Here is a 115343-nt window from a genome sequence, read left to right as displayed (position 1 = left end):
CAAGCGCGGCCTTATCCTTGGCATCGCCAACAATCGCTCGATCGCTTACGGCATCGCCAAGGCCTGTGTCGATCACGGCGCCGAGATCGCGCTGACCTATCAGGGCGAGGCGTTCAAGAAACGTGTCGAGCCGCTCGCGGCGGAACTGGGCGCGCATGTCGCGGGCCATTGCGATGTGACCGACCCGGCCAGCCTCGATGCGGTGTTCGCCGATATCGCCAGCCATTGGGGCAAGCTCGATTTCCTCGTCCACGCTATCGCCTTTTCCGACAAGGACGAGCTGACCGGCCGCTATGTCGAGACGACGCGCGATAATTTCCTGCGCACCATGGATATTTCGGTCTATTCCTTCACGACCATTGCCAAACGTGCCGAGGCGCTGATGACCGACGGCGGCTCGCTGCTGACGCTGACCTATTACGGCGCGGAAAAGGTGATGCCGCACTACAACGTCATGGGTGTCGCCAAGGCGGCACTCGAAGCCAGCGTGCGCTATCTGGCCGTCGATCTCGGCGCCAAGAAGATCCGTGTCAACGCGATCTCCGCCGGCCCGATCAAGACGCTTGCCGCATCCGGCATCGGCGATTTCCGCTATATCCTGAAATGGAACGAATACAATTCGCCGTTGAAGCAGACGGTCACGCAGGAGGAGGTTGGCGATTCCGGCGTCTATTTCCTGTCCGACCTTTCGCGTGGCGTCACCGGCGAGATCCATCATGTCGATTCCGGCTATCATGTCGTCGGTATGAAGGCGGTCGACGCGCCGGATATTTCGACGGTCAAGGACTGACGCCACCGCCTGACCTCTTCCGGAAGACCCGATGTACCCGCTCGTCTATATCGTGCGCCACGGCCAGACGGCGTGGAACGCCGAGGCCCGGCTGCAGGGGCAGGCCGATACCGACCTCGACGAGCTTGGCCGCGAGCAGGCTAGCCGCAACGGGCGCAGGCTGGCCGAACTCATCGACAAGCCCGAGGATTTCGACTTTGTCGCCAGCCCGATGCGGCGCACGCGCGAGACGATGGAGCGCCTGCGCGCGGCGATGAAGCTCGATCCGCACGCCTATCGTACCGAGCCGCTGCTCGTGGAATTGAGCTTTGGCGACTGGCAGGGTTTCACCTTTGCCGAACTCGAGGCGAACAATCCTGGTTCGACCAGGCGCCGCCGGCTCGATAAATGGAATTTCCAGCCGCCCGGCGAAGGCGCCGAAAGCTATCAGATGCTGCTCGAACGGGTGAAGCCGTGGTTCGACGCGCTCGATCGCCAGACGGTCTGCGTGACCCATGGTGGCGTCATGCGCGTAATGTTCCGCTTGGTACTGGGGATGTCCGAACAAGATGCGGTCAGCATGGACGTGCCGCAGGACCGCGTGCTCAGACTGGAGGGCCGGCGCCTGGAGTGGCTTTGAGACCGATGACGCAGCATATGTTGAGATCAGGTCGGGCCGGCATCAGCTGAGTGTCGACGCGTCCTACTCGGTCGATCCGGTGTCCGGTAGTTCCATATCGGTGACGACATTCTCGCCATTCGTCACGTCATAGGCGAGGACGATGTCCATGCCTGGCTTCAGCGCATCGAGGTCGGTTTCGGCGTTCAGCTTGTAGGACTTGCCGTCGTCCAGCGTCAGCATCAGCGCATCCTTGTCGACCTTCTTGATCAGGCCTTCGGTCTGGCCGGCGAAGGCCGCGGTGGAAATCAACAGCGTGGCGGCAACAGCGCCAATCAGGATACGCATCATCGTCCTCTTTAATCATCGCCGGTACAGCGGCTCGGTCCAACGGAACGGAACTGAGCAGAAACCAATCGAATGTGTCAAAACTAAATCCGCCGGATCACAGTTTGACCACTGTGGAAAACGCCAATAGAAGGCAGGCGACAGCGCCGCGCGTCCTCCTGGACGCGCAAAGGACGCTGTAGCACTTTTGATTTTGTGCATGATCCTTTCCGAAAATCGCTCCGATTTTCGGGGTTATGCGCAAGGCCGGCTCCGACGCCGGCAGGGCTGGTTCCATGTCGCACAACACGTTCGGCCATCTTTTCCGCGTCACCACCTGGGGCGAAAGCCACGGGCCAGCGTTGGGCTGCGTCGTCGACGGCTGTCCGCCAGGCATCCGCTTCACTCGCGACGAGATCCAGGCCGAACTCGACAAGCGCCGCCCCGGCCAGTCACGTTTTGTGACGCAACGTCGCGAACCGGATGAGGTGAAGGTCCTGTCCGGCTTCATCCTCGATGAGGACGGTGAGACGATGATCACCACCGGCACGCCGGTGTCGATGCTGATCGAGAATGTCGACCAGCGCTCGAAGGATTATGGCGACATCGCCCGCCAGTTCCGGCCGGGCCATGCCGATTACACTTACGAGGTCAAATACGGCCTGCGCGATTACCGCGGCGGCGGCCGCTCCTCGGCACGTGAGACGGCAGCGCGGGTGGCGGCCGGAGCGCTTGCCCGCAGGGTCGTGCCCGGCATGGTGGTGCGTGGCGCGCTGGTGTCGATGGGCGATAAATCGATCGATCGCGCCAATTGGAACTGGAATTTCGTCGGCGACGCCGAAAACCCGTTCTTCACGCCGGATCCGGCGTCCGTCGCCGTCTTCACCAAATATCTGGACGGCATCCGCAAGGCGGGCTCCTCGGTCGGTGCGGTCATCGAGATCGTCGCCGACGGCGTTCCGGCGGGGCTTGGCGCGCCGATCTATGCCAAGCTCGACCAGGACATCGCCGCCGGCCTGATGTCGATCAACGCCGTCAAGGGTGTCGAGATCGGCAACGGTTTCGAGGCCGCCCGCATCACCGGCGAGGAGAATGCCGATGAGATGCGCATGGGCAATGACGGCAAGCCGGTCTTCCTGTCCAACAATGCCGGCGGCATCCTCGGCGGCATCTCGACCGGCCAGGCGATCGTCGCGCGTTTCGCCGTCAAGCCGACCTCGTCGATCCTGACGCCGCGAAAGTCGATCGACAAGGACGGTAACGACGTCGAGATCATGACCAAGGGCCGGCACGATCCATGCGTCGGCATCCGCGCCGTACCGATCGGCGAGGCGATGGTTGCCTGCGTCATTGCCGATCATTATCTGCGTCATCGGGGACAAACGGGAAGGGAGTAGGGAGTAGAGTAGGGGAGTAGGTTACGCAGCTCCCACGACAGCATTTTTCCTTTTCTCTACTCCCGTACTGCCCTACTCCCCTATTCCCTGCGAGCGAAGCGAGCACTTATGCCTTACGACCAGAAGAAGATCGTCGAAGCCCTGCGCGCCTTCGAGCGCGGCGAGATCGTCGTCGTTATGGACGATGACGGCCGCGAGAACGAGGGCGACCTGATCGTAGCGGCCGTTCATTGCACGCCGGAAAAGATGGCGTTCATCGTTCGCAACACGTCGGGCATCGTCTGCACGCCGATGCCGCGCGAGGAAGCCAAGCGGCTCAACCTGTCGCCGATGGTCGCCGACAATGATTCGGCCCACACCACCGCCTTTACCGTCAGCGTCGATTTCAAGCACGGCACCACGACGGGCATTTCAGCGGACGACCGCACGCTGACGGTGCGCAATCTCGCCAACGGCAATGTCGGCGCCTCCGATTTCGTCCGGCCCGGCCACATCTTTCCGCTGATCGCACGCGAAGGCGGCGTGCTGATGCGTTCAGGCCATACCGAGGCCGCTGTCGACCTCTGCAAGCTCGCCGGCCTGCCGCCGGTCGGCGTCATTTCCGAGCTGGTCAACGATGACGGCACCGTCATGCGTGGCCCGCAGGTGCAGGCCTTCGCCGGAAAGCACGGGTTGAAGCAGATCTCGGTTGCCGACCTCATCGCCTACCGGCAGCGCAAGGAAACGCTGGTCGAGCGTGTCGCCTGTTCCGACATCGAGACGGCAGGCGGCAAGGCACTGGTCTTCACCTACACGCTGCCCTGGGATTCGATGCATCATGTAGCGATCGTCTTCGGCGACATCCGCGACGGCGAGGAGGTGCCGGTGCGCCTTCATTCCGAGGACGTGGTCAGCGACGTGTTCGGCACCAGCCACAAACTGGACGCCATCATGAAGACGATGGGCGAGCGTAAGCGCGGCGTCATCGTCTATCTGCGCGAAGGCTCGGTCGGCGTCGCCCATCAGGAGCGCAAGCGCCCGGCTGCCGGCGACCGCGAGGATCACGAAGAGGCTCGCCGCCGCGAAAACGAATGGCGCGAGATCGGCCTCGGCGCGCAAATCCTCAAGGATCTCGGCATTTCCTCGATCAATCTGATCGCCTCGCGCGAGCGCCATTATGTCGGCCTCGAAGGTTTTGGCATCCACATCGCCAAGACCGAGATTCTTTAGGCCATTCTCACGGTGCTGGTATGCGTCCGGCCCCGGCTCGGGGCCGGCCGCACCGGCAACTATTCCGCAGCGACCGCGGCTGCGTCGCATGCCGCCATGTCGCAGTTCGGCGCGGCAAGGCTGCGCTGGCCGGCGAGCACGATGGCCAAAGCGATTGTGCCCGATGCCACCGAGACCCAGAACCCGTTCTGCGCGCCGAAAGCGTCCACCACCCAGCCGGCGGCGAAGGAGCCGAGCGCCATGCCGATGCCGATGCCGGTCATCACCCAGGTCACGCCCTCGGTCAGCACCGCCTCCGGCACGCGCCGCTCGATCAGGCCGAATGCCGTGATGAAGGTCGGCGAGATTGCCACGCCGCTAACGAAGACGGCCAGTGCCAGCAGCGGCACGGTGTCGGCGACGAGCAGCGGCAGCGTGGTGAGCGCAATGATGGCGATTGCGATGGCAAGCTGAATCTGCAGCGGCACTTTCAGGTTCAGGGCGCCGATGACGATGCCGACGACGAACGATCCGAGCGCGTAGACGCCGATGACGAAGCTGGCGGCGCCCGGCTGGCCAAGCTCCTTGGTGATCGCCACGGTGCTCACCTCCGTGGTGGCGAAGGTCGCGCCGATGAAGATCAGGGCCAAGGTAATGATCTGGACCGGCCGCAGGCGGATTGCCGAGCCGCCCGAACCGTGTTCCACCGGTCGCGCTCGCGGTTCGGTCGAGCGCTGCAGGATGAAGGCCGTCGAACCGAAGGCCAGGAACAATGTGCTCGCGAGCACTCCCGCTTCCGGGAAAAGCGCGACACTCAGTCCGACCGACAGCGATGCGCCGGCGATGTAGACCAGTTCGTCCGCCGCCGACTCGAAGGCGAACGCCGTGTTCAACTCGGGGCGGTTGCGAAAAATCTCGGTCCAGCGTGCGCGCACCATTGCCGGGATGCTGGGCATCACGGCGGCGAGCAGCGCCGAGACGAATAGCGTCCATATCGGCCAATGCTGATTGGCCGCTGCAATCAGGATCGCGAAAGCGAGCGTGGAAATCATGGTGGTCGGCACCACAACCCGCGTCTGGCCGAGGCGGTCCACCAGTCGCGATACCTGCGGGGCGACGAAAGCGTTCGCCAGCGCATATGTCGCGGAAACGGCACCGGCCAGCCAGTATTCGCCATCGGTCTGCGACAGCATTGCGACGATCCCGATCGGAGCCATGGCCATCGGCAGCCGGGCAACGAACCCGGCCGCAGCAAAGCCCTTGGCGCCCGGCGCGCGAAAGATCTGGGAATAGGGATTTTGCATGGTCTGGCTCCTCGACAACGGCCGGTTCGGCGATTACATACGTAGCGTATGAGTTTAAATAGATCATACGCGGCGTATGTCAATTGGCATACGAGGCGTATGTTAATAGGGCCAGGGCAATGCACAGACCACGCAGGGAGATGATTGCCGAGACCCGCGCCAAACTGATTGCCGCGGCGCGCCAGGCCTTCGGCACGCTCGGCTATGCCGAAGCCTCGATGGATGACTTCACGGCATCGGCCGGGCTGACGCGCGGTGCGCTCTATCATCACTTCGGCGACAAGAAGGGCCTGCTCCAGGCGGTTATCGCCGAGATCGACGCCGAAATGGCAGCCCGGCTGAAGGTCGTTTCGGCCAAGCCGGACAATCTCTGGCAGGGCTTTGTCGACGAATGCACCGCCTATATCGAGATGGCGCTGGAGCCGGAGATCCAGCGTATCGTGCTTCGCGACGGGCCGGCGGTGCTCGGCGATCCATCGCAATGGCCAAGCCAGAGCACATGCATCCGCTCGATGACAGAGAGCCTGCAAAGACTGAGCGACGAGGGGACAATTCTCGCCGTCGATCCCGAAGCCGCGGCAAGGCTGGTCAGCGGCGCCTCGCTGCATGCGGCGCAGTGGATCGCAAATTCGAACGATCCCGAAGCGACGTCGAAGAAGGCAGTGAAGGCGTTCAAGGTTCTTCTGGAAGGGCTGCTCAATCGCACCGGCAGGCTGCATCAACCTGATCGACCGTCAGCGATGCAGCCCGAGGTTGACCGATCACCGGCCTGAGGTCATCTTTTCGCCAATCCCAGGCGGCTCGCGGTGGGCTCAGCCGACGCCGGTTGCCTAAACCCTGTTGAACATCGCGTCGCCAGCGCGCGAAAACATGGCCAAAGCGGTAAGGCGCGCCTATATCGGGGCATGGTCACGAGACTTTACACCCATCCGATTTTCCTCGAGCACATAACACCGCCCGGTCATCCGGAGCGGCCGGACCGTCTGCGCGCCATAGAGCGTGTGCTTGACGACGAGGCCTTCGCGGCGCTCGATCGCGTCCAGGCGCCTGAGGGCGACGAGGCAACCATTCTCTACGCGCATCCGCCCGAATTCGTCGAACGTGTCCGCGCAGCGATACCGGACACCGGCATCGCCCGTATCGACGCCGATACCACCGCCAGCCCGAAGAGCTGGCAGGCGGCCGTGACCGCGATCGGCGCTGCCAACGCCGCGGTCGACGACGTCTTCACCGGCCGTGCCGAGAACGTCTTCGTCGCCGCTCGGCCGCCCGGCCATCATGCCGAGAAGACCACCTCCATGGGTTTTTGCCTGTTCAACACCGCGGCGATCGCGGCACGCTACGCGCAGAAGAACCATGGCGCCGGCCGCGTCGCCGTCGTGGACTGGGATGTGCATCACGGCAACGGCACGCAGGACATCTTCTGGGACGATCCGTCGGTGCTCTATTGCTCGACACACCAGATGCCGCTTTACCCGGGAACCGGGGCCGCGAGCGAAACCGGCGCCGGCAACATCGTCAACGCGCCGCTGGCGCCGCAGAGCGGCAGCGATGTTTTCCGTGACGCCTTTCTGTCACGCATCCTGCCGGCGCTCGACAATTTTGCGCCCGATCTCATCATCATCTCCGCCGGCTTCGACGCCCACCACCGCGATCCGCTGGCCGAGATCAACCTGACCGAGGATGATTTCGACTGGGCGACCGGCCAGTTGCTCGAACGAGCCGGGCGCCATAGCCGCAACCGGCTCGTCAGCGTTCTCGAGGGCGGCTACGATCTGCAGGGATTGGCATTTTCGGTCGCCGCCCATATCGGGCGGCTGATGAAGGGATAAATGATGGCTGGTGAGACCAACGAGGACGTCAAGGCGATGAGCTTCGAGCAGGCGCTCGAGGCGCTGGAACGGATCGTCGACGATCTGGAGCGCGGCGACGTGCCGCTCGACCAGTCGATCCGCATTTACGAGCGCGGCGAGGCGCTGAAGGCGCATTGCGACCGGCTGCTGAAAGCGGCCGAGGACAAGGTCGAGAAAATCAGGCTGTCGCGTGACGGCAAGCCGGTGGGGACAGAGCCGCTGGATGCGGACTGAGGCGCGGCCTCGAACGACGATTGTGCTTACCGGCTTTGGACATCATCACGATTGAGGGTAAAACTCATCCCGTTTGAAACGGCTCCAGGACGAGAGGAGATTGCGAACGATGTGCAGAAACATCAAAACCCTGTTCAATTTCGATCCGCCGGCAACCAATGACGAGGTCCGCGATGCCGCACTTCAGTTTGTCCGCAAGCTGAGCGGAACGACACGGCCGTCGAAACAGAACCAGCATGCGTTCGACCATGCCGTCGAGGCCATTGCCGCCTCGGCGCGTGAATTGCTCGACAGCCTCGAGACGACGCAGCATCCGCGCAATCGCGAAGAGGTGGCGGCCAAGGCGAAGGCCAAATCTGCACTTCGCTTCGCCTGAGGGGACCGCGTGAGCTTCTTTCCCGGAAACGATCCGCAGATGGGCGATGCCTTCGCCAGCGATCAGATCGAACTGATGGTCATTCCGAATGCCAAGGACATCGGCGGATTTCAGGTTCGCCGCGCCTTGCCGACGGCCAGGCGCCGGCTGGTCGGACCCTTCATCTTCTTCGACCGCATGGGTCCAGCCGTTCTGCGGGCCGGCCAGGCGCTCGACGTGCGCCCGCATCCGCATATCGGCCTGTCGACGGTGACTTACCTGTTCGACGGCAAGATCAGGCACCGCGATTCGCTCGGCACCGAGATGGTGATCCAGCCCGGCGACGTGAATTTGATGACCGCCGGCCGCGGCATCGTCCATTCGGAGCGCACGCCGGAAGAACTGCGCGGCTTGCCGATGTCGGTTTCCGGCCTGCAGACATGGCTGGCGCTGCCGGACGGCAAGGAAGAGGTCGCGCCGGTCTTCGAAAACACCGCGGCCCTGCGCCTGCCCGAAATCGATGCAGAGGGTGTCAGCGGCCGTATCGTCATCGGTGCATTGTCCGGACTGCGCTCCCCGGTCGCCACCGCTTCGGACACGCTATATGCCGACCTCAGGCTGGCGCCGGGTGCCAGCGTGAAGATCCCGGCCGAAGCCGAGGAACGCGCCATCTATACGCTGGAAGGCGAGGTTTCGATATCCGGTGACCGCTTCCCGGCCGAGCGGCTGCTGGTTTTCCGGCCCGGCGATGAGATCGTTGTTTCATCGGATCGCGGCGCCCACTTCATGCTGTTTGGCGGCGCTTCCCTCGGTTCGAAACGTTATATCTGGTGGAATTTCGTATCGTCCTCAAAGGAACGCATCGAGCAGGCGAAAGAAGAATGGAAGACGGGCCGCTTCGATATCGTTCCTGGAGACGAGCAAGAGTTCATCCCGCTGCCCGAAAGCTGATGCGCGTTACCGCCACATTTACATTCGCCGGCCAGCGGCATATTTCACGATGAACAGAAAATCTGACCAGGCTCGCAAACAGTGAACGCAAAGCCCGATACGCCGCTTCTCGACAAGGTCCGCGTCCCAGCCGATTTGCGCACGCTTGCCGAAGCCGACCTGCCGCAGCTGGCGTCAGAGCTTCGCGCCGAACTGATCGACGTCGTTTCCCACACCGGGGGCCATCTCGGCGCCGGCCTTGGCGTCGTTGAACTGACTGTCGCGCTGCACTACGTCTTCAACACGCCGGACGACCGGCTGATCTGGGACGTCGGCCACCAGGCCTATCCGCACAAGATCCTGACCGGCCGCCGCGACCGCATCCGCACGCTGCGGCAGGAGGGCGGCCTGTCCGGCTTCACGCGTCGCGTCGAGAGCGAATACGATCCGTTTGGCGCAGCCCACTCCTCAACCTCGATTTCAGCCGGCCTCGGCATGGCGATGGCGCGCGATCTGTCCGATGGCCGCAACAATGTCATTGCCGTCATCGGCGACGGCGCCATGTCGGCCGGTATGGCCTACGAGGCGATGAACAATGCCGGCGCACTCGATGCCCGGCTGATCGTCATCTTGAACGACAACGACATGTCGATCGCTCCGCCGACCGGTGCGATGAGCGCCTATCTGGCGCGGCTCGCCTCAGGCAAGACCTATCTTGGGTTGCGCGATTTCGGCAAGAAGCTGACGTCCTATCTCGGCGAGCGCGCGGATCGCGCCATCAAGCGCGCGGTCGAGCACGCGCGCGGTTACGTCACCGGCGGCACGCTGTTCGAGGAGATGGGTTTCTACCACATCGGTCCGATCGACGGTCACAACCTCGAGCACCTGATCCCGGTGCTGAAGAACGTCCGCGACAATGCCGACGGCCCGGTGCTGATCCATGTCGTGACCCAGAAGGGCAAGGGCTACGCTCCGGCCGAGGCGGCGGCCGACAAATATCATGGCGTCAACAAATTCGACGTCATCACCGGCGCCCAGGCCAAGGCGCCCGCCAATGCGCCGAGCTATACGAAGGTGTTTGCCGAAAGCCTGATCCAGGAGGCCCGAGAGGACGACCGCATCGTCGCCATCACCGCCGCCATGCCGAACGGAACCGGGCTTGACCTGTTCGGCGAAGCGTTTCCGGCGAGGACCTTCGATGTCGGCATTGCCGAGCAGCATGCGGTGACCTTCGCCGCCGGCCTTGCCACGGAAGGCTTCAAGCCTTTCGCGGCGATCTACTCGACCTTTCTCCAGCGCGCCTACGACCAGGTCGTTCACGACGTGGCGATCCAGAAATTGCCGGTGCGCTTTCCGATCGACCGCGCCGGCTTCGTCGGCGCCGATGGTGCCACCCATTGCGGCGCGTTCGACACGACGTTCCTGGCGACGCTGCCCGGTTTCGTCGTCATGGCCGCGGCCGATGAGGCCGAGCTGCGCCACATGGTACGCACCGCTGCAAGCTTCGATGACGGCCCGATCGCCTTCCGCTACCCGCGCGGCAACGGCGTTGGCGTCGAGATGCCGCAACGCGGCTCGGTATTGGAGATCGGCAAGGGCCGGATCGTCAGGGAAGGCACCAAGGTTGCGCTGCTTTCCTTCGGCACCAGGCTGCAGGATTGCCTTGCCGCGGCCGAGGAGCTTGGCGCGGCCGGGCTTTCGACCACGGTCGCCGATGCCCGTTTTGCCAAGCCGCTCGACGAGGACCTGATCCGGCGGCTGGCCCGTTCGCACGAGATACTGGTCACGGTGGAAGAGGGCGCGGTCGGCGGCTTCGCCAGCCATGTGCTGCAGTTCCTGGCCCATGAAGGGCTGCTGGAGAGCGGCTTGAAGGTGCGCCCACTCGTGCTGCCCGACGCCTTCGTCGACCATGCCAAGCCGGAAAAAATGTATGCCGATGCCGGGCTGGACAGCGCCGGCATCGTGCGCACTGTGTTCGTGGCGTTGGGGCATACCGCGCAGGCCCAGCGCGCCTAGTTTTAGACGCATTTCCCGCGACGCCGAAGCGATTCAACTTGGCTGCAAAATGCCGGTCTGAATCAAAATCTCAACTGCTTGAATCAAATTGCCGGCGAACAGTCGTAACATGCTGTTTACGCTGCTGTTTCCGGCCGCGCACGCAGGTGTCCGGCGACAGCAGCGACGGTCTGGCGCCGCCCGTCGAACGGCGGGTTTCGCGGACGATATTCTAAAGCATGATCCCGAAGAGACTCTAGAACTAGAACCACATATCCCGCACGCAGCGACCATCTCTCGGCAAATCCTCGAATGTATCGAGACCATCGAAATGGTCGATCGGGAGATCGGCGACGGCCTCGGGCGGCGCAAGCCTCACATTGACGGCGATGCGGTAGCGCCCAGCCGCATCGGGATGCAAACCGTGCCAGGCCAGGACGCAAGCGCACGTTGGACAGAAGAGAATCTCAAGTGAAGGATGAGCCTTTCCGACGCGCCGATAGGCGCTTACGGGCCCGGCAAGGCGGATGCGTTCGTCGACAAAATCGTAAGCCCAGAGCGTGCCGTAGCGACGGCAAAGTGTGCAGTTGCAGGCAGTTACCGAACCGGGATCGCCCTCCAGGGTCCAGCGGGCGGCACCGCAGTGGCAGGTTCCCGTCAGCATTTCCTCCTCCGCGTTTCGACCGCAAAACGGCATCTCGTTCTTAGCATTGCGTCGCGCCTGGCGCGAGGTTCGACTGGTAGCGGAGCGGCTTGATGCGTTCACCGCTTTTCCACCCATGCCTTGTCTCATCGCCAATATCCTTGCCATCATCGTTGGCATTCGCCATGAAGGCCGATGACTTTCCTTCCGCCAGCCAGCATACGCCAGAGGCTCGACGAATTGCTCGTCCAGCGCGGCCTGTTTGCCAGCCGCTCGCGTGCCCGCGATGCGGTGGCGCGCGGCACCGTGACGGTCGATGGCATCGTCGCCCGCAAGCCAAGCCAGGCCGTTCTGCCTGAGTGCAACATCGTCGTTGACGATCCGGCGCAAGGTTACGTGTCGCGCGCCGCACTGAAGCTGAAGGCTGGTCTCGACCATTTCGGCCTCGACCCCACCGGCAGCGAAGCCCTCGATGTCGGCGCCTCGACCGGCGGCTTCACGCAGGTGCTGCTCGAACGCGGCGCGGCGCATGTCACGGCGATCGATGTCGGGCACGGCCAGATGCACTCCGACCTTGCCGGCGATCCGCGCGTGACGGTAATTGAAGGCCTGAATGCGCGCGAACTGTCGGCAGCCGATCTCGGCGGCCGTGTGCCGGATTTCGTCGTCTCGGACGTCAGCTTCATCTCGCTGAAACTGGCGCTGCCGCCGGCGCTTGCCTTGGCCGGGAACGGCGCAAAGGCTGTATTTCTGGTCAAGCCGCAGTTCGAGGCCGGCCGCGAGGCGATCGGCAAGGGCGGCCTGCTGAAGGACCCCTATGATGCGGCGCGCATTGCCGGCCTGATGCAGGACTGGCTCGATGCCATTCCCGGCTGGCGCTCGCTGGGGTTGCATCTGTCGCCGATAGAGGGCGGCGACGGTAACCGCGAGTTCCTGCTCGGCGGCATCAAGGACGTCGAGACCCAGAAGCGATGAGCACCCGTTTCACGATCGCAAGGTTGGGCTCGCAGGGCGACGGCATCGCCGAGACGGAAACCGGTGAGGTTTTCATTCCGTTCGCGCTGCCGGGAGAGGTCGTCACCGCCGCGCGGGAGAAAGATCGCGCCACCTTGATGTCGGTCCTTGAGGCTTCGCCGTTGCGGGTCGATCCGCCGTGCCGGCATTTCGGCGCATGCGGCGGCTGCGCCGTCCAGCATCTCGAGACTGAAGCCTACCACCGGTGGAAGCGCGAAAAGGTCGTGCATGCGCTGAAGAGCAAGGGCATCGCTTGCGATGTCGGCGCGCCGGTGCCGTGCGCGCCGCACACGCGCCGCCGCGTCGTCTTCACCGCCCGGCGGAGCGAGGCGGGAATGCAGTTCGGTTTCGTTCGCGCGCTGTCATCCGAGATCATTTCGATCGAGGAATGCCCCATCTCGCTGCCGCAGATCGTCGCTGCGCTCGACCGTTTGAGGATGCTTGCCGGACTGATCTGCGCCACGACCAAATCGTTCCACATGGCGGTGACGGTGACCGGTTCCGGCCTCGATGTCGCGGTTCACGATTCCGGCAAGCTCGGCGAGAACCAGCGCCGCGTCGCGTCCAACTTCGTCGTGGCCGAGGGGCTAGCCAGGCTGTCGATCGACGGCGAGATCATTATCGAACCAAAGAAACCGGTCGTCCTGTTTGATGGCGTCGCCGTCGCAGTGCCTCCGGGCGCTTTCCTGCAGGTAACCGAGGCTGCCGAACAGGCGATGGCCAACATTGTCGGCCAGCATTTCGCGCGCGCCAAAAAGGTCGCCGATCTCTTCGCCGGCTGCGGCAGCTTCGCGCTGCGCCTGGCCGCAAGATCGGAGGTTCACGCGGTGGAAGGCGATGCGGCAGCACTCGCGGCGCTCGACCGGGCATTCCGTTTCGCCAGCGGCCTGAAGCGGGTGACCGGCGAACGTCGCGACCTGTTCCGGAGGCCGCTCACATTCAAGGAGTTGAATGCCTTTGACGGCGTAGTCTTCGACCCGCCCCGCGCCGGCGCCGAGGACCAGTCGAAGCAGATCGCGCGCTCCGACGTGCCGCTCGTCGCCGCGGTGTCCTGCAATCCGGCAACGCTGGCGCGAGATCTTCGCATCCTCCTCGATGGCGGCTACGCCTTGAAGAGCGTAACCCCGATCGACCAGTTCCTGTGGTCGCCACATGTCGAGGCAGTGGCATTGCTGGAGAAGCCCAAGAGAAGGCGCTAGCAGCATTTATCGGGCGTGAAATGCGCACTAGAAAAGCGCATTTGAGCGTACGCCGGTCAAATATTCTAGGAAATTTATAATGAGCCAAACCGAACTGGCGGGCCTGAGCGGCATCGCCCGCAACACGTTTGCCGCTAAGACCGGAGCGCGCAAGGTCGACGCCGCATTGAGCCCCATCATTCGTATTCTGGCGACGGCCGGCGAGATGACCGGCGATCAAGTGCGTGCAGCGATCTGGTTCAAACATCAGCCGATCCCGGCTGGGTGGGAAAGACCGCCTATGATCTGGTTTGCGAAGGCAAGACGGATAATCTCGCTTACCTGAAGGCCGCTCGTTCCGGTATCTATGCCTGAACGGCGCGCCTTCATGCCAGGCTGGGTGGCCATAAACTGCTATGCTTCTTGCACGCCGTCATATCCAGCCGCCTGCGCTGCCGTGACGAACTTACGATCAAAAGTCGCGAAGCCAACGCAGTGAGCAGATTTGCCCAGATGCAGCGCATCAGCGAAATCCAATCCCCTTTCCGAGAGGTCGAGCGCGGACGACACGACCGTCCCGTCTTCCACCTCTACCGTAGGGAGCCCGCTAAACGCCCGTAGCGTGCGGGCGATTTCGAGCGGTGCCAAACCGTAGGCGCTGCGCAACACCCACTCGACCTCCAGCATTACCGTGACGGCGACAAAGACTGGCTGGCTATCGATCAACGCGCGGGCGCGGGAAGACCGAGTCGGGTGATCGTCCGTCAGGTAGCGGACGATCAGGTTGGTATCAATCGCGAGCATGGCGCCGCCGCGCTTCGGCGAGCACGCCCGCGTCCATTTCTTCCAACGTCTTCGGCCTGCCGCTATAGCGCAGCGATCCAAACACGTCCTCTGGCCGCGTCTCGGCGAAGACTGGCGCAGGCTTCAGTAGCACGCCCTCCGGGGTATCTTCGACCAGAAGCCGTGTGCCGGCGTCCCATTCTCTCCGTTTCCGGATCGAACTGGGCAGGATGACCTGTCCCTTGGTCGAGACGGTGGTCACGAGCTTTTCCGCGGCAGCCATGATGGCGCTCCTCTGGATGTAAGACGAACGTAAGATAAGTGAAAATCGACAGGACGGACAGGGTGTTCGAAGCCGGCCGCATCAAACCCTGGTGCCGCCGACCGTCATCTGGTTCATCCTGAGATGCGGCTGGCCGACGCCGACCGGCACGCCCTGTCCGGCCTTTCCGCACATGCCGATGCCGGTGTCGAGCTTCATGTCGTTGCCGATCATCGCCACACGATGCATGGCATCCGGCCCGTTGCCGATCAGCATGGCGCCCTTGATCGGCTGCGTTACCTTGCCGTTCTCGATCATGTAGGCCTCGGTGCAGCCGAACACGAACTTGCCCGAAGTGATGTCGACCTGGCCGCCGCCGAACGACACGGCATAGATGCCATTCTTGACCGAGGCAATGATTTCCTCCGGCTCCATGTCGCCTGCGGTCATGTAGGTATTGGTCATGCGCGGCATCGGCTCGTGTGCGTAACCTTGGCGCCGCCCGTTGCCGGTGGCTTTCATGCCCATCAGACGCGCGTTCTGGCGGTCCTGCATGTAACCGACCAGCTTGCCATCATCGATCAACACGTTGTGGGCAGAAGGCGTGCCTTCATCGTCGACGGTCAGCGAACCACGCCGTTCGGGAATGGTGCCGTCGTCGACGACGGTGACGCCTTTCGCCGCCACCTGCTGGCCAAGCAGGCCGGCGAAGGCAGATGTCTTCTTGCGGTTGAAATCGCCTTCCAGCCCGTGGCCGACGGCCTCGTGCAGCATGACGCCCGGCCAGCCGCTCGACAGCACGATGTCGAAAGTGCCGGCAGGCGCGGGAACCGCTTCGAGATTGACCAGTGCTTGCCGCAGCGCCTCCTTGGCCGCATGCTTCCAGCTGTCCTCGATCAGGAATTCGCCAAAATCCTTGCGCCCGCCCATGCCGTAGGAGCCGCTCTCCTGGCGGTCACCGTCGCCGACCACCACCGACACGTTGATCCTGACCAGCGGGCGGATGTCGCGCACCATCTGGCCGTCGGCGCGCACGATCTCGACATGCTGCCAGGAGGCGGCGAGCGACGCCGTCACCTGCCGGACGCGCGGGTCCTCCGACCGCAGCCACGCGTCGATTTCCTGAAGCAGCTTGGCCTTGGTCTCGAAGGAAGGCGAGGGGATAGGGTTTCCGTCACCGTAGAGATGGCGGTTGGTGCGGGCGGGAGCCGCAGCAAGCGTGCCGGAATAGCCGCTCTTGACCGTCGAAACCGCATCGGCGGCGCGCAGCAGCGAGGCTTCGGAGAGATCACTGGAATGGGCGTAGCCGCTGGCCTCGCCGGCGACTGCGCGCAGGCCGAAACCCTGGTCGGTGTTGAAATTGGCGGTCTTCAGCTTGCCATTGTCGAACATCAGCGCTTCGCTTTCGCTGTATTCGAGAAACAGTTCACCGTCGTCGGCGCCGTTTATAGTCTCGGCGACGATCTGCTTGATGCGATCGTCGGAAATGTCGAATTGGCCGATCAGGCTGTTCATGGCGCTGGCCTCTTGAGAAGTGATTTTACGGCATGTAGGCGCCTGGGCGCCGTTCGGCAACTTCACGGTGGAACACCACGACCTAAGTCAAGCGGCGTGCCATCATGATTTCGTCGATCTCCCTGCCGTCATGAAGAAAGCCGGCCGGTATGCAGCCTATTTCGTGAAAACCTTCTCGTTGATAGAATCGTATGGCCGCTGGATTTTCAGCACTTACAGCCAGCTCGACCTGCCTTATGCCCAATGCTCGGGCGTGATCGAGCAGCAGATTGAGCATCTTGACGGCGTATCCGCCGCCACGCTCGCTGCCGCGCAAATAGACCATGACGATCGTCGCGCGGTGCATCATCTTGCTGGCCGGCTGGCGCATCAGGCCCATTATGCCGACAGACTCCCCGCTCCGAAAGCTGACGACGACCAGGTTGTTCGTCAGGCGCCGCCGCCATTCCTCGTCGGGAAGTTGCTCCCATTCCGCTGCGCTGCTGGCGAAGGCTTCGGGCGCAGCGCGCAAAGCCTCCAGGCGAATTCGCTTGAATATCTCGAAGTCGTCCGCATCGAGCAGTTTCAGCGTCAAACGTGCAGCCTCAAGGCAGGGCGGCAAAGCCGTCGGCGAAACCCTTGAGGTCGACGGGAATGCCGATACCCTCTTCCGGCGTCTGGAAGACGATGAAGGTGGCGGACGTACCGGTCTTCAGCGTGTCGAGCAGCGGCTTTTCCAGGATGACCTCGGCGTAGCAGCCGTCCTGGAAACAGCGCACGAAATAGGCGCGGCCGATATCCTTGCCGTCGACATTGAGGCCGAGCCCGTTGGGCAACAGCACACCGAGCGGCGCCAGCACGCGAAGGATTTCGGCCTTATTGTCGGCTGTACGCAGCACGACCACGGAAAGACCCATTTCCGGGCGGTCCTCGGCGACGACGTTCTGCATCATCACGCATTGTTCGGACGTAGCACCGGCCGGCGTATCGCAGATGATCGACCACGCCCCATGCGTCGACTTCACGGTGCCGCTTGGCTGCGCGGCATTGGCCAAGCCGGCGCCGGGCAAGGCTATTGCGGCGGCAACAAGGATGACCTTCGCCAAGGTTCTCGAAAGCCAAGGGTTCATGACGGCTCCATTGCGAATCACGGCACTTTAAGCCGCACTAAACCCAAGTAAAGGACGAGACCCCGGCGATCTGCCCCGACACAGGCGACAATGCGCTTTTCCGTGCCAATTTCGCCCTAATTGCGACGGTTCCGCGCGCCGCGCGGCTCATTCTACTCGGATGCCGCTCTGGTGATTCGCGGCGAGCCGTCACCGCACGAAGCCAGCGCCGCGCTTGCGCGCAAAAATGCCGCACGGGTTCCGGCGCTCCTTCCTTGCGGAGGCAAATAGAGTATGGTTTGAACCAGCCTTGAATTGTCCGGGATTCCCGTCCCGGCATTGTTCGACATTCTTGCGGTCCGATCGCGAGGAACTGGGAGATGACGAGCGCGATGAGAAAATTCCTGGCAACCGCCAAAATCGTAGCTAGTGCCGCCGCCACGTTGTTTGCCGCTGCATCGGCTCGTGCAGCCCAGCCCCAACCTTGGGAAACCAGTTTTCAGCCTGCGGCGACCGACATTATGAGGCAGATCGAGTGGTTCGGGAACTACTCGTTCGCGTTCATAATTGTGATCACCGCCTTGGTGCTTTTCCTGATCGCCTACTGCATTTTGCGGTTCCGGGCGAGCGTTAACCCGACCCCGTCGCGCACCAGCCACAACACGCTGATCGAGGTCATCTGGACTGTCGGTCCCGTCGTCATCCTGCTCTGTCTCGCCATTCCCTCGTTCCAGCTGCTGACCGCGCAGTACACGCCGCCGGAAGAAGCCAAGCTGACCGTCAAGGCGACCGGCAATCAGTGGAACTGGGACTACGAATACCAGGTCGACAATACGCTTTCCTTCAATTCCGCGATCCTTCAGGATGCCGACAGGGCTGCTGCCGGCAAGGAAGATCGCGCCGCGTATCCGCGCCTGCTCGCCGTCGACAATGAGATGGTGGTTCCGGTCAACACCATGACCCGGGTGCTGGTGACGGCGACCGACGTCATTCACGCTTTTGCCATGCCGTCCTTCGGCATCAAGACCGATGCAGTGCCGGGCCGCATCAACGAGGTGTGGTTCAAGGCCGACAAGGAAGGCCTCTATTATGGCCAGTGTTCGGAACTCTGCGGCAAGGACCACGCCTTCATGCCGATCGCTATTCGCGTCGTCTCCGATGCGCAATACAAGACCTGGCTGGCGGCAGCCAAGACCGACCTTCCCGGCGCCAACAAGGCGCTGATGGCCGAGGTCGATGGCACGAACAAGGTAGCGGCCGCCGGCAACTGATGCCGCGACCAGAAAAGATTCAGGGAACGGAGCCGATCATGGCAGACGCTGCAGTTCACGACGACCACGACCACAAGCCATATCATGGCTGGGTCCGGTGGGTGTATTCGACCAACCACAAGGACATTGGCACGCTTTATCTGATCTTCGCGATCATGGCGGGCTGCATCGGTGGCGCCTTGTCGGTCGTCATGCGCATGGAATTGCAGGAGCCGGGCATCCAGATATTCACTGGCCTGGCGCAGATGGTCTACGGCATGAATGGTGACGCCGCCATCGACGGCGGCAAGAGCATGTACAATGCTTTCACCACCGCGCATGCGCTGATCATGATCTTCTTCATGGTGATGCCGGCGCTGATAGGCGGTTTTGCCAACTGGATGGTGCCGATCATGATCGGCGCGCCGGACATGGCCTTCCCGCGCATGAACAACGTCTCGTTCTGGCTGCTGCCGCCGGCTTTCATCCTGCTGATTATCTCGGCCTTCGTCCCGAGTGCGCCCGGCGCCTACGGCGTCGGCGGCGGCTGGACGCTTTATCCGCCACTATCGACATCGGGCCAGCCCGGACCGGCCATGGACCTGGCGATCCTTTCAATCCACATCGCCGGCGCCTCCTCGATTCTTGGTGCCATCAACTTCATCACCACCATCTTCAACATGCGCGCGCCCGGCATGACCATGCACAAGATGCCGCTGTTCGCCTGGTCGGTGTTGATCACCGCCTTCCTGCTGCTTTTGTCGCTTCCAGTGTTGGCCGGCGGCATCACCATGCTGTTGACCGACCGCAATTTCGGCACCACCTTCTTCGCCCCGGACGGCGGCGGCGATCCGATCCTGTTCCAGCACCTGTTCTGGTTCTTCGGCCATCCGGAGGTCTACATTCTGATCCTCCCGGGTTTCGGCATCATCAGCCACATCATCTCGACCTTTTCGAGGAAGCCGGTGTTCGGTTATCTAGGCATGGCCTATGCGATGGTTGCCATCGGCGCAGTGGGCTTCATCGTCTGGGCCCACCACATGTACACGACGGGCCTGTCACTCGACACACAGCGCTATTTCGTCTTTGCCACCATGGTCATCGCGGTGCCGACGGGTGTGAAGATATTCTCGTGGATCGCCACTATGTGGGGCGGGTCGATCTCGCTCAAGACGCCGATGCTGTGGGCGATCGGCTTCATCTTCCTGTTCACCGTTGGCGGCGTCACCGGCGTGCAGCTGGCCAATGCCGGCCTCGACCGCCCGCTGCACGACACCTATTTCGTGGTCGCGCACTTCCACTACGTGCTGTCGCTGGGCGCGGTCTTCGCCATCTTCGCCGGCTGGTATTACTGGTTCCCGAAAATGACCGGCTACATGTATTCGCCCGTGATCGCCAACACCCACTTTTGGGTCACTTTCGTCGGCGTCAACCTGGTCTTTTTCCCGCAGCACTTCCTCGGCCTTTCCGGTATGCCGCGTCGCTATATCGACTATCCGGATGCCTTCGCCGGCTGGAATATGGTGTCGTCCTACGGCTCGTACATCTCGGCTGTCGGCGTCGTCATTTTCCTGTTCGGCGTCTTCGAGGCGTTCCAGAAGAAGCGTGTCGCCGGCGCCAATCCTTGGGGCGAGGGTGCGACCACGCTGGAATGGCAGCTGCCTTCGCCGCCGCCGTTCCACCAGTGGGAACAGTTGCCGAAGATCAAGTAGGCGGTTGCCTCCTTTAATACGGAACCGCCGGCCGACCGGCGGTTTTGGCCAACGGAATGATGGACTTTAAGTACGCATGGCCCTTGCCGAAGACAGACTGATTGACGAGCCAGGCTTCCGCATGTCGGAAGCGACGGCGGGCGATTTCTTCGCCCTGCTGAAGCCGCGCGTCATGTCGCTGGTGGTGTTCACCGCGTTTGTCGGCATGGTCGCCGCTCCGGTGACCATCAATCCGCTGCTGGCGGTGATCGCGATCCTGGCTATTGCCATTGGTGCTGGCGCGTCCGGTGCGCTCAACATGTGGTACGACGCAGACATCGATGCGGTGATGACGCGCACCGCCGGCCGTCCCGTGCCGGCCGGCCGCATCCGGCCAGGCGAGGCATTGAGTTTCGGGCTGGTGCTGTCGGTTCTGTCGGTGATGACGCTCGGCGTGCTGGTCAACTGGTTGGCCGCATCGCTTCTGGCCTTCACCATCTTTTTCTATGCTGTCATCTATACGATGTGGCTGAAGCGCCGGACGCCGCAGAACATCGTCATCGGCGGTGCTGCCGGCGCCATTCCGCCGGTCATCGGCTGGGCGGCGGTAACCGGATCGGTCAGCCTCGAAAGCTTGGTGCTGTTCCTGATCATCTTCCTGTGGACGCCACCGCATTTCTGGGCGCTCGCGCTGTTCAAGTCGGAGGACTACGCCAGGGCAGGCATTCCGATGATGCCGAACGTCGCCGGCCATCCCGCGACCAGGCGCCAGATCTTTGCCTATGCGCTGGTCCTCGCGCCGGTTGGCGTGCTGCCATGGGTTCTTGGCTTCACCACGCCGGCCTATGGCATCGTTGCATTGCTGCTCGGCGCCGGCTTCGTCTGGTATGCGTGGAAGGTGCTGCAAATGGCCGATGACGACAGGGCGATGAAGCCGGCCAAGGCCTTGTTCGGCTATTCGCTGCTTTATCTCTTCGCCATCTTCGCCACCTACCTTGGCGATTGCGTCGTCGCGCGCGCGCTGACCGTCGGCGGAGCATGAGCATGGCCGAAAAGAAGCTTGAACTGGTTACGCTGACCGAACGTCAGCAGAAGGCGCGCCGCAATCGCTCGGCCGCAATCGGTTTCGCGCTGGCGGCGCTGGTCGTCATATTCTACGTCGCGACCATCGTGAAATTTGGCCACAGTTTCCCTGGCTCGATGTGAGCTGACGATGACCAGGCAAACAGTCACCGATCCTACGAAGAAGAATACGAACCGCGTCGTCGCTGCCGTCTGCATAGCGTTTTTCGGCGGCATGATCGGCATGGCCTACGCCGCGGTGCCGCTCTATGCGATGTTCTGCCAGGCGACAGGCTACGGCGGCACCGTCAAACGGGCGACCCAGCAATATGCCGATCGGGTGCTCGACCGCGACATCACCATCCGCTTCGATGCCAACACCGCCGGCGTTCCCTGGCAATTCCAGCCGGTCGACCGCTCGATCACCATCAAGATCGGCGAGACCGCCGAGGCGCATTTCAGCGCGACGAACAAATTCAGCCGGCCCATCACCGGACGCGCCACCTTCAATGTACAGCCTGAACTGGCCGGACCTTACTTCAACAAGGTCGAGTGTTTCTGCTTCACCGACACGACGCTGAAGCCGGGCGAGACGCTGGACATGCCGGTCGTGTTCTATGTCGATCCCGACATCGTCAACGCGCCGGAATTGAAGGATTTGAGGACGATTACCCTGTCCTACACGATGTTCCCGGTCGACAAGACCAAGCCGGTCGCATCATCGGTGCCGGCCGACGGCCGCCGCAACAAGATTTCAGATACCGAAGCAAGCCTCGGGGGTTGATATGGCAGACGCACACGCAAAACCACAGCATGACTATCATCTCGTCGACCCGAGCCCGTGGCCTTTCCTGGGCTCCGTCGGGGCACTGGTGACCGCGATCGGCGGCGTCTGTTACATGCAGTATCTCAAGGGCGGCGATTTCCCGATCTTCGGTTTCAACATTGCCAATCCGTGGCTGTTCTTCATTGGCCTTTTGATCGTCATCTACACGATGTTCGCCTGGTGGTCTGACACCATCAAGGAGGCGCATGAGGGTCGCCACACCCGCGTCGTGTCGCTGCATCTGCGCTACGGCATGATCATGTTCATTGCCTCCGAGGTGATGTTCTTCGTCGCCTGGTTCTGGGCCTTCTTCGACGCCAGCCTGTTTCCGGGCGAGGTCCATCAATACGCCCGCACCGCCTTCACCGGCGGCGTTTGGCCGCCCAAGGGCATCGAAGTTCTCGACCCCTTCCATCTGCCGCTCTACAACACCGTCATCCTGCTTCTGTCGGGCACCACGGTGACATGGGCGCATCACTCGCTCATCCACGGCGACCGTAAAGGCCTGATCAATGGCTTGGTGCTGACCGTCGGCCTCGGCATGCTGTTCACCATGGTCCAGGCCTACGAGTACATGCACGCGCCGTTCGGCTTCAGGGATTCAATCTACGGCGCCACCTTCTTCATGGCGACCGGCTTCCATGGTTTCCACGTCATCATCGGCACGATCTTCCTGTTGGTCTGCCTGATCCGCGCCATGAAGGGCGACTTCACGCCCAAGCAGCATTTCGGCTTCGAGGCCGCCGCCTGGTACTGGCACTTCGTCGACGTGGTGTGGCTGTTCCTGTTTGCCTCGATCTACGTCTGGGCCTCGAACGGCGCGATGATCGAACCGCATTGAGATCGACCTGAGGAAATCGACAAGGCGGCTGCGGCGACGCGGCCGCCTTATCTTTTGCGGCAAATGCTCCTAGGATGATCCGATGAGCGACGACAAGGCGATCTGGCCACCAATCGATCCGATCTCGGCCGGCCTGCATGGCCGCTGCCCGCGCTGCGACGAGGGCAAGCTGTTTTCTGGATTCCTCACGGTCGGCAATCGCTGCACCAATTGCGGCCTCGATTATTCCTTCGCCGATGCCGGCGACGGGCCGGCGGTGTTCGTTATCCTGATCATCGGCTTCATCGTCGTCGGCCTGGCGTTGTGGACGGAGGTGACGCTCAATCCGCCGCTCTGGCTGCATCTGCTGCTGTGGATTCCGCTGACGCTGGTGCTTTGCCTGGCGGCGCTCCGGCTGATCAAGGGCGTGCTGCTGACGCTGCAATACCGCAACAAGGCGGCCGAGGGCCGACTGGACCGCGGCGAATGAGCGAGGCATCAGGTTTGGTGGCCGGCCGGTCGCGGCCCAAGCGCGCATTGGCGCTCGGCCTGGGTGTCATCGTGTTTTTGATCCTGCTGGCGCTCGGCACCTGGCAGGTTCAGCGCCTGCACTGGAAAGAGGGCCTTCTCGAGACGATAGACCAGCGCACGCATTCGGCGCCCGTGCCATTGGCCGAGGTCGAAAAGCGGTTTGCTGCCACCGGCGACGTGGACTACACGCCGGTAACGGTGACCGGCACTTTCCTGCATCAAGGCGAGCGGCATTTCCTCGCCACCTGGGAAGGCCAGTCCGGTTTCGATGTCTTCACGCCGCTGCAGCTCGACAATGGCCGTTTCGTACTGATCAACCGCGGCTTCGTGCCTTACGATTTCAAGGACTCAGCCAAGCGGCCGCAGGGGCAGGTAACGGGCGAAGTGACGGTGACGGGGCTCGCCCGCAACCCGCTGCCGGCCAGGCCCTCGATGATGCTTCCCGACAATGATCCGCAGAAGAACATCTTCTACTGGAAGGATCGTGATGCGATGGCCTCGAGCGCCGGCCTGCCGGCAGGTGCGGCGCTGGTGCCGATCTTCATCGATGCGAACGCCACGCCCAACCCCGGCGGGCTGCCGGTCGGCGGCGTCACCGTCATCGACCTGCCGAACAGCCATCTGCAATATGCGATAACCTGGTACGGCCTTGCCGCCGCCCTTGCCGGTGTCCTTATCTCCTGGCTCCGCCGCCCGGCGAAAGACCAATGATCGCCGCCACTACCCTTGACAGGGCAGGGCCGCGCACCTCATTTCGCGCCTAGAGCTCAGAAGTCACAGTCCGATCAACCGGCCTACAATCAGCGTAAGATGCAATCATGCTTCACACAAAGCCACCGCTGACCATCCGGCTTTGCCAGCCGCGCGGTTTCTGTGCCGGCGTCGACCGTGCCATCCAGATCGTCGTGCTGGCGCTGAAGAAATACGGCGCGCCGGTCTATGTCCGCCACGAGATCGTGCACAACCGCTACGTCGTCGAAGGGCTGCAAAGCCTCGGCGCGGTGTTCATCGAGGAGCTCTCCGAGATCCCGCCCGAGCATCGCCAGAGCCCGGTCGTCTTTTCGGCGCATGGCGTGCCGAAATCGGTGCCGGCCGACGCCCAGTCGCGCAACCTCTTCTATCTCGACGCGACTTGCCCGCTGGTCTCGAAAGTCCACAAGCAGGCAATGCGCCATCAGCGGCTTGGCCGCCACGTGCTTTTGATCGGCCATGCCGGGCATCCCGAGGTGATCGGCACAATGGGCCAGTTGCCGGATGGCGCGGTCACTCTGATCGAGACCGAAGCCGACGCCGCAAGCTTCGTGCCTGCAGACCCGCAAGCGCTCGGCTTCGTGACCCAGACGACGCTGTCGGTCGAGGACACCGCCGGTATCATTCGCGCCCTGCAGCAGCGGTTTCCCGAGCTGCACGCGCCGGCGGCGGAATCGATCTGCTATGCCACCACCAATCGCCAGGAAGCGGTCAAGGAAACAGCGGCCGGCGCCGATCTCTTCCTGGTTGTCGGCGCACCTAACTCCTCCAACTCGCGGCGCCTGGTCGAAGTGGCCGAGCGCGCCGGCGCCTCGATGTCGCTTCTCGTGCAGCGCGCGTCCGAAATTCCGTGGAATGAGATTGCCGGCATTTCGACGCTCGGCCTGTCGGCGGGCGCCTCGGCGCCGGAGATCATCGTCGATGAAATCGTCGATGCGTTCAGGCAGCGCTTCGACGTGACCATCGAGCTGGCCGTAACGGCGACGGAGACGGAGGACTTTCCGGTGATGCGGGTGTTGCGCGATGTCGAACTGACGGCTGCCGACATGGCCTTCGTCAACGGGGCCGCGTAACAACGATGGCGGTCTATACCGACGTCAACGAGGGCGAGCTCGGCGCATTCCTCAGGAACTATCCGGTCGGCGACCTCCTGTCCTACAAGGGCATCGCCGAAGGTACCGAAAACTCGAATTTTCTGCTGCACACCAGCAGCGGCTCCTACATCCTGACGCTTTACGAGAAGCGCGTCGACAAGGCTGACCTGCCGTTCTTTCTCGGCCTTATGGCCCACCTCGCCAGAAAGGGCATTTCGTGTCCGCTCCCGGTCACCGCACATGATGGCGGTGTGATCGGAACACTTGCCGGTCGGCCGGCGGTCATCATCACCTTTCTCGAAGGCCTGTCGCTGCGGCGGCCGACGGCTGCGCATTGCGGCGAGGTCGGCAAGGCGCTGGCGGCATTGCATCTCGCCGGCGCGGATTTTCCGATGACCCGCCCCAACGCCCTTGCCATCGATGGCTGGCGCAAGCTGTGGAATGCCGCCCGCGCCCGCGCCGACGAGGTCGAGCCGGGACTGGCGGCCGAGGTCGATGCCGATTTCGCCGATTTCGAGCGGAACTGGCCGAACGGTCTGCCGCAAGGCATCATCCATGCCGATCTTTTCCCGGACAATGTGTTCTTCCTCGGCGAGAAACTGTCCGGGCTGATCGACTTCTATTTCGCCTGCAACGACCTCTACGCCTATGACGTTGCCACGTGCCTGAACGCCTGGTGCTTCGAGAAGGATTTTTCCTTCAATCTGACCAAGGGCACGGCGCTGCTTGCCGGCTACCAAAGCGTGCGGCCGTTGAGCAGTGACGAGAAAGCTGCGCTGCCGATGCTGGCGCGCGGCTCGGCGCTGCGCTTCATGCTGACCCGGCTCTACGACTGGCTGACGGTTCCGGACGGCGGGCTGGTGGTGAAACGCGACCCGACAGAGTATATCCGCCGGATGCGCTTCCACCGGGCGATCAACTCTCCTTCCGAATATGGACTGACATGACCAAGCGCGTTGAAATCTTCACCGATGGTGCCTGTTCGGGCAATCCCGGGCCTGGCGGCTGGGGCGCAATCCTGCGCTTCAACGGCGCCATCAAGGAGCTCCATGGTGGCGAGGCTCTGACCACCAACAACCGCATGGAGTTGTTGGCGGCGATCTCGGCGCTCAATGCGCTCAAGGAGCCTTGCGTCGTCGACCTTTATACCGACAGCAACTACGTCAAGGACGGCATTTTCGGCTGGATCGATGGCTGGAAGCGCAACGGCTGGAAGACCGCCGCCCGGCAGCCGGTGAAGAATGCCGAGCTGTGGCAGCAGCTCGACGCGGCGCGCAACCGCCACCAGGTCACCTGGCATTGGGTCAAGGGCCATGCCGGCCATCCTGAGAACGAGCGCGCCGACGAATTGGCGCGGCTCGGCATGGCGCCATTCAAGACGAAGTCGGCGAAACCCGTGCTCGCGTCCGTGCCGCCGAAGGAAGGCACCCAGTCCAGGCAATCGGCCGCCAAGAAGGTTCGGGGCTCGACCCAGAGTTATTGATCCGGTTGAACTGGCGTATCAGCGGATCAGAAGGGCGGTGCCGAACAGTCCGATGGCAAACACCGTATGCGACACAAGATTGAGGGCGCGGACCTGCATCGGATTGGGCCGCTTCGAAGCGGCCCAGCCGGCACCCATGCCGGGCGCCAGCAGAAACCACCCGGCGCCGACGGTGACGATGCCGAGGATAAAGGCCGGCAGGAAGGTCGGCGCGGTGAGCCAGGCCGTCCCGGCCAGCACGACCAGTATGATGCCGTAGACGATACCGACAGCATAATGAAAGGTCCAGCCAAGTACTGATTCATGCAGGTAGGGCGAGGCCTTGCCAATGTCGTCATGGAAGACCTTGCCTTCCCTGAGATGCCAGACCCAGCGGCCGACCAGCCCCCAGTTCGGCCGCGGTTGGGCGAAGGCCTTGTTCAGGAAAATCGTCCAGACATCCATAAGCGCGGTTGCGCCGATGCCGATCGCGACGCTGCGCCACAAGATGTCAGACATAATCGAGGTCCTCAAAAGCAAGCAGTCCCGAAGGGCCGACACATGGCCCCGAAAACCGGGTCGGCTTTCGGAAGGATCATGCGCCGATGCAAAAGTCAGCGTCCTTTGGACGTTGAGCGCTCGAAGGCGCCCCGCCGCCGTCCCAGGCCTAAGCTGTCGCCAGGACGGAAAGCTGTCCGAGAATGTGAGCCGCACCGGATTCGTCGACGCCGGGCTTTGTCTCGACATTGAGTGCGGTGACCCTGCCGTCCTCGACGATCATCGAAAAACGCTTCGAGCGCAGCCCCATGCCGCCGCTGGAGAGGTCGGCGTCGAGGCCGACCGATTTGGCGAAATCGCCATTGCCATCGGCAAGATAAAGGATTTTGCCTTCACCGCCGCTGAAGCGGGCCCAAGCCCCCATGACGTGAACATCGTTGACCGAGACAACAGCGATAGTGTCGACGCCGCGCGCCAGGATGGCGTCGTAATTGTCCAGGTAGCCGGGCAGATGATTGTTGCTGCAGGTCGGCGTGAAAGCGCCTGGAACGCCAAACAGCACGACCGTCTTTCCTGAGAATATCTCGCCCGTCGTGATCGGCTTTGCACCATCGGCGGTCATTGTCTTGAAGGTCGCATCGGGCAGTTTGTCGCCAACGGAGATCGTCATGATGGTCCTCGTTTGGAAATGGAAGGGAGTGTCCTTGCGATAGCGAATTAAGGCGCGCCCGGCAACCGTCCAGACGTTGGCATCACGGGAATGGCAACAGGCCTTCGACCGCGCCTGCGGCACTTGTCAGTGTGTAGTGCAGGCCGCCATCGGTTGGCGTTGTCGACGGCCTGTCGAGGATCGGCACAGTAAAGATCAGCTTGCCATCCTTTACACTGCGTGCCGGGGCACCGAACATGTAATCGCGTTCGCCGGCAACGAAGAAGTCGGCGCCCTCGGGGCTGCCCGGAAAGCTCGCTTCGACAATCAGCGTTTCGTGGTCGCCCGGCAGTACGTTTATGCCGAAATCGGGCGTTGCCGTGGCGGGCAGGGTGGCAAGGCCTGCCTTGACCAGTGCCGCGTCCTCGGCGTTGTCCGGATCGGCGCCGGGATCGACGGTCAGCCTTGTTTGCACCGGGATGCAGATGGTTTCGCAGATGCCGAGGAAAATGTCCGCATCGATGACGGCCGGCTGGCCGGGCGTGGCAAGCGTGAACGTCACCGGCAACGAAACCGGGTGGTCGTAGCCGGCCCATTTGCCATAGCCGTCGTCATGGCGCTGCGGCGGCGGAAACAAAAGCGTCGCGTCGGCAATGTTGGTGCTGGCCGAGACGTCGATCTGTGGCGGCACGCCCGCATCGCCCGGATCGCGCCAATAGGTTTTCCAGCCGGGCTTCAGCGCAATGTCGAGGACGCCCTGGAGACGTCCGGCCTGGTCGGCTTTGCCGCTCGTCACCAGCCTCACCCTGCCGCCTTCGCTGTTATACCAGGCCGAGGAGGAGGCTGCGGCCGGGAGGCCGGTCGCCGATCCAATGGCCACACCAAGCAGCAGGATTTTCAAGCTTTGCATGACGGTGATTTGATCGTCCGTTGATGGCCGCACAATGATTTCATGACGCGGCCGGCATCATATTTGCGTGACCTTCGATTTACGAGCCTGATCAAATCGAGCGCCGCCCGTCTTTTCGAGGCTTCGGAAACGCGTTACGCTGTGGCCATGGATTTGTTGCGCCATAAAAGGACGGCCACAGGACCCGGCTTTCTCGACGACCAGTTCCTGATCGCCATGCCCGGCATGAAGGACGACCGCTTCACGCGCTCTGTCATCTACATTTGCGCGCACAGCGACGAAGGCGCGATGGGGCTGATCATCAACCAGACGCAGCAGATGCTGTTTCCGGACCTGCTCGTGCAACTTGGCATCATGAATGAGATGGAGGCGATCCGACTGCCGGCACCGGCGCGCGACTTCGTCGTGCGCAATGGCGGACCGGTGGATCGCAGCCGCGGCTTCGTCCTGCATTCGGGCGACTACCGGGTGGAATCCTCGCTCGCCGTTTCTGACGACGTCTGCTTGACCGCGACCGTCGACATATTGCGCGCCATCTCCTCCGGCCGCGGACCCCGGCGGGCGCTGATGGCGCTCGGCTATGCCGGCTGGGGCGCGGGCCAGCTTGAAAACGAGATCGCCGAGAATGGATGGCTGACTTGCCCGGCAAGTGCCGAGCTTCTGTTCGACGCCGACATCGACCGCAAATACGACCGGATCCTTGCCTCGATCGGCATCGATCTCGCGCATCTCAGCCTGGCTGCCGGTCACGCCTGAGCCTCATCACGTCCCCGAAACTTGTCACGCTTGAGTGAGCGGATACTGTTCCTTCAGCGTCTTCAGCACCTGGTCGCCGGGCATCGGCGCGCCGAACATGAAGCTCTGCACGTATTCGCAGCCCATCTGCCGTAGCTCCAGCGCATCGCTTTCGTCCGAAATGCCTTCGGCAACGACCGACAGGCCGAGCTCATGCGCCATGTTGACCATCGATTTGAGCAGCACCGCGCGTTTCGGCGTCGCGTCGTCGACGAAGCTCTTGTCGATCTTGATGGTGTCGAACGGAAAGCGCGTCAGATAGGCCAGCGATGAGTAGCCGGTGCCGAAATCATCCAGCGACAGGCCGATCCCAAGCTGCTTCAGCTTGGTCAGCACATGGGCGGTCTGCTCGGGATTGTCCATCACCAGCGATTCGGTGAGTTCGAGCCGGAAGCAGCGCGGTTTCAGGTTGGCTCGCGCGATCACCGAGCGGACGTCGCTGACCAGGTCGCGGCGGATGAGCTGACGGCTGGACAGATTGACCGAGACCGACAGCGGCGCATCGCCGATCTGCTTTTGCCATCCGGCCAGGTCTTCGGCAGCCTGCTGCATGGCGAACAGCCCAAGCTGCACGATCAGGCCGCAGTTTTCGGCAACCGGAATGAAATCCGCCGGCGGGATCATGCCGCGCCGCGGATGGTCCCAGCGCAGCAACGCTTCGAAGCCGGCAACGCTGCCGTCCTCCAGCCGCACGATCGGCTGATAGGCAAGCGTGAATTCGCGTCGCTCGATGGCGCGGCGCAGGTCGGACTCGAACTGCAGCCGGTCGGTGCCGACCGTGCGGAAGGCGGGCCGGAACGGCTCGATCCTGTCGCCGCCGAAGCGCTTGGCCTGATGCATGGCAAGCTCGGCATCCTTGACCATGTCCTCGGCCGAGGTCTGCGTGGACGTCCAGGTGATCAGCCCGATCGAGGCGGTCAGCACGATCTCGCGCTTGGCGAAGGTGATCGGGTTGTTGATGGCGTGCTTGATGGCATCGGCGATGGCCGCGATGCGAGCCGGATCCTGCTCCGACAAAAGCATCAGCGCGAACTGGTCGCCGGCAAAGCGCGACAGCGAATCCTTCGGCTTGAGCAGCCGGTGCAGCCGCCGCGCTATGGTCAAAAGGATGGTATCGCCGGCCGAGATGCCGAGCCCATCATTGACCTGCTTGAAGCGGTCGATGTCGATGACGAAGACGGTCGGGCGCACCTTCTCTTCGGTGCGGGCGATCGAAATGATCGCCTCCAGCCGGTTCATGAACAGCTCGCGGTTGGGCAAGCCGGTCAGATTGTCGTGCACGGCATCGTGCAGCAGCCGTTCCTCGGACTTCTTCTGCTCCGTCACGTCGACCATGGTGCCGACGCAGCGGATGACCTCGCCGTCCGAGCCGATCACCGGCCGGGCGCGCAGCGCAAACCAGTGATAGTGCCCGTCGGCGCCGCGCAGACGGAAGTTTTGCGACACCCGGCCGCGCCGGTGCTCGAGCACCACGTCGAGCGTCGTGCGAAACGTGTCGCGGTCGTCGGCATGCAGCACCGGCAGCCAGTTGCGGGCGGGACCGCCGAGACTGTTGGGGGCAAGGCCGAGCTGAATGCTGACGTCGGGACGAGTGACGACGCGGTCGCGCAGCACGTCCCAGTCCCACACAGTATCGCCCGATCCGGCAACCGCCAGCGCCTGCCGCTCGAGATCGGAGAACAGGCCCTGATGCAGGGCGCCGCCAGCAAAAGCGTGCTGCATCACCGTGAAGCCGATCAGCAGGATGATGAGGATCAGCCCGCCGCCCAGCGCCGGCTGGGCGATATCGTTGTCCAGCATGCCGGTGATCGCCATCCACGATCCGCATAGCCACAGCAGAACCATCACCCAACTGGGCACCAGCATGATAGCGCGGTCGTAACCGCGGATACCGAGGAAGATGATCAGGCCGAGCCCGGTCAGTGCGGTGGCGGCGAAGGACAGCCTGGCAATGCCGGCGGCAACCGCCGGATCGATGATGGCGACGCCGGCGATCAGCACCAGCCCGAGAATCCAGACCAGCGCGCCGTAGCTGAAATGGCCGTGCCACCGGTTGAGGTTGAGATAGGCAAACAGGAACACCACGAAGGTCGCCGCAAGCGCCACCTCCGTTCCGGCGCGCCACATCTGCTCGTTGCCCGGGGATATTTCTATGATCTTGTTAAGAAAGCCGAAATCGACGCAGATATACGCAAGCACCGCCCAGGCAAGGGCCGCCGTCGCCGGAAACATCGAGGTCCCCTTGACGACGAAAAGAATGGTCAGGAACAGCGCCAGCAGGCCGGCGATGCCGATGACGATGCCACGAAACAGCGTGTAGGAATTGACCGAGTCCTTGTAGGATTCAGGATCCCACAGATAGACCTGCGGCAGCTTGGGCGAGGCGAGCTCGGCGATGAAGGTGATCACCGTTCCGGGGTTCAACGTCACCCGGAACACGTCGGCGTCGGGGCTGGTCTGGCGGTCGAGCGCAAAGCCTTCGCTGGGCGTGATCGCAGCGATACGGGTCGAGCCGAGATCCGGCCAGAACAGGCCGGAATTCACCAGCCGGAAATGCGGTGCGACAATCAGCCTGTCGAGCTGCTGGTCGGTGGTGTTAGCGAGCGCGAACACCGCCCAGTCGCCGGTCGAGCGCGCGTCATTGGCCTCGACCTCGATGCGCCGCACGATGCCGTCCGGGCCGGGTGCCGTCGAGACCTGGAAATTCTCGCCCTGGTTGCGGTAGATTGCGACGGCACCCGAAAGATCGAGCGCCACGTCGTCGCGGGCAATCTTGATCGGTTCGACCGCAAACGCTGACGATGCCGCGCAGAGCGTGACGATTGCCGCCAGCATAAAGGCAAGCAGCGACCCGTTGCGCAGAAAATTCGTCAAAAATCAGTCCTTTGTTCCAACGCCCGGCGGATCGTCCGCGATTCGGGCGTATAGGTAATGGTCCTGCCAGATGCCGTTGATCCTGAGATAGGATCGTAGCAGTCCTTCGCGCCGGAATCCGGCTTTTTCAAGCACGCGGATCGACCGGGCATTATCGGGGATACAGGCAGCTTCGATCCGGTGCAACCGCAGCGTTTCGAAGGCGAAACGCGTCACCACCTTGACGGCATCGGTCATCAGGCCGCGTCCGCTGAAGCGCTCGCCGATCCAGTAGCCGATATGGCCGCTTTGGGCGACCCCGTGGCGGATATTGCCGAGGGTGATACCGCCGGCCAGCTTGCCGCTGCTTTTCTCGAAGATGAAGAAGGCGATCGCCGTCCCCTGCGCGTAGTCCTCGCGGTAGCGCCCGATACGGTGCCGCCACGCCGTGCGGTCGAGCTCGTCAGGCGTCCATCGCGGCTCCCACGGCTCGAGGAAGGCGCGGCTTTCACTGCGCAGCACCGACCACTCGCGATAGTCGTTGGTCAGCGGCACGCGCAGCGTGACCAGCTCGCCCTTCAGTGCCGGCAGGTCGCGGCGAAAGAAAGGGAGCGCGAACACGATGCTCGAATGGGCTTAGACGGCAAGCTTACGGGCAGTGGTCTGCGTGCCCGAAAGCGAATCGAGGATCGCCTCATAGGGCGCGAGCGTACCCACCGGCCCGACAGCTGTAAGCGTCGGCTTGGTCGAAAAAAGCCGGGACGACAGATCCGTCAGCCGCTCGACAGTCAACGCCGACAGGCGCTCCATCAGCTCTTCCTTGGCGATCGGCCTGCCGAACAGAAGCAACTGCCTGGCGATCTGCGAGGCGCGGCTGGCCGGGCTCTCGGCCGACATGATCAGCCCGGCGCGGTATTGCGCCCGCGCCCGGTCGAGCTCCTCCTGCAGGATGTTTTCGCCGGCCTTTTGCAGCTCGTCGATGATCACAGGCACCAGCTCGGCAATATCGCTTTGTCCGGTCGCGGCATGGACCCCGAAGACGCCGGTGTCGGAAAAACCCCAATGGAAGGCATAGACCGAATAGCACAGGCCGCGTTTTTCGCGGACTTCCTGGAAAAGTCGCGACGACATGCCGCCGCCCAGGATCATCGACAGGACCTGGGAGGCATAGAAATCGCGGACGTGATAGGCGCGGCCCTCGAAACCCAGCACGATCTGGGCGTCCATCAGGTCGCGGTCCTCTCGAAAATCGCCGCCGACATACTGCGCATATTGCGGGATGGTGCCGTCGGCCTTGCCGCGGAAGTTGCCGAGACGCTTTTCGACCTCCCGCACGAAATCGTCGTGCCTGATATCGCCGGCCGCCACCATCACCATGTTCTCGGCGCCGTACTGTCGTTCGATGAAGTCGTGCAACTGCTTCGACGTGAAGGATTTGACGGTTTCCGGCGTGCCGAGAATCGAGCGGCCGATAGTCTGGTGGCGAAAGGCGGTCTCGGTAAAGTGATCGAAAACGACGTCGTCGGGCGTATCGTGCGCGGCGCCGATCTCCTGCAGAATCACATGCTGCTCTCGTTCCAACTCCTGCGGATCGAATTCGGATTCCTGCAGGATGTCGGAAAGAATATCGACCGCCAGCGGCACGTCGTCGCTCAGAACCCTTGCATAATAGGAGGTCGTCTCGACGCTGGTGGCGGCATTGATCTCACCGCCGACGTCCTCGATCTCCGAGGCAATCTCGAAGGCGCTTCGCCGCCTGGTGCCCTTGAAAGCCATGTGCTCGAGCAAGTGCGCCATTCCGTGCTCTTCGTCACGCTCGTTGCGTGCGCCCGACTTGACCCAGGCGCCAAGGGCAACAGATTCGAGGCTTGGAAGGGTTTCGGTGGCGACTGTCAGGCCGTTCGACAGACGGCTTACCTCAACACCCATATGGCAATTACTCCCTAACGCGCCGCCCGCGTGTGGCGGCCGAGATAATCTTCCACCATTTTCAGGTCGGATGGAAGTACCGTGTATTTTTCCTCGGCGCTCATCAACCCGCCTAGCCATGCAGGCAGGGCAGGCGACACGCCGCTGGCGGCTTCGACGGCGGCGGGAAACTTTGCCGGGTGCGCAGTGCCCAGCACCACCATCGGCACCTCACCCGCAGCCTTGCCGGCGGCCACATGCACGGCCGCGGCCGTATGCGGGTCGAGCAGATAGCCGCTCGCCGCTAGTGTGGTGCGGATGGTGGCGGCGACCTCGTCCATGGTGGCGCGGCCGGCGTCGAATTCGGAGCGGATCTTGGCGATTTCGCCAGCCTCGATGGTGAAGGCGCCGGACTGCTTGAGCCCGTTCATGTAGCGCCGCACGGTCGAGGCATCGCGGCCGGACGCTTCGAACAGCAAGCGTTCGAAGTTCGAAGACACCTGGATATCCATCGAGGGCGACGTGGTCGAAAAGACCCCCTTCATGCGGTATTCGCCGGTCGCCAGCGTGCGCGCCAGAATATCGTTGTCGTTGGTGGCGATGATCAGCCGTTCGATCGGCAGCCCCATCTTCTTGGCGGCATAGCCGGCAAAGATGTCGCCGAAATTGCCGGTCGGCACGGTGAAGGAAACCGGTCTGTCGGGCGCGCCGAGCGACAGCGCGGAGGAGAAATAATAGACGATCTGGGCCATGATGCGGGCCCAGTTGATCGAATTGACGCCCGACAGCGATACCCGGTCGCGAAAACCGTGGTCGTTGAACATGTCCTTCACCAGGCCCTGGCAGTCGTCGAAATTACCTTCGATCGCCAACGCATGGACGTTTGCGGCGGTCGAGGTCGTCATCTGCCGCTGCTGTACCGGCGAGACGCGGCCATGCGGGAAAAGCACGAAGATGTCGGTGCGGTTGCGCCCGGCAAAGGCATCGATGGCGGCCCCTCCGGTGTCGCCGGAGGTGGCGCCGACAATGGTGGCGCGCTGGTCGCGCTCGGCCAGCACATGGTCCATCAGCCGCGCAAGAAGCTGCATCGCCACGTCCTTGAACGCGAGCGTCGGGCCGTGGAAGAGCTCGAGCACGAAGCTGTTCGGCCCGGTCTGCACCAGCGGGCAGACGGCCTCATGGCGGAAGCTCGCATAGGCTTCGCGCACCAGCCGTTCAAACACCGGCGCCGCGATCTCGCCGCCGAGGAATGGCGACAGCACACGGATAGCAAGGTCGGGATAGGCAAGGCCGCGCATGGCGCGGATCTCGGCTGCGGAAAAATGCGGCCAGGCGCTCGGCAGGTAGAGCCCGCCGTCGCGCGCCAGTCCGGCCAGCACCGCGTCGGAAAATCCAAGCGCGGGCGCTTCCCCGCGGGTACTCACATATTGCATCGTTACGTTTCCATTGCTGTCGGGAATTTTCGCCCGCCGCGAGGTGGTGGATTTCTGCGCTGGCTCAGTCGCATTTTTGCCGCGCGGTTGATATACGTCACCGGCTTTGCGAGAGGGAAGTGCAGTTCATGGCGTTTCATTCATTCAACGGTCGTTTTGTCGCGGGTCTGGGGCTCGCCGGCTTTATGCTTGCCGCCGCAGGCTGCCAATCGAGCGACAATGGTATTCTCGGCTTCGGCAAGAAGGACACGACGCCGCCACCGCCACCCGATCCCAAGGTGCTTTCCAGCCAGCTGCAGGCCTATTGCCCGAAAGTGACGTTGCGTGACGGCACCGCCTTCTTCAATACCTACGCCAAGAGCGGTCCGAAGCCGAAGAAAAAAACCGATGTCGCCGCCGAGGAAGCCGCCCAGCCAGCAGCGGGCGCAGCAGGCGTCGATCAGCCGGACGATTCCGCCAAGATCATCTATCAGGCTTCGATTACCGATGTGACCCGCGACTGCAGCCGCGCCAACGGCTCCTTGTCGATGAAGATAGCCGTCGCCGGCAAGGTCGTGCCTGGCCCGATGTTCACCCCCGGGACCATCACCATGCCGATCCGCATCGCGGTGATGCACGGCACCGAAGTTCTCTATTCGCAGCTTCACTCCTATCAGGTCCAGGTTACCGATCCTTCGAGTGCCACGCAGTTCGTCTTCACCGATTCCAACGTCGTCGTTCCGGAGCCGACGGCGAAGGACTACCAGGCATATGCCGGGTATGACGAGGGCGCCCCGAAAGTAGCGACAGACAAGCCGAGGAAGAAGAAAGCCGCCGCGACCAACTAAGCCGCTGCATTCGCGCCACGGCGGCTGAGGCGGCCTCTCACGCGTCCGCCGACCATTCCGACAGCGCGGCGATCACGCTTTTCAGTTCCGCCCAGCGGCGGATGACCGTTTCCGCGCCGGCCTCGGTCAGCGCATCGGCGTGGCCGGGATAGCTGTGCGCCGCGCCGGTAAAGCCGATGACGCGCATTCCCGCCGTCTTGGCGCCGGTGACGCCATGCACCGAATCCTCGATGACAAAGGTGTTCGCAGGATCGGCCTTGAGCTTTTCTGCGGCGAACCGAAACACGTCCGGCGCCGGCTTGGTTTTCCCGGTCGGGGTTTCCAGCGAGGAAAAGATCCGGCCGGCAAAGAACGGCAAAAGCTGCACCTTCTCCAGCATGAATTCGATCCGCTCAGAACGCGAATTCGAACAGACGCAGCGCGGCACTGCTACCGCGGCGACAGCTTCGTGCGCTCCGTCGATGGCACGCACGTCGCTGCGCAGCCTACGATCGACAAGCTGTTCCTCCTTGTCGATCAGCGAGGCCTGGAACGGGATCCGGGACTTTTCCTCGACCCGCATCATGATGTCCTTGAAAGTCAGCCCGGCATAGACCTCGGAAATCTCCTCGGCCGATATCTCGTAGCCAGCCGAAGTCAAAAGCTCGGCATCGATACGCGCGGCGATGATTTCGGAATCGACGAGCACGCCGTCGCAATCGAAGATGACAAGATCTGGCTGGGGCATGGTGATCCGGGAAGCGGGATGAGGGGAATGCCGAGAGGGCCCTTGGTCAAAACGGCTCAGGCGGCGCGGCATACACCAACAGGCCGGGCTTCGCAAATTCGGCGTGCTGCTTCACTGAATATTTACGCTGATCGGTAACCATAACGGACAGTAAACAGTAACGCGTGCCTTGGGTGTCACAATGTCTGCCGTGCGTCTTCTCGACGACCTTTCCGATGCTCCCCAGCAATCCGAGTGGCTGGATACGATCCTGAAGGGCGACTGCGTCGCCGCGCTCGAACGGCTGCCGGAAAAGTCGATCGACGTGATCTTTGCCGATCCGCCTTACAATCTGCAGCTCGATGGCGATCTGCACCGGCCCGACCAATCCAAGGTCGATGCCGTCGACGACCATTGGGACCAGTTCGACAGTTTTGAGGCCTACGACGCCTTCACCCGCGCCTGGCTGCTGGCGGCGCGCCGCGTGTTGAAGCCCAACGGCACGATCTGGGTCATCGGCTCCTACCACAATATTTTCAGGGTCGGCGCCAAGATGCAGGATCTGGGCTTCTGGATCCTCAACGACGTCGTCTGGCGCAAGACCAATCCAATGCCCAATTTCCGTGGCCGCCGTTTCCAGAACGCGCATGAGACGATGATCTGGGCATCGCGCGACCAAAAGGGCAAGGGTTACACATTCAACTACGAGGCGCTGAAGGCGTCGAATGACGACATTCAGATGCGTTCCGACTGGCTATTTCCGATCTGCACCGGCGGCGAGCGCCTGAAGAACGACAATGGTGACAAATTGCATCCGACGCAGAAGCCGGAAGCGTTGCTTGCCCGCGTCATGACGGCATCGACCAGGCCAGGCGACATCGTGCTCGACCCCTTCTTCGGTTCAGGTACCACCGGGGCTGTGGCCAAGCGGCTTGGCCGCCACTTCGTCGGCATCGAGCGTGAGCAGGCCTACATCGATGCCGCCATGGAACGTATCGATGCGGTCCGGCCGCTGGAAGGCGCCAATTTGACGGTGCTGACCGGCAAGCGGGCTGAGCCGCGCGTCGCATTCGTCACGCTTCTCGACAATGGCTTGGTGGCGCCCGGCGCCACGCTCTACGACGCCAAGAAGCGCTGGGCGGCAAAAGTGCGTGCCGACGGCACGCTGGCGATCGGCGACAATGCCGGGTCGATCCACAAGATCGGCGCTCACGTCCAGGGGCTGGACGCCTGCAACGGATGGACCTTCTGGCATTATGAGCGCAGCGGCGGTCTGACACCGATCGACGAGCTTCGCCGCATTGCGCGGCTGGGCATGGAGCGGGCAGGGGCCTGAGGCTCCGAGTTGCGATAGATCGGTTATGCCAAGGCTCACCCAACCTCTGGAAGCGATTCAAATCACACTTTGATCCCAAGGCGCTCAAGGTCCGCCCTGAGCGTCTTTGCGTCGGTGAACAGCACAGCCTGCCAACCGGCCGCCTTGGCGCCGTCGACATTCTTCTGGCTGTCGTCGATGAACAGCGTGGCTGCCGGATCGAGGCCGAACGCGGCGACGTGGTGATCGTAGATGGCGCGATCCGGCTTGATCTGGCGGATGTCGCCCGACACGGTCACGCCGCGCGGCCTATTGAGGAAATCGAACCGCTCACGGGCCTCGGCAAGCGTATCGGCCGCGAAATTGGTCAGCATCGTCACGTCGTGGCCGCTCTCGATCAGCCCGATCATGATCGCGACGCTGTCCTCATAGGCATGAGGCACCATCTCGTGCCAGTGCCGGCGGAAATTGCGGATGTTTTCGGCATGGTCGGGATATTGAGCGATTGCCAGCGCTTCGGCCTCTTCCCAGCTGCGGCCGCGGTCCTGCTCGATGTTCCAGTCGTGCGTGCAGACATTTTCGAAGAACCATTTCCGTTCGTCGGGATCGGGGATCAAGCGGCTGAAGGGCAGGTTCGGATCATAGTGGATCAGCACTTTGCCGATGTCGAAAACGATGTGGCGGATTTCGGACATTCTTCTCTCTTTCAATGCGGCCGCTGCTTTTTCGTCGCGCCCGGTATCGCCGCTTCGATTACCTTTTTCATGACGCTCGGCAGCGCCTCCCCGGAAATTTCATGGGCCAGCGACCAGAAATGCCCGGCCGGGCCGACGCTGTCGGTCTCCGCCTTGAACACGTCGAGTTCAAGCGCAAAATGGGTAAAGATATGGCCGATGCGTCCGGCCTGCCGCCAGTCGCCGGGGAACGGGGCTGCCGCCACCGTGGTGGCGCCATCGATCCGCGCGGTCCAGCCGGTCGTCGGCACTTCGGTCATGCCGCCCAGCAGGCCTTTATTCGCGCGCTTGCGCAAAAGGATGGCGCCGTCGCTCCTGACGGCGACGAAGGCGGCGCCGCGGCGCAAGGGTTTCTCGGCCTTGGGCAGGCGGACCGGAAAGCGCTCGGGATCGCCCGAGATTGTGGCGCTGCAATCCTGCCTGACGGGGCAGAGCATGCAGCGGGGCCGGCGCGGCGTGCAGATCGTCGCGCCCAGGTCCATCATCGCCTGCGCGAAGTCGCCGGGCCTTGTCGGGGGAACCATGCGTTCGACCTGGCCGCGTATCTCCCCCTTGGCGTCGCCCAGAGGCGTGGCGATCGAATACAGCCGTGAGACGACCCGTTCGACATTGCCGTCGACGACCGCGGCTGGTCGGTCGAAGGCGATCGCCGCGATCGCCGCCGCCGTGTAGGCGCCGATGCCGGGCAGTTCCCTCAAGCCGGACTCGCTGTCCGGAAAGCGGCCGCCTTGCCGCGCGACGAGATCGGCGCAGGCTTTGAGGTTACGGGCGCGGGAATAATACCCGAGCCCGGCCCAGGCCTTCATGACGTCTTCGGTCGGTGCCGCCGCCAGTGCCTCGACAGTTGGCCATTTCTGCACGAAAGCCCGGAAATAGGATTTTACCGCCTCGACCGTGGTTTGCTGCAGCATCACTTCGGAAAGCCAGACGAGATAGGGATCGGGCTGGGCGCCGCCTGCCAGCGCACGCGGCGGAACGCGCCACGGCAGCTCGCGGTGATGCGCGTCGTACCAGCCAAGCAGCCGGAACGCGATCTCGCCATTGTCTCCGGGTACGGCCTTGCGGGTCTGGTCGTGCAGTGCCATTGATCGAGGGTCGGCCCTAATCCACTGGTGCTGAAGCTGGAGAACGCACATGGCAGGGAAAAGGCCCTTCGGCAATCCCGTTCCGGTGAGCGATCTCGCAACCGAGATCCTCGACCCGGTGCTGCGCAAGCGGGCCGGCATGTCGATCGGGCTGGTCCAGTCGTGGGAAGAGATTGCCGGGCCGCGGCTTGCCGGCCGCTCACGCCCGGAAAAGATCCAGTGGCCGCGTCGCATGCACGAGGACGATCCGTTCGAGCCGGCCGTGCTGGTAATTGCCTGCGAGGGTGTGGCAGCACTGCATCTGCAGCACGAGACCGGCGAGATCATCAACCGGGTCAATGCGTTTCTCGGTTTCAATGCGATCGGCCGGATCAGGATCGTGCAGAAGCCGGTAATGGCGGGCAAGGAAAAGCCGAAACCCAGTTTGCGGCCGCTGACCGTGGCGGAGAAGGCGAAGCTGTCGGGCACTGTCGGTTTGATCGAGGACGACGGGCTGCGCGCCTCGTTGGAGCGGCTTGGCGCCACCATTCTTGGTCAAAAGAAGCCGTGATCTCGCGCTATCGTGATGGTATGCCCGGATTTGGCGATTGGAATAGGGGCGGTAATGCCTTAATTCGCGCCAACTCTCGCTTTTTGTAGCCTTTGCATTGCAAAATCCAACTATTGCCAGGTGATTCGTATGCTTCGTTCCTTGTCCCGCAGACACCTTTTGACTTCGCTCGCCGCAATACCAGCGGCGGCCCTGCTTGCCGCCTGCAGCGACTCGGGCGAGAAAGCCGAGGCGCAGGATGTGAAACCTGCGGCTCCGGCGGAACCTGCGAAGCCGGCCGCTCCGGCCGCCGCCAAAGCGCCTGAAGCTCAGGGCACGGTGGATATGGCAGCCTTGTTGAAGCCCGGCGCGCTGCCCGACATGCAGCTCGGCAAGGACGATGCAAAGGTCACCATCGTCGAATATGCATCGATGACCTGCCCGCATTGCGCGCATTTCGCCGAGACCACTTTTCCGGAGCTGAAGACGAAATATATCGACACCGGCAAAGCCCGTTACATCCTGCGCGAGTTTCCGTTCGATCCCAGCGCCGAGGCCGGTTTCATGCTGGCGCGCTGCTCCAAGGACAACTATTTCCCGATGGTCGACGTGCTGTTCAGGCAGCAGGCGAACTGGGTCGGTGTGAACAATACCAAGGACGCACTGCTGCAAATCGCCAAGCTTGCCGGTTTTACACAGGAGTCCTTCGAGGCCTGCTTGACGGACCAGAAACTTCTGGACGATGTGAGATCCGTCCAGAAGCGCGGCGCCGACGAATTCAAGGTCGATTCCACACCGACCTTTTTCATCAACGGAAAGACCTACAAAGGGGCGATGTCGATTGCGGAAATGTCGGCCATCATCGACCCTCTGCTCTGACGTTTCGGCAGCGCCGAAGCGGCGTCGCTTCGGCGTGCGCACTTCTTTGTTTTGCCGCGGGTTCTCCTTGCAAAACCCCGGAACAGTGTTGCGAAACTTGGCTATGGGCCGGCGCGAATGAAGTTCTCGCGCCTTCGCCTGCTCGGCTTCAAATCCTTCGTAGAACCCGGCGAGTTCGTCATCGAACGCGGCCTGACCGGCATCGTCGGGCCGAATGGCTGCGGCAAGTCGAACCTGGTCGAGGCGCTGCGCTGGGTTATGGGCGAAAGCTCCTACAAGAACATGCGTGCGTCCGGCATGGACGACGTCATCTTTTCCGGTTCCGGAACACGACCGGCCCGCAACACCGCTGAAGTCACGCTTTTTCTCGACAACAGCGACCGTAGCGCGCCCTCGGCCTTCAATGATGCAGACGAGTTGCAGGTTTCGCGCCGCATCGAACGCGAGGCCGGTTCGCTCTACCGCATCAACGGCAAGGAAGCCCGCGCCAAGGATGTGCAGCTGCTCTTCGCCGACCAGTCGACCGGCGCGCGTTCGCCGTCGATGGTCGGGCAGGGCCGCATCGGCGAGCTGATCCAGGCAAAGCCGCAGGCGCGCCGTGCGCTGCTGGAAGAGGCAGCCGGAATTTCCGGCCTGCACACACGGCGCCACGAAGCCGAGCTGCGGCTGAAGGCGGCCGAACAGAACCTCGAAAGACTGGACGATGTCGTCGGCGAACTGGAAAGCCAGATCGAAAGCCTGAAACGCCAGGCCCGCCAAGCCTCGCGCTTCAAGAACCTGTCGGCCGACATCCGCAAGGCCGAAGCGACGCTGCTGCATCTTCGCTGGACGCTGGCCAAGACGCAGGAAGGCGAAGCGCGCTCGGCGCTGGCGATTGCCACCGCGCTGGTCGGCGACCGTGCCGCCGCCCAGATGGCTGCCGCCAGGGAACAAGGCATCAACGCCCACCGGCTGCCGGACCTGCGCGATGCGGAAGCCGCCGCTGCCGCAGCCTTCCAGCGTCTGTCGATCGCCAAGGCGCAGATCGAGGAAGAGGCAGGCCGCATCCGCGCCCGCCAGGCAGAGCTCGACCGCCGACTGCAACAGCTTGATGGCGACCTTGCCCGCGAGGAGCGCATGGTCCGCGACAATGCGGATATCCTCGAACGTCTCGCTGCCGAAGAAGCCGCGCTCAACGCCGAAAACGCCGGCGCCGCCGAGCGTGAAGCCAGCACCCGCGCGGCTTTCGAGCAGGCGGCATCGACGCTTGCCTCTAGCGAGGCCAGGCTCGCCGCGCTGACCGCCGAACGGGCGGAGGCTGCCGCCTCCCGCAACCAGATCGAACGGACGCTGCGCGACACCGCTGAGCGCCGCGACCGCTTTGCCCGCCAGCTTGCCGATGTCGACCGCGAATTGTCGGAGATCGTCTCCAGGGTCGCCGGCCTGCCCGATCCCGCCGAGAAGCGGCTGCTGGTCGAACAGGCGCTGGCACTGCTCGAAGGGGCCGAGGCAGCAGCGATCGCAGCCGAACGGGCGGTCGCCGAGGCGCGCGCGGGCGAAGGTGCTGCCCGCCCACCGGTTCAGGACGCAAAGGCCGAGCTGGCGCGGATCGAAACCGAGGCCCGCACGCTTGCCAAGATCCTCAATGCTGCGAGCGGCGACTTGTTTCCCTCGGTGCTGGAGCAGATCAGCGTCGAGCGCGGCTACGAGACGGCGCTGGGTGCCGCACTTGGCGAAGATCTCGACGTGCCGCTCGACCGCAGCGCGCCGGTGCATTGGGGCCAGAGCGAAATCCAGCCCAGCGACGCCGCGTTGCCCGAAGGTATAAAGAGCCTCGCCAGCGTGGTGCGCGCGCCGGCGCAGCTGGCCCGCCGGCTGGCCCAGATCGGCATCGTCGAAGCCGCCGACGGAAGAAGGCTGCAGACGCTGCTTGCTCCCGGGCAGCGATTGGTCAGCCGCGAAGGCGCGCTGTGGCGCTGGGACGGCTTTACCGCCAGCGCCGATGCGCCGACCGCTGCCGCGCAGCGGCTGGCGCAGAAAAACCGGCTGGCCGAACTCGACGCCGAAGCCGTCCATGCCACCCGCATCCTGCGCGACGCCGAACAGGCTCTTGCCCGGGCCGAACAGGCGCTTGCCCAGGCGAGCGAAGCCGAACGCTCCGCTCGACAGGCCGGGCGCGACGCCCAGCACGGGCTGGACGCTGCTCGCAATGCGCTGGCCGAGGCCGAAAAGGCCGGCGGCGAGCTGTCGAGCCGGCGTGCAGCACTTGACGAGGCGCGCACCCGCATTGTCGACAGCCATGAGGAAACGGCGACAGCATTCGTCGAGGCGGAAATGCTGCTGCAGGACGCGCCCGATCTCGGCGATCTGCAGTCGCAACTCGACCAGTCGGCCGCCAACGTCGCCCGCGACCGCGCCGCCCTTGCCGATGCGCGCGCCGTTCACGAGGGGCTGAAGCGGGAAGCCGAGGCACGTGCGCGCCGGCTCGACGCCATCGGCGCGGAACGGCGCAACTGGGTGGAGCGCGCCGAAAACGCGTCGACGCAGATCACAGCGCTCGGCGAACGCAAGGCCGAGGCCGAGGCCGAGCGCGAGCGGCTGGCCGACGCCCCCGACGAGATCGACGCCAAGCGGCGCGCCTTGCTGTCGCAGCTCGCCGAGGCCGAAAGCCTGCGCAAGGCTGCCGGCGACCGCTTGCAGGAAGCGGAGAACCGGCAGTCCGAGCTGGACAAGGCTGCGACCGCTGCCATCCAATCGCTCGCCGAAGCGCGCGAAACGCGTGTTCGCGCCGAAGAGCGGCTGACCGCCGCCGACGAGCGTCGGCTGGAAGTCGAAGCGCGCATCCAGGAAACGCTGAACACGCCGCCGCATCTGGTGATCCGCCACACCGGCCTCGAACCCGACAGCCCGATGCCCGAAATGGCCGAGATCGAGCGTCAGCTCGACCGGCTGAAGGTCGAGCGCGAACGGTTGGGCGCCGTCAATTTGCGCGCCGAGGAAGAGCAGAAGGAACTGTCGGACCGGCTGGAGACCATCGTTTCCGAGCGCGACGACATCATCGAGGCGATCCGTAAGCTGCGGCAGGCGATCCACAGCCTGAACCGTGAAGGCCGCGAGCGGCTGCTCGCTGCCTTCGAGGTGGTCAACGGCCATTTTCAACGGCTGTTTTCGCATCTGTTCGGCGGCGGCACCGCCGAGCTGCAACTGATCGAGTCCGACGATCCGCTCGAAGCCGGGCTCGAGATCCTGGCGCGACCGCCCGGCAAGAAGCCGCAGACGATGACGTTGCTGTCCGGCGGCGAGCAGGCGTTGACGGCGATGTCGCTGATCTTCGCCGTGTTCCTGACCAACCCGGCGCCGATCTGCGTGCTCGATGAAGTCGACGCGCCGCTCGACGACCACAATGTCGAACGCTTCTGCAATCTGATGGACGAAATGGCCGCAACCACCGAAACGCGCTTCGTCATCATCACACACAACCCGATCACGATGGCGCGCATGGACCGGCTGTTCGGGGTAACCATGGCCGAGCAAGGCGTCAGCCAACTGGTGTCGGTTGACCTGCAGGCGGCTGAGGCCATGCGCGAGGCAAGCTGACGCATCAGCTTAGTGGTGGTCTCGACCTCGGCTTTCGACTATAGCACGACGAAATGGGCCGGATCTGCCGCTCCAGATACCGGCCCGGCTATGCGCGTGGAGAAGCTTGTTGCCTATACTTGTCACCGGAGCCGCGGGGTTCATTGGCAGTCACGTTTGCCACTATCTGCTCGACCGGGGACAAGCGGTCGTCGGCGTCGACAACATGAACGACTATTACGACCTGGCGCTCAAAAAGGGGCGGCTTGCCCGCCTTCTGCCCCGCAAGGATTTTTCGTTCCACCAGCTCGATATTGCCGAACAGGGCGCGCTTGCGGCTGCTCTGGCCGGGCAAGGCATCGTCAGGATCGTGCATCTCGCCGCGCAGGCCGGCGTGCGTCACTCACTCGACAATCCGCGGCTCTATGTCCGCTCCAATGTCATGGGCCACCTCGAAGTGCTCGAATTCTGTCGCGCCGAACCGGCATTCGAGCATCTGGTCTATGCCTCGTCGAGCTCGGTGTATGGCGGCAACCGCAGCGTGCCGTTCAGCGAAGCCGATCAGGTCGACAAGCCCGTTTCGCTCTACGCCGCCACCAAGAAAACCGATGAGTTGATGAGCCACACCTACGCCCATCTGTTCGGCATACCGCAGACCGGCCTGCGGTTTTTCACGGTCTATGGTCCCTGGGGCCGCCCCGACATGGCCTATTGGATGTTCACCCGGGCGATGCTCGAGGGCAAGCCGATCCGGGTTTTCAACAATGGCGAAATGTGGCGCGATTTCACCTACATAGACGATGTGGTCAAGGCGGTCGTCGCCGTGCTCGACAAGCCGCCGTCAGCTGACGTTCCGCCGAACAGGCTTTACAATGTCGGCAACAACCGGCCGGTGCGCCTCGGCGACTTCATCGACATTCTGGAAAGGCTGCTCGAGGTCAAGGCAATCCGCCACAACGAGCCGATGCAGGCGAGCGACGTCGAGAAGACTTACGCCGACATGACCGCGCTGGAGCGGGATTTCGGCTTCAGGCCTAGCGTTTCGATAGAGGACGGGCTGAAGAAGTTTGTCGACTGGTACCGGCCGTACTCGAAGCAGTGATTTGCACCACTCCCCGTGACGCCTTCAAGCGGGACACCTGGAGTGGGCACAAGTCGGTCCGCAAAAGCATCATTTTGTCCTAACATCCTGTTAACCACATGCTCGCTGAAAGGTATCCGATTAACCTTTGAGGCGCTTATGACCGCTATGTTTCGTGGCTTGCTGTTCAATATGAGCTGTGTGGATGTGCGGATTCGGGGGCTATTTCGGTTCAGTCCGGGATGCGGAAGCTTTGCTTGCGCGCATGACGTCCGCGATCGCCCATCGCGGACCGGATGAACAAGGCAAATTCGTAGCGCCCGAGGCTGGACTTGGGCATGCGCGGCTGTCGGTGATCGGGATTGGTGATGGCCAGCAGCCGATGTCCGACGAAACCGGCAATTTGACGATTGCGTTCAACGGCGAGATTTTCAATTACGTGGAATTGCGCGAAGGGCTGCTGGCCAAGGGCCGATGCTTCCGCACCTCGAGCGACACCGAAGTTCTCCTGCAGCTGTATGACGAGATGGGCGAAGACTGCCTGCCGCTCCTGAACGGTGATTTCGCCTTCGCGATTTGGGACAACCGGCGGCGGCGGATGGTGCTTGCAAGAGACCGCATGGGTGTTAGGCCGCTGTTCTATACCAGCAAGGACGGCGTGCTCTACTTTGCGTCCGAGATAAAAGCCCTGCTGAAGGTACCCGGCATCTCTGCCGAAATCGATCCGATTGCACTCGACCAGATCTTTACGCTGTGGGCGCCGATCGCTCCACGCACGGCTTTCCGCGATATCCACGAGCTGGAGCCGGCAAGCGTAATGATCGCGACACAGGGGCAAGTGACGATCAAACCATACTGGCATCTGGACTATCCTCATCGAGATACGCCATCGAAGATCACCAATGAGGACGACGCGGCCGAGGAACTGCAGGCCCTGTTGACCGACGCGGTGAGGCTTCGCATGCGCGCCGACGTGCCGGTCGGTTCTTACCTTTCGGGCGGGCTCGATTCATCCCTCGTTTCGGCACTCGCGGCCGGTATGACTCCTCTTAAGCTGCAGACATTTTCCGTAACGTTCGACAGCGCCGAGCATGACGAAAGCGCCTTCCAGACCGAAATGGCGTCAGCACTTGGCACGCGCCATCGAACCATAGCCTGTCGTGCCGGTGATATCGCCGATGTGTTTCCCGAAGTCATCCGCTTTACCGAGCGGCCGATCATCCGCACCGCCCCGGCCCCCCTCTATCAACTGTCCGGCCTCGTCCGCCAGGCCGGTTTGAAAGTGGTGCTGACAGGCGAAGGCGCCGACGAAGTCTTTGCCGGCTATGATGTCTTCAAGGAAGCGCGGGTTCGCCGTTTCTGCGGACGACAGCCGGCATCGCGCATAAGACCACAGCTGTTCCGGAAGCTTTATCCCTATCTGCCAGGTCTGCAGCAGCAGTCCGTAGAGTACCTGGCCGCGTTCTTCGGCACCGGCAGCGCAGCCCTGGACGATCCGCTGTTCTCGCATCGGCCGCGTTTCAAGACCACATCAGCGGCCAAGATGTTTTTCTCCGGTGACCTGCGTGCGACATTGAAGGGCTACGACGCAGCCGAGGAACTGGCCGGCCGGTTGCCTGAGGCGTTTTCCCGGTGGCATCCGCTGCATCAAGCGCAATATCTCGAAACCCGCTTTCTCCTGCCGGGCTACATCCTCTCCAGCCAGGGCGATCGCATGGCCATGGCGCATGGTATCGAAGGGCGTTTCCCCTTCCTTGACCATCGCTTGGTGGAGTTTGCGGCAAGACTTCCGCCGGAGATGAAGCTCAAGGGACTGGTGGAAAAACACATACTGCGCAAAGTTGCCAAGCACCTGCTTCCGACTACCATCAGCGAGCGCACCAAACAGCCTTACCGGGCGCCGGAAGCCCGCTCCTTCGTTGGACCCGGAGAACTGGACTACATACGCGACTCGCTGAGCGAGGCGAGCATCGCCGCCGGAGGACTATTCAACGCCAAGGCGGTGGCGAACCTGCACGAGAAATGCCGCTTGCAGCCCGCGTCCGGATTCCGCGACAATGCGGCTTTCGTCGGCATTTTGTCGACGCAGCTGTGGCAGAAGATTTTCACCGGCGAAAAGGTCGGTGCAGCACGAGCGGCCTGAGAAATCGAGGGAATGGAAAATCATGGTAGCAATCAAGGACAAGGTCAAAACCTTTATCGTCGACAACTTCTTGTTCGGCGACACGTCCTACGAGCTTGCGGACTCCGCATCACTGATCGAGAACGGCATCATCGATTCGACGGCCGTGTTGGAGCTCGTGGCATTCATAGAGGATGATTTCGGCATAGCGATGGTCGATGCCGACATCGTACCGGCCAATCTGGATTCGATTGACCGTATCTCAGCCTTCATCAAGGCAAAAGCAGAAGCGCTGGCAGCGTAGGCGCCATCGGCGAGGAGCGTCCGTGCGGATCGAACATTTTCTGACGGCGAAAGCCGCTGCCCATCCAGCCAAAACGGCATTGATCACCGAGCACAAAAGGCTGTGCTACGAAGAGCTGGACGATCTCTCGAGCCGCCTGGCCACCGCCCTTTTCATGAATGGCGTCAGGCGCGGCGACCGGGTCCTGATCTTCATGGACAATTGCTGGGAGGCTGCGGTTTCGATTTTCGCGGTTCTTAAAGCGGGCGCGACTTTCAGTCCGATCAACGCATCCACCAAGGCCGAAAAGCTGGCCTACATCATCACCGATTGCGATGCGGCCGGGATTCTCACGCAAGCAAGACTGATGCCCGTGGTCACCGAGGCGTCCGAATACTCCGGCAAGACCGGTATCTTCGTGGCTTCCACCGTTGCTGCCGATAACCAATGCCCGGCAGGAGCCACATCCCTGGCGGATTGCTTGACGTTTCAAGCCGGGGAGATTGACCATCGCGGCATTGACGTCGATCTTGCGATGTTGATCTACACCTCGGGCTCGACCGGCCGGCCCAAGGGTGTGATGATGACGCACCGCAATTGCGACGCGGCGGCCGACTCCATCACCACCTATCTGCGCAACTCGCCCGACGACATCATCTTGAATGTTCTGCCGCTCGCCTTCGACTACGGCCTCTATCAGTTGCTGATGGCCGTCAGGCTCGGCGCCACGCTCGTGCTCGAGAAGTCCTTCGCTTTTCCCCAGGCGGTCTTTGAACGCATCCGCCAGGAACGAGTGACCGGGCTTCCGCTCGTGCCCACGATGGCAGCGATGATCCTGCAGATGCGTGACCTGGCGCCGGGCTTCCTGCCCAGCCTTCGCTATATTTCCAACACGGCGGCTGCCTTGCCGCCCTCTCACATAGAACGCCTTCGCTTCCTTTTCCCCGGTGTCAGGCTCTATTCGATGTATGGCCTGACGGAATGCAAGCGCTGCACCTATCTGCCGCCCGAGGAGCTCGACCGCCGGCCGGGCTCGGTCGGAATAGCCATTCCGAACACCGAAGCCTTTGTCGTCGACGGCCACGGGCAACGGGTGCCGCCGGGCGTAGCAGGCGAGCTGATCATTCGCGGGCCGCACGTCATGCAGGGTTATTGGCGAAACGAAGCTGCGACGGCACGAGCCCTGCGCCCGGGTCCGAACCCTTGGGAGAAGGTTCTCTACACCGGCGATCTGTTCAGGGCCGATGAGGAAGGCTTTCTTTATTTCGTCGGCCGCAAGGACGACATCATAAAGTCGCGGGGGGAGAAGGTGGCGCCCAAGGAAGTGGAAGCCGTGCTTCACGCTCATCCGGGCATCGCGGAAGCGGTGGTTGTCGGTGTCCCGGATCCCGTGCTCGGGCATGCGATCGGCGCAGTTATCGTACGGTCCGACCCGGCGCTTAGCGAAAAGGATATAATCCGTCACTGTGCACGCCACCTTGAGGACTTCATGGTCCCCAAGGTCATCGAGTTCCGCCGGGAACTGCCGAAGACCGATACCGGCAAGGTCAGCCGTCGGCTTGCGGCAGAAACCATGGAGGCCGCGCAATGAATGTTCGCCCGACCGAGGATGCGCGGACCTTTCTGGCGCAGGCTCTGGCAATCGACCTGATCACCGAAACGGACCGTATCGTAACGGCCTTGCGCCAGCAGTTGCGCGGGCTTCGCAAGCGGGGCCTTGTGCTCGGTCTTTCGGGCGGGATCGATTCGAGCGTGTCGGTCGCGTTGGCGGCACGAGCCGTCGGGCCCAAGAATGTGCTTTGCCTGTTCATGCCGGAAAGCGATTCCGATCCTGAAAGCCTGCGGCTCGGCCGCCTCGTCGCCGAAACTTTCGGTGTCGAGGCTGTGACGGAGGATATCGGGCCGATCCTGCGCGCAATGGGCTGCTACAAGCGTCGCGACGCCTTCATCCGCGAAGTGGTCCCGGAATACGGCGAAGGCTGGGCCTCGAAGATCGTCATCGCGAACGCGCTCGAGGGCGGGGGTTACAACATCTCATCCCTGGTGGTGCAGGATCCGGACGGCAAGCAGACGAAACTGAGAATGCCGCTGCCTGTCTATCTCGGCGTCGTCGCCGCTACCAATATGAAACAACGCACCCGCAAGCAGATTGAATACTATCATGCCGATCGCTTGAACTTCGCCGTTCTTGGAACGCCGAACCGGCTGGAATACGATCAGGGTTTCTTCGTGAAGAACGGTGACGGCGCCGCGGACGTCAAGCCGATCGCCCATCTCTATAAAACGCAGGTCTATGCGCTTGCGGCCCATCTCGGTGTTCCGGAGGAAATCCTTAACCGGCCTCCGACCACCGATACCTACTCGCTGGCGCAGACCCAGGAGGAGTTTTACTTTTCGCTTCCTTATGACCGTATGGATCTTTGCCTTTACGGTCTTAACAACGGCGTGGCGGCTGAGGTAGTTGGGGAGGCGGCGGGGTTGGCCGCCACACAAGTGGAAAGCGTCTGGGCCGATATCATCGCCAAACGCAGGGCGACGCGTTATCTGCACCAGCGTCCGCAACTCGTTGATGTCGTCGAGGAAATCGGCACCTGACAAACAGGTAGAGCGGTGTGCACGGTTCGATTTGCATGCATCCCGCTCTAGCTGAAACGGCTCCCGATAAGCCGGCTCCACTGCTCGCCCGCAAGCCCGTTCAGGAAGGCTTGCGAGTTCTTCATGGCGTCAAGAAGCTCTGGATCACGTGAATGCACCACCGTTGAAGCAACGGTCAGGAAAGCGATCCGTCGTCCAAGCATCGCCTCTAGAAGTGCAGGTTGAACACGTCCACGCAGGCCGCTGACGCCGCGCGCGGCGGCATGATCGATCAGGCAGTCTATCACGGAGCCCGCCTGGCCGGGCAGGGCGAGGATCTGCAGCACGCGGCCAATTTCATACTTCCGTGCGTAATAGGCGAAAGCGCCGACATTGGTGCCGACTGGCGACGTCACGCAAACGTAGACAAGCTCGCCCAGATCCGGCTTTTGTGCGGCATCGGTCAGGATGTGGTCGAGTTGGTCTTCCGTCCATTCCGGGCGTAGCGCGAAACGCGCGATAAACGGCTCGATTAGCTTGGCAAATGTGTGGCTATCGATTTCGGACATCCGAAATCCCCCGTGACCAGCCCCGTCCGCCGCCACACCCGACCAGCGCCGTTCGCTGGACGTCATCCTCCTGCAATAGAATCGGTCGACGGCACGCGCCAACGGATTGAGCACTCGGGCAAGCTCCATGCGATTGGCGGAAAGGCTGAGCATGAAGGTCGCTGGCCGCATCACACGCACCCAGTCGAGGCTGTATTGCGGCAGGACCACGCCGCGCAGCCGGGTCCACAATTTCACGGAGATATCGTTGGCCGTCTCGCTGAAGGAGATGTCCTGCGGACCATCCAGGTAAGCTTTCAGCAAGCGGGCGCCGGCCAGCGGGTCGTGCTCATGGTCCTCGACCATGAGCGAACTACAGATGGCGGCGCGTACTTGACGGCCGTTGAACGTCATCGGCAACACATGAACGCCGACAAACCCGGAGACACGACCGGCGTCGTTGACGTGGACAAGCGACCGGAGGTTGTCTCCGCAACCGGGCGCATCCAGATAAAACCGTTTCATGTATTCCACGAGAGAGGCCGGCGCTTCGGTCCTTTCCTTCAACAGCACGCGTTGAAACATGTTCGCGACTGCCGGGAGATCGGCGCCTTGCAAGGCGCGAATGACGCTCAAGCCCGGCTCCCGCCACCAAAGTTCCGCCCCCCGAGCTTCCGGGCCAAGGCGACACGAGGCACGAAAACATCGGACGCGCGTTCCAACTCGACGCCCATGAAGCCGTGCAACCTCGGCCAGTTGCGATCGCCCCGGTGACCGAACGGAGTGCTGAATTGCTGCGGCAAGGTGGAACCCTTTGCTTGACCGACGAAAAACCGGCGTCATTGCTGCTAGCAGATTCAGGTAAACCGATATTAAAGTCGTTGCTTTGAATGGTAGCGAACCTGGTCGTCCGGGCCTCATACTTGGGGATCGGCAATTTTGGTTCCTGGCGGACTCCATACGACCGGCGTGAGTTGCGTGCTCCACGTCGAACCGTTTCGGCTAGCCAAAGTTTCGTGCGGCGGCTCTTGACTGGGAGCGCGGGCGGAATACGGTGAGACAAATACCGGCTCTGGCCGCCGGGCGGCAAGAATGCCTCGTATGCCTCGCCTTGCGGCGGTGGCTGCGGGGCATTGTCATTTTGAGGCTTTGCTTGAAACGCCATATCGAGATCGGCATTCTTTATTCGCGGTCCGGCAACTACCGGCTGGTGTCCGAATCCTGCCGCGCGGGCGCGGTGAACGCCATCGCGGACGTCAATGCCGATCCCGCTGTCCCCTTCGAATTCGTCCCGGTCGAGCGCGACCCGCAGGGCAACATCGACCGGTATGCAAGCGGCTGCGCCGACATTCTCGCCAACAGTGGCGCGCGTCACATCATTGGCTGCGTCACCTCTTGGAGCCGCAAGGAGGTCATTCCAATCCTGGAAAGGGCAGGCGGCACGCTGTGGTACGCCTGCCCGTACGAAGGCTTCGAAGCCAACGAGCACGTCGTCTATACGCACGCCTGCCCCAATCAGCATCTCGTACCGCTGCTTGCCTATGTCGTGCCTCGTTTCGGCGCCGACGGCTTCCTGCTCGGTTCCAACTACATCTGGGGTTGGGAGACCAACCGTGTGGCGCGCGACCTGATTGCGGACGCCGGCGGCAAGGTGCTGGGCGAACGCTACCTGCCGCTAGGGGAGCTCGATGTTGCGCGGCTGATCGCGGAGGTACAGGCGACGAAACCTGATTTCATTCTGAATAATCTCATCGGCCCTTCGTCCTATGCCTTTATCGCCGCCTATGCCGAGCTTGGCCGGCGCGACCCGCATTTCAGGCCGGAGCGTTGCCCGATCCTGTCCTGCAATCTCACGGAATGCGAATTGCCGGCGCTCAACGGGGCAGGCGATGGCCATCTTTCGGTTGGGCCCTATTTTCACGACATCTCGGGCGCGGATCGCGGAGCGGCTTCAGTGTCTTCCGTTATGCCTGCCTCATCCTTCGAGGCGGCGGCTTATGCCTCGGTGCGTACGCTCGCAGAGATACTCACCCGCAACCCCGGTGCACAATGGATGGACCTTCCCAAGGTCTTTGCCGGAACATCATTTCGAACGCCGCTGGGCGACATCGCCATCGACCCGCAAACCCAGCATGCTACGTTGCCGGTGCAGATCGGACGTATCGATGGAACATCGTTCAAAACGGTCACGCTGACGAAGGGCGTGGCACCCGATCCCTACCTTTCCCGCTATGACCGGACGGAGACGTTCGGGCGGCCACGCCTGCGGGTGGTGTCGTGAGCAAGATGGCGCGTATCCCGAACCTTGGAGGCGCCAGGGCTTTTGTCCTGCATCGTCCACATCCGACCGTGCAGGCGATCACAAGACAATTGTCGGCCATCGGCCTTGAGGCGATTGGCTTCTGGCCGGAACTGCCGGCCGAAGCGCTGGCGGCGGACTTCGTCTTCTTCGACGTCGACCTCGGCTTTGACGAGCAATTTCCGTGGAAGCCGGGCGAGGCCCCGATGCCGCTGATAGCGCTGATCGGCTCCGAGGCGCCGGGGCGTGTCGAATGGGCACTGTCGCACAAGGCCGATGCCCAATTGCTGAAACCGGTCGGCAATGCCGGCGTCTACAGCGCGCTTTTGATCGCAAGGCAGAGTTTCGAGGCGCGCAAGCTTCTGGCCGGCGAGATCGCCTCGCTCCGTCAGCGGGTCGCGGAGCGCCAGACCATCGTACGCGCGGTGGAGGTCTTGTCGAAGGGCGCCGAGGACGGCCGTGCCTATGCGCAGCTCCGCTCGCTGGCGATGAGCTGGCAAATCAGCGTCGAGGAAGCCGCGCGCAGGATCGTGGCGATGACACAAGAAGAAGGCGACGATGACCAATCCGATCGCGCCTGAGCTTTCAGCTGCCGGGCGTATGCCAGCCAAGCCTCGCGCCGGCGTTTGGCGACGTCTGCTAAAACGGCCTCTCGCTTTGCTCGGCCTCGGGATTATTGCCCTTGTCTTGGCCGGCGCCATTCTTGCACCGTGGCTGACAGGCTACGATCCGAACGAGCAGATGTTCGACGGGCTCACGCTTGAAGGCGCGCCACTGCCGCCGGGAGCCCAGTTCTGGCTAGGCACCGACCTGCTTGGCCGCGACCTGCTGACGCGTCTCCTATTCGGCGCGCGCACGTCGCTGATCATCGGCATCGTCGCCAATGGCGTGGCGCTTCTGATCGGCACGCTGGTCGGCATCACCGCCGGCTATTTCCGCGGCTGGATCGGCAGCGCGCTTATGCGCTTCACCGATTTGATGATGGCTTTCCCGGCGCTGCTGCTCGCCATCTGCCTGGCGGCGGTGCTCCAGCCGAGCCTGTGGATCGTCGCCATGGTGATCGCATTGGTGAACTGGGTGCAGACCGCCCGCGTCATCTACACCGAGACAAGTTCGCTCTCCGAGCGCGAGTTCATCGATGCCGAGCGCACCATCGGCGCAAGCGCTGCACGTATCCTGTTTCGCCATATCCTGCCCCACCTTTTGCCGACGATCATCGTCTGGGGCACGCTCGGCATCTCGACGACGGTACTTCTGGAAGCGACGCTCAGCTATCTCGGCATCGGCGTGCAACCGCCGACTGCTTCCTGGGGCAACATCATCTTCGAAAATCAAACCTATTTTCAGGCAGCGCCCTGGCTGGTTTTCTTTCCGGGTGCGGCGATCCTGGCGCTGGCGCTAGCCTTTAACCTGGTCGGCGATGCGCTGCGCGACATCCTCGATCCGACGCAAAGGGGGCGGGCATGATCGCCTATCTCGGCCGCCGCGTTGTCCAGTCGGTTCTCATCTTGCTCGGCGTCTCCCTGATCACCTTTGCGCTGCTCTATCTGCTGCCCGCCGATCCCGTCCGCCAGATCGCCGGCCGCAGCGCAACGCCCGAGACGGTCGAGAGCATCCGCCGGCAGCTCGGTCTCGACCAGCCCTTTGTCGTTCAGTACTGGCACTACCTGACCAGCCTTCTCAGCGGCGATCTGGGGCGCTCCTACATTCAGCGCTCGGAGGTCACGGAGCTTATCGTCTCGCGGCTGCCGGCAAGCCTGCTGCTAATGGTCGGCGCCATTGCTTGCGAAGTGGTGATCGGGCTGACGATGGGCCTCATCGCCGCCGTAAAGCGTGGCACCGCCACCGACCAGTCGCTGATGGTCGCCTCCTTCGTCGGCGTCTCGGCGCCGCAGTTCGTCGTCGGCCTGCTGCTGCTTTATGTATTCGCGGTGCGGCTCGGCTGGTTCCCGATCGGCGGTTACGGCACCTGGCGTCATCTGGTGCTGCCGTCGCTGACCATGGGAATTCTTGGCGCCGGCTGGTACGCCCGCATGATGCGCTCGTCGATGATCGACGTGCTGCGCCAGGATTACGTGCGTACCGCGCGTGCCAAGGGTCTTGCACGCAGCGCCATTATCTTCCGGCACGCGCTGCCCAACGCCATCCTGCCGGTCATCGCCATGATCGGCATCGACATCGGCATCTTCATGGGCGGCATCGTGGTTGTCGAAAGCGTGTTCGGCTGGCCAGGCATCGGCCAGCTAGCCTGGCAGGCCATTCAGCGCATCGACATTCCGATCATCATGGGGGTCACCCTGGTTTCGGCCTTTGCCATCGTGCTCGGCAATCTCCTGGCCGACACTGTCGCACCGTTCATCGATCCGCGCATCAAGCTCAGATGAAAACCAAAAAATCAGAGAAAGGGAACATGGCATGAGAAAATATCTGATATCCACCGTGGCGGCATCGGCGCTTGCGCTGGTGCTTGGCATGACGAGCGTACGCGCCGAAGACATTGTCGATCCGAATGCCAAGCAGGGCGGCGCGATCACCATCACCTACAAGGACGACGTCGCCACGCTCGATCCGGCCATCGGCTATGACTGGCAGAACTGGTCGATGATCAAGAGCCTGTTCGACGGGCTGATGGACTACGAGCCGGGCACCACCAACCTGCGGCCCGACCTTGCCGAGAGCTACGAGATTGCGCCTGATGGCAAGACCTTCACCTTCAAGCTGCGCCATGGAGTGAAATTCCACAACGGCCGCGAGATGACCGCCGACGACGTGAAATATTCGCTCGACCGGGTCACCAATCCAAAGACACAGAGCCCGGGTGCCGGCTTCTTCGGCTCGATCAAAGGCTATGACGATGTCGCTGCCGGCAAAGCGGAAAGCCTGGCCGGCATAACCGTCGTCGATCCCTACACGATCAAGTTCGAGCTGACCCGGCCCGACGCCACCTTCCTGCATGTCATGGCGATCAACTTCTCGCACGTCGTGCCGAAGGAAGAGGTCGAAAAATACGGCGCGGATTTCGGCAAGCATCCGGTCGGAACCGGCGCCTTCAAGCTCGCCGAATGGACGCTCGGCCAGCGCGTGGTCTTCGAGCGCAACCCGGATTACTGGCACAAAGGTCTGCCGCATCTCGACAAGATCACCTTTGAAATCGGCCAGGAGCCGATCGTGGCGCTGCTGCGGCTGCAGAAAGGCGAGATCGACGTTCCCGGCGACGGCATTCCCCCGGCGAAATTCCAGGAGGTGATGGCCGATCCCGAGCAGAAGGCCCGTGTCGTCGAAGGCGGCCAGTTGCACACCGGCTATATCACCATGAATACCACCATGGCGCCCTTCGACAATGTGAAGGTACGGCAGGCGGTCAACATGGCGATCAACAAGGACCGCATCGTCCAGCTGATCAACAACCGTGCGGTGCCGGCCAATCAGCCGTTGCCGCCGTCGATGCCTGGCTACGACAAGGAATTCAAGGGCTATCCCTATGACGTGAGCAAGGCCAAGGCTTTGCTTGCCGAGGCCGGGCATCCCGACGGATTTGACACGCAGTTGTTTGCCATGAACACCGATCCCAACCCGCGCATCGCGCAGGCCATTCAGCAGGATCTGGCGGCGGTCGGCATCAAGGCCAGTATCCAGTCGCTCGCGCAGGCCAACGTCATCGCCGCCGGCGGCGACAAGGCCGGTGCGCCGATGATCTGGTCCGGCGGCATGGCCTGGATCGCCGACTTCCCCGATCCGTCGAACTTCTACGGCCCGATCCTCGGCTGCGCTGGTGCCGTCCCGGGCGGCTGGAACTGGTCGTGGTATTGCAACAAGGAGCTTGACGCCAAGGCAGCCGAAGCCGACTCCATCGTCGACCCGGCCAAGGCTGGCGAGCGCGCCAAGATGTGGAGCGAGATCTACGGCAAGATCATGGAAGACGCGCCCTGGGCACCGGTGTTCAACGAGCAGCGTTTCACCATGAAATCAGCCCGCATGGGTGGCGCCGACAACCTCTATGTCGACCCGGTCCACATCCCGATCAACTACGACAATGTGTATGTGACCGATGTGCAATAACTGCGACTACACCATCCACGGGCGCCACCATCATTTCGGCTGGGACAATTCCTTTGTCCCGGCCGAACGAGTGGCGCCAGGGTCGACGATCGAGTTCCAGTGCCTGGACTCGTCCGGCGGGCAGTTGACGATGGAGAGCACCGTCGACGACGTTGCTGTGCTCGATTTTGCCAAGGTGAACCCGGTCACTGGGCCGATCTATGTCGACGGGGCGGAACCGGGCGACGCCCTGAAAATTACCATCGAGGCGTTCAAGCCGTCCGGCTTCGGGTGGACGGCAAATATCCCGGGATTCGGTCTGTTGGCTGATGACTTCACTCAACCGGCACTGAATATCTGGAAGTACGACGCCGCCTCGCTCGAACCGGCGCTGTTCGGCAAGAGCGGCCGGGTGCCGCTCAAGCCCTTCGCCGGCACCATCGGCAATGCCCCGGCTGAGCCGGGTCTGCATTCGGTGGTCCCGCCGCGGCGCGTGGGCGGCAATCTGGACATACGCGATCTCGCTGCCGGCACGGTGCTCTACCTGCCAGTAGAGGTCGCGGGAGCGTTGTTCTCGGTCGGCGACACGCACGCCGCGCAAGGCGACGGCGAGGTCTGCGGCACGGCAATCGAGAGCCCCATGAATGCCGTGCTGACGCTCGATCTGGTCAAGGATGCCCGGCTGCGGACGCCGCGTTTCACAACGCCCGGTCCGGTGTCGCGGCATCTCGACGCCAAGGGCTATGAGGTGACAACCGGTATCGGGCCGGATCTGATGGACGGCGCCAGGAGCGCCGTCTCCCAGATGATCGACCTGCTCTCCGGCCGCTGCGGCATGGATCCGGTAGATGCCTATATGCTCGTCTCGGTTTGCGGTGACCTGCGCATCAGCGAGATTGTCGACATGCCCAACTGGGTGGTTTCGTTCTACTTCCCCCGCTGCGTCTTTGAATGAACGTGGAGGACATCAAACGATCCGGGCAGGCCGCCGCGGAGAGTGGCTCCATTAGGCCGGTACTCAGCGTCTCAGGTCTGAGCGTCGCCGTGCGTGGCGAGGAGGGCGAGCGCGACGTCGTTTCCGACCTGACATTCGGCCTGATGCGCGGCGAAACGCTTTGCATTGCCGGCGAGTCCGGTTCCGGCAAGTCGATGACGGCGCTGGCCATCATGGGCTTGCTGCCGCAGCCGGCGGCACGCATCAGATCAGGCTCCATCCGGCTCGGCGATCAGGATCTCGCGGCTCTCAGCGAGAGCGGCATGCGCCGCATCCGCGGCAACCGTATTGCAATGATCTTTCAGGAACCGATGACATCGCTCAATCCGGTTCTGTCCATCGGCCGTCAGCTCACGGAGGCGATCGAGGCACACACCTCGCTGCCGCGCTCCGACTCGCGGTTGAGGGCGCTCGAGGCGCTGAAGGCAGTCCGAATTCCGGATGCCGAACGGCGGCTCGAGCACTATCCGCACGAACTCTCAGGCGGCATGCGTCAGCGCGTGATGATTGCCATGGCTCTGGCCCTGAACCCGGATGTGCTGATCGCCGATGAGCCGACGACCGCCCTCGATGTCACGGTTCAGGGCGAGGTGCTGGAGCTGCTGCGCGACCTGCAGCGCCAGCACGGCACCAGCGTTATCCTGATCACGCACGACATGGGCGTCGTCGCCGAGATGGCGGACCGCGTCATTGTCATGCGCGACGGCCGGATGGTCGAGCAGGGCAGGGCGGCTGACATCTTCAATCGCCCGCAGGCCGACTATACGCGCGAGCTTCTGGCCGCCGTGCCGCGTATCGGCGGCGGACGGATGGCCGAAGACCGACAAGATGCCGCCAACATGCCGGCCGAGCTTGTACATGTCGGCGATCTTCACGTCCGCTTCGACCTGCGTGGCGGCTTCTTCGGCCGCGTCGACCGCAGGGTGCACGCGGTCGAAGGCGTCAGTTTCTCGATCGCGCCGCACGAAACCCTGTCGCTGGTCGGCGAATCGGGCTGCGGCAAGTCGACGACGGCCAAGGCGATCGCCGGGCTGGTGCCCTACATCGGCAGCATTTCAATCGGCGGCCAGGACTTGTCGGCACTCAGCCGAAAGGAGCGCAAGGCTGTCCGCCGCAATGTGCAGATGATCTTTCAGGATCCCTTCGCGTCCCTCGACCCGCGCATGCGAGTAGGCGATCTCGTCGCCGAGCCTCTGCTGATCCACGGCCTTGGCGACAGAGAGCAACGGCGTGCCCAGATCGCCGCCCTGTTCGAATGCGTGGGCCTCTCCGCTGACCAGATGGAGCGCTATCCCCACGAATTCTCCGGCGGGCAGCGCCAGCGAATCTGCATTGCAAGGGCGCTGGCGCTGCGACCGAAGCTGATCATTGCCGACGAGAGCGTCTCTGCTCTCGACGTGTCGGTGCAAGCGCGCGTGTTAAGACTGCTGAAGGAACTGCAGCGCGAATTTGGCGTCGCATATCTCTTCATCTCGCACGACATGGCGGTGGTAGAGAACATCTCCGATCGCGTGGCGGTAATGTATCTGGGGCAGATCGTCGAGATGGGCACCCGCGACCAGATCTTCTCCAACCCGTGCCATCCTTACACAAAGCGGCTGATCGAAGCCGTTCCGGTTCCCGATCCAGGCCGCCGGCGCGCCCGGTTCGCCCGCTTGGACAGCGAAATTCCAAGCACTGTGCGGCGCATCGGTGACGACCCCCGGAAGCTCAAGCTTGAAGATGTTGGCGACGGCCACCTCGTCGCCACTTGAGCGAGCTTAGGCTACCTCGTCCAGCCAATCGGCAGAGGCTCGGGGACAGCAGCCTATGTGATGCTCAGACGCGGGAAATCATCGGCGATGGCGCTGCCGCGGCAGCGCCAGTCGGCGATGCCGATCGCCAGTTTACATCTGACATGTTAGTGTGCTAACGCTACGTGCACATTGATTTCAACGGAGTTCGTATTGGCTTCCCGCTTTGGTCTTTCGGTTGCCCTAACCACACCCTTCGACCCGTCGGGGCAGATAGCGCTCGCGCCGATGATCGCCCATGCCCGAGCCTGCCTTGGCGCCGGCTGCAGCAGTGTGACGCTGTTCGGCACCACCGGCGAAGGAGCCTCGGTCGGCACCGACGAGCGGCGGATCGTGATCGAGGCCATGCTGGCGGCCGGTATTCCGGCACATCAGCTCGTTACCGGCGTGCTGGTCGATGCAGCCGAAGATGCCGCCGATCAGGCCCGGCACGCTTTGCAGCGCGGCGTTCGCAACATTCTGCTGGCTCCGCCGAGCTACTTCAAGAATGTTGGCGAGGACGGGCTGTTCGGATGGTTTTCCGCCGTCTTCGCCGCACTCGGTCCGCTGGCGCGCGACGTGCTCCTCTATAACATCCCCTCAGTCACCATGGTGCCACTCCCGCTTGGGCTGATCGGCCGGCTGCGCACCGCTTTTCCCGCCGCGGTGGCCGGGGTGAAGGATTCCGGGGGGGACTGGAGTTACAGTGAGGCGCTGCTTGAAGCGCACGGCGATCTGGTGATCCTCATCGGCGACGAACGGCATCTGGCGAGAAGCGTGCGCCGCGGCGGACAGGGTGCGATTTCCGGCATGGCTAATTTTGTTACCGGCGAAATCCGCGCAATGGTCGAAGAGGGCCGCGACGACTCACGCGTCGAGGACTTCGTGCTCGAATTGCTCAAATACCCGGTCACGCCGGCGGTGAAGGTCATGGTCGCACGCAAGATCGGCGACGAGCGCTGGCTGGCGGTTCGCCCGCCCCTGGAGGCGATCGGCCCGCAAGGACAGCGGCAGCTTGCTGCTGCATACGACAGGCTGTTTGCGACAGAGGCGGCCTGACCGACAAGGCCGGGCTGACCGACAAGGAAGCGAGCTGAAGTGGAAGACGGCAGCGAACCGATCACTCTCCGGGAGAAAGCCTATGCCAGCTTCACGCGGCATTTGCTGGCCCGTGATCTGCGGCCGGGGCAATTCGTGTCACAGCGCGAACTGGTCGCTTTCACCGGACTGCCGCTGGGCGCCATTCGCGAGATCGTCCCGCGTCTCGAGGCTGAGGGACTGCTGACCACCATCCCGCAGCGCGGCATGCAGATCGCGCATATCGACATCAATTTGATCCGCGAGGCGTTTCAGTTTCGGTTGTTCATGGAACGCGAGGCAGTGGCGCTATTCACGACCAGCGCTTCTGACGCCGAACTTGCCCGCATGCGGCGCGAACATGAGGAGATGCTGGCTCAAGCTCTGGGACAGGCGCCGACGCCGGAAATGGAAGCCAAGGCCCAGAACATCGACTGGGCAATGCACGACACCTTCATCAATGCGCTCGGCAACGAGATTATCGCCAAGGCCTATCTGGTCAACTCGGTGAAAATCCGGCTGATCCACCAGGAGCGTTTCCGCATCGACGGACGTGTCGTGCCGGTGATGCGCGAACATTTGGCGGTCATCGAAGCCATGGAGAGCCGCAATCCGCAAAAGGCGGTTGAAGCGATCAGTCTGCATATCGACAATGCGCGCCGGCTGGCGCTCCAGATCTGAGGAAATATAGCCGCGCCGCGGGTTCGCGGCGCATCCACAACGACAGCAACCGGGAGGAAGAAATGTCGTCCAATCTGTTCAACCCAACCAGGAGGCAACTCCTTGCCGGAACCGCAGCGCTAACTGCTGCCGGCCTTGTGGGGCTTCGCCCCGGCTTTGCCGCAGGCGTCGACTGGAGACGCTTTGCCGGGACGACGCTTGACGTCAATCTGGTGAAAAGCCCGCGCAGCGACACCATCCTGAAATATCTTGCCGAGTTCGAGGAACTGACCGGCATTAAGGTCAATGCCGAGGCGACGCCCGAGCAGCAGCAGCGCCAGAAGACGGTGATCGAGTTGAGCTCGGGCAAGCCGAGCTTCGATGTCGTGCATCTGAGCTACCACGTGCAGAAGCGCCAGTTCGAGAAGGGCGGCTGGCTGGCCGACATCGCCGGCTATCTCGCCGACCCGTCGCTCACCGATCCGGCGCTGGTCGAAAGCGACTTCGCCGAAGCCGGCATGCTGTTTGCCAAGGACGGCCAGGGCGTGCTGCGCTCGCTACCCTTCTCGGTGGACTACTGGATCCTCTACTGGAACAAGGAGCTGTTCGAGGCCAAGGGCCTCAAATACCCCGAGACCTTCGAGCAACTGGTGGCCGCCGCCGAAGCGCTGACCGACCCCTCGACCAATACATGCGGCTTCGTCGCCCGCGGGCTCAAGAACGCAAACACGCCGGTGTGGACGTCGCTGATGCTCGGCTACGACATGACACCGCTCGATGACAAGGGCAAGCTGCGCACCGAGGCTCCCGAGGCGGTCGAGGCTGCCGCGCTCTATCAAAGATTGATGACCAAGTCCGCCCCTCCGGGCGTCACGGGGTTCAATTGGGCCGAAGCACAGTCTGCCTTCCTGCAGGGAAAGATCGGCATGTGGTTCGACGGTGTGGGTTTTGCCCCGCCGATGGAAAACCCGGAAAAGTCGAGGGTAGTCGGTAAGGTCGGTTATGGCGTCATGCCCAAGGGTCCCAAGGCGCATGCCTCGGGCACCTTCGGCGACGGGATTGGCGTTACCGCCGCCAGCGAGAAGAAGGAAGCTGCCTATCTGTTCTGCCAGTGGGCGGTATCGCCAGCCATGGGCGCGCGGCTGTTGCAGGCCGGCGCCGGTGTTCCGTTCCGCAAATCCGTGCTGGAGGATCCCAAGGTGCGGGAAGGCGTCACCATGCCGGCAAGCTGGCTCGATGCCGTGGTCGGCTCGGGCAATATCAGCCGGCTGGCGCTGCCGGTCATCATCCCCGTCACCGAATTCCGCGACATCTATGGCGTGGCGCTGACCAACATGATTGCCGGCGCCGATCCCGCCGCGGAGCTGAAGAAGGCCACCGAGCAGTTCCAGCCGGTTCTCGACAGGAGCGAGCAGGGCTGATGTCGGCCACCACCCCAGAACAGACCGGGGTGACGATGCCGGTTATCGACGGGAGCCAGACCATCCGGCTGGCTCCCAACTACTGGCCTTTCGTTGTCCCCGCACTCGTCGTCGTCGGCGCCGTCATCGTCTTCCCCTGGGCTTTCACCCTGTGGATGAGCGTCAACCGCTGGACGCTCGGCCAGTCGCGGAGCTTTGCCGGGATGGAAAACTATCTCCGCCTGGCCAGCGACCCACGTTTCTGGGAATCCCTTGTTCATACGTTGACCTACACCTTCCTCTCGGTTGCAGCGCCGATGCTGCTGGGCACTCTGGCCGCCCTGATTTTCGACGCCAGGTTTCCGCTGCGAGGCTTGCTGCGCGGCATCTTCGTCATGCCGATGATGGCGACACCCGTTGCCGTGGCACTGGTTTGGACCATGATGTTCCATCCTCAGCTTGGCGTGCTCAACTACCTGCTGTCGCTGGTCGGCATCCCGGCTCAGGAATGGATATTCAACGCCAACACGGTCATCCCGTCGCTGGTTGCGGTCGAGACCTGGCAGTGGACGCCGCTGGTCATGCTGATCGTGCTCGGCGGGCTGGCCTCGGTGCCGCGCGAGCCCTTCGAAAGCGCCGAGATCGACGGCGCCAATGCCTGGCAGCAATTCCGCTATCTCACTCTGCCGATGATCGCGCCGTTCCTGATGATCGCGGTCATCATCCGCACCATCGATGCGTTGAAGAGCTTCGACATCATCTACGCGATGACCCAGGGCGGCCCGGGCACGGCGTCGGAGACCATCAACATCTATCTCTACAACACCGCCTTCTCCTACTACGATATCGGCTACGGTTCGGCCATGGCCGTGGTGTTCTTCGTCGTCATCGTGGCCCTGTCCTTCGTCCTGCTTATGCTGCGCCAACGCTCGCAGTGGATCGATACGGAGGGCAAATAGATGAGTTCACGGCTGCTCAACCAGATCGGTCTGTTTTTCGCTGCCCTGGTTTTCGTCTCGCCGGCGATCCTGTTCTTCCTCTGGATGATCTCATTGTCGCTGAAATTCGAAATCGATAACGGTGCCTATCCGCCGATCCTGATCCCCGAACGTTTCGCCTGGTCGAACTATGTGAAAGTGTTCGAGGAGAACAATTTCCTGCTGTATCTCTGGAATTCGATTCTGGTCACCGGCACGGCGACCTTGCTGGCGCTGTTGATCGGCGTACCGGCCGGCTATGGTATCGCACGGCTCAAGGCTGAACGATCGGCGGTCGTCATCATGATCGCCCGTATGACGCCCGGACTATCCTATCTCATCCCGCTGTTTCTGCTGTTTCAATGGATCGGGATCCTCGGCACGCTCTGGCCGCAGATCATCATCCATCTGGTGGTGACGGTGCCGATCGTGGTCTGGGTAATGATCGGCTATTTCGAGACCACGCCGATGGAACTGGAGGAGGCGGCCAACATCGACGGCGCCAGCTCGTGGCAGGTTTTCCGGCTGGTTGCCCTGCCCATCGCCAAGCCGGGCATCGTCGTCGCCTTCATCCTGTCCGTGATCTTCTCGTGGAACAATTTCGTTTTCGGCGTGGTGCTCGCCAGCCGTGAGACGCGCACACTCCCGGTCGCCGTCTACAACATGCTGTCCTACGAGCAGGTCAGTTGGGGCCCGCTCGCCGCGGCGGCGCTGGTGGTGACGCTGCCGGTGCTGATCCTGACCATGTTCGCGCAAAGGCAGATCGTCGCGGGGCTGACCGCCGGCGCCGTCAAGGGCGGCTGAGGGCGCGTCCTGACATCACTCTTTTCCAGGAAAGATCCAATGGCATCGGTAACAATCAATAACGTGCAGAAGGCCTTCGGGGCCACCAAGATCATTCACGACGTCAGCGTCGACATCGCCGACGGCGAATTCGTCATCCTGGTCGGTCCGTCGGGATGCGGAAAATCGACGCTGCTGCGCATGATCGCAGGCCTTGAAACGATCTCCGGCGGAAAGATCGCCATCGGCGAACGCATGGTCAACAATCTGCGCGCGCGGGACCGGAACATCGCCATGGTGTTCCAGAATTATGCGCTCTATCCGCATATGACTGTTGCCGACAATATGGGCTTCGCCCTCAAGATCAAGAAAGCCGATCCGGCCGACACCGCTGGCCGGGTCCGGAAAGCAGCCGGCATTCTTGGCCTGGAAAAGTTGCTTGACCGCTATCCGCGCCAGCTTTCTGGCGGCCAGCGCCAGCGCGTCGCCATGGGCCGCGCGATCGTACGCGACCCACAGGTCTTCCTGTTCGACGAGCCGCTCTCCAACCTCGATGCCAAATTGCGCGTCCAGATGCGCGGCGAGATCAAGGCCCTGCACCAGCGGCTGGGTACCACGACGATCTATGTCACGCACGACCAGATCGAGGCCATGACCATGGCCGACAAGATCGTCGTGCTGCATGACGGCCTGGTCGAGCAGATCGGCGCGCCGCTGGACCTCTACGACCATCCGGCCAACCTCTTCGTTGCCGGTTTCATCGGCTCGCCCGCCATGAACTTCATTGCCGGCCGCATCGAGGAGGGCGTGTTCCGCAGCGCCGGCGGGTTGATCCTGCCGTTGCCGGAAGGCGCCCAGCCGGCGGATGCCGCAGGACGCGAACTCGTCTACGGCATTCGCCCGGAACATATCCGGGCGACCGGGCAGGGCGTGCCGGGCACGATCACGCTTCTCGAGGCGACCGGCTCGGAAATCTTCGCCAGGGTCGACTGCTCCGGTGAAGAAATCTCCTGCCTCTTCCGAGAAAGGCTTGCGCTCAAGCAAGGCGAAGGGGTGCGGATCGAAATCGATCGCGTATGTGCGCATCTGTTCGACGCAGCAACCGGTCGGCGCATCTGACTCGGTGGTTGGTGAATGCGTGGTTGGCCTTAGGTCGGCAATGCGAATTCACCGGCGAGTTCGATGGCGCGGCCTTCGCGGGCCGATCTCTCGGCGGCGAGGCCCATGACGACGGCCCACCAGCCGTCTCGCAAGGTCACTTCCACTTTGCCTTGTCCGCGCACCGCAGCGGTGAAGCGAGCGTGCTCGAAAAAGGTCGAACCGTTATGGTCGCCTGCCTCGAGCAGCCGGGGGTCAACGGGAATCTCCAGCAGTCGTGGTCCAGGCGGATTGCGCGGGCTGACGATCAACTGGGGCACTGGCGCAGGGCCAAGGTGGGTCGGCCAGAAACGGCCTGGTCCGGGCACCAGACATTCGATCTTTCCCTCGCCGCCGACAGCGCAGAGTTCCTCCTGATAGCGGCTGCCCTCGGCAAACATGCACAGTTCCAGCATGGCGCGCGCGCCGCTCGCGAAATCAACCAGCACATAGCCATGGTCAAGGATATCCGGCCTCTCACCGCCATAGCGTTCGTCGAGATGGTTTACGGCCTGTCCAGCGCTCGCCATCACGCGGAGGGGGTCGGATTCGAGGATCAGCCGCATCAGGTCGAAGAAGTGGCAGCATTTCTCGACGAACGTGCCGCCGGTGTTGCGGTTGAAGCGGTTCCAGTCGCCGACCTTGGCCAGAAACGGGAAGCGGTGCTCGCGGACCGTCAGCATGCGGATGCCGCCGGTGGCGTGGCGCGCCTGCTCGACGAATGCGGCGACGGGCGGCATATAGCGGTATTCCATGGCCACCCAGACGAGCGGAAGCCGAGCTTTCAACGCCGCGATTCGCCCCTCGTCGGCGGCCGCGGTGAAGAGCGGCTTTTCCACCAGCACCGGGAGTGGTCGAAGTGCGGCGATCTCCTCCATCTGACTGAGGTGATGGTGGTTGGGGCTGGCAATCAAGATGCAGTCCACCTCGTCCATCGCCAGCAGCTCGGCGATCGATGCCGCCGATCGCGCGCCCGACGCCGCCGCCAGTGACGCCGCCAACATGCCGGGGTCCGGCTCGAAGATCGCGGCCACATGTGCGTCGGGCAACAGAGCGATGTTGCGGATATGCTCGCGGCCCATCATGCCGCAGCCGATGATGCCGTAGCCGATCGATGATCTGGTCACGCTGCGTCTTGCTCCGGCCTATCTGAAACGTGTGACGTACCGCGCCGCGCCCGGATCGAACCAGCTGCGGGAATATTCCGCGCTGGCGCCGTCGCCAGCCCAGGCGATACGTTCTATGAAACCCACGACCGTCCCCGGCGGTGGCCTGAACTCGAGCGGGGCCCAGTCCGGCACAGGCGCGACGGCGACATGGTCTTCGGCGCGAACGATCGAAAAGCCGAGCACGAGCCTGTAGTGGAGATAGAGGGATTCCGACAGGTCCTCGCGCTTGAGCTTCTCGGCGCGGCTGACGTCCAGCCAGATCTCCTCGACCGCGGCCGGCTCTCCGTCGAGCCGCCGCAGCCGGCGTATACGATGGGCTTCGCCGGCGCTGCCGAATTGCGGCAGGTCGGCTGGCTTGGGCAGTCGCTCGACGGATAGCACGTCGGCGCTCGGCAGGCCGCCGCCACCGATACGCTCCAGGCGAAAGAAAGCATAGATCCCGAGCAAGTCGCCGCGCGCCCGCACATAGTTACCCGAGCCCTGGATGCGATCGAGAAGGCCCTTTTCGGTCAAATCTGCCAGCGCCCGCCTGAGCGTGCCGACGGCAATCCCGAGGCTCGCGGCCATCGCGCGCTCGGGCGGCAGCCGCGCCCCGTCGGCTAGCCGTCCGGCCGCGATTTCGCGGATCAGCATTTCGCTGGTCTGCAAGTGCACAGGCAGGGGGCCGCGCATCTGGCTGGATCGGTGGCCGGGGCCCGCCCTTGTCAAATGCATCCGGTGTTCCAATCGCATCCCGGTTTCGGGTTTGGCTCCAAATTGATACAGTATTGATCTACACCAAAACGAATGCTACGCAAGCCCTATTCGCAGCTCCGGAGGTCATTGAAGAGTGGCCCGGACGTCTATTCTGAAGAGTGGCAATGAGCATCGTCCCAATCACCTCGCCGGATCTCGAAGCTGCCGAAGTCTCGTGGTTCGCCGCACTCTGCTCGGACGACTATCGCTATCTCGGCGTTCCGGACGGCGCGTTGCGCTCGAGCTGGGCGCATTGCTCCGAGATCGTGAAGACGTCCGAGGAACTCGGTTTCCGCAACATCTTGTGTCCGTCGTCCTATCAGGTCGGCCAGGACACGCTGAGCTTCGTTGCCGGCTGTGCGCCGATCACGTCGAAGATCAATCTGCTTGCCGCTGTGCGTTGCGGCGAGATGCAGCCGATCATGCTGGCGCGCACGATTGCGACGCTGGATCACATGCTGGAAGGCCGGCTGACGGTAAACATCATTTCGTCGGACTTTCCGGGCGAGACAGCCGACAGCGCCTACCGTTATCAGCGTTCGCGCGAGGTGGTGCAGATACTGCGCCAGGCCTGGACCAGAGATAACATCGATTTCGAGGGCGAGGTCTATCGTTTCAAGGGGCTCTCGACGGCACCGGCGAAGCCCTATCAGCAAAATGGCGGTCCGCTGCTCTATTTCGGCGGTTATTCGCCCGACGCACTCGAGCTTTGCGCCGAACAGTGCGACGTCTACCTGATGTGGCCTGAAACCAGGGTGGAACTTGCCGGCCGCATGAAAGCCGTCCACGAACGCGCCGAGCGCCATGGGCGGACGCTCGACTACGGCCTGCGCGTCCACATGATCGTGCGCGACACCGAGGCCGAGGCAAAGGAATATGCCCGGGAGCTGGTTTCGAAGCTGGACGACGAGCAGGGCAGGGCGATCCGCGAGCGCGCGCTCGACGCCCGATCGCTCGGCGTATCGCACCAGGCCAGGAACCGCCAGATCGCCGATGCCGAAGGCTATGTCGAGCCGCATCTGTGGACGGGCGTCGGGCGAGCGCGCTCCGGCTGCGGCGCGGCGTTGGTGGGCTCGACCGATCAGGTTCTGTCGGAAATCGAGGCGTATATGAAGATGGGGATCCGCGCCTTCATCTTTTCCGGCTACCCGCATCTCGACGAGGCGCGCCATTTCGGCACAAAGGTGCTGCCCGAGCTCAAGACATGCTCGCTCCCGCACGCCTATGGCCGGGTGCCGAAACGGATCCCGGCGACACCACTGGGAGCGGGGGAGCGCCGCTGATGGAGCATGTCGTGTGCGATCCACGCCTTTTGCGCAATGCCTTCGGGCGCTTCGCCACCGGCGTAACGGTCGTCACCACTGGCACGGCCGACGGCCCGGTCGCAATCACTGCCAACAGCTTTTCATCCGTGTCGCTCGATCCGCCGCTGGTGCTCTGGTCAATCGGCCGCCACTCGCGCCGGTTCGAAGTCTTCGCTAATTCCGCGCACTACGCCATTCACGTGCTGGCGGAAGATCAAATCGATCTGTGCTGGCGTTTTTCGAAGTCGGGGACGGACTTTGCCGATCTTGACCTGTCGTGGAGCGAGCACGGCGTGCCATTGCTGCCGCGCGCGCTTGCGCGGTTCGAATGCAGCGTCGCCGACCGTTTCCCGGCTGGCGACCATATGATCCTGCTTGGACGTGTCCTTGAACTGGAGACGCAAGAGGGTTTGCCGCTGCTCTTTGCTGGCGGCAAGTCGCGCGCTCAAGAGGCCAGTTGATGACCGCCGGCGCCGCTCCGGGCTGGTGCCGTCGACTGGCGCACCACGAGATTGCAGGCAAGCTCGACGCGGCGCGGCGGCGACCCCGAATGGGCCATGTCGTCGAGCAGCAGGCTAAGTGCTGCCGATCCGATCTCGCGCATGGGAATGTGCATCGCCGTCAGCGGCGGGTTGCAGAAGGCAGCGAGCGGCAAGTCGTCCATACCGACCACGGACACATCGCCAGGCACCGAATATCCGGCCTCCTGGACGCCGGCGATGGCACCAAACGCCAGGCTGTCGCCGGCCGTCAGCACGGCGGTGAAATCGAGGCCGCGGGCCGCGATGCGCTCGGCCACGGCTCTGTTCGCAAGTTCCGGCAGCCAGTCCTGCACCTCGACCACGAAGTCGTCGAAGCCGGCAATGCCGGCCGTGATCAGCGCGTCGCGCCAACCTTCATAGCGCCGCTCGATTGTGCGCCGGCCCCGCCGCATCAGGAACAGGATGCGGCGGTGGCCAAGGCCGATCAGATGCTGCGCGGCAAGCATGGCGCCAGAGCGATTGCAGGGCGTCACGCTCGAATGGCGCATCGAGGGATCGTCGCCGTTGACGAGCACGATCGGCTTAGCGAAGCCGGCTGTCAGCGTCAGCACATCGTCATCGTCCAGCGTCAGAAACAGGCAACCGGCGACACTGTCGTCGCGCTCGGATTCACGCAGAAGCGCGATTTCGTCCTCGGGCGCCGAAACCGGCCGGGTCACCAGTTCGACGCCCAGCAACCGGGCGCGCTCGTTGAGTCCATCAAGGACATGGTAGGTGAACTGATTGCGGGCACTGTCCACCATTGCCACGCTGCTTGCGGCCAGGATGACCTTGCGGCCGGCAACCGAGGCGGGAATGGCGTAGTTCATCGACTTCGCTATTTCGATAATCCTGGTGCGCAGCTCATCCCTCACGCCGCCGACGCCGCTCAGCGCACGGGAGGCGGTGCTGACCGACACGCCGCAACGCGCCGCGATCTCTTCAAGTCGAATGCGGCGGCTGGGGCGGCCGCGCTTGCCCTGGATATTCATCCGCTCCGTCATCTCCAGCAAAGTTATCCGATTAATGCAAAAAATTTTCAGATTGCGCAAGAAAAATGACTGTGAAACAGTTCTGATGAAGCGGGAGAAACGGGAGGAGTGATGCCGCTATCGGCCGAACGCCTGAATTCCGCGCTTGCCAGCCTCGTGGCGGGCATGACCGACTTGCGTCATGACGGGCGGTTCCATGAGCCGAATCTCGACGGCACGCCGGGCGACTATGTCAGCTTCGACAGCTGGGAATGGCCGCAAGGCGTGGGGCTCTACGGGCTGGTTCGGCTGTGGGCGCAGACCGGCGACGATCGGCTGCTGCAGACGATCGAGGCCTGGTACGATCGACGCATCGCTCCCGGTCTCCCGGCGATGAACGTCAACACCACCGCGCCTCTGCTGGCGCTAAGCGAATTGTGGCGACGCCGGCGCCAGCCGCGCTTCGAGCCGGTCCTGCGCGAATGGGCCGAGCAGGTAGTCATCGCCTTGCCGCGGACGCCCGAAGGCGGTTTCCAGCATGATGTTTCGGATCGGGTCAATGACGACGAATTGTGGGACGACACGCTGTTCATGGTGGCGCTGTTCCTCGCATCCTACGGCCAGGCTGCCGGCCAGCGCCGCTTCGTCGAGGAAGCGGAACGGCAATTCCTGGTTCACGCCCGTTATCTTGCCGATCCGGCATCAGGGCTGTGGTTCCACGGCTGGACGTTCGCGGGCCGGCACAATTTCGCACGCGCGCTTTGGGCGAGAGGCAATGCCTGGATTACCGTCGGTATCCTGGAACTGGTGGAGTTCGCCGAAATTGCGCCTTCGGTTCGGGCCTATCTGCTCGGCGTGCTGGAGACGCAGATCAACGCCCTGCTCGAGGTGCAGGCGGGTTCGGGCGCCTGGCATACTCTGCTCGACGACCCGACGTCTTACGAGGAGATTTCTGCCACGGCCGGCTTCGGCTACGGCTTGATGAAAGCCGCGCGGCTCGGAATCGGCTCGACAGAGTGCCGTGCCGCCGGGCTCCGCGCCTTGGAAGCCGTGGTGGCGAACATCGATGACAAAGGTGTGGTTGCGAACGTGTCCTATGGCACACGCATGGGCGCCGACCTGCAGTTCTATCGCGATATACCCATCCATCCGACGGGCTACGGGCAGGCGCTGGCCATTCTGTGCCTGACCGAAGGCGCGCGGCATCTGCAGTCGAAGGTGGAGGCGGCATGATGCGGACGCTCTATGGCGTGTCGCCGGCCGATATTGCCGGCATGGACACGGACCGGCTGAGGGCCGAGTTCCTCGTCGACGGCTTGTTCCGGCCCGGCGCGATCGAATTCGTCTACACCCATGTCGACCGCATGATCGTCGGTGGCGCGGTGCCGCTGGCCAACCCGCTGGCATTCGGCAACGGGGCCGAAGTCGGCACCCCGCTCTTCTTTGACGCGCGCGAGATGGGTATCGCCAATCTCGGCGGCAATGGCGCGGTCGCGGTGGACGGCCGGCGCTTTCACGTCGCTAACCGCGACATCGTCTATGTCGGACGCGGAGCGCGTGAGGTGACGCTGGAGAGCGACGATCCGGAGAGGCCGGCACGCTTCTACATGAACTCGGTGCCAGCCGGCGCCGATATTGCGCATCGGCTTATCGTCAGCAACGAAGCCAAGCCGCTTGTGCTCGGCGACGAGGCCCGTGCGAACAGGCGCACGCTGCGTATGTACATCCATCCCGAAGTGGCACCGTCCTGCCTCTTGCTGATGGGGATCACCGACCTCGCGCCGGGCAGTGTGTGGAACACCATGCCGCCGCATCTGCATGAGCGGCGCATGGAAGCTTATTGCTACTTCGACCTCGCCGAGGCCGACCGTGTGGTCCATCTGATGGGCCGGCCTGACGAGACGCGCCACCTGATGGTCGCTGACGGCGACGTCGTCCTGTCGCCCGCCTGGTCTATCCATATGGGTGCCGGCACCGGCCCCTGTGCTTTCGTCTGGGGCATGACTGGCGAGAACCAGGCCTATACCGATGTCGATCCAGTTGCCGTGAAGGATTTGCGATGAGCGAGGCCGCGCAAGGCGTTCGGACGGACTTTACGCTGCGCCGGCCGCTCACGGCGGGGCAGCCTATCGTCTACTGGCGGCTCGGGTCCATCGCCGAGCAGCGCTACGACGTGGCCGACCAGCCCATGCAAGGCGAGATGGATCCCTTCTTCTTCCTGACCAAGCACAAGAATTTCATTCCGCATGAATATCCGTGCCGCACGCAGTTCGCAGCGGAACGACGCGGCAAGCGACCACAGGTCAGCGCCGAATTCGGCGCCGAGCGCGCCTGGCTGCCCTTCGCCTCACCGCGCATCGACCTGTCGGGCTTCTGGTTTCGGCCGACGGTGCTTGGAACCTGGGCCAAGACCACCATCGAGGCGGCCTCGACTGGCGAGGCGCTGGTGCGGCTGCGCACATGCGGCGGCGCCATACTCTTTGCCAACGGTGGGGAAGCCGGCTGGATGGCGCCCTACGGCCGCAATCTGGAAAGTGCCGCGCATTTCAAGATCGCGCTGAAGGCCGGCCGTAACGATATTCGCATGTGGTTCGACGATCTCGCCGAGCGCGACGCCCGCTACTATTTCCAGCTCGACTATCTATCCGGACCGGCTGCTTCGGTGGCACTGCCGATCGAAGTCGAGAGCGGCGTTGCCGATGCGATGGAAGCAGCCCTCGACGACATGCATTTCGAGCGTCCCGCCTATGACGGCGGCGAGGTGGCGCTCGTCACCGGCGTGGCCCTGCCGCGCGACGCGCAAGTCGAGGTCGAGATCGAAGGCGATTTCATGTCGATCGAGGCGCCGGTGCGCTTCGCCTTCGATCTGCCGGCGGGCCAGGCGCGGCTGCCGATCGCCGATACCGAGCAGCTGCCGGCCGACTTTCGCCATTTCAAGGTGACACTGAAGGTCGCCGACCATGCCGTAGCGCGTGTCTTCGGCGTCGAGATATGCCACGCGCGCCGTCAGGGCGATGCGCCGGAAACGCTTACCGCGCGTATAGGTGAAGCCCTGCACGAGGTCGCCGATCACGCCGAGGCCGACACCGTGCGCGCGCTGGCGCGCCTGGCGATCGGACAGCAGGGCGCCGAGACCGACGCCATGATCGCCGGCACGCTGCCGGCGATCGAGGATTGTCACGATTGCGCCGACTTCATCCTAGTGCCGCTGCTGTGGTGCCGCATGGCCTATGGCGATCGGCTGGAAGCGAGCCTGCGTGCGCGCGTCGACAACGCCATCCTCGGCTATCGCTACTGGATGGACGAGCCCGGCAATGATGTACAGTGGTACTTCTCCGAGAACCACGCGCTGCTCTTCCACACCGCCGCCTATATTGCTGGGGGCGTGTTGCCTGATGTGCGGTTCGTGCGGTCGGGCCGCCTTGGCCGCGAACAGTCCGCGGTTGGAGCCGCGCGTGTGCGCGCCTGGCTCGACCATTTCGAGGCATGGGAGATGGCCGAGTTCAACTCGGCGCCCTATTTCCCGATCGACCTCAAGGGCCTGTGCGCGCTCTACGCGCTGGCCCCGGACAAGGACATCGCCGAACGTGCCGGCAAGGCAATCATACGCCTGCTTGAAGTCGTCGCGCGCTCGGCGCATCGCGGCATCCTCACCGGGGCGCAGGGCCGCTCCTATGAGCACACGCTGCGCGCCGCGCGTTCCCTGGAATTATCCGGCATCTGCCGCATGCTTTGGGGCAAGGGCAATTACGGCATGCGCTTTCACGCGCTGCCGCAGCTGGCACTCTGTCTGCGGGATCACGATTTGAGCGTTCCGGATGGATTGGCTGCAATTGCTTCCCTCACCGACGATACGGCGTGGGAATGGACTTTTGCGCAGGGACAAGACCGCTTCGCGCGGCTCTACCACTACAAGACGCGCGACTATGCGATGGGCAGCGCCGCTGGCTACCGCTGGAACCAATGGGGCTATCAGGAGACCGTCATTCACGCCCGGCTGGGCAAGAATCCGGATGCGCAGATCTGGATCAACCACCCCGGCGAAGTGCTGCAGTCGGGATATGGCAGACCATCATATTGGGGCGGCTCAGGCACTTTGCCCCGGCTTCACCAATACCGCGACCTCGCCATAGTTAGCTTCTCCTGCTCGGATGAACAGCCCGACTTTACACACGCCTGGTTCCCCGCAAGTGCCTTCGATGCCGTGCAAGTGGGTGGCGATCGGGCGTTCGCGCAATCTGGCGACGCCTTCGTTATGCTGAAGACGGATGTTCCGCTCACGCAGGTCGTGGCCGGCCCGACCGCCGGCAACGAGTTGCGGGCGGCGGGACGCAGGACGACATGGATCGTCCGCCTCGGTGATCGGAATGCCAATCTGCCGGCGCTCGACGCCTGGGCGGGCGCCTTTGCCGGCCTGTCTGTGCGGTCGGGTCCCGACCGCGAGTTGACCGTCGACGACCCGGAGTACGGCACGGTGCATTTCCTGGCCGACGCAAGGATTGTGGCTGAGGGACGTACACTCGATCCGGCCAATTGGACCGTGCGCGGTGAGGCGATGCGCATGAAGCAAAGAGAGTAGGGAGGAAATCGGCTGCGACGCTCAAGAGGAGAGGGCGTGGCCGCTGGAACCATCGGGGCGCCGCCCCGCTAAAGGAGGAGACGAAGCATGAATAAGACCCGCACTTTGCTGGCCGCGCTATCGGTCAGTCTGCTCGCATCGACCAGCGCGTTTGCCGGCGACGTGCGCATCATGTGGTATTCGGACGGTGTCGAGGGCGATGTCATCCAGGACATTCTGAACCGCTTCATGAAGGACAATCCCGACATCCACGTCACGCTCGACAACGTCGCCTACAAGGTGATCCAGGAGCAGCTGCCCATCCAGCTCGAAGCCGGCCAGGGGCCGGACATCGCCCGCGTCACCAACATCAAGGAGCTTGCCCAGCACTGGCTCGATCTCAGGCCACTGGTGGCCGATCCGAAATATTGGGAGGCCAATTTCGCGGACACGCTGGACTGGATGCGCCCCGACGGCTCCAACGCCATCCCGGGCTTCATGACCCAGCTCACGCTCACTGGCGGCTTCGCCAACAAGACGCTGTTCGAACAGGCCGGAGTGCCGCTGCCCGGTGACAAGGCGACCTGGGACGACTGGATCGCCGCCGCCGCCGAGGTGGCGAAGAGCCAGCAGCTTCCGGCTGCCTTCGCCATCGACCGTTCCGGTCACCGCATTTCGGGTCCGAATGTCTCCTTCGGAGCGAACTATATCGGCCCCGATGGCATGCCGGCGAAAGTGGACGACGGCACCAAGGCGTTCGTCGGCAAGCTCGTCGACTGGACCGCCAAGGGGCTGATGCTGAAGGATACCTGGGTGTCGGCGGCAGGCTCGACCTATCGCGCGGCCGCCGACGACTTCATCAACGCCCAGATCCCATTCTACTATTCGGGCAGCTGGCAGGTCGCCAATCTGTCGACCAAGATCGGCGATAGTTTCGACTGGGTGGCAACCGGCTCGCCCTGCGGTACCGCAGGATGTTCGGGCGTGAAGGGCGGCGCGGCGCTGGTCGCCATCAAATACACCAAGAATCCCAAGGACGTCGCCAAGGTCATGGATTACCTGGCCCGTGAAGACGTGGTGAAAGAATTCAGCGAGCGCACGCTGTTTCTGCCCGCGCACAAGGGTGTCGTAGACAAGGGCGGGCTGAAATGGGTCTCGGCCGACAAGAACGTCGGTCCGGCGCTCGACAAGTTCGTCAAGGCGGCGGGTGAAACCCTGCCGGCGGCCGATGCGCTGCCGCCGTGGAAGTGGGCCAACGCTTACTTCGCCGCGCTGGTGACGCGCGTCAGCCAAGTGATGGCCGGCGAACTCAGCCTCGACGATGCCTGGGGCAGGATCGACCAGGATATCGCCGACAAGGTTGCCGAGGCGAAGTGACCGCCGCCGCGACACTGAAGGCATGGACTGGCGCCGCGCTCGCGGCGCCGGTCGTCTGGCTGGCATCGATCGTCAACGTGCCGCTGAAGTTCTGGCAGCGCGCGACGGGCACCGGTGGCATGGCCGCGTTCTTCCTCGCCCCAAACATGGCGATCTTCGGCATTTTCGTCCTGGTGCCGATGATCATCAACTTCTTCTATTCGGCCACGTCGGGAACGGCCTACTTCCTGCAGGACCGAACCTATGTGGGGCTCGAGCAATACCAGCGCCTGCTCGATTGCGGCAACTACCTGGACACTGCCACTTGCCATGAGGATCTCTTCTGGAAGGCCGTGCACAATACGGGCCTGTTCGTCGTCGTGCAGGTGGCACTGATGACGGTCGTTTCGATGGCGACAGCGTTGATCCTCAACCGCGAGATCGTCGGGCGCAGCTTCTGGCGCGCGGTGTTCTTCTTTCCGGTGCTGCTGTCGCCCGTCGTCACCGGCCTGATCTGGCGTTGGATCCTGCAGCGCCAGGGCCTGCTCAACCTGATCGTCCACGATCTGGGCGGCGAGCCGCACAACTGGCTGACGGACCGTTTCTGGGCGTTCACCGCCGCCGTCAGCGTTTCGGTCTGGGCCCATATGGGCTTTTACACGCTGATCCTGCTTGCCGGATTGCAGGCGATCCCGCGCGACCTTTACGAAGCGGCCGAGATGGACGGCACGAAGCCGGCGCGGGTGTTCTGGCGCATCACGCTGCCGCTGCTGATGCCGAATCTGCTTGTCGTCATCGTGCTGACGCTGATCCGCGCCGTGCAGATCTTCGACGAAGTCTATGTGCTGACGGGTGGAGGGCCGGGAACCTCGACCCTCTATATCACGCAGTACATCTATGAGATCGGCTTCGCCTCCCTGTTGCGCAATCCGGGGCTGGCTTCGGCGGCTTCGATCCTGATGGGGTTGGTGCTGGTCGTGCTCACCTTGATTCAGCTGCAGGTCGGACGCCGGGGTGAGCGGAAAGGAGCCCGCGAATGAGCCGGGTCGTGACATTCCTGACCCGCCGGCGCGGCGGTCGCGGCTGGCACTGGACGGATATCGTGAGCTGGCTGTGGCTGCTCGGCGGCGTTGTCATCATGTTCGGTCCGGCCGTCTGGCTGGTGGGTTCGTCATTCAAGACGCCGGCACAGCTCGCCGAGTTCCCCCCGACCATAATGCCTTATGTCAGCCAACAGGCGAGGGTCGAAGGCTACGACAAGCCGCTGACCCTCTACAAGGTGAAGTTGCCGGATGGTTCGACCAAGGTGCTGGCCGAGGTGCGGCGCATCGGCATCATGGCGCAGATGGTAGACCCGCAGGCGCCGAACGATGTCGTCAAGATCAACATCGCCGACCGGCAGCCGGTGCGCGAAATCGGCTTCGCGACGGAGAACTACACCGAGCCCTTCGTTCATTTCGACTTCCTGCGCTATCTGCGCAATTCGGTTTTTGTGACGGGAATGGCGACGCTGATCACGCTGCTCACCAATTCGATGGCCGCCTTCGCCTTGTCGAAATACAAGTTCCGCGGCCGCGATCTGACGATGCTTGTGATCGTCGGTACGCTGATGGTGCCATTGTCGGTCATCCTGGTGCCGCTCTATTCGGTGGTGGGTGCCGTTGGGCTGCTCGATTCGCTGTGGGGCGTGATCTTGCCGACCGTGGCGACGCCAACCGGCGTCTTCCTGCTGCGCCAATATATGCTGACCATCCCCGACGAGCTGCTCGATGCGGCTCGCATGGACAACGCTTCCGAATGGCAGATCTACTGGCGCATCGTATTGCCGCTTGCAGCACCGGCGCTCGCCGTGCTGGCGATCTTCTCGGTCGTCTGGCGCTGGAACGACTTTCTGTGGCCGCTGGTGGTGCTGTCGCGCAAGGAACTCTACACACTCCAGGTCGGCCTCAATACCTATGCCGGCCAGCTAAACGTGCAGTGGCACTACATCCTGGCGATGACCGTGGTGACGATGATCCCCGTCGTCCTCGTCTTCGTCTTCCTGCAGCGTTACATCACTTCCGGCATTGCCGGCACCGGGCTGAAGTGAGGATGTCATGGGACGGATAACGCTGACCAACATCGATCGCGCTTACGGCAAGATGAAGATATTGCACGGCATCAACCTCGACGTCGGTGACGGCGAGATGCTGGTCCTCGTCGGCCCGTCGGGTTGCGGCAAGTCCACGCTGCTGCGGCTGATTGCCGGGCTCGATCGACCGACCGACGGCAAGATCGAGATCGACGGGGTCGACGTCACCAACGTTTCGGCCGCGCAGCGCGGTCTGGCAATGGTGTTCCAGTCTTACGCGCTCTACCCGCACATGAGCGTGCGCCAGAACCTCGCTTTCGGCCTCGAAAACATCCGTATGCCCAAAGCCGAGATCGACGCGCGGATCACGGAAGCGACGCGCATGCTGGAAATCGCTCCCTATCTCGACCGCCGGCCCGGTCAACTGTCGGGCGGCCAGAAGCAGCGCGTGGCGATCGGCCGTGCGGTGGTGCGCAATCCGACCGCCTTTCTACTCGATGAACCGCTGTCCAACCTCGATGCCGAACTGCGCATCACCATGCGCGCTGAACTGGCGGGCCTGCACCGGCGGCTGGCAACCACGATGATCTACGTCACCCATGACCAGATCGAGGCGATGACGCTGGCGGACCGCATCGTGGTCATGCGCTCGGGGCGGATCGAACAGGTCGGCCGGCCGCTCGATCTCTACAACGCGCCGGCCAACCTGTTCGTCGCCGGCTTCATCGGCGCGCCGCGGATGAACCTGCTGCCGGTGAAGGTGCGTTCGGCAAGCGGCGCCGAGGTGCGTGTCGAAGGTCCAGGCGGGCTCTCAGCCTCGATCGCGGCCGATGGGGTCGCGCTGAAACCGGGAGATGACGCGACGCTTGGCATCCGGCCACACGACATCCAACTTTCGAATGGCAGCAAGGGATCGGTGGAAGCGCGGGTAACGCTGGCCGAGGCGTTGGGACCGGAAACCGTTGTCCACGCCACCATTGCCGGCGACAGCAAACTGATCGCCGTTCTCAAGCAGCAGGGCGTTGAAACGCAAGGGCCGCCGATCAACCTCGCTCTGCCGCCGGAGCGCATGCATCTCTTCGATGCCGCCGGGCTGCGCGTTCCACCGCGTTAGCCTCACGCGAGGCCATCGTTAGGGGCCTCGTAGTGGCGATATCTCCGCGCAATACATGGATTTCCATGAGATGCAGCCGAGGCATGGCGGAACTAGATTTAGGCGGTGAGTTCGCCTGTCCAGATATTGAAAACAAGTGCTATATCAAGCGCTGACCCTCCCCAGGCTTTTTTGTCCGACAGGAGAAGCCAATGACAGCAGCGTCCGACTCACTTGGCGAAATCGACCCCGAAGCAACGCTCGCGCTGCAAATCATCGAGAGCATGCCCGGCAACGCGTGGGCAGCCGATGCCATCGGAAGGTTCACCTATGTCAGCCCAAATACCCTGGCGTTCATCGGCAACACGCATGAGGGTCTCAACACCCCCGAAGACAACGATGAGTTCAGCTGGCGTCGAGCCGTCCATCCCGACGATTATGATCCTGTAGCCGCCAGATGGCGGCATTGCCTCGAAACCGGCGATCCCTATGATACCGAGCATCGCCTGCGGCGCGCCGATGGCGCCTATCGCTGGTTTCGAAGCTCAGGACGACCTTTTCGCGATAGCCAGGGGCGCATCATTCAATGGTACGGCACGACAATAGACATTGAGGACCAGAAGCGGGCCGAGTCAGCATTGCGCGACCGGGAGCGGGAACTCTCGCAGCTCGTGGATATGGTCCCGAGTCACATCTGGCGGCTCGATCCCGACGGCGAGCCGATCTTCTTCAATGGGCGCATGGTTGACTTTCTTGGCCTCGACGTAGCGGATCTGGACCGACCGGGAATGAGCCGGCTGGCGGCGATGATACAGGCCGCCGTTCATCCGGACGACGCGGCAGCATTCGGCGATGCACTCCGTGGTTGCTTCGCTACCGGTGCGAGCTTCGCCATGCGCTATCGCCTGCGCCGTGCCGATGGCGTCTATCGCTGGATGTCGAGCCGGGCGGAGCCGATGCGCGATGACGCCGGCCGCATCGTCCAGTGGTACGGCCTCTGTCACGATATAGACGATCAGATGCACGCCGAAGCGGCGTTGCGGCAGAGCGAGCAACAACTTCGGCACATGATCGACGCCGTGCCGGTCCGTATCTGGAGCGTGATGCCGACCGGCGGGCCGGTCTACTTCAACAAGCGATACCAGGACCATTTCCGCTCCGTTATTGCGAACTTTGACGCGCTCGGCGAGCCGGGAATCGAAACGTTGCTGCACGAGGTGATTCATCCCGAAGATGCTCCCGAGGTGCAGCGCACGTTGCTGAGGTGTTTCGAAACTGGCGGCGGCTCCGCGATGCGGTTTCGCTGGCGCGAAAAAGACGGCACCTATCGCTGGGCTGAGTGCAGGGTCGAGCCGCGGCGCGATGACGACGGAACGGTCGTGCAGTGGTACGGGGTTTCTCTCGACATCGACGATGAGGTGCGCGCGCAGGCGGCGTTGCGCAAAAGTGAGCGGCGCCTTCAGCAGCTTATCGACACCGTGCCCGCTTTGATCTGGAGTACGACACCGGAAGGGACGCCATCCTACGTCAACAAGCGGTTCACCGATGTAACCGGGGCCACGCTCCATGACATCACGGCCCCGGACGGCTCGCCGTCGCTGAGCGTCATCCATCCAGACGATATCGACACCGCACGGCAGGCGATCCGCCATTCATTCGCAACGGGCGTGCCTTACGTTCAGAGATATCGCCAACGGCGGGCCGACGGCGGCTATCGCTGGACCGAGACTCGCGCCGAGCCGCTGCGCGACGAAGATGGCAGCATTCTCCAATGGTACGGTGTGAGCGTCGACATCCATGACCTGGTGACCACGCAAGCGGCGTTGCACGACCGGGAACGAGAGCTCTCGCAACTCGTCAACATGGTTCCGAGCTACCTCTGGCGGCTGTCTCCCAACGGTGAGCCGACCTTCTTCAACAAGCGCCTGATAGATTTTCTCGGCCTGAAGATAGCGGACGCGGAAAAACCGGACATGAGCCTGCTGGCGGCCTTCATTGCCACCGTCGTCCATCCCGACGATGCAGCCAGCCTGAAGGAAGCACTCGACAGCTGCTTTGCCACCGGCGAGCGCTTCTTCATGAGGTATCGCCTGCGCCGTGCCGATAGCGTTTATCGTTGGATGGAGGGCCGCGCGGAGCCGCTGCGGGATCACGGCGGACGCATTGTCCAGTGGTACGGTCTTACGCACGACATCGACGATCAGCTGCGCGTCGAAGCGGCGCTGCGCGAGAGAGAACGCGCTCTCTGGCAGCTCGTTGAAACGCTGCCGGCAATGATCGATTGCGCCGCGCCGGATGGCGAACCGATATATCGCAGCCAGCAGCTCCGCGAATTCCTCGGATACAATCTTGAGGAATTGGACGAAGCGGGAAAGTCGCGGCTGGCTGGCACACTCGACGCCGGTGTTCATCCGGACGACCTGACAGGTGTCAAAGAAAGATATGCCCATTGTCTGGCCACAGGCGAGCCGTATGCGCGACGGCACCGTCTGCGGCGCTTCGATGGTGAATATCGCTGGGTCGAGACGCGTGCCGCGCCGATGCGCAATGCTGAAGGCGCCATAGTGCAGTGGAACGTTATCTGCCTCGACATCGAAAATGAGGTGCGGACACAAGAGGAGCTTCGACTGGCACAAGAGAGACTTGCGCGTGCGAGTCAGGCGGCGAGCCTTGCCGAACTCTCCGCATCCATCGCTCATGAGGTGAACCAGCCGCTGGCCGCCATCGTCGCCAACTCGAACGCATGCCACCGTTGGCTGTCCGCCGAGCCCCCGAACGTCGAGCGCGCGAAGATCACGGCCGAGCGCATCATCCGCGACGCCAACTCGGCGGCGGATGTCGTCAGCCGCATCCGTGCCTTGTTCAGACCTTCGCTTGAAATGAGAACCAGTACGCCGATCCCCAGCGTCGTTGCGGAAGCCCGTGACCTTATGGCCGAGGAAGCCATGCGGCGTCGCGTTCGCATGGACATCGACGTCGAAAGCAACCTTCCGCTGGTTGCGTTCGATCGCGTCCAGATCCAGCAGGTCCTGGTCAACCTCATTCGCAACGGCATGGAGGCGATGGACACCACCGCGGGCGACAAGGTTCTTGGGATGCGCGTGCACCGGATAGAGGACACGATCCAGACCGAGGTCAGCGACCGAGGCCCGGGTATCGAACGTCCTAACAAGATATTCGAGCCGTTCTTTACAACGAAAGGGAACGGGATGGGCATGGGCCTCGCGATCTCCCGTTCGATCATCGAGTCTCACGGCGGACGCCTTTGGGTGGAAAATAGCGTGCCGCATGGGGCGACATTCATCTTCACTCTCCCGGTTGAAGCGAAAGCTGCGCAATAACTGGCGGTGCTCAGTAAGCGCTTGGTTTTTTTTCGGTTCTCGGTGAGGGGCGCCGCCGCCCCGTACAATGCATGGATTTCCATGAGGTGCGGTTGGGGCGTGGCGGGATTAGGGTGGCGAGGTGAGTCCGTCAGCCCAGTCCAGCTATCAAGAACAAGTGCTACACGAAGCGCCGACAATCTCCAGATTTTGTTTGTCCGTCAGGGGCACCCGATGACGATAGCGCCCAACTCACTTGGCGAGACCGATTCCAACGCAACGCTCGCGTTAACGCATGACTTGGACCGATCCGAACCGGGAAGTGGCCGACCTTTCGCGACGAATGAACCGGGCCTGATTCGCGGCAACATGATCAGCGATCTTGAAAGAGGCAGGTTGTCGCGCGTCTGGTCGCACCGTCCTCAATTCTTGCATCTGGGGCTTTTTATTACGGCCTATGTCCTGGGCTGCGGCTTCGCCCAGTCGCTCGCAATTATACCTGGAACAGGGATTTCCATTTGGCCTCCGAGCGGGCTTTTCATCGCTACGCTTGTCTTCGCCTCCAGGTATAGCTGGCCGTGGTGGGTGCTGGGGGCCTGTGTGGCAGAACTGTTCAGCAACTTCTTGTGGTTCCACACTCCGCTGCCCGCGGCCTTCCTGATCTTTGCCGGCAACGCTCTTGAAGCGGTGACCGGCGCATGGCTTGTGAACCAGACCTGCAAGCGCCCAGTTCGGCTGGAAACGTTGCGGGACGTCCTCGCATTCGTCGTACTGGCCGCTGGAGTTGCGCCGGTTGCAAGCGCGACGGTCGGAAGTGCGGCGCTTGCGTGGTTTGGCATACAATCGCAAAGCTTTGCGACGGCTTGGCCGCTGTGGTGGATCGGAGACGCGACGGGAGTCCTGATCGTAGCGCCACTGGCGCTGGTCGTGTTCCAGAACTGGCGCGGCAAGGGGCAGCTCTCGGCAGCGCGGTGGATGGAAGCTTGCGTCCTTGGGCTGATCTTTCTCGGGATCGCCGCCCTTTCCTTGAGCGGCTATCTACCCTTCGCCTACATCATCATGCCGCCTCTTCTCTGGGCCGCGGTGCGCTTTGAGTTCCGAGGCGCCGCCGTAGCACTGACCGTTCTCGCTCTGATCACGGCGGTATTCACGATATCCGGCGCCAGCCAATTTGCCGGCGATCCCGAGTCCCAGAAGCACAACCAGATCATGCTGCAGCTTTTTCTGGGCATCTCTGCATTTTCGGCGCTCGTCGTGGCCGCCATTTCCAGGCAGCATCAGGCGGCGGTGCTCACTTTGCGCGAAAGCCTGGAGGCATTGCGCGACCGCGAGCGGGAGCTCTCGCAGCTTGTCGACATGGTTCCGAGCCACGTTTGGCGCCTGACGCCGGACGGCGAGCCGACCTTTTTCAACAAGCGAATGGTCGACTTTCTCGGCCTTGACGTAACGGATTTGGACAAACAGGGCATCGGCCGGCTGGCGGCGATGATAGCGGCCACCGTCCATCCGGACGACGCAGCAGCATTCGGCGACACGCTCAGTCACTGCCTTGCTACCGGCGATCGCTTCTCCATGAGGTATCGCCTGCGCCGCGCCGATGGCCTCTATCACTGGATGTCGAGCCGGGCAGAGCCGATGCGCGATCACGCTGGCCTGATCGTGCAGTGGTACGGCCTCTGTCACGACATAGACGATCAGATGCAAGCCGAAGAGGCGCTGCGGCGGAGCGAATTGCGGCTTCAGCAGATGATCGACGCTGTGCCGGTCCGCATTTGGAGCGCGGTGCCGACCGGCGGGCCGGTCTACTTCAACAAGCGATACCAGGACCATTTCCGCGCCGTCATCGCCAATGTCGAAACCCTCGGAGAGCCGCGCATCGAGGAATTGCTGCAAGAACTGGTTCATCCCGAAGATGCTCCCGAGGTGCTGCGCACGTTGCTGACCTGTTTCGAAACAGGCGGCGGCTCCGCGATGCGGTTTCGCTGGCGCGAAAAAGATGGTTATCGCTGGGCGGAGTGCAGGGTCGAGCCGCGGCGTGATGAAGACGGGGCGGTTGTGCAATGGTACGGGGTTTCCCTCGACATCGACGAAGAGGTGCGCGCGCGGGAAGCGCTGCGACAAGCCTCCGACAAACTCGCGCAAGCCACTCAGGCTGCAAGTCTCGCCGAGCTTTCCGCTTCGATCGCGCACGAGGTGAATCAGCCGCTGGCCGCGATCGTCGCCAATTCCCATGCATGCCACCGTTGGCTGGGCGCCGTCCCGCCGAACGTCGAACGCGCGAAGATTACGGCCGAGCGCATTATCCGGGACGCCAATTCGGCGGCGGACGTCGTCGGCCGCATCCGCGCGCTGTTCAAGCAATCCACCAAGACGAGGACCAATGCGGCGCTCAGCAGTGTCATCGCAGAGGCTCGCGACCTCGTGACCGAGGAAGCGATGCGGCGGGGCGTTCGGATCAGCGTTGATGTCGGAAGCGACATTCCGCCTGTCGCGCTCGATCGCGTCCAGATCCAGCAGGTTCTGGTCAATCTCATTCGCAACGGCATGGAGGCGATGGACTCTGGTGCGGATGACGGAGTTATCAGCATCCGCGTGCGCCATATCGGGGATGTTGTCCAGACCGAAGTCAGAGATAGCGGCCGGGGCGTCGAGTTTCCCGACCGGATATTCGAACCGTTCTTTACCACGAAAGAGCAAGGGATGGGCATGGGACTGGCGATCTGCCGTTCAATCATCGAGTCCCACAGCGGGCGTCTATGGGTCGAGAAGAACGAACCACGTGGAGCGACGTTTATCTTCACGTTGCGGGTTGAAATGGAAGCGGCGTCATGACGACGGACGGCCAAATTGTCTTCATCGTAGATGACGATGAACGCATCCGGGAGGCGCTTAGTGAGCTGCTGGCCGCACATGGCCTGCGTGCCGCAGCGTTCGGATCGGCGGGCGATTATATCCGCGCTGACAAGCCGGACGTCCCTGCCTGCCTCATCCTCGATATCGAGTTGCCGGATATTAACGGCCTCGATCTGCAGCGGCAGATTGCCGAGGGCGATCATCCGCCGATCGTTTTCCTGACAGGACATGGCGATATCCCGTCCTCCGTGCGTGCGATCAAGCACGGTGCCGTGGATTTCCTGACCAAGCCCTTCAGCGATGCAGACCTCATGGCCGCAATCCATGCGGCGATTGCCCAGGATCGGATACAGCGATCGGAGCGCGCCGAGCTGGGCGTGTTGAAGCAACGTTATCTCGAGCTGACGCCGCGCGAACGTGAGGTGCTGCCGCTGGTGGTCAGCGGCCTGCTCAATAAGCAGGCCGCCGCTGAACTAGGGATCAGCGAAGTTACGCTGGAAATTCATAGAAGGAACGTCATGCAGAAGATGATCGCGGCGTCGCTCGCCGACCTAGTGCGCATCGCCGAGCGATTGGGAATACCGATCACGCACTCGCGCCGGGCAGGGGGGGGCTGAGGGTGAGCAAGCGGAGGCCTGTCGTTGCGATTGTCGACGATGACCCAAGACTGCTCGAGTCGCTGGAGGACCTCTTGGAGTCCGCCGGCTATGTGGCCCGCAGCTTCTCGTCGCCGGGGGCATTGCTGGTCAGCGGCCTGTCTGGATTGGACATGCTCATCACCGACATCGGGATGCCCGGCATGGACGGCTTTGAACTTCGTGACCTGGTCAAGAAGGCGCGTCCGGACCTGCCTGTGTTCCTGATCACCGGTCGCCACGAGATAGTGGATCAGCACCGCGCCAAGGGCATTGGCGGGCTTTTCTGCAAGCCCTTCGATGGCCAGGCCCTGCTTGCGGCGATCGGCGATGCTTTACGCAACCCAAAAACGGAGCCTAAACATGACAGTTGACCAATTGCCATTACGGAGATCGACGCCGTCATCACAGCAGCGGAGGGCTGAAGCCGAGCAGCCGCTTGTCATTATTGTTGATGATGATGCCTCTGTTCGGGAGGCGCTGTCGGAATTGATCCTGTCGGCGGGTTTCCTGCCGGTCAGCTTTACCTCGACCCGCGAATTGCTTGACGCCGATGTGTTGGAAAGTCCCGGCTGCTTGATCCTCGACGTGCGCATGCCGGGGACGAGCGGTCTCGATCTGCAGCACCATCTTGCGAAAAACGGCAACCCCAAACCCATCATCTTCCTGACCGGGCATGGCGACATCCCGATGACTGTCCAAGCGATGAAGGCCGGCGCCGTGGACTTTCTCACCAAGCCGGTGCGGGATCAAACGCTGCTTGACGCCGTGATCACGGGCATTGCGGTGGACGCCAAGCGGCGGGCGGATGCGGTGATCGTCAAGCGCAATGTAGAGCGGGTCGAGACGCTGACGCCGCGCGAGCGCGAGGTTCTGCGAGAAGTGGCGCGCGGACGCCTCAACAAGCAGATCGCCTTCGACCTCGGCATCAGTGAAGTGACGGTCAAGCTGCATCGCGGCAATGTCATGCGCAAGATGGAGGCCGCTTCCATCGGCGAGCTGATCAGGACATGGGAAACGCTGCCCGCGCCGATGCGCCAGGCCTAGAATTTGGCACAAGCCGATCCGTGCCCCATCCAATAGGATCGCCCGGCGCGCCCGGCTGCTTCAGGCTGCGGGAAATTGCTTCCTCTGCGCGCCCCAGGCCTTCCTGCTGTCGGTACGCTCGTGCTGATGCGGGTGATCCTGATGTACATCGGTGGTCCTGTTGGGTGTTTCGCGGCAAGGCCCGCGCCAACATCGGTTACCATTGAGCGGCGCTCCTTGGCGGCCCCAGCCTGACCGACAAACTCGCAACATTCCATGCAACAACAACTGACGCCGGCCATGCCGCGTCGGTCCCCGCGCCGCTACCGAGCCTAAATTGACGTGTGTCTATAAGAGCTTGCCTTGGCCCGCCCCTATCCTCGGCGTGCCTGCCCTGCACCTTGGCATCGTATGACAGATGCTTCGGTAGAATAGGTTCGCGGCCCGGATCGGTGCATCCTGTTCCTCGCAAGCCATCACGACCGTCGCGTTTCTACCGCTCCTCGCTCGCTCCTCCCCGAACGCGACCGCACAGGCCGACTCGACGGTCGTGATGGTGAGCAGGATGTTCAAAGCACATGGATGGACATGATGAACAAAGACGGACTTTTCTCCGTCGGCGGATCTCGCCGCGACGTCTTGTTGGCAGGCCTGATCTCTGCGGTAGCCGCCGGACTGCCCCGCGCTGCTTCGGCAACGAGCCGAAAGCGAAGCCTTCCCTCTTCCCCCTCCATCAAAGGAACCAAGACGATGAGCACCATCACGACCAAGGACGGCACCGAAATCTACTACAAGGATTGGGGCAAGGGTCCTGTCGTTACATTTTCGCACGGCTGGCCGCTGAATTCCGACGCCTGGGACGGCCAGATGCTGTTTCTTGCCCATAACGGCTTTCGCGTCGTTGCGCATGACCGGCGCGGCCATGGCCGATCGAGCCAGGCGACGTCCGGCAACGACATGAACGGCTATGCGGACGATCTTGCAGCCCTGATCGAGGCGCTGGATCTCCGGGACGCCACACTGGTCGGCCATTCCACCGGAGGAGGCGAGGTTGCTCGCTACATCGGACGGCACGGGACGAAGCGGGTGGCCAAGGCTGTTCTTATCGCCGCTGTTCCGCCGATCATGGTGAAGACGCCGGCCAATCCGGAAGGCCTGCCGATCGAGGTATTCGACGGCATAAGGGCTGGCCTCGTCAAGGATCGTTCGCAGTACTACCGCGACCTCGCACCGTTGTTTTATGGCGCGAACAGGCCGGGCGCCAAGGTTTCCCGGGGGACTCTGGATCAGTTCTGGCTCTGGAGCATGCAGGCGGGTCTCGTCAACGCGTACGAAAGCGTCAAGGCGTTCTCCGAGACCGATTTTACCGAGGACCTCAAAAAGTTCGACGTACCAACCTTGGTCCTGCATGGTGAGGACGACCAGATCGTCCCCGTCAAGGACTCGGCAGTCAAGTCGGCCCGATTGATCAAAGGCGCAAAGGATATCTATTACCCCGGCGCGCCCCACGGGATCACGGCCACGCACCAGGATCAGGTCAATGCTGACCTGCTCGCCTTCATCAAAGGATAGTACGCCCTCAGACACGACCGCATGTTGTCCGCACTTCCTTGGAGCCGCCGATGACCACCTTTGGCAATATTTCGCGCGCCCTGAACAGCATTTCAGGTGGCGCGCCAGGTCAAACCTTGTGCGCTCGCATAGCCGAGCGGTGGCCTGAATGCCGGTTTTGTCGGCTCATGTCCCGGATTGTGGAACCGAACCACTGCGCCATCGAGTTGGAGCGCTGGCAAAGGCGGCAAACATATGCTGCGGCAGGGCTGCCATTTGGGCGACTGCGCCTGTGCAGCGCGGAGGCGATCGCCGGCGTTTGACACTACGTCGCACTGTCGGGGGTCGCCGCCGCGCCTTGAAGGCCAAAGCGCTCTCGAGGTCGTCAAACTGGCTAATCGCCGGGAGTTTATCAATCGGTAGCCGTTTGCGATTGCCACTCATTTTGGCGGTCTCAATTCGGCGTGAAATTTTCTTGGCCAGCAGTTGCGACCATCGCAGCAGCACCGGCACAATTTTTCGAAGGCAGGAACGACATGGGCGCACTCTCAGGCAAGATCGCGGTGGTCACCGGCGGAAACAGCGGGATCGGACTATCGGCTGCAAAAATCTTTGCGGCCGAGGGCGCGCAAGTCGTCATTACCGGCCGCCGGCGGCAGGCGGTCGAGGAAGCGGTCGCACAGATCGGACCAGGCGCGCTGGGCATTCAGGGAAATGTGGCCGACGTGTCGCACCATGACGAGGTAGCGCAGCAGATCCGCCAGAGGTTCGGGGCGCTCGACATCTATATGGCGAACGCCGGCATAAACACCATCACGCACTCGGCCGACGTCTCCGAGGCAGAATATGATGCGCAATTTGCCGTTAACACGCGAGGCGTCTTCTTCGGCGTCCAGAAGCTGATTCCGATCATGCGGAACGGCGGCGCAATCATCCTCACAGGCTCGCTCGCCAGCGAGAAGGTTCTGGACGGTCATGCTGTTTACGCGGGCTCGAAGGCGGCCATAAATGCCTTTGCGCGCGCTTGGGCGATCGAACTGAAGTCTCGCGGCATCCGGGTCAACGTGCTCAGCCCAGGTCCGGTGGATACGGCTATTCTCGATAAGCTAGGCATACCGTTTGAGCAGCGCGGGCTGTTTGAAAAGGCGATGGCGGAGGCAATACCCCTGGGCCGGATGGGGCAGCCGGACGAGCTGGCAAAAGCTGCTCTGTTCCTTGCCTCGGACGCGAGCAGTTTCGTCACGGGTATCAATCTGCGGGTGGATGGCGGGATGGCAGTGCTGTGAGCCATGACTGCGAGAACCCGCCAATAGACTGCCGGTTATCGGCTGAGCAATCGGTCTTCCTCACGAAAATTTTTTTGGGAAGCTGCCGCACGAGTCGCGCCAAATAGGTCGGAGGCGACACGTTTTGTCGACGTGGCGCAAATTGAGCCACGTAAATAGCAAGTCGCATTGCAGGGATCGACGCGCAAGAGAAGTCGGCTCGCCAGGTCTCGCCACGGCGGCAGCGGCGTCTTGCAAACACAGCTCTCCGGCCGCGCGCCCTCAGTGTCTGTTCCGGCGTCCGCCGACAATGCACACCCGGCATAGACACCTCAATTATGCTGCAGGCACCTGATCTCCCCGGTGACCTACCCTGCACCTTGGCATTGTATGACAGACCCTTCCGCACAATAGGTTGGCGGGCTGCGTCGGCGCATTCTCTTGAGCATTGGTCACCACAGGCCACACGGGAGAAAGCAAATGCGAAACATAACTCGAGCCCTGGCGCTCACCGCAGCGCTGGCCGCGTCGAGCGGCGGGATGGCGCAGGCCGCCAATTCTCAGCCCAAGCCGACGATCGTACTAGTGCACGGCGCCTTCGCGGAATCGTCGAGCTGGGACGCAGTCATCACCAAGCTCAGCAAAGACGGTTATGTAGCGATAGCCGCAGCTAATCCGCTCCGCGGCGTTGCCAGCGATGCGAAAGCAGTCTCAGCCATCGTCCGGTCGGTTTCCGGGCCGGTCGTGCTGGTGGGGCATTCCTATGGCGGGCCTGTCATCACCGAGGCCGCCAATGGCAATCCCAATGTAAAGGCGATGGTCTACGTGGCGGGTTTCGCGCCGGATACCGGCGAATCGAGCCTTACGTTGTCCAGCATGTTTCCCGGCAGCACCTTGGGGAGCGCGCTTGCTCCGGTAGCGTTGCCGGACGGCGGGCAAGACCTCTTCATCGAGCCGGCCAAGTTCCGCGCCCAGTTCGCCGCCGACGTTCCGCAAGAGCAGACTTTGCTGATGGCTGCCACTCAACGTCCTGTTGCGCAGGCGGCTCTGGCTGAAGCCTCGGGCGTCGCCTCATGGAAGACGCTGCCGTCCTACATGATCTACGGCTCGGATGACCGCAACATCCCGGCAGCCGTCATGAGCTTCATGGCCAAGCGTGCGCACGCGGTAAAGACCGTCGTCATCGAGGGTGCGTCCCACGCGCTCATGGTTTCGCACCCCGACGAGGTCACGTCACTCATCGAGGATGCTGCTGCATCGGTCAGTCAATAGCAGGCTGGAAGCGCCTGCATCCGATCGAGCAACGAAAATAGACACGCAACACCAGGAGACCAGACATGAAGATCGTCGTCATCGGCGGAACCGGGCTGATCGGTTCAAAGACCGTGGAGAGGCTGCGAAACAAAGGACACGACGTGCTGGCGGCGTCGCCGAATTCGGGCGTCAACACCGTTACGGGAGAGGGTCTGGCGTCCGCGCTTGCCGGTGCGCAGGTCGTCGTCGACCTGGCGAACTCGCCGTCGTTCGAGGAAAAGGCTGCCCTGGAGTTCTTCGGGGCATCCGGGCGTAATCTTTTTGCCGCCGAAACGGCCGCCGGCGTCCGTCATCACGTGGCGCTGTCCGTCGTCGGTACCGACCGGCTGCAGGGCATGGGCTATTTCCGCGGCAAGTTGCTTCAGGAAAAGCTCATCACAGAGTCCGGAATTCCCTACACCATCGTTCACGCCACTCAGTTCTTCGAATTCACAGCCGCCATCGCAAACACGGGCGCCGTCGGAGATACCATTCATATGTCGCCGGCCTACTTCCAACCCATGGCGGCTGATAATGTTGCCGATGCGATGGCGGACGTCGCGCTTGCCGCGCCGTTGAACGGCATGATCGAAATTGCCGGCCCGGAGCGTGTTCGCATGAGCGAACTTGTCGAGCGCTTCCTGAAGGCCACCAACGACCCGCGCAAAGTCGTCCCGGATCCCGGCGCGCTCTACTACGGCCAAGTGGCAATCGACGACCGAACGCTGGTGCCCGGCGAGAATGCGCGCATCGGCGCCGTGCGTTTCGATGATTGGCTCAGCCGATACACGCCACCGAAATAAGCAATCATCGGATAGGCCATTCTCACAACAAGGAGACCAGACATGATCAGAACACTTCTCTGCGCCGCGCTCACCGTCGCTTCCGTCACCGCAGCAATGGCCAATGACGCCGCCAGCGTGAAGCTTGTCTACGACCAGGCCCTTCCAAACGTGCCCGGCAAGAGCATGAAGGCCGTGCTCGTCGAGTACGCGGCGGGGGGTACGTCGCCGGCCCATACCCATCCCAAATCCGCGTTCATCTATGCCACGGTTCTGGAGGGGGCGATCCGAAGCCAGGTCAACGATGGGCCGGTGAAGACTTATCGCGCCGGCGAGAGTTTCTCCGAATTCCCGGGCGACCGTCATGCCGTCAGCGAAAACGCCAGCAAGACGGAAGGCGCTCGTCTGCTTGCTGTTTTCGTCGTCGACACCAGCGAGACGGAACTGACGACGAACGCGAAATGAAATCGTAGCCCCCGGGACCATCGGGGCGTATGCGAAAGGACGGTCAGTGACATGAATTCGATCGCCAGCCGCACACTTGCGGGGATTTTGGTCCCCGATACACCGCTTGTTGGCCGAGCGATCGAACATGCCCGCCAGCGATGTGAACCCTACCTGTTCAACCACGTGGTCCGATCCTGGCTTTTCGCGGCCCGGATCGGACAGATTCAGAATATCCAGCACGACGCGGAGGTTGTTGCCGTTGCAACCCTGTTGCATGACATCACGCTCAATGAGGACTTCGCCGGGCCGCGCCGTTTCGAAGTGGAAGGCGCCGATCTTGCCCGCACCTTCGTTCGGGAAGGTGGCTTCGACGAGCGGCGCGCCCAATTGATCTGGGACAGCGTCGCCCTCAACTCGACGCCGTCGATCGGCCTCTACAAGGAGGCTGAGGTGGCGCTTTGCACAGCCGGCATCTGTCTCGATGTCGTCGGCTTGCAATACAGCCTCGTTTCGTCAGCCGAGATTGCAAAGATCATCGGTGAGTTTCCGCGCCTTGGGATGAAGCGGCGGATGACGCGATGCTTTTGCCATATCGCCGAGATCAGGCCCGAAACCACCTACGACAACTTTGCCCGGGACTTCGGCGAGCGCTTTGTTTCAGGCTACAAGGCGACTTCAGCAGTTGATCTTGTGATGAACGCTCCCTTCGAAGGGTGAACGCAGTTTCGATCCAGGTCTCTCGATCGACGCCGGCCAGCTCAGCCGAGCCCTTCATATGACCCAAAACGCTGTGCGCCTGTCGCATGCCTGCGGCAAAGCGAATTGCCGAGGGCAGCGTTCAGGTGTCAATTCCCCCGCTTCCTATACTTCGGTTTAGGCGCGCCGACCTATTGAATGGCAATACATATCATCGGGCACGATAGCAACAATTTGGCTCACCGGTCATCCTTACGCGGCAATGGATTGCAAACACCTCAAGGAGATAAAGTAATGAATATTGCAGCGTCACCGGTCGCTCCGAAAGGAAAAGCCGCCGCCCAACGCGCGAGTTATGCTGAGCAGTCGCCCGAACTTCTGAAGAAATTTATTGAATTTCTTGGTGCGACGCGAGAGGGGTCGATCGAAGAGCCAATCCGGGATCTTGTTGCCGTCCGAGCCGCGCAGATGAACGGGTGCACCTTCTGCCTCGATATGCACGTCAAACAGGCGAAGATTCATGGCGAGCGCGAACTGCGCCTTTACCACCTGGCAGCCTGGCGGGATTCAACCTTGTTCGTTCCTCGCGAGCGTGCCGCCTTGGCATGGACGGAAGTCTTGACGAAGTTGCCCGAGCAGGGTGTCCCGGACGAGATCTACGATCGCGTCAGGTCGCAGCTTTCCGAGAAGGAAATCTCCGATCTGACCTTCGTTGTCATGGCGGTCAACTCTTGGAACCGTCTGAACATCGGCTTCAAACCCGTCCCGGGCTCGGGCGATGCGAAGTTTGGCCTGAGCAAAGCAGCACTGAGCTAATCTTTGGAATGGGTCAGAATGGCGCTTGTTTGTGAGCCATTCTGAGCGGCCGGGCAAAGTCGCCGAGCTCGGCGACCAACACTGGAACCGATCTCAGCCTCCCGGCCGCGGCCGCGAGGCGCTCTCAGGAGGGCGTCATGCGCATTGACAGTCTGCATCCAGTAATATCGGCCCGTCTTATGGTGGTCGATGTCGACGCTCCACTCCGCAGTGCGGCACTCTCACTTTCCAGGCCCGCAATAGGCCTGGTCGTGGTGTGCCACGGCAGTGGGGAGGCGGCAGGCGTGCTGAGCAAGTCCGACCTTGTCCGCCATCTGGCCAATTCAGGGCCAACAGAAGCGCCGATTGCGGCATTGATGAGCCGGTCCATCGTGTCCTGTGGTCCCGATGATGATCTTCATTCAGTCTGGCAGACCATGGCCGCGCAAGGCCTGCAGAATGTGCCGGTGCTCGGGGCTGACTCGAAACCGCTAGGCGTCCTAGATATCCGTGATGCGATGAAGGCGCTCTTTAAACAAGAGGAACTGCAGGAACGGCTGCTTGCCAACTACATCAGCGGGATCGGCTACCAATAGAGCATGGTCTCGCGATTGAATATATACGGAAGTATGCATCGGCGTCTTCTTAGACATAATATAAAATAAAGGTCGCAAATTATAGCGTATTGAAGCAAATAGGTGACGACTTAGCCAGAGGGGAATGAAATGTTTCGTCCGGAGATAAAAGAAGATGTCTTCGACGGCCCGCCCGATGGCCCTGGAAGTGGTATGTCCGTGCAAATGTCGACGGCCGGCATCGTCCATGACGTGGGCAATCTCATTCAGGTCGCCTCGTCGGCGTTGAACCACCTGGCCCGCGATCCGAGCATCCAAGCGGCTCCGGCGCTTGGGCCTGTAATTGCCGGCGCCAAAACGGCTTTGGAGCGGGCCGGGGGCCTTGTCCGGCAAACCATCAGCCTGGCCCGAGAGAGCCACGCTGAAATCGAATACACAAACGTAGGTGCTTGCCTGGCTGAGATCGAAACCCTCGTACGGAGCGCCTTGGATGCCAATATCGGTCTTGAGCTTCGGGTCGGGTCCGACCTGCCTTTGGTGCGATGCGATCGCTTTGGATTGCAAAATGCGGTTCTGAATCTTCTGTTCAACGCGCGCGATGCAATGCCTGACGGCGGTTTCATCTCGATCGATGCCGGCTTGGCCTCTGCAAACTCCGCCGCCAGTCAGGTAGATATCCGTGTCGCGGACAACGGTATCGGGATGACCAGCGAGACGATGGTCTGCGCCTTCGATCCGTTCTTCACCACCAAAAGCGAAGGCCTCGGCGGCGTCGGTTTGCCGATGGTGAAGCACTTTGCCGAGCAATCAGGCGGAAGCATCGATATTCAGAGCACACTTGGGGCAGGCACGACCGTCACTCTGCGGTTGCCTGCGATGCGATAGCGGCCCGCCAATCTGCCTCCGGTGATAAACGTGACATACAATCGAGAGATAAAGATGGATGCACAAGTCGTCGAAAACGTCCAACAGCACCGTTTCGAGCTGCCGATCGCCGGCGATATGTTTGCGGCGGCCTATTATCGGCTCGAAGGCGGGAAGGTTGCGCTGATACACACCGAAGTCCCGTCGGAATTTTCCGGACAGGGGATCGCGTCGCAATTGGCCCAAGGGACCTTCGAACTGCTCCGCAAAACCGGCCGTAAAGCGATCTTGAAATGTCCCTTCATGAGCCGCTTTTTCGCCAAGCACCCGGACTATGCAGATGTCGTCGGCGGCTAGTCATTGGCACGAATGTTGAGGGTTTCCCAAGGATCTATCCAAATGCCTGACGAGTATGATTTGCAGAGGTTCGTCAGCGCACAGGATCCGGTCTACGACGACGCGCTGGCCATTCTACGTCGAGGGATGATGTGCACTCCCTACATGGAGTTCATCTTCCCAAGGTTGGCCACAAGGCGAAGTGGTGCAGCGCCTGAGCCATATGCAATCACATCGCTCGACGAAGCCAGCGCCTATCTCTCATTTCCGATCCTCGGAGGCCGTTATCGGGAATGCGTTGGCACCATGCAACGGCTCTCCGGCCTGAGCGCTCGCGCTGTCTTCGGTGAGGTTGATGCGAAGAAGTTGCACGCGTCCCTCACGCTGTTTTCCGAAGCAAGCAACGAGGAGTTCCTGCTCGAGACAATCTTCGACGTCTGGTTCGACGGTTTGCTCGATGAGGAAACGATGAACGCTCTCTACTTGATGTCGTAGTGGTCTGCTCGTGCCAGCGGCGTAAAGCTGTCGCGGCGCAGAGGTCACCATCCGCTGCCTTATCATGCGGTGCCATATCGAAGCCGTGACCTGCGTCGAATATAGCGGGGCCGAAATGGTCGAACAGGACGAAGGGCCCGACCATGAGGCGATTCGAGGAGGCAATACGCGCCCTACCTTCAGTCCGTCCGCAAAATCACAGATAGCCGGCTGGATCGATGCCTGTGATATCGCTTTGGCGGATGGTCATGGATCTCTGTCCTTCTGCATGCCTTGTCAGCCAGGTGCTCGAACGCGCTTGAACGGAGCGGCGCGAAAGACCGTCTGAATGGCTTTGAGGAGCGCGAATTTGGAGCTCGCGTGGTGCTGTCCGGCGATGCCGCTTTCATTAAAAGCCGACACCCTCATCGACAGGATCGCGGCAAGATCTTCGGCCATTTCGGGCCGGTCGTGCAGCAGCGGTGCAAAGCTTTCCTGGTCTATCTCGTAAACCGTGACAGGGGTCATTGCCCGCAAACTCGACATCTCGCCAATGCCGGCGAGCAGGCCGGTCTCGCCGAAGAAATCGCCAGGTGCAAGCCGGCCGATCTCCTGCAGTTGATCGTCGTCCTCGCCAATTTGCCGGACGATGACGCCCGTCCGTACGATCATGAGCGACGGCAGCATCTCTCCCTGTCGTGCGATGATCTCGCCCTTATGGTAGGTGTGAACCGAGGCCGCTTTGGCGAGCGACTCCTGCTCGGTACCCGTCAGTGCCGAGAATACCGGTATGGAATTGATAAGCTCGATCGGGGTGAAGCCTTGCGAGGCTGCCGTCTCGTCGCTCGGCCGGTTGGTCATGGCAATCGAGCCCGAAAGTGGCTGCGCCAGCAGCATGCCGGTCGACTTTGAATGGCGATAAATGAGATCGAAGATGTCGTTCCGAGCGGCACTTCGCTGGTCAATACTTGCGACGCGAAACGACAACTCGATCTCGATAGCTGCAGCATCCAGGCTTCTGATGGTAACCGAAGGCGAAGGGTCCTGGAGGATTGAATTGCAGCTCAGCAAGACAGTGCGCATGAGATCTACGATGATCGCCGGCGTCTTCGTTGGCGCCATCTTGACGGTGACGGCAAGTCCATGGCTCTCGTCCGGACCGCTTAAATTTGTTACCCCGATCTTGGCGAGAAGGCTGTTTGGCAGCGCGACGACATTGTGGGTCGGGGTCAGGAGTTGGGTCGACCGCCAGTTGGTCTCGACAACGCGGCCTTCGGTTCCGTCGCCCAGAATGATCCAGTTTCCAAGCACGTAAGGGCGGCCGAGGTTAAGCGCGATCCCCGAAAATACGTCACCAAGCGTATTCTGGAGCGCCAGTCCCAGCATGACGGCAAACACGCCCGACGTGGCAATGAGCGTTCCGACCGGCACTGCAAAGACGAAGGCCAGGATTGACAGGAACATTCCAGCATAGACGATGCCGACCACGACGTCCTGCAGGAGACGTGCCTCGCGCGGCTTTCGCTCAAAGACGAGATAGATGCGGACAAATCCGATCAGCGCCCAGGCTAGGTGAACCCACCAGAGCAGCTTGACCGAGCCGATGAGGATCGCTCCTCCGGTTGTCTCGTTGTCCCCTGCGGCCTCGTACGGCACGACGCGCAGGTGGAGAACCATGGCCGACATCGCGACGAAAAAGGCGAGTTGGACGACCAGCTTCGCATTGGCGAAGCGTCTGGGGATGAGAGACCAAACGACGATCCCGGCGAGGCCGAGCAACACGATGTAGACCAGAGGAGAGTTCCACCAGTTCATGAACGATCACCGCAATGCCCAGTTCAATGTTTGGTCTCCGGCCCGGCGATCGGGCCTCTGCCGCTGGCCTTGTCTTTTTCGAGTACTGCTTCAGTGATCGAATTCGGCAGCCGTCGCGGCTTTTCGATCAGCCCGAGCACCGGCATGGCGATGATGAAGAACGCGAAATAGCAAAGCGTCGCTAGTTGCGACATGACGACGTATGCGCCTTCCGCCGGCCGGGAGCCGAGCCAGCCGAGAAAGAGGGCATTGGCAACGAACAGCCAGAAGAGCACCCTGTACAAGGGGCGATAGACCGCCGAGCGCACCTTCGAGGTGTCGAGCCACGGCACCAGGAACAGCACCGCGATCGAGCCGAACATCGCGAGCACGCCGCCGAGCTTGGAATCGATCGGCCCGATATTGAACGTGATGGCCCGCAGGATCGCGTAAAACGGCAGGAAGTACCATTCCGGCACGATGTGGGCCGGCGTCTTCAGCGGATTGGCGATGCTGTTGTTGTCGGGATGGCCGAGATAGTTCGGCAAGTAGAAGACGAAGTAGGCGAAGAAGAGCAGGAACACGAGGATGCCGAAGGCATCTTTGACGGTGGCATAGGGTGTGAAGTCTACGACATCGGTTTTCGATTTGACCTCGATGCCGGTCGGATTGTTCTGGCCGACGACGTGAAGCGCCCAGATATGCAAGGTCACCACGCCCGCAAGCACAAATGGCAGCAGGTAATGCAGCGCAAAGAAGCGGTTCAGCGTCGGATTATCGACCGCGAAGCCGCCGAGCAAAAGCTGCTGGAGCCAGTCGCCGATCAGTGGGACGGCCGTGAAGAAGTTGGTGATGACAGTAGCGCCCCAGAACGACATCTGTCCCCAAGGCAGCACGTAGCCCATAAAGGCCGTCGCCATCATCAGCAGGAGGTTGGTGCAACCGAGCACCCACAGCAGTTCACGCGGCGCCTTGTAGGAGCCGTAGTAGAGCCCGCGGCAGATATGGATGTAGACGGCAATGAAGAAGAACGACGCGCCGTTGGAATGGAGATAGCGCAGCAGCCAGCCCGAGTTCACGTCGCGCATGATCTTCTCGACCGAATTGAAGGCCAGCCCCGTATCAGGAGCGTAATGCATCGCCAGCACGATGCCGGTCAGGATCTGTGAAACCAGCATGATCGTGAGAATGCCGCCGAACGTATAGGCGTAGTTCAGGTTGCGCGGGACGGGATAGACGATGAAGCTGTCATAGACCAGCCGCGGCAGCGGCAGGCGGGCGTCGAGCCAACGTTCGATTCTGGTTTTGGGCGTATAGGTCGAGTATTTGTCGCCGCTCATCGAAATGCCCCTGCCTCAGCCGATACGGATCTTGGTGTCGGAAACGAATTGGAACACCGGTACCGCCATGTTCTCGGGTGCCGGCCCCTTCCGGATGCGGCCGGCGGTGTCGTATTGCGAACCATGGCAGGAGCAGAACCAGCCGTCGAAATCGCCTTCCTGACCATGCGGGATGCATCCGAGATGGGTGCAGACCTGGACCATCACCAGCCAGGCCTCCTTGCCCGCAATAGCCCGGTTGGCGTCGGTTGCCGGCGCGTCGGCCGGCAGGTTGGCGTTGCGGGCAATTGGATCCTTGAGCTCGGGGAGACTGACCGCCTCGGCGTCCTTCCTCTCTTTTTCGGAGCGGTTGCGTACGACCACCGGCTTGCCATGCCAGTCGACGATCAGCGACGTTCCCGGCGTCAGCGATGAGACGTCGACCTCGATCGCGGCGGGCGCTTCGACGCGCAATGTGTGCTCGGCTGTGGAGGTTTCGGAAAGGTCGGCCATGGTGGCGACTCCTATTGCTGGAAGCTGCGTCATCGCGTTGGTGGCAATCGAGCAAAAGCAGGCCACGGCTTTCGCCTTTCCAGTCTGCTCATATCGCCCGAAATATGCCGGCCGTGGCCGAGTGTGAGCCATCGTGCCAACGGCACGCGCGTCCAATACTTTCGTTTAGGATTTCCTGAGCGAAGGACTGGCCGGGCTGGCGATGATGCCATCATGGAAGGTTCTGGATTCCTCCAGATAACCGATATGCCCCGGCATTGCGCACGGCGATCCCAAACTTCAGCCCGACCATACCTCGGCATAGGCACGTCTAGCTGTCGGTGTCGTAGTCGCCGTCCCCGCCAAGTGCGAGTTCTTGGAGCGGTTGTCTCGCGTGGCAGGTTTTCCGCCCGACGACGACCAGCGCGATTCAATCGGGTTCAGAAAAGGGAAAAGCGGTGAAACTCTACTACAGCCCTCTCGCCTGCAGCCTGGCCGACCACATCGCGCTGGAGGAGGCTGGTGCATCCTTCGAGCGCGAAACCGTCAATCTCAAAACCAAGCGGACGGCCTCCGGGGATGATTTCACCACCGTGACGCGCAAGGGGTATGTTCCAGCCCTCGTGTTGGATAGCGGCGAAACGCTGACGGAAAACATCGCCGTCCTCGATTGGCTCGCGTCGCGATACCCGGCACTGGGAGTGGAAGGGCCTTTGGGCCGTACGCGCGTTCTCGAAGCGCTGACCTACGTCTCGACTGAAATACATCGAAGCTTCAAGCCGATGTGGCACCAAAGCAGCGATGCTGAAAAGGCCAAGGCGAGCGCGACGATTACGAGCCAATTCGAGTTCTTCGCTGACGGGCTCAAGACCGACTATCTGTTCGGCGACAAACCCAGCGTCGCGGATTTTTATCTTTTCGTGATGCTGCTTTGGGCGGCCCGCTTCCACGTCCCTGTTCCCGCGCCTTTGCAAGCCCTCCGCGCCCGAATGGCTGCTCGACCGGCCGTGCGCATCGCAATGGATCGTGAGGGCCTCGTCTGAAGCCGAGGGTGGCCGCGAGCATAAGATCAGACGCAACATATTCTCTCGCCCCAACAGAAGATCAGGAGTCATTCTCATGCTGCCGTTTCTGCGGATGCTACATCCAGCCGCTTCCAAGCGCGGGGACGGCCTACATCTCGAATTTCTCCGAAGGGAAATCGAGGAAACGCTGGACCTTACTGATATTCCGTCAGATCTCGCCGCACTGCCCCCTGGCCGAGTGGTTGCAATACTGGATTCGCCGCAGTCACCGTCGAAGTAAGCGCAATATTTCCTGTCGGCCGATGAGGCGGGCGGGTCTAGTCGTTCCCGCTTGTTGGTCGTCATAGAGGCTTCATCATGAATGCGAGTAAGGCCCCGACACGGTTGATCATCGCCGCCGGCGCATTGTCGGTGCGACAGCAATGACGTTCGCCGCCACGATCAGGCAAGCTGAGTGAGCTGCCGATACCTGCGCTGGATGGGCGGCGAGGACATGATGTTTGCGAGCTGAACATCGAGGTGCGGCCCTGGTCCCACATCGACGTTGCGCTTGACTCGTCCATATTATTGGTAATAAATCATACATATTGCCTTCAAAAAAGACGGCAGGTCTGGGAGGACCGATGAAAATCACGGCCATCAAGGCGCGCGTCTGCAATGCGGAAATGCGCAACTGGGTCTTCGTTCGGGTCGAAACCGACGAGCCCGGGCTGTTTGGCTGGGGTGAGGCGACGCTGGAATGGAAGACCCGAGCCGTCGTTGGGGCGCTTCAGGATCTTGAGGCCCTGCTCGTCGGGCAAGATCCGCGCAACGTGGAGCAGTGCTACCAGATACTTACGCGCCACGGCTTTTGGCGTCTTGGCGTCGAGGGAATGTCTGCCGTCAGCGGCATCGAGATCGCGCTCTGGGACATCCTGGGCAAGTCATTGGGCGTCCCCGTTTGGCGCCTTCTGGGCGGCCAGGTCCGCGACTATCTGCGCACCTACACGCATCTCGGCCTCGGGGACATGAAGGCGGTCTATGAGACCGGATCCGCGGATGCCATCGTGGAACGCGGACGCATCGTGACGCAAGCAGGCTACGATGCGGTCAAGGTCGTCTGCGTTCCCTACACCCACTACGTATCGCCCGCCAAGGCAGTCGACTCCGTTGCCAATATGGTTGGCTCGCTTCGCGAGGCGGTGGGCCCGGATATCGACATCATGGTCGATTTCCACGGACGCCCTGCATCGGTTAACGCGGCGATGGATTATCTCAAGGCAATCGAGCCGGCCCGCATCATGTTCGCGGAAGAGCCCGTTCCACCCGAAGATGTTGCCGGACTGGCGCATATCACCGCGCGATCAGCCGTGCCGATCGCCTCCGGCGAGCGGCTGATCGGACGTCGCGAATTTACGCACTCGATCGCAGTCCGCGCCTTCAACATTGCCCAGCCTGATATTTGCCACACTGGCGGTCTGCTCGAGACGAAGAAGATCGCGGCCATGGCGGAAACCGCAGGCATCGGCCTTGCGCCGCACAACCCGCTTGGTCCGATCGCCGGTGTGGCTGCTCTTCATTTCGGCATATCGACGCCGAACGTTGTCATTCAGGAGGAGATGTCCGGTGCCGTCGCCTGGTATGACGACGTCGTCACCTGGCCAATTCAGCGTAAACCAGGCCGCTGGGATCTGCCCGAACTGCCGGGCCTTGGCGTCACCGTCAATGAGGACGTGATCGCGCGCCACCCCTTCAAGCAGGAAGTGCTGCATGCCCGTAATGCCGTCATGCCGGACGGCACCGTGGTCGACTGGTGAATGCGATGGCAGGCCGGCTGCAAGGAAAGATCGCAATCGTCACGGGAGCGGGCCAGGGCATTGGTGCCGCCACCGCCCGCGCCTTTGCGATGCATGGGGCAAAGACCGTTATTGCCGAACTGAATGCGGCAAGCGGGAAAGCGATCGCCGACGAACTGCTGGCACAAGGCGCGGACGCTCTGTTCGTCGAGACTGACGTCACCGACGCATCCGCGGTCGCGAACATGGTCGCGCGGACGATCACGGTCTATGGCGGCGTCGACATTCTGGTCAACAATGCCGGTGCCAACGTCTTCTACGAACCATTGATGATGCCGGATGAGGAATGGGAGCGCTGCCTTAAGCTCGACCTCCAGGCCGCGTGGTTCTGCGCCAAGGCGGTTTTGCCGACGATGTTGGCGAAGGGCTCGGGGTCCATCGTCAACATAGCGAGCTGTCACGCCTTCCAGATCATTCCCCATACGTTCCCGTACCCGGTCGCCAAGCATGCACTTTTGGGGCTGACCCGTTCGCTGGCCATCGAATACGCCGCACGCGGTATCCGGGTGAACGCGATCGCGCCCGGCTATATCGAGACGCCGATCGCGGAGGCCTACTGGAACACGTTCCCGAACCCCGCCGAGGAGAAGCGGCGAGCCTACGACCTCCATCCGCCCAAGCGCATCGGCCGGCCGGACGAGGTTGCAATGACGGCGGTTTTCCTCGCTTCGGACGAAGCGCCGTTCATAAATGCCGAGACGATCACCATCGATGGTGGGCGCTCGGTTCTCTACCACGACTAGCAATCACCAAAGAGCTCTCAGGGAGGATCTTCATGAAAACCACAACAAAGGCTTTGGCGACATTTGCGGTACTGGCTGCCGGACTGATGAGTGGCGCAGCAAGCGCAGACGAAATCAAGATCGGCTACATCAACAAGATGGGTGACCATCCATGGTTTGTCGCCGAAGTTGGTGGCGCCAGGAAAGCGGCTGAGGCGGCCGGGGCCGCGTTCGTGTCGCAGGACGTCCAGTTCGACGCCAATTTGACGATCACGACCTTCGATACGATGGTCGGCGATGGTGTGAAAGGCATCGCCATCGTCGTCCCCGACAAGGCGCTGGGACCAGTCATCGCGGAGAAAGCAAAGGCCGCTAAAATTCCCTTGGTGGCGGTCGACGACGATATCTACTACCAGGATGGCACCCAGGTCCCCTATGTCGGCATGAATGCCTACAACATCGGTGCGCGGGTGGGCGAAGAGCTCGCCAAGCTCTACAAGGCCGACGGCTGGGCGGGCAAAGAGGTGCGCATCGCCTCGATCGAGGATCGCAAGGCGGATACCTGCATGCAGCGCAACAAGGGCGCGGAAGAAGCGTTCCTGAAGGCGGTGCCCGATTTCAAGCCTGGGAATATCCTGCGCGTCCCCTACGACAACACGATGGTCAACGCCATCGACGTGATGACCACCACATTGACGGCCAATCCCAGCGTCACGAACTGGATATTCTACTCATGCAACGATGATGGCGTACTGGGTGGTGCGCGAGCACTGGAGAATGCCGGCTACACCGCAGACCAGGGCATGGGGATAGGCATCGACGGGAGCCGCGCCTGCGACGCCTTCGGATCAGGAAAGCCCTCGGCATTCCGTGGCACGATGTGGCTCAATTCGGAAAATCACGGCGCGCTTGCGGTGAAGATTCTGCTGGCCTCGATCAAGGATGGAACGAAGCTGCCGGTTCAATCCTTCACCGACCCGGAATACATCACCGCCGACAATTTTGCGTCGGACTACAAAGCCAAGCTCTGCCACTGACCGGCTATGCGTCATGCGCCGTAGGGCGCATGACGCTTTTTGAGCCGGCAGGTTGTCAGCGCACACAGGATCGATCCTCGGGAGTGAGCTTTGATGCAATCGGATTTCTTCTCGCTCGATAGGGTATCGAAACGCTTCGGCGTCGTGCAGGCGCTCGACAACGTCTCGATTGCCTTTCGGCCGGGAGAGGTGCTCGCCCTGGTTGGCGAGAATGGGGCCGGCAAATCGACGATGATGCGAATTCTCGAGGGCGTGTTCGAGCCCGACAGCGGCACTGTGCGGCACGGTTCCACGCCGATCGTTTTCGGCGAACCGCGCGACAGCCATAGGGCCGGAATACGCGTCATCCATCAGGAGCCGGAGATCGTTCCGAACCTGACCGTGGCCGAGAACATTTTCGTTGGGGAACTGCCGCGGCTGGCGGGCGTCCTGCTCGACTGGCACAGGCTGGAGGAACAGACCGACCGGGTGCTTGCGACCTTCGGCATGCAACAGGATATGCGGCCGCGGCAACTCTGCAGCACGCTCGGTCCGGCGCAGCGTCAGATGATCGAAATCATGCGCGCAATACGTGCCGGCGGCCAGTTGATCGCGTTCGACGAGCCGACCTCGTCACTGACCGACGACGAAGCGCGCCGTCTGTTTTCAGTAATCCGCCGGCTGCGCGAAGAGGGCACTTCGATCGTCTACATCTCTCACCGGCTGAACGAGATCATCGACCTAGCAGACCGCATTGTCGTTTTGCGGGATGGCCGGCTGGTCGACGATTCCCCCGCGGCAGGTGCCAGCGAGCAGACCATAGCCAAGGTCATGGTCGGCCGCGACATCGCCGATCTGTTTACGCGCGAGACGTGGCAATCGGGAAAACCGTTGCTGGACGTGGCGGGTCTGACCACCGACCGCGTCACCGATGTGAGCCTCAAGGTCCGCCGCGGTGAGGTGCTCGGCATCGCCGGCCTTATGGGGGCGGGCAGATCCGAACTGGCGAAGGCGATCGTCGGCTATGATCGGCGCCTCGGCGGAACCATAACGATGAATGGCGTGCCCGTTGGCCCTAACAGCCCACATGCAGCGATCGTGGCGGGCATCGGCTTCGCCCCGGAAGACCGCAAGCACGAAGCCCTGCTGCTGTTCCGCAGCATTCTTGACAACGCTTCGCTTTGCGTGCCCGACAGGATGTCGACCTTCGGCTTCTTCAACCGACGCAAGGCGCTGGAGATTGTCTCACCGCTCGCAGCAAAGATGTCGATCAAGGCGCCTAACCTCGACGAACAGGTTTCGAAACTGTCGGGCGGCAATCAACAGAAGGTCGTTCTCGCGCGCTGGCTTGCGCGGCAGCCGATGCTTCTCATCCTCGACGAACCGACCCGCGGCATCGACATCGGCGCCAAGGCGGAAATCTATCGCCTGATCGATGAACTCGCCGCCAGCGGCATCGGCATAATCCTGATTTCCTCGGAAATGCCGGAACTGATCGGGCTCGCCGACAGGGTGCTCGTCATGGCTGGAGGCCGGATCACCGCCGAACTTTCCCGCCCTGACATTGACGAGGCCACGATCCTGAAACACGCAATGCCGCAATCTGTACCATCGCTCGGAGGACAAATTCAGTGAATAGCCTTGAGCTCAGGACAGCAACAGCACAAACCGACAAAAGGCGCGCGTCCTTGCGCATCGCGGAGCGCATCGGCATTCACAACATAAGCCTTCTGGTTGCTCTCGCCATCCTCGTGCTCATTTTCGGCACCCTGAGAGGCGACGTGTTCTTCTCCAGCCGAAACCTGCTGAACATCGGCCTGGGCATTACCATCCTGGGCGTTCTGGCGATGAGCCAGACCGTGGTTATTGTCGCGGGCGGACTTGATATCGCCGTTGGCGCAATTGTTGGTCTGACCACTGTATCGACGGCAATGGCCATCCAGTCGACGGGCTCGCCTGCGGTGGGCATTGTTGCCGGCCTGGTCCTGGGCGGTCTTGCCGGTCTTGTGAACGGCATCATCATCACCTATGGGCGGGTCAACGCAGTCATCGCGACTCTCGGTACGATGGCGATCTTCCGCGGCATCGCATTCATCATGTCCGATGGGCAATCGATCGCGATCTTCAGCGACACGTTCCGCTTCATCGGGATCGGACGAATCCTCGGCCTGCCTCTGCTGATCTGGATTCTTTTGCTGACCGCGATCGTGTTCCATCTCTTCCTTGCCCGCTCGATCGTTGGGCGTAACATCTATGCCCTGGGCGGCAATCCCGTTGTAGCGCGCTTCTCCGGCATCAACATCAACCGCTACCGCGTCGGCATCTACATCATGAGTGGCGTGGCGGCCGGATTGGCCGGGATTCTGTTGGCTGCCCGTACCGGCTCGGGGCAGCCCGTATCCGGTTCCCAAGGTCTGGAACTCGAGGCCATCACAGCGGCCGTGCTGGGTGGCTGCGCCTTGCAGGGCGGGAAGGGTACGATCATCGGCGCGCTGCTGGGCGTCGCCATCATTGGCGTCCTCAACAACGGGATGATACTGACGTCCGTGCCAACCTTCTATCAGTTGCTTGCCAAGGGCTCGCTGCTGATACTTGCTGTGGTAATTGCCGAGTACCACTTGAACAGGACATGACGATGGACGCGGCGATCGCTTCGACTGGCCAGGGCAAGCAGGACATTCCTGCCGCAGATGGCACCACGTCATCGCTCAAGGACCGCATCGCACGCGATCTAGGACAGCGCATCCTCGCCGGCTCCTACGCGCAGCATTCCGTGCTGCCAACGGAAGCCGAACTTTGCGTCATCTACGGGGCGAGCCGCACTGCACTTCGCGATGCTCTTCTGACGCTTTCGGCGAAAGGATTGATCGAGGCACGCAAGCGGGCCGGGACGCGTGTGCGCGCGTCGAGCGAATGGAACAGGCTGGATGCACAGGTTCTGGAATGGATGCGCGATATCGAGCCCGATCTCGATTTCGTCCGCGGATTGATCGAGGCGCGACTGGTCATTGAACCCGCTGCCGCCCAACTTGCGGCCAAGATGGCGACGTCAGGCGATCTCGCAGTCATCGAAGCCGCCTATGAGGCCATGCGCATTGCTCCACAGGATGACCTTGCTGCGTGTCTCGATGCCGACGTCAGATTTCATACCGCCATCCTTCGTGCCAGCCGCAACCCGGTGTTCGCCAATCTCGGCAATATGCTTGCGGCCGCTCTCAGCTTCTCCTTCCGCTTGACCACATCGGCCACCGCCAATTACCAGCAGACGCTCAGCGCGCATGGCGACGTGCTGGAGGCAATTAGGATGCGCAGGGCCGACGACGCTCACGATCAGATGAAGGCGCTCATCGGGATCGCGTCGAACGACCTTCTTGCAGTGGCTCGCAAAGGCCGCCGTCAACAGCCGATCGCAGCTGCCAAGGCCGATATCCTCTGAAGCGGATGGTCGGGACGATCAAGATCAGAAGCGGAGACCTGTCTGCTGAAATCGCCCCATCGCTTGGGGCAGGTCTTGCGAGACTGGACTATGGGTGCGTGCCGCTCTTCAGGCCTTGGCCAAACGGCGGGAGCAGCAACCCGTTCGACCTTGCCTGCAACCTGCTTTTGCCATGGTCGAATCGCATCTCAGGCGGCGGGTTCACATTCGACTCCAAATTCCACGAACTGCCTGCCAATGTTGCAGGCGAGCCATTTCCCATCCACGGAAATGGATTTTCCAGCGAGTGGGACGTCGACAGCGTAGCGCAAGACAACGCGAAGCTGTCCCTCATCAGCAACGGGCCCGGCCCATACCGATATCGCGCCGAGGTGCGCTACGCGCTGGCCGGACAGGGGCTCGAGTTGAAGCTTCGCATCCTCAATCAGGCATCGATCAGATTGCCGTTCGGGCTTGGCATCCATCCATGGTTCCCGAGAACGGCACGAACCGCGCTTCATGCGCCGGCCTCGCAGGTTTGTCTCGAACTGCCCAGCCATCTCCCCGAACGGTTTGTGGATGTCAAAACCCATCCCGATTGGGATTTCGGCGCCCCAGTCATATTGCCGAGTGGATGGATAAACAATCTGTTTGCCGGTTGGAGCGGCGTCGCCACCATATCGTGGCCGGAGCACAGTTGCAGCCTGCGGATTAAAGCTTCATCTCCCTTGAATTTCTACCTGGTCTATTCGCCATCGGACGAGAGCGACTTCTTCTGTTTTGAACCGGTCAGTCATGCTGTCGATGCTCACAATCGTGGTTCGATCGACAAATGGAATGGACTGTCGGTGCTTGGGCCCGGCGAGGGTCTGGCAGCCCGTTGCAGCTTTGCCGTCAGTTAGGCGGACCTCAACTGCGCCCTCGAATTGGCGGATCTCGGCAGCACGTCTGGGGAGAACGAAGCCGGCCTTTCATTCAAACGGAGCCTGGGAAGAGGAACTCCGGCGACCGGAACCCGTGAGCCCGTTCGACGTTTGCCGGTTGTCGCCGCGCAGCTCGTCTGCTTGACGGCCTTCCAAATATGGGCTGGTAGGGTGGATCAATGACGGATGTTGACCCAAAGGAATTCGTGCTCGCAGGCACCGTCATGAAGCGACTTGTCTCCGGTGAACAGACGGGAGGCTTGTTGAGTCTGTTCGAAAACAGAAGCGACGGGCAGACGAAAATGCCAGTCCATGTTCATGCGAATGACGACGAGACTGTCTACGTCATCGAAGGGCAGTTGACCGCAATTGTGGACGGTGTGGTCCGAACGCTCTCGCCCGGCGAGAGCATGTTTTTGAAGCGCGGCATCCCGCAGCAGCTTAAGAATCCCGGCCGTCGGCGATCCAATCCGAGAGGCTGCGGGCAAAACTTCGCGGCACGATAAGTTCGCACGCGGTCTCGCCGGTGCGCAGGAAGAGCACGGACACGTGATGGAAGGATGTCAGCACGGCGCGGCCCGGAGCGGCGGCCGGCGCGTGCCAGTCGACGGCAATGCAGCCGGACAGAAGCCTTGCGATACCAGGGCCGGCCATTTGCAAACGAACACGACCTTCCGCGAGGGGAACGGAACAGCCGAGATCGGGGTCGACGGCAAGCGCAGGCGCTTGCGTGCCTTCGTCGAGAGCCAGCCAGAGGCGGCGAGGTGCAACGCGGATAATTAGAAGCCCGTTGTGGCGAACCGTCTCTCCGACCGAAGCGGGAAGTTTCTTGCCCAGCGGCGCCGAGACGCTCTTTTCGAATTGCGTCAATGTCGCGTCCCAGCCCTCGATCTGGATGAGCGGACAATCTGCCACGGACAGGCTGAAATCCCGAGAAGAGGTCAAGCTAGCCATGCAGCCGTTCTCCCTGTGGATCGACGAATACCGGCGAGACAACGCGGGCGCGAACCGTTTCGGCCTTCATCGGATAAACTGCTACGACCTCGCTTCCTTCTGCCGCGACATCACCGGCAAGCAGGGCCAGCCCGACATAATGGCCGCGTTCGGGGCTGAAAGTGACAGAGGTGACGCGACCGCGCCCATGGCCATGGATTTTCTCATCCGGCAGGAACAGGATGGCGCCGCCGCGCAGGCGTTTTCCGTCCTCAATGCATTCCAGTCCGACCAGGCGCTGTCGGTTGGGGGCCTGGAGGGCAGGGCGCCGTCGCAGGACGTCGCCGACGAAGCCGCTGCGCTTGCCGGCCATGCGGCCGAGGCCGAGATCATCGAGCGTCGTGCGCCCGTCGATCTCCGGTCCGGCGACATGGCCCTTTTCGACTCGCAGCGCGCCAAGCGCCTCGACGCCATAGGGCTTCAGCTCGAGCAGTCTGCCGGCTTCGAGCAGACAGCTCCAGAGCTGTTCACCGGCAGTGGCGCCGACATAGATTTCGTAAGCGCGCTCGCCGGAATAACTGAGACGCAAGATGCGGAGCCCACGGCCCTCCCACTCGCTTTCGAGTAGTCCCATGTGCGGAAGTGCCCCATCGGAAACGTCAAGGGCAGGAAAAGCGGCACCGAGGATTGCGCGGCTGTTAGGCCCGGCAACCGACATTGCCGCCCATTCATCGCTGACCGAGGTGACGGCCACACGCAAATCCGGCCAGGCCGTGTCGAGCAGGAATTCGAGACGCGACAGCACATCGGCCGCCCTGGCGGTCGAGGTCGTCATGAAGAACCGGTTTTGCGCCAGCCGCGTCGTGGTGCCGTCGTCGAAGACGATACCGTCGTCGCGCAGCATGATGCCGTAGCGGGCGCGGCCTACCGCCAGTTTGGCAAAGCCGTTGGCGTAGACGCGGTCGAGGAAGATTGCCGCATCCGGGCCCTGGACATCGATCTTGCCGAGCGTGGAGATGTCCATCAGCCCCGCGGCCTGGCGCACATTCCGCATTTCGGCGACATAGGCGTCGTTCACGTCACGTCCCGACTGCCGGTAGAAATAGGGCCGCATCCAGAGCCCGACCTCGAGCATCTCGGCGCCGTTCGCCATGTGCCAATCGTGCATCGGCGTGCGGCGGATCGGCTTGAAATGATGGCCGATGGCGCGCCCGGCAAGCGCACCGATGGCAACCGGCGTATAGGGCGGGCGGAAGGTCGTGGTGCCGGTCTCACGAATCGTTGCGTTGCGCAGCGCTGCCATGGCGGCAAGCGCGGGAAAATTGCTGGTCTTGCCCTGGTCGGTGCCCATGCCGAGCGTAGTGTAGCGCTTCAGGTGCTCGACCGATTCATAGCCCTCGCGATGGGCGAGCTCGATATCCCCGGTCGTCACGTCCATCTGGAAATCCACGAAGGCCTTTGCACGTCCAGCGGGCAGGGCTTTGCGAAGGACGGTCGAGGCGGTCTCACCGAGATCGAGTTTCGATGGAGCGGACACCGGCGCCGACTTGCCGCAGTAGGCCGCCGCTTCGATGCCGGCGCGATGGCCGTCCTCGACGGCAGCGGCGGTCGCATAGGCTCCTATCATTGCGCCGGCGCCGAACTGGCTGGCTGCAAAGACGCCCGGCACGAAGCCGTCAATGTCGTCGCGATACACAGGTTTGACACCGAGGTGTGAGGTGAGATGCACGGTTGGCGACCAGCCGCCGGAGATGCAGACCAGGTCGCAGGCGGCCGAAGATTGTCCCTCCGGACCATTGAGCGTTACGCGCCTGATCGCATGGCCGCCATGCAGGTCGACGATGCGCGTTGCGGCCCGCACCACCACGCCGAGCCGTGCGGCTTCTGCGGCAAGTGCTGCGGGCGGGACGGGGCGCAGATCGGCAACCGTCACCTCCGCGCCGGCTGCGGCATAGTCGAAGGCGGTGCGCCAGGCACCGTCATTGGTGGTGGCGACGACGATTTTCTTGCCCGGCAGGACGGCGAAACGGTTGAGATAGGTCCGGGCGGCCGAGGCAAGCATGACGCCGGGCCGGTCGTTGTTCGAGAACACCATCGGCCGCTCGATGGCGCCGGTGGCGAAAACGATCGAGCGGGCGCGCAGCATGGTGACCGTCTGCCGTGTCTCGCCATTCGGCTGCGGATTGGTTGGATCGCGCTGTTCGACCAGTCCCAGGACATTGCCGTCATAGCTGCCGAAAGCGGTCGTCCGCTTCATCACCCTGATGGTTTCGAAGCCCTCCAACTCGGCCTCGGCCTGCCGCAGCCATGCGGCCGCTGCGCTGTCGGACGGTTGCGCCAGAAGCTGGCCGCCAAGCAGGAAATCCTGCTCGATCAGCGCGACCCGCGCGCCGGCCGCGGCGGCCGCCCGCGCCGCCGACAATCCCGCCGGGCCGCCGCCGACGATGGCGACATCGGCGAAGGCATGACGAACCTCGTAGTGGTCGGGATCCGCGCCGGTGCCGGCTCTGCCCAGACCGGCAGCCTTGCGGATAAAGTGCTCGTAGAACATCCAGGCGCGGCGCGTCGGGCCCATGAAGGTCTTGTAGTAGAAGCCGGCGGACAGAAACGGTGCCAACAGTCCGTTGACGCTTTGCATGTCGAAGGCAAGCGATGGCCAGCGGTTCTGACTCTCCACGACCATACCGTCGGCGAGTTCCAGTGTGGTCGCCGGCAGGTTCGGCTCGCGCCTCCCGGCGGTCCCGAGCGTAACCAGCGCATTCGGCTCTTCGGGGCCGGCGGAAAAAATGCCGCGCGGGCGATGATATTTGAAGCTGCGCCCGACCAGCGTGACGCCATTGGCGAGCAGGGCGGAGGCAAGCGTGTCGCCGCGATATCCAGCCAGCTTGCGGCCGTCGAAGGTAAACTCGACCGGCTGCTCGCGGATGATGCGGGCACCCACCGACAGCCGTTTGCGGTTTGAACTCATTCCGGTGACTTCCTGAGAGTTGATTTCCTGGCCCGCAATTTTCTGGCGAAGTCGACGGCTGCGATGGCATGGTTGCGGGTGTCGCGTTCGACCACCAGCCATTGCCGGCAACCGGTCACGTGCTGCCAGAATTCACGGTGCGGGCCGGCCGGGTTTGTCCTGACATAGACATAACGGTACCAGGCCTCCGGATCGGGATCGTCATGGGCCGGACGCTTGACCGAGGCATCGCCGCCATAGCGGAACTCGTCAGGGTCACGCGGGCCGCAGCAGGGGCATTCGATGCGCAGCATTTTGTCCCGCCTCCTATTGCAGCCAGGCGGAAGGGCCGGCGCCGGCCTCATCGAGCGTGTGGCCGGTGCGGAAACGATCGAGCCCGTAGGCCGCGATCAAGGGATGCGGTTTGCCGGTGGCGATCGTGTGGGCGAAGCACCAGCCGGAAGCCGGCGTCGCCTTGAAGCCGCCATAGCACCAGCCGCCGTTGAGATAGAGACCCTCGATCGGCGTCGGGCAGATGATCGGGCTGGCATCGGGGGTCATGTCCATGACGCCGCCCCAATGGCGAAGCAGACGGACGCGCGAAATGCATGGCATCAGCGCAATCGCTGCCTCCGCCACTTCGCGCACGACGCCGAGATTGCCGCGCTGGGCGTATGAATTGTAGCCGTCGAGATTGCCGCCGAAGACCAATCCGCCCTTGTCGGACTGGCTGACGTAGAAATGGTCGGCGCCATAGGCCACGACGTGATCTACCAGCGGCTTCAGCGGCTCGGTGACGAAAGCTTGCAGCACATGGCTTTCGATCGGCAGTTCAAGCCCAGCCTTGGCGCCGAGCACGGACGTGTGGCCA

109 protein-coding genes and 2 pseudogenes (2 of these 111 only partly in view) are annotated in these 115343 nt (G+C 62.4%); 82 read left to right on the top strand and 29 right to left on the bottom strand.

Annotated features, from left to right (window positions below; translation table 11 throughout):
- A protein-coding gene (gene fabI / locus NKH17_RS10740; protein ID WP_352593325.1) for an enoyl-ACP reductase FabI crosses the window boundary here: on the top strand, nt 1-790 show its 3' portion. Its footprint begins 29 nt before the window's first position; the window shows 790 of its 819 coding nt (coding positions 30-819); the start codon falls outside the window, past its left edge; its stop codon occupies nt 788-790.
- A 31-nt stretch (nt 791-821) separates the two neighbouring features.
- Nucleotides 822-1409 carry a histidine phosphatase family protein gene (locus tag NKH17_RS10735; RefSeq protein WP_352895803.1) on the top strand — a complete coding sequence of 196 codons (588 nt, stop codon included), beginning with the start codon at nt 822-824 and terminating at the stop codon, nt 1407-1409.
- Between the two features lie 63 nt (nt 1410-1472).
- Here NKH17_RS10735 and NKH17_RS10730 read toward each other — a convergent pair whose 3' ends face one another.
- On the bottom strand, nt 1473-1736 hold the full coding sequence (locus tag NKH17_RS10730) for a DUF1344 domain-containing protein (protein WP_352895801.1): 264 nt from the start codon (nt 1734-1736) through the stop codon (nt 1473-1475).
- A gap of 275 nt (nt 1737-2011) precedes the next feature.
- Here NKH17_RS10730 and aroC point away from each other — a divergent pair, with 275 nt between their 5' ends.
- A complete protein-coding gene (gene aroC, locus NKH17_RS10725) occupies nt 2012-3112 on the top strand; it encodes a chorismate synthase (RefSeq protein WP_352895799.1) in 1101 nt (366 codons plus the stop codon).
- Between the two features lie 108 nt (nt 3113-3220).
- Nucleotides 3221-4321 (top strand): 3,4-dihydroxy-2-butanone-4-phosphate synthase, encoded by a 1101-nt coding sequence (gene ribB / locus NKH17_RS10720; RefSeq protein WP_352895796.1) that lies wholly within the window; start codon nt 3221-3223, stop codon nt 4319-4321.
- Nucleotides 4322-4380: 59 nt separating this feature from the next.
- Here ribB and NKH17_RS10715 read toward each other — a convergent pair whose 3' ends face one another.
- Nucleotides 4381-5604 (bottom strand): MFS transporter, encoded by a 1224-nt coding sequence (locus tag NKH17_RS10715; protein ID WP_352804320.1) that lies wholly within the window; start codon nt 5602-5604, stop codon nt 4381-4383.
- Between the two features lie 119 nt (nt 5605-5723).
- Between NKH17_RS10715 and NKH17_RS10710 the strand changes: the two genes are divergently transcribed.
- From NKH17_RS10710 to dxs, 6 genes are all read left to right on the top strand, one after another.
- Complete coding sequence (locus NKH17_RS10710) at nt 5724-6377, top strand: TetR/AcrR family transcriptional regulator (RefSeq protein ID WP_352895793.1); 654 nt, start codon at nt 5724-5726, stop codon at nt 6375-6377.
- Nucleotides 6378-6509: 132 nt separating this feature from the next.
- A complete protein-coding gene (locus NKH17_RS10705) occupies nt 6510-7436 on the top strand; it encodes a histone deacetylase family protein (RefSeq protein ID WP_254818442.1) in 927 nt (308 codons plus the stop codon).
- Between the two features lie 3 nt (nt 7437-7439).
- Nucleotides 7440-7691 carry an exodeoxyribonuclease VII small subunit gene (locus tag NKH17_RS10700; protein ID WP_031211056.1) on the top strand — a complete coding sequence of 84 codons (252 nt, stop codon included), beginning with the start codon at nt 7440-7442 and terminating at the stop codon, nt 7689-7691.
- A 109-nt stretch (nt 7692-7800) separates the two neighbouring features.
- Nucleotides 7801-8067, top strand: a complete 267-nt coding sequence (locus NKH17_RS10695; RefSeq protein WP_023716908.1) for a DUF2277 domain-containing protein — start codon at nt 7801-7803, stop codon at nt 8065-8067.
- Nucleotides 8068-8076: 9 nt separating this feature from the next.
- A complete protein-coding gene (locus tag NKH17_RS10690) occupies nt 8077-8997 on the top strand; it encodes a pirin family protein (RefSeq protein ID WP_352895788.1) in 921 nt (306 codons plus the stop codon).
- Nucleotides 8998-9078: 81 nt separating this feature from the next.
- The gene (gene dxs / locus NKH17_RS10685) at nt 9079-10992 is read left to right on the top strand and encodes a 1-deoxy-D-xylulose-5-phosphate synthase (protein ID WP_352476664.1); all 1914 of its coding nucleotides are present in this window, start codon (nt 9079-9081) and stop codon (nt 10990-10992) included.
- Nucleotides 10993-11233: 241 nt separating this feature from the next.
- Here dxs and NKH17_RS10680 read toward each other — a convergent pair whose 3' ends face one another.
- Nucleotides 11234-11635: a GFA family protein gene (locus NKH17_RS10680; protein WP_254818654.1), complete on the bottom strand. Its 402-nt coding sequence runs from the start codon at nt 11633-11635 to the stop codon at nt 11234-11236.
- Nucleotides 11636-11809: 174 nt separating this feature from the next.
- Here NKH17_RS10680 and NKH17_RS10675 point away from each other — a divergent pair, with 174 nt between their 5' ends.
- The 3 genes and pseudogenes from NKH17_RS10675 to NKH17_RS10665 all read left to right on the top strand — a co-directional run.
- Entirely contained in the window at nt 11810-12589 is a 780-nt protein-coding gene (locus NKH17_RS10675; protein ID WP_352895785.1) for a TlyA family RNA methyltransferase, read from the top strand.
- Complete coding sequence (locus NKH17_RS10670; protein ID WP_352895783.1) at nt 12586-13827, top strand: class I SAM-dependent RNA methyltransferase; 1242 nt, start codon at nt 12586-12588, stop codon at nt 13825-13827. Before NKH17_RS10675 ends, NKH17_RS10670 begins: the two co-directional genes overlap by 4 nt.
- A 91-nt stretch (nt 13828-13918) precedes the next feature.
- Nucleotides 13919-14181 (top strand): annotated as a pseudogene (locus NKH17_RS10665) (DUF2384 domain-containing protein); the annotation flags it as partial.
- 39 nt (nt 14182-14220) lie between these two features.
- Here NKH17_RS10665 and NKH17_RS10660 read toward each other — a convergent pair.
- The 5 genes from NKH17_RS10660 to NKH17_RS10640 form a co-directional block, all read right to left on the bottom strand.
- Nucleotides 14221-14610 carry a type II toxin-antitoxin system VapC family toxin gene (locus NKH17_RS10660; protein ID WP_254818448.1) on the bottom strand — a complete coding sequence of 130 codons (390 nt, stop codon included), beginning with the start codon at nt 14608-14610 and terminating at the stop codon, nt 14221-14223.
- The gene (locus tag NKH17_RS10655; RefSeq protein ID WP_254818449.1) at nt 14597-14872 is read right to left on the bottom strand and encodes an AbrB/MazE/SpoVT family DNA-binding domain-containing protein; all 276 of its coding nucleotides are present in this window, start codon (nt 14870-14872) and stop codon (nt 14597-14599) included. The genes NKH17_RS10660 and NKH17_RS10655 overlap by 14 nt, the downstream gene beginning before the upstream one ends.
- Before the next feature lie 81 nt (nt 14873-14953).
- Entirely contained in the window at nt 14954-16366 is a 1413-nt protein-coding gene (gene tldD / locus NKH17_RS10650) for a metalloprotease TldD (RefSeq protein WP_254818450.1), read from the bottom strand.
- Between the two features lie 82 nt (nt 16367-16448).
- Nucleotides 16449-16940: a GNAT family N-acetyltransferase gene (locus NKH17_RS10645; protein WP_352895779.1), complete on the bottom strand. Its 492-nt coding sequence runs from the start codon at nt 16938-16940 to the stop codon at nt 16449-16451.
- 10 nt (nt 16941-16950) lie between these two features.
- Nucleotides 16951-17475, bottom strand: a complete 525-nt coding sequence (locus NKH17_RS10640; protein WP_254818452.1) for an invasion associated locus B family protein — start codon at nt 17473-17475, stop codon at nt 16951-16953.
- A 371-nt stretch (nt 17476-17846) separates the two neighbouring features.
- On the opposite strand from NKH17_RS10640, the gene coxB reads away from it, so the two are divergent.
- From coxB to rnhA, 11 genes are all read left to right on the top strand, one after another.
- Nucleotides 17847-18725, top strand: a complete 879-nt coding sequence (gene coxB / locus NKH17_RS10635; RefSeq protein WP_254818655.1) for a cytochrome c oxidase subunit II — start codon at nt 17847-17849, stop codon at nt 18723-18725.
- A gap of 38 nt (nt 18726-18763) precedes the next feature.
- Nucleotides 18764-20416, top strand: coding sequence for a cytochrome c oxidase subunit I (gene ctaD, locus NKH17_RS10630; RefSeq protein ID WP_352476671.1), 1653 nt, complete (start codon nt 18764-18766; stop codon nt 20414-20416).
- Between the two features lie 76 nt (nt 20417-20492).
- The gene (locus NKH17_RS10625) at nt 20493-21437 is read left to right on the top strand and encodes a heme o synthase (protein WP_352895776.1); all 945 of its coding nucleotides are present in this window, start codon (nt 20493-20495) and stop codon (nt 21435-21437) included.
- Nucleotides 21434-21601 carry a cytochrome c oxidase system small membrane protein gene (locus NKH17_RS10620; protein WP_023674135.1) on the top strand — a complete coding sequence of 56 codons (168 nt, stop codon included), beginning with the start codon at nt 21434-21436 and terminating at the stop codon, nt 21599-21601. The genes NKH17_RS10625 and NKH17_RS10620 overlap by 4 nt, the downstream gene beginning before the upstream one ends.
- Before the next feature lie 7 nt (nt 21602-21608).
- The gene (locus NKH17_RS10615; protein WP_352476673.1) at nt 21609-22241 is read left to right on the top strand and encodes a cytochrome c oxidase assembly protein; all 633 of its coding nucleotides are present in this window, start codon (nt 21609-21611) and stop codon (nt 22239-22241) included.
- A 1-nt stretch (nt 22242) separates the two neighbouring features.
- On the top strand, nt 22243-23124 hold the full coding sequence (locus tag NKH17_RS10610; protein ID WP_254818455.1) for a cytochrome c oxidase subunit 3: 882 nt from the start codon (nt 22243-22245) through the stop codon (nt 23122-23124).
- An 82-nt stretch (nt 23125-23206) separates the two neighbouring features.
- Nucleotides 23207-23593 carry a DUF983 domain-containing protein gene (locus NKH17_RS10605; RefSeq protein ID WP_352895774.1) on the top strand — a complete coding sequence of 129 codons (387 nt, stop codon included), beginning with the start codon at nt 23207-23209 and terminating at the stop codon, nt 23591-23593.
- Nucleotides 23590-24345, top strand: a complete 756-nt coding sequence (locus NKH17_RS10600; protein WP_352895772.1) for an SURF1 family protein — start codon at nt 23590-23592, stop codon at nt 24343-24345. Before NKH17_RS10605 ends, NKH17_RS10600 begins: the two co-directional genes overlap by 4 nt.
- A 107-nt stretch (nt 24346-24452) precedes the next feature.
- Entirely contained in the window at nt 24453-25457 is a 1005-nt protein-coding gene (ispH, locus tag NKH17_RS10595) for a 4-hydroxy-3-methylbut-2-enyl diphosphate reductase (protein WP_254818458.1), read from the top strand.
- A 5-nt stretch (nt 25458-25462) separates the two neighbouring features.
- Nucleotides 25463-26425, top strand: coding sequence for a homoserine kinase (locus NKH17_RS10590; RefSeq protein WP_352895770.1), 963 nt, complete (start codon nt 25463-25465; stop codon nt 26423-26425).
- A complete protein-coding gene (gene rnhA, locus NKH17_RS10585) occupies nt 26422-26961 on the top strand; it encodes a ribonuclease HI (RefSeq protein WP_352895767.1) in 540 nt (179 codons plus the stop codon). Before NKH17_RS10590 ends, rnhA begins: the two co-directional genes overlap by 4 nt.
- A gap of 18 nt (nt 26962-26979) precedes the next feature.
- Here the strand turns inward: rnhA and NKH17_RS10580 are convergent, their stop codons facing one another.
- From NKH17_RS10580 to NKH17_RS10570, 3 genes are all read right to left on the bottom strand, one after another.
- Nucleotides 26980-27459 carry a DUF2938 domain-containing protein gene (locus NKH17_RS10580; protein WP_352895764.1) on the bottom strand — a complete coding sequence of 160 codons (480 nt, stop codon included), beginning with the start codon at nt 27457-27459 and terminating at the stop codon, nt 26980-26982.
- Nucleotides 27460-27607: 148 nt separating this feature from the next.
- Entirely contained in the window at nt 27608-28108 is a 501-nt protein-coding gene (locus NKH17_RS10575) for a peroxiredoxin (RefSeq protein WP_254818462.1), read from the bottom strand.
- Between the two features lie 82 nt (nt 28109-28190).
- Nucleotides 28191-28997: a protein-disulfide reductase DsbD domain-containing protein gene (locus tag NKH17_RS10570; protein ID WP_352895763.1), complete on the bottom strand. Its 807-nt coding sequence runs from the start codon at nt 28995-28997 to the stop codon at nt 28191-28193.
- 147 nt (nt 28998-29144) lie between these two features.
- Between NKH17_RS10570 and NKH17_RS10565 the strand changes: the two genes are divergently transcribed.
- A complete protein-coding gene (locus tag NKH17_RS10565; RefSeq protein ID WP_254818656.1) occupies nt 29145-29753 on the top strand; it encodes a YqgE/AlgH family protein in 609 nt (202 codons plus the stop codon).
- 24 nt (nt 29754-29777) lie between these two features.
- On the opposite strand, the gene NKH17_RS10560 is transcribed toward NKH17_RS10565, so the two are convergent.
- The 4 genes from NKH17_RS10560 to thrC are packed head-to-tail and all read right to left on the bottom strand — an operon-like array spanning nt 29778 to nt 35986.
- Nucleotides 29778-32666 carry an EAL domain-containing protein gene (locus tag NKH17_RS10560; RefSeq protein WP_302895658.1) on the bottom strand — a complete coding sequence of 963 codons (2889 nt, stop codon included), beginning with the start codon at nt 32664-32666 and terminating at the stop codon, nt 29778-29780.
- Between the two features lie 3 nt (nt 32667-32669).
- Nucleotides 32670-33266, bottom strand: coding sequence for a GNAT family N-acetyltransferase (locus tag NKH17_RS10555; protein WP_254818464.1), 597 nt, complete (start codon nt 33264-33266; stop codon nt 32670-32672).
- A gap of 15 nt (nt 33267-33281) precedes the next feature.
- Nucleotides 33282-34574, bottom strand: coding sequence for a M16 family metallopeptidase (locus NKH17_RS10550; protein ID WP_352895759.1), 1293 nt, complete (start codon nt 34572-34574; stop codon nt 33282-33284).
- Between the two features lie 14 nt (nt 34575-34588).
- Nucleotides 34589-35986, bottom strand: coding sequence for a threonine synthase (thrC, locus tag NKH17_RS10545; RefSeq protein ID WP_352895757.1), 1398 nt, complete (start codon nt 35984-35986; stop codon nt 34589-34591).
- 128 nt (nt 35987-36114) lie between these two features.
- Between thrC and NKH17_RS10540 the strand changes: the two genes are divergently transcribed.
- On the top strand, nt 36115-36813 hold the full coding sequence (locus NKH17_RS10540) for a hypothetical protein (RefSeq protein WP_352895756.1): 699 nt from the start codon (nt 36115-36117) through the stop codon (nt 36811-36813).
- A 37-nt stretch (nt 36814-36850) separates the two neighbouring features.
- Here the strand turns inward: NKH17_RS10540 and NKH17_RS10535 are convergent, their stop codons facing one another.
- Nucleotides 36851-37540, bottom strand: a complete 690-nt coding sequence (locus NKH17_RS10535) for an HAD family hydrolase (RefSeq protein ID WP_254818468.1) — start codon at nt 37538-37540, stop codon at nt 36851-36853.
- Nucleotides 37541-37721: 181 nt separating this feature from the next.
- On the opposite strand from NKH17_RS10535, the gene NKH17_RS10530 reads away from it, so the two are divergent.
- Nucleotides 37722-38855, top strand: coding sequence for a site-specific DNA-methyltransferase (locus tag NKH17_RS10530; RefSeq protein WP_254818469.1), 1134 nt, complete (start codon nt 37722-37724; stop codon nt 38853-38855).
- Between the two features lie 62 nt (nt 38856-38917).
- On the opposite strand, the gene NKH17_RS10525 is transcribed toward NKH17_RS10530, so the two are convergent.
- A complete protein-coding gene (locus NKH17_RS10525) occupies nt 38918-39529 on the bottom strand; it encodes an HAD family hydrolase (RefSeq protein ID WP_254818470.1) in 612 nt (203 codons plus the stop codon).
- An 11-nt stretch (nt 39530-39540) separates the two neighbouring features.
- Nucleotides 39541-40653: an A/G-specific adenine glycosylase gene (gene mutY, locus NKH17_RS10520; RefSeq protein WP_352895751.1), complete on the bottom strand. Its 1113-nt coding sequence runs from the start codon at nt 40651-40653 to the stop codon at nt 39541-39543.
- A 49-nt stretch (nt 40654-40702) separates the two neighbouring features.
- On the opposite strand from mutY, the gene NKH17_RS10515 reads away from it, so the two are divergent.
- From NKH17_RS10515 to nadE, 8 genes are all read left to right on the top strand, one after another.
- Nucleotides 40703-41203, top strand: a complete 501-nt coding sequence (locus NKH17_RS10515; protein WP_254818472.1) for a DUF721 domain-containing protein — start codon at nt 40703-40705, stop codon at nt 41201-41203.
- A gap of 129 nt (nt 41204-41332) precedes the next feature.
- Nucleotides 41333-42061: a DsbA family protein gene (locus tag NKH17_RS10510; RefSeq protein WP_254818473.1), complete on the top strand. Its 729-nt coding sequence runs from the start codon at nt 41333-41335 to the stop codon at nt 42059-42061.
- Nucleotides 42062-42178: 117 nt separating this feature from the next.
- A complete protein-coding gene (smc, locus tag NKH17_RS10505) occupies nt 42179-45637 on the top strand; it encodes a chromosome segregation protein SMC (protein ID WP_352895747.1) in 3459 nt (1152 codons plus the stop codon).
- 109 nt (nt 45638-45746) lie between these two features.
- On the top strand, nt 45747-46718 hold the full coding sequence (locus tag NKH17_RS10500) for an NAD-dependent epimerase/dehydratase family protein (protein ID WP_254818475.1): 972 nt from the start codon (nt 45747-45749) through the stop codon (nt 46716-46718).
- 184 nt (nt 46719-46902) lie between these two features.
- Nucleotides 46903-48840, top strand: a complete 1938-nt coding sequence (gene asnB / locus NKH17_RS10495; RefSeq protein WP_352895743.1) for an asparagine synthase (glutamine-hydrolyzing) — start codon at nt 46903-46905, stop codon at nt 48838-48840.
- Nucleotides 48841-48859: 19 nt separating this feature from the next.
- Nucleotides 48860-49123 carry an acyl carrier protein gene (locus tag NKH17_RS10490; RefSeq protein WP_254818658.1) on the top strand — a complete coding sequence of 88 codons (264 nt, stop codon included), beginning with the start codon at nt 48860-48862 and terminating at the stop codon, nt 49121-49123.
- Nucleotides 49124-49145: 22 nt separating this feature from the next.
- Nucleotides 49146-50693: a class I adenylate-forming enzyme family protein gene (locus tag NKH17_RS10485; RefSeq protein ID WP_352895741.1), complete on the top strand. Its 1548-nt coding sequence runs from the start codon at nt 49146-49148 to the stop codon at nt 50691-50693.
- The gene (gene nadE / locus NKH17_RS10480) at nt 50690-51697 is read left to right on the top strand and encodes an NAD(+) synthase (protein ID WP_254818478.1); all 1008 of its coding nucleotides are present in this window, start codon (nt 50690-50692) and stop codon (nt 51695-51697) included. The genes NKH17_RS10485 and nadE overlap by 4 nt, the downstream gene beginning before the upstream one ends.
- Before the next feature lie 47 nt (nt 51698-51744).
- Here nadE and NKH17_RS10475 read toward each other — a convergent pair whose 3' ends face one another.
- Nucleotides 51745-52860, bottom strand: a complete 1116-nt coding sequence (locus NKH17_RS10475; RefSeq protein ID WP_352896030.1) for a hypothetical protein — start codon at nt 52858-52860, stop codon at nt 51745-51747.
- A 517-nt stretch (nt 52861-53377) separates the two neighbouring features.
- On the opposite strand from NKH17_RS10475, the gene NKH17_RS10470 reads away from it, so the two are divergent.
- The 13 genes from NKH17_RS10470 to NKH17_RS10410 all read left to right on the top strand — a co-directional run bounded on the left by NKH17_RS10470 (nt 53378) and on the right by NKH17_RS10410 (nt 67343).
- Nucleotides 53378-54505, top strand: coding sequence for a transporter substrate-binding protein (locus tag NKH17_RS10470; RefSeq protein WP_352895738.1), 1128 nt, complete (start codon nt 53378-53380; stop codon nt 54503-54505).
- The gene (locus tag NKH17_RS10465) at nt 54502-55104 is read left to right on the top strand and encodes an ANTAR domain-containing response regulator (RefSeq protein WP_023674168.1); all 603 of its coding nucleotides are present in this window, start codon (nt 54502-54504) and stop codon (nt 55102-55104) included. Before NKH17_RS10470 ends, NKH17_RS10465 begins: the two co-directional genes overlap by 4 nt.
- A gap of 19 nt (nt 55105-55123) precedes the next feature.
- Nucleotides 55124-55990 (top strand): ABC transporter permease, encoded by an 867-nt coding sequence (locus NKH17_RS10460; protein WP_352896027.1) that lies wholly within the window; start codon nt 55124-55126, stop codon nt 55988-55990.
- The gene (locus tag NKH17_RS10455) at nt 55987-56907 is read left to right on the top strand and encodes an ABC transporter permease (protein WP_352804407.1); all 921 of its coding nucleotides are present in this window, start codon (nt 55987-55989) and stop codon (nt 56905-56907) included. Before NKH17_RS10460 ends, NKH17_RS10455 begins: the two co-directional genes overlap by 4 nt.
- Before the next feature lie 31 nt (nt 56908-56938).
- The gene (locus NKH17_RS10450) at nt 56939-58582 is read left to right on the top strand and encodes an ABC transporter substrate-binding protein (protein ID WP_352895735.1); all 1644 of its coding nucleotides are present in this window, start codon (nt 56939-56941) and stop codon (nt 58580-58582) included.
- Complete coding sequence (locus tag NKH17_RS10445; RefSeq protein WP_352895732.1) at nt 58572-59516, top strand: acetamidase/formamidase family protein; 945 nt, start codon at nt 58572-58574, stop codon at nt 59514-59516. Before NKH17_RS10450 ends, NKH17_RS10445 begins: the two co-directional genes overlap by 11 nt.
- Nucleotides 59513-61309: an ABC transporter ATP-binding protein gene (locus tag NKH17_RS10440; RefSeq protein WP_352895729.1), complete on the top strand. Its 1797-nt coding sequence runs from the start codon at nt 59513-59515 to the stop codon at nt 61307-61309. Before NKH17_RS10445 ends, NKH17_RS10440 begins: the two co-directional genes overlap by 4 nt.
- A 192-nt stretch (nt 61310-61501) precedes the next feature.
- The gene (locus NKH17_RS10435; protein WP_254818486.1) at nt 61502-62386 is read left to right on the top strand and encodes a dihydrodipicolinate synthase family protein; all 885 of its coding nucleotides are present in this window, start codon (nt 61502-61504) and stop codon (nt 62384-62386) included.
- Between the two features lie 39 nt (nt 62387-62425).
- Nucleotides 62426-63085, top strand: coding sequence for a GntR family transcriptional regulator (locus tag NKH17_RS10430; RefSeq protein ID WP_023674176.1), 660 nt, complete (start codon nt 62426-62428; stop codon nt 63083-63085).
- Nucleotides 63086-63147: 62 nt separating this feature from the next.
- Complete coding sequence (locus tag NKH17_RS10425) at nt 63148-64485, top strand: extracellular solute-binding protein (protein WP_352895725.1); 1338 nt, start codon at nt 63148-63150, stop codon at nt 64483-64485.
- A 35-nt stretch (nt 64486-64520) separates the two neighbouring features.
- Nucleotides 64521-65423 (top strand): carbohydrate ABC transporter permease, encoded by a 903-nt coding sequence (locus tag NKH17_RS10420; protein ID WP_352896023.1) that lies wholly within the window; start codon nt 64521-64523, stop codon nt 65421-65423.
- Complete coding sequence (locus NKH17_RS10415) at nt 65424-66245, top strand: carbohydrate ABC transporter permease (protein ID WP_352895722.1); 822 nt, start codon at nt 65424-65426, stop codon at nt 66243-66245.
- A gap of 39 nt (nt 66246-66284) precedes the next feature.
- Entirely contained in the window at nt 66285-67343 is a 1059-nt protein-coding gene (locus NKH17_RS10410; protein ID WP_352895719.1) for an ABC transporter ATP-binding protein, read from the top strand.
- Between the two features lie 29 nt (nt 67344-67372).
- Here NKH17_RS10410 and NKH17_RS10405 read toward each other — a convergent pair whose 3' ends face one another.
- Together NKH17_RS10405 and NKH17_RS10400 are read right to left on the bottom strand one after the other, a co-directional pair.
- Nucleotides 67373-68446: a Gfo/Idh/MocA family protein gene (locus NKH17_RS10405; protein ID WP_502910593.1), complete on the bottom strand. Its 1074-nt coding sequence runs from the start codon at nt 68444-68446 to the stop codon at nt 67373-67375.
- A gap of 60 nt (nt 68447-68506) precedes the next feature.
- Entirely contained in the window at nt 68507-69163 is a 657-nt protein-coding gene (locus tag NKH17_RS10400; protein ID WP_352895714.1) for a GntR family transcriptional regulator, read from the bottom strand.
- A 227-nt stretch (nt 69164-69390) separates the two neighbouring features.
- On the opposite strand from NKH17_RS10400, the gene NKH17_RS10395 reads away from it, so the two are divergent.
- The gene (locus NKH17_RS10395) at nt 69391-70548 is read left to right on the top strand and encodes an LLM class flavin-dependent oxidoreductase (protein ID WP_352895712.1); all 1158 of its coding nucleotides are present in this window, start codon (nt 69391-69393) and stop codon (nt 70546-70548) included.
- Nucleotides 70548-71030, top strand: coding sequence for a flavin reductase family protein (locus NKH17_RS10390; protein ID WP_352895710.1), 483 nt, complete (start codon nt 70548-70550; stop codon nt 71028-71030). The genes NKH17_RS10395 and NKH17_RS10390 overlap by 1 nt, the downstream gene beginning before the upstream one ends.
- Here NKH17_RS10390 and NKH17_RS10385 read toward each other — a convergent pair.
- Entirely contained in the window at nt 71015-72094 is a 1080-nt protein-coding gene (locus NKH17_RS10385) for a LacI family DNA-binding transcriptional regulator (protein WP_502910587.1), read from the bottom strand. The two genes, NKH17_RS10390 and NKH17_RS10385, sit on opposite strands and share 16 nt — an antisense overlap.
- A 99-nt stretch (nt 72095-72193) precedes the next feature.
- Between NKH17_RS10385 and bglB the strand changes: the two genes are divergently transcribed.
- The 23 genes from bglB to NKH17_RS10270 all read left to right on the top strand — a co-directional run bounded on the left by bglB (nt 72194) and on the right by NKH17_RS10270 (nt 98072).
- Nucleotides 72194-73294: a beta-galactosidase BglB gene (gene bglB / locus NKH17_RS10380; RefSeq protein WP_352895708.1), complete on the top strand. Its 1101-nt coding sequence runs from the start codon at nt 72194-72196 to the stop codon at nt 73292-73294.
- Nucleotides 73291-74124, top strand: coding sequence for a 5-dehydro-4-deoxy-D-glucuronate isomerase (gene kduI / locus NKH17_RS10375; RefSeq protein WP_352895706.1), 834 nt, complete (start codon nt 73291-73293; stop codon nt 74122-74124). Before bglB ends, kduI begins: the two co-directional genes overlap by 4 nt.
- Nucleotides 74121-76640, top strand: coding sequence for a hypothetical protein (locus NKH17_RS10370; RefSeq protein WP_352895704.1), 2520 nt, complete (start codon nt 74121-74123; stop codon nt 76638-76640). Before kduI ends, NKH17_RS10370 begins: the two co-directional genes overlap by 4 nt.
- Nucleotides 76641-76727: 87 nt before the next feature.
- Nucleotides 76728-77996 (top strand): ABC transporter substrate-binding protein, encoded by a 1269-nt coding sequence (locus tag NKH17_RS10365; protein WP_352476707.1) that lies wholly within the window; start codon nt 76728-76730, stop codon nt 77994-77996.
- Nucleotides 77993-79015 (top strand): carbohydrate ABC transporter permease, encoded by a 1023-nt coding sequence (locus NKH17_RS10360; protein WP_502910586.1) that lies wholly within the window; start codon nt 77993-77995, stop codon nt 79013-79015. The genes NKH17_RS10365 and NKH17_RS10360 overlap by 4 nt, the downstream gene beginning before the upstream one ends.
- Nucleotides 79012-80064: a carbohydrate ABC transporter permease gene (locus NKH17_RS10355; protein ID WP_352895702.1), complete on the top strand. Its 1053-nt coding sequence runs from the start codon at nt 79012-79014 to the stop codon at nt 80062-80064. The genes NKH17_RS10360 and NKH17_RS10355 overlap by 4 nt, the downstream gene beginning before the upstream one ends.
- A gap of 7 nt (nt 80065-80071) precedes the next feature.
- Nucleotides 80072-81160: an ABC transporter ATP-binding protein gene (locus NKH17_RS10350; RefSeq protein WP_352804450.1), complete on the top strand. Its 1089-nt coding sequence runs from the start codon at nt 80072-80074 to the stop codon at nt 81158-81160.
- Nucleotides 81161-81351: 191 nt separating this feature from the next.
- Complete coding sequence (locus tag NKH17_RS10345) at nt 81352-84480, top strand: PAS domain-containing protein (RefSeq protein WP_352895698.1); 3129 nt, start codon at nt 81352-81354, stop codon at nt 84478-84480.
- A gap of 375 nt (nt 84481-84855) precedes the next feature.
- A complete protein-coding gene (locus NKH17_RS10340; protein ID WP_352896015.1) occupies nt 84856-87291 on the top strand; it encodes a sensor histidine kinase in 2436 nt (811 codons plus the stop codon).
- Complete coding sequence (locus NKH17_RS10335) at nt 87288-87929, top strand: response regulator transcription factor (RefSeq protein WP_352895696.1); 642 nt, start codon at nt 87288-87290, stop codon at nt 87927-87929. The genes NKH17_RS10340 and NKH17_RS10335 overlap by 4 nt, the downstream gene beginning before the upstream one ends.
- A 2-nt stretch (nt 87930-87931) precedes the next feature.
- Nucleotides 87932-88321, top strand: a complete 390-nt coding sequence (locus NKH17_RS10330; protein WP_254818501.1) for a response regulator — start codon at nt 87932-87934, stop codon at nt 88319-88321.
- Nucleotides 88311-88994, top strand: a complete 684-nt coding sequence (locus NKH17_RS10325) for a response regulator transcription factor (protein ID WP_254818664.1) — start codon at nt 88311-88313, stop codon at nt 88992-88994. The genes NKH17_RS10330 and NKH17_RS10325 overlap by 11 nt, the downstream gene beginning before the upstream one ends.
- A 570-nt stretch (nt 88995-89564) precedes the next feature.
- The gene (locus NKH17_RS10320; protein WP_502910592.1) at nt 89565-90545 is read left to right on the top strand and encodes an alpha/beta fold hydrolase; all 981 of its coding nucleotides are present in this window, start codon (nt 89565-89567) and stop codon (nt 90543-90545) included.
- 515 nt (nt 90546-91060) lie between these two features.
- The gene (locus NKH17_RS10315) at nt 91061-91810 is read left to right on the top strand and encodes a glucose 1-dehydrogenase (protein ID WP_352895691.1); all 750 of its coding nucleotides are present in this window, start codon (nt 91061-91063) and stop codon (nt 91808-91810) included.
- 459 nt (nt 91811-92269) lie between these two features.
- Nucleotides 92270-93061, top strand: a complete 792-nt coding sequence (locus tag NKH17_RS10310) for an alpha/beta fold hydrolase (RefSeq protein ID WP_352476717.1) — start codon at nt 92270-92272, stop codon at nt 93059-93061.
- A 65-nt stretch (nt 93062-93126) separates the two neighbouring features.
- On the top strand, nt 93127-93885 hold the full coding sequence (locus NKH17_RS10305; protein WP_352895689.1) for an SDR family oxidoreductase: 759 nt from the start codon (nt 93127-93129) through the stop codon (nt 93883-93885).
- 42 nt (nt 93886-93927) lie between these two features.
- On the top strand, nt 93928-94329 hold the full coding sequence (locus tag NKH17_RS10300) for a cupin domain-containing protein (RefSeq protein ID WP_352895687.1): 402 nt from the start codon (nt 93928-93930) through the stop codon (nt 94327-94329).
- A 51-nt stretch (nt 94330-94380) separates the two neighbouring features.
- Nucleotides 94381-95028 (top strand): HD domain-containing protein, encoded by a 648-nt coding sequence (locus NKH17_RS10295; RefSeq protein WP_352895685.1) that lies wholly within the window; start codon nt 94381-94383, stop codon nt 95026-95028.
- A gap of 273 nt (nt 95029-95301) precedes the next feature.
- Entirely contained in the window at nt 95302-95823 is a 522-nt protein-coding gene (locus tag NKH17_RS10290) for a carboxymuconolactone decarboxylase family protein (protein ID WP_352505169.1), read from the top strand.
- A 137-nt stretch (nt 95824-95960) separates the two neighbouring features.
- Entirely contained in the window at nt 95961-96398 is a 438-nt protein-coding gene (locus NKH17_RS10285) for a CBS domain-containing protein (protein WP_352455793.1), read from the top strand.
- A gap of 129 nt (nt 96399-96527) precedes the next feature.
- A complete protein-coding gene (locus NKH17_RS10280) occupies nt 96528-97262 on the top strand; it encodes a sensor histidine kinase (RefSeq protein ID WP_352970698.1) in 735 nt (244 codons plus the stop codon).
- A 54-nt stretch (nt 97263-97316) separates the two neighbouring features.
- Nucleotides 97317-97598: a GNAT family N-acetyltransferase gene (locus tag NKH17_RS10275; RefSeq protein ID WP_352449832.1), complete on the top strand. Its 282-nt coding sequence runs from the start codon at nt 97317-97319 to the stop codon at nt 97596-97598.
- A gap of 42 nt (nt 97599-97640) precedes the next feature.
- A complete protein-coding gene (locus NKH17_RS10270) occupies nt 97641-98072 on the top strand; it encodes a DUF1810 domain-containing protein (protein ID WP_352895680.1) in 432 nt (143 codons plus the stop codon).
- Nucleotides 98073-98348: 276 nt separating this feature from the next.
- Here NKH17_RS10270 and NKH17_RS10265 read toward each other — a convergent pair whose 3' ends face one another.
- Genes NKH17_RS10265 through petA form a run of 3 tightly spaced genes read right to left on the bottom strand, consistent with a single transcriptional unit; the run spans nt 98349 to nt 101710 of the window.
- Nucleotides 98349-99866, bottom strand: a complete 1518-nt coding sequence (locus tag NKH17_RS10265) for a mechanosensitive ion channel family protein (RefSeq protein WP_352807673.1) — start codon at nt 99864-99866, stop codon at nt 98349-98351.
- Nucleotides 99867-99889: 23 nt separating this feature from the next.
- Complete coding sequence (locus tag NKH17_RS10260) at nt 99890-101185, bottom strand: cytochrome b (RefSeq protein WP_352895677.1); 1296 nt, start codon at nt 101183-101185, stop codon at nt 99890-99892.
- Between the two features lie 15 nt (nt 101186-101200).
- A complete protein-coding gene (gene petA, locus NKH17_RS10255; protein ID WP_352896013.1) occupies nt 101201-101710 on the bottom strand; it encodes a ubiquinol-cytochrome c reductase iron-sulfur subunit in 510 nt (169 codons plus the stop codon).
- Nucleotides 101711-102114: 404 nt separating this feature from the next.
- Here petA and NKH17_RS10250 point away from each other — a divergent pair, with 404 nt between their 5' ends.
- The 9 genes from NKH17_RS10250 to NKH17_RS10210 all read left to right on the top strand — a co-directional run bounded on the left by NKH17_RS10250 (nt 102115) and on the right by NKH17_RS10210 (nt 111098).
- Nucleotides 102115-102699, top strand: a complete 585-nt coding sequence (locus NKH17_RS10250) for a glutathione binding-like protein (RefSeq protein ID WP_352777262.1) — start codon at nt 102115-102117, stop codon at nt 102697-102699.
- 605 nt (nt 102700-103304) lie between these two features.
- Nucleotides 103305-104477, top strand: a complete 1173-nt coding sequence (gene dgoD, locus NKH17_RS10245) for a galactonate dehydratase (protein ID WP_352646020.1) — start codon at nt 103305-103307, stop codon at nt 104475-104477.
- Between the two features lie 5 nt (nt 104478-104482).
- The gene (locus tag NKH17_RS10240; RefSeq protein ID WP_352646022.1) at nt 104483-105259 is read left to right on the top strand and encodes an SDR family oxidoreductase; all 777 of its coding nucleotides are present in this window, start codon (nt 104483-104485) and stop codon (nt 105257-105259) included.
- A 32-nt stretch (nt 105260-105291) separates the two neighbouring features.
- Nucleotides 105292-106275 carry a substrate-binding domain-containing protein gene (locus tag NKH17_RS10235; protein ID WP_352701558.1) on the top strand — a complete coding sequence of 328 codons (984 nt, stop codon included), beginning with the start codon at nt 105292-105294 and terminating at the stop codon, nt 106273-106275.
- Nucleotides 106276-106368: 93 nt separating this feature from the next.
- Nucleotides 106369-107889 carry a sugar ABC transporter ATP-binding protein gene (locus NKH17_RS10230; protein ID WP_352895676.1) on the top strand — a complete coding sequence of 507 codons (1521 nt, stop codon included), beginning with the start codon at nt 106369-106371 and terminating at the stop codon, nt 107887-107889.
- Nucleotides 107886-108887, top strand: a complete 1002-nt coding sequence (locus NKH17_RS10225; RefSeq protein ID WP_352970692.1) for an ABC transporter permease — start codon at nt 107886-107888, stop codon at nt 108885-108887. Before NKH17_RS10230 ends, NKH17_RS10225 begins: the two co-directional genes overlap by 4 nt.
- 2 nt (nt 108888-108889) lie before the next feature.
- Nucleotides 108890-109690, top strand: a complete 801-nt coding sequence (locus NKH17_RS10220) for a FadR/GntR family transcriptional regulator (protein ID WP_352508675.1) — start codon at nt 108890-108892, stop codon at nt 109688-109690.
- A gap of 5 nt (nt 109691-109695) precedes the next feature.
- Nucleotides 109696-110571, top strand: coding sequence for an aldose 1-epimerase (locus tag NKH17_RS10215; RefSeq protein WP_352895673.1), 876 nt, complete (start codon nt 109696-109698; stop codon nt 110569-110571).
- Between the two features lie 200 nt (nt 110572-110771).
- On the top strand, nt 110772-111098 hold the full coding sequence (locus tag NKH17_RS10210; RefSeq protein WP_352895672.1) for a cupin domain-containing protein: 327 nt from the start codon (nt 110772-110774) through the stop codon (nt 111096-111098).
- Here the strand turns inward: NKH17_RS10210 and NKH17_RS10205 are convergent.
- The 4 genes and pseudogenes from NKH17_RS10205 to NKH17_RS10190 all read right to left on the bottom strand — a co-directional run.
- A complete protein-coding gene (locus NKH17_RS10205) occupies nt 111034-111546 on the bottom strand; it encodes a sarcosine oxidase subunit gamma family protein (RefSeq protein WP_352895671.1) in 513 nt (170 codons plus the stop codon). The genes NKH17_RS10210 and NKH17_RS10205 overlap by 65 nt on opposite strands.
- Entirely contained in the window at nt 111539-114493 is a 2955-nt protein-coding gene (locus tag NKH17_RS10200) for a sarcosine oxidase subunit alpha family protein (RefSeq protein ID WP_352895669.1), read from the bottom strand. Before NKH17_RS10200 ends, NKH17_RS10205 begins: the two co-directional genes overlap by 8 nt.
- Complete coding sequence (locus NKH17_RS10195) at nt 114490-114786, bottom strand: sarcosine oxidase subunit delta (protein ID WP_502910585.1); 297 nt, start codon at nt 114784-114786, stop codon at nt 114490-114492. The genes NKH17_RS10200 and NKH17_RS10195 overlap by 4 nt, the downstream gene beginning before the upstream one ends.
- Nucleotides 114787-114799: 13 nt before the next feature.
- Nucleotides 114800-115343 (bottom strand): annotated as a pseudogene (locus NKH17_RS10190) (sarcosine oxidase subunit beta family protein); it runs 712 nt beyond the window's last position.

This window comes from Mesorhizobium sp. M1334 (genome assembly GCF_040317995.1).
In the GTDB taxonomy this organism is placed as follows: domain Bacteria; phylum Pseudomonadota; class Alphaproteobacteria; order Rhizobiales; family Rhizobiaceae; genus Mesorhizobium.
Note: the sequence above shows the minus strand (reverse complement) of the source record. Positions and strands in the feature narration are given on the sequence as shown.

What these genes read in the sequence shown, in the direction of transcription:
- NKH17_RS10265 (WP_352807673.1), bottom strand. Translation starts at nt 99,866, where the DNA reads ATGAACTGGTGGAACTCTCCTCTGGTCTACATCGTGTTGCTCGGCCTC.
- NKH17_RS10610 (WP_254818455.1), top strand. Translation starts at nt 22,243, where the DNA reads ATGGCAGACGCACACGCAAAACCACAGCATGACTATCATCTCGTCGAC.
- bglB (WP_352895708.1), top strand. Translation starts at nt 72,194, where the DNA reads ATGCCGCTATCGGCCGAACGCCTGAATTCCGCGCTTGCCAGCCTCGTG.
- NKH17_RS10400 (WP_352895714.1), bottom strand. Translation starts at nt 69,163, where the DNA reads ATGCTGATCCGCGAAATCGCGGCCGGACGGCTAGCCGACGGGGCGCGG.
- NKH17_RS10325 (WP_254818664.1), top strand. Translation starts at nt 88,311, where the DNA reads ATGACAGTTGACCAATTGCCATTACGGAGATCGACGCCGTCATCACAG.
- NKH17_RS10445 (WP_352895732.1), top strand. Translation starts at nt 58,572, where the DNA reads ATGTGCAATAACTGCGACTACACCATCCACGGGCGCCACCATCATTTC.
- NKH17_RS10300 (WP_352895687.1), top strand. Translation starts at nt 93,928, where the DNA reads ATGATCAGAACACTTCTCTGCGCCGCGCTCACCGTCGCTTCCGTCACC.
- NKH17_RS10575 (WP_254818462.1), bottom strand. Translation starts at nt 28,108, where the DNA reads ATGACGATCTCCGTTGGCGACAAACTGCCCGATGCGACCTTCAAGACA.
- NKH17_RS10210 (WP_352895672.1), top strand. Translation starts at nt 110,772, where the DNA reads ATGACGGATGTTGACCCAAAGGAATTCGTGCTCGCAGGCACCGTCATG.
- petA (WP_352896013.1), bottom strand. Translation starts at nt 101,710, where the DNA reads ATGACGCAGCTTCCAGCAATAGGAGTCGCCACCATGGCCGACCTTTCC.
- NKH17_RS10620 (WP_023674135.1), top strand. Translation starts at nt 21,434, where the DNA reads ATGAGCATGGCCGAAAAGAAGCTTGAACTGGTTACGCTGACCGAACGT.
- asnB (WP_352895743.1), top strand. Translation starts at nt 46,903, where the DNA reads ATGTGCGGATTCGGGGGCTATTTCGGTTCAGTCCGGGATGCGGAAGCT.
- NKH17_RS10420 (WP_352896023.1), top strand. Translation starts at nt 64,521, where the DNA reads ATGCCGGTTATCGACGGGAGCCAGACCATCCGGCTGGCTCCCAACTAC.
- NKH17_RS10370 (WP_352895704.1), top strand. Translation starts at nt 74,121, where the DNA reads ATGAGCGAGGCCGCGCAAGGCGTTCGGACGGACTTTACGCTGCGCCGG.
- NKH17_RS10425 (WP_352895725.1), top strand. Translation starts at nt 63,148, where the DNA reads ATGTCGTCCAATCTGTTCAACCCAACCAGGAGGCAACTCCTTGCCGGA.
- NKH17_RS10590 (WP_352895770.1), top strand. Translation starts at nt 25,463, where the DNA reads ATGGCGGTCTATACCGACGTCAACGAGGGCGAGCTCGGCGCATTCCTC.
- NKH17_RS10615 (WP_352476673.1), top strand. Translation starts at nt 21,609, where the DNA reads ATGACCAGGCAAACAGTCACCGATCCTACGAAGAAGAATACGAACCGC.
- NKH17_RS10440 (WP_352895729.1), top strand. Translation starts at nt 59,513, where the DNA reads ATGAACGTGGAGGACATCAAACGATCCGGGCAGGCCGCCGCGGAGAGT.
- NKH17_RS10655 (WP_254818449.1), bottom strand. Translation starts at nt 14,872, where the DNA reads ATGGCTGCCGCGGAAAAGCTCGTGACCACCGTCTCGACCAAGGGACAG.
- NKH17_RS10405 (WP_502910593.1), bottom strand. Translation starts at nt 68,446, where the DNA reads ATGATGGGCCGCGAGCATATCCGCAACATCGCTCTGTTGCCCGACGCA.
- NKH17_RS10205 (WP_352895671.1), bottom strand. Translation starts at nt 111,546, where the DNA reads ATGGCTAGCTTGACCTCTTCTCGGGATTTCAGCCTGTCCGTGGCAGAT.
- NKH17_RS10345 (WP_352895698.1), top strand. Translation starts at nt 81,352, where the DNA reads ATGACAGCAGCGTCCGACTCACTTGGCGAAATCGACCCCGAAGCAACG.
- NKH17_RS10365 (WP_352476707.1), top strand. Translation starts at nt 76,728, where the DNA reads ATGAATAAGACCCGCACTTTGCTGGCCGCGCTATCGGTCAGTCTGCTC.
- NKH17_RS10580 (WP_352895764.1), bottom strand. Translation starts at nt 27,459, where the DNA reads ATGTCTGACATCTTGTGGCGCAGCGTCGCGATCGGCATCGGCGCAACC.
- aroC (WP_352895799.1), top strand. Translation starts at nt 2,012, where the DNA reads ATGTCGCACAACACGTTCGGCCATCTTTTCCGCGTCACCACCTGGGGC.
- NKH17_RS10460 (WP_352896027.1), top strand. Translation starts at nt 55,124, where the DNA reads ATGCCAGCCAAGCCTCGCGCCGGCGTTTGGCGACGTCTGCTAAAACGG.
- NKH17_RS10535 (WP_254818468.1), bottom strand. Translation starts at nt 37,540, where the DNA reads ATGCCCCAGCCAGATCTTGTCATCTTCGATTGCGACGGCGTGCTCGTC.
- NKH17_RS10220 (WP_352508675.1), top strand. Translation starts at nt 108,890, where the DNA reads ATGGACGCGGCGATCGCTTCGACTGGCCAGGGCAAGCAGGACATTCCT.
- NKH17_RS10390 (WP_352895710.1), top strand. Translation starts at nt 70,548, where the DNA reads ATGGAGCATGTCGTGTGCGATCCACGCCTTTTGCGCAATGCCTTCGGG.
- NKH17_RS10525 (WP_254818470.1), bottom strand. Translation starts at nt 39,529, where the DNA reads ATGTCCGAAATCCGCCACATCGTTTTCGACATCGGCAAAGTGCTGATC.
- NKH17_RS10710 (WP_352895793.1), top strand. Translation starts at nt 5,724, where the DNA reads ATGCACAGACCACGCAGGGAGATGATTGCCGAGACCCGCGCCAAACTG.
- NKH17_RS10260 (WP_352895677.1), bottom strand. Translation starts at nt 101,185, where the DNA reads ATGAGCGGCGACAAATACTCGACCTATACGCCCAAAACCAGAATCGAA.
- rnhA (WP_352895767.1), top strand. Translation starts at nt 26,422, where the DNA reads ATGACCAAGCGCGTTGAAATCTTCACCGATGGTGCCTGTTCGGGCAAT.
- NKH17_RS10625 (WP_352895776.1), top strand. Translation starts at nt 20,493, where the DNA reads ATGGCCCTTGCCGAAGACAGACTGATTGACGAGCCAGGCTTCCGCATG.
- thrC (WP_352895757.1), bottom strand. Translation starts at nt 35,986, where the DNA reads ATGCAATATGTGAGTACCCGCGGGGAAGCGCCCGCGCTTGGATTTTCC.
- dgoD (WP_352646020.1), top strand. Translation starts at nt 103,305, where the DNA reads ATGAAAATCACGGCCATCAAGGCGCGCGTCTGCAATGCGGAAATGCGC.
- NKH17_RS10320 (WP_502910592.1), top strand. Translation starts at nt 89,565, where the DNA reads ATGAACAAAGACGGACTTTTCTCCGTCGGCGGATCTCGCCGCGACGTC.
- ctaD (WP_352476671.1), top strand. Translation starts at nt 18,764, where the DNA reads ATGGCAGACGCTGCAGTTCACGACGACCACGACCACAAGCCATATCAT.
- NKH17_RS10510 (WP_254818473.1), top strand. Translation starts at nt 41,333, where the DNA reads ATGCTTCGTTCCTTGTCCCGCAGACACCTTTTGACTTCGCTCGCCGCA.
- NKH17_RS10295 (WP_352895685.1), top strand. Translation starts at nt 94,381, where the DNA reads ATGAATTCGATCGCCAGCCGCACACTTGCGGGGATTTTGGTCCCCGAT.
- NKH17_RS10235 (WP_352701558.1), top strand. Translation starts at nt 105,292, where the DNA reads ATGAAAACCACAACAAAGGCTTTGGCGACATTTGCGGTACTGGCTGCC.
- NKH17_RS10310 (WP_352476717.1), top strand. Translation starts at nt 92,270, where the DNA reads ATGCGAAACATAACTCGAGCCCTGGCGCTCACCGCAGCGCTGGCCGCG.
- NKH17_RS10350 (WP_352804450.1), top strand. Translation starts at nt 80,072, where the DNA reads ATGGGACGGATAACGCTGACCAACATCGATCGCGCTTACGGCAAGATG.
- ispH (WP_254818458.1), top strand. Translation starts at nt 24,453, where the DNA reads ATGCTTCACACAAAGCCACCGCTGACCATCCGGCTTTGCCAGCCGCGC.
- NKH17_RS10670 (WP_352895783.1), top strand. Translation starts at nt 12,586, where the DNA reads ATGAGCACCCGTTTCACGATCGCAAGGTTGGGCTCGCAGGGCGACGGC.
- NKH17_RS10640 (WP_254818452.1), bottom strand. Translation starts at nt 17,475, where the DNA reads ATGAACCCTTGGCTTTCGAGAACCTTGGCGAAGGTCATCCTTGTTGCC.
- NKH17_RS10540 (WP_352895756.1), top strand. Translation starts at nt 36,115, where the DNA reads ATGGCGTTTCATTCATTCAACGGTCGTTTTGTCGCGGGTCTGGGGCTC.
- NKH17_RS10215 (WP_352895673.1), top strand. Translation starts at nt 109,696, where the DNA reads ATGGTCGGGACGATCAAGATCAGAAGCGGAGACCTGTCTGCTGAAATC.
- NKH17_RS10290 (WP_352505169.1), top strand. Translation starts at nt 95,302, where the DNA reads ATGAATATTGCAGCGTCACCGGTCGCTCCGAAAGGAAAAGCCGCCGCC.
- NKH17_RS10200 (WP_352895669.1), bottom strand. Translation starts at nt 114,493, where the DNA reads ATGAGTTCAAACCGCAAACGGCTGTCGGTGGGTGCCCGCATCATCCGC.
- NKH17_RS10705 (WP_254818442.1), top strand. Translation starts at nt 6,510, where the DNA reads ATGGTCACGAGACTTTACACCCATCCGATTTTCCTCGAGCACATAACA.
- NKH17_RS10680 (WP_254818654.1), bottom strand. Translation starts at nt 11,635, where the DNA reads ATGCTGACGGGAACCTGCCACTGCGGTGCCGCCCGCTGGACCCTGGAG.
- NKH17_RS10395 (WP_352895712.1), top strand. Translation starts at nt 69,391, where the DNA reads ATGAGCATCGTCCCAATCACCTCGCCGGATCTCGAAGCTGCCGAAGTC.
- NKH17_RS10550 (WP_352895759.1), bottom strand. Translation starts at nt 34,574, where the DNA reads ATGGGTGTTGAGGTAAGCCGTCTGTCGAACGGCCTGACAGTCGCCACC.
- NKH17_RS10240 (WP_352646022.1), top strand. Translation starts at nt 104,483, where the DNA reads ATGGCAGGCCGGCTGCAAGGAAAGATCGCAATCGTCACGGGAGCGGGC.
- NKH17_RS10675 (WP_352895785.1), top strand. Translation starts at nt 11,810, where the DNA reads ATGACTTTCCTTCCGCCAGCCAGCATACGCCAGAGGCTCGACGAATTG.
- kduI (WP_352895706.1), top strand. Translation starts at nt 73,291, where the DNA reads ATGATGCGGACGCTCTATGGCGTGTCGCCGGCCGATATTGCCGGCATG.
- NKH17_RS10450 (WP_352895735.1), top strand. Translation starts at nt 56,939, where the DNA reads ATGAGAAAATATCTGATATCCACCGTGGCGGCATCGGCGCTTGCGCTG.
- NKH17_RS10195 (WP_502910585.1), bottom strand. Translation starts at nt 114,786, where the DNA reads ATGCTGCGCATCGAATGCCCCTGCTGCGGCCCGCGTGACCCTGACGAG.
- mutY (WP_352895751.1), bottom strand. Translation starts at nt 40,653, where the DNA reads ATGGCACTGCACGACCAGACCCGCAAGGCCGTACCCGGAGACAATGGC.
- NKH17_RS10315 (WP_352895691.1), top strand. Translation starts at nt 91,061, where the DNA reads ATGGGCGCACTCTCAGGCAAGATCGCGGTGGTCACCGGCGGAAACAGC.
- smc (WP_352895747.1), top strand. Translation starts at nt 42,179, where the DNA reads ATGAAGTTCTCGCGCCTTCGCCTGCTCGGCTTCAAATCCTTCGTAGAA.
- NKH17_RS10270 (WP_352895680.1), top strand. Translation starts at nt 97,641, where the DNA reads ATGCCTGACGAGTATGATTTGCAGAGGTTCGTCAGCGCACAGGATCCG.
- ribB (WP_352895796.1), top strand. Translation starts at nt 3,221, where the DNA reads ATGCCTTACGACCAGAAGAAGATCGTCGAAGCCCTGCGCGCCTTCGAG.
- nadE (WP_254818478.1), top strand. Translation starts at nt 50,690, where the DNA reads ATGAATGTTCGCCCGACCGAGGATGCGCGGACCTTTCTGGCGCAGGCT.
- NKH17_RS10410 (WP_352895719.1), top strand. Translation starts at nt 66,285, where the DNA reads ATGGCATCGGTAACAATCAATAACGTGCAGAAGGCCTTCGGGGCCACC.
- NKH17_RS10695 (WP_023716908.1), top strand. Translation starts at nt 7,801, where the DNA reads ATGTGCAGAAACATCAAAACCCTGTTCAATTTCGATCCGCCGGCAACC.
- NKH17_RS10455 (WP_352804407.1), top strand. Translation starts at nt 55,987, where the DNA reads ATGATCGCCTATCTCGGCCGCCGCGTTGTCCAGTCGGTTCTCATCTTG.
- NKH17_RS10415 (WP_352895722.1), top strand. Translation starts at nt 65,424, where the DNA reads ATGAGTTCACGGCTGCTCAACCAGATCGGTCTGTTTTTCGCTGCCCTG.
- NKH17_RS10285 (WP_352455793.1), top strand. Translation starts at nt 95,961, where the DNA reads ATGCGCATTGACAGTCTGCATCCAGTAATATCGGCCCGTCTTATGGTG.
- NKH17_RS10715 (WP_352804320.1), bottom strand. Translation starts at nt 5,604, where the DNA reads ATGCAAAATCCCTATTCCCAGATCTTTCGCGCGCCGGGCGCCAAGGGC.
- NKH17_RS10530 (WP_254818469.1), top strand. Translation starts at nt 37,722, where the DNA reads ATGTCTGCCGTGCGTCTTCTCGACGACCTTTCCGATGCTCCCCAGCAA.
- NKH17_RS10605 (WP_352895774.1), top strand. Translation starts at nt 23,207, where the DNA reads ATGAGCGACGACAAGGCGATCTGGCCACCAATCGATCCGATCTCGGCC.
- tldD (WP_254818450.1), bottom strand. Translation starts at nt 16,366, where the DNA reads ATGAACAGCCTGATCGGCCAATTCGACATTTCCGACGATCGCATCAAG.
- NKH17_RS10735 (WP_352895803.1), top strand. Translation starts at nt 822, where the DNA reads ATGTACCCGCTCGTCTATATCGTGCGCCACGGCCAGACGGCGTGGAAC.
- NKH17_RS10230 (WP_352895676.1), top strand. Translation starts at nt 106,369, where the DNA reads ATGCAATCGGATTTCTTCTCGCTCGATAGGGTATCGAAACGCTTCGGC.
- NKH17_RS10730 (WP_352895801.1), bottom strand. Translation starts at nt 1,736, where the DNA reads ATGCGTATCCTGATTGGCGCTGTTGCCGCCACGCTGTTGATTTCCACC.
- NKH17_RS10600 (WP_352895772.1), top strand. Translation starts at nt 23,590, where the DNA reads ATGAGCGAGGCATCAGGTTTGGTGGCCGGCCGGTCGCGGCCCAAGCGC.
- coxB (WP_254818655.1), top strand. Translation starts at nt 17,847, where the DNA reads ATGAGAAAATTCCTGGCAACCGCCAAAATCGTAGCTAGTGCCGCCGCC.
- NKH17_RS10335 (WP_352895696.1), top strand. Translation starts at nt 87,288, where the DNA reads ATGACGACGGACGGCCAAATTGTCTTCATCGTAGATGACGATGAACGC.
- NKH17_RS10355 (WP_352895702.1), top strand. Translation starts at nt 79,012, where the DNA reads ATGAGCCGGGTCGTGACATTCCTGACCCGCCGGCGCGGCGGTCGCGGC.
- NKH17_RS10660 (WP_254818448.1), bottom strand. Translation starts at nt 14,610, where the DNA reads ATGCTCGCGATTGATACCAACCTGATCGTCCGCTACCTGACGGACGAT.
- NKH17_RS10305 (WP_352895689.1), top strand. Translation starts at nt 93,127, where the DNA reads ATGAAGATCGTCGTCATCGGCGGAACCGGGCTGATCGGTTCAAAGACC.
- NKH17_RS10280 (WP_352970698.1), top strand. Translation starts at nt 96,528, where the DNA reads ATGTTTCGTCCGGAGATAAAAGAAGATGTCTTCGACGGCCCGCCCGAT.
- NKH17_RS10515 (WP_254818472.1), top strand. Translation starts at nt 40,703, where the DNA reads ATGGCAGGGAAAAGGCCCTTCGGCAATCCCGTTCCGGTGAGCGATCTC.
- NKH17_RS10570 (WP_352895763.1), bottom strand. Translation starts at nt 28,997, where the DNA reads ATGCAAAGCTTGAAAATCCTGCTGCTTGGTGTGGCCATTGGATCGGCG.
- NKH17_RS10275 (WP_352449832.1), top strand. Translation starts at nt 97,317, where the DNA reads ATGGATGCACAAGTCGTCGAAAACGTCCAACAGCACCGTTTCGAGCTG.
- NKH17_RS10700 (WP_031211056.1), top strand. Translation starts at nt 7,440, where the DNA reads ATGGCTGGTGAGACCAACGAGGACGTCAAGGCGATGAGCTTCGAGCAG.
- NKH17_RS10565 (WP_254818656.1), top strand. Translation starts at nt 29,145, where the DNA reads ATGGATTTGTTGCGCCATAAAAGGACGGCCACAGGACCCGGCTTTCTC.
- NKH17_RS10385 (WP_502910587.1), bottom strand. Translation starts at nt 72,094, where the DNA reads ATGACGGAGCGGATGAATATCCAGGGCAAGCGCGGCCGCCCCAGCCGC.